At 67.4% G+C, this 115343-nt stretch carries 96 protein-coding genes, 6 tRNA genes and 1 riboswitch (1 of these 103 running past the window's edge); of the genes, 44 read left to right on the top strand and 58 right to left on the bottom strand.

What is annotated here, in order from left to right; genetic code table 11:
* Positions 1-168: the final stretch of a response regulator gene (locus EYS21_RS16475; RefSeq protein ID WP_131134321.1), read on the top strand. 438 nt of this gene lie to the left of the window's left edge; only the last 168 of its 606 coding nucleotides appear in the window; the start codon falls outside the window, past its left edge; the stop codon is at positions 166-168.
* 124 nt (positions 169-292) lie between these two features.
* Here the strand turns inward: EYS21_RS16475 and pyk are convergent, their stop codons facing one another.
* The 11 genes from pyk to hisI form a co-directional block, all read right to left on the bottom strand.
* On the bottom strand, positions 293-1783 hold the full coding sequence (gene pyk / locus EYS21_RS16470) for a pyruvate kinase (RefSeq protein ID WP_131134320.1): 1491 nt from the start codon (positions 1781-1783) through the stop codon (positions 293-295).
* Between the two features lie 72 nt (positions 1784-1855).
* Positions 1856-3313: a glutamate synthase subunit beta gene (locus EYS21_RS16465; RefSeq protein WP_131134319.1), complete on the bottom strand. Its 1458-nt coding sequence runs from the start codon at positions 3311-3313 to the stop codon at positions 1856-1858.
* Entirely contained in the window at positions 3306-7919 is a 4614-nt protein-coding gene (gene gltB, locus EYS21_RS16460) for a glutamate synthase large subunit (protein WP_131134318.1), read from the bottom strand. Before gltB ends, EYS21_RS16465 begins: the two co-directional genes overlap by 8 nt.
* A 262-nt stretch (positions 7920-8181) precedes the next feature.
* The gene (gene lgt / locus EYS21_RS16455) at positions 8182-9324 is read right to left on the bottom strand and encodes a prolipoprotein diacylglyceryl transferase (RefSeq protein ID WP_131134317.1); all 1143 of its coding nucleotides are present in this window, start codon (positions 9322-9324) and stop codon (positions 8182-8184) included.
* A 5-nt stretch (positions 9325-9329) separates the two neighbouring features.
* Positions 9330-10142, bottom strand: a complete 813-nt coding sequence (trpA, locus tag EYS21_RS16450) for a tryptophan synthase subunit alpha (protein ID WP_131134316.1) — start codon at positions 10140-10142, stop codon at positions 9330-9332.
* On the bottom strand, positions 10139-11461 hold the full coding sequence (gene trpB / locus EYS21_RS16445) for a tryptophan synthase subunit beta (protein ID WP_131134420.1): 1323 nt from the start codon (positions 11459-11461) through the stop codon (positions 10139-10141). Before trpB ends, trpA begins: the two co-directional genes overlap by 4 nt.
* 97 nt (positions 11462-11558) lie before the next feature.
* Positions 11559-12380: an indole-3-glycerol phosphate synthase TrpC gene (gene trpC, locus EYS21_RS16440; RefSeq protein WP_131134315.1), complete on the bottom strand. Its 822-nt coding sequence runs from the start codon at positions 12378-12380 to the stop codon at positions 11559-11561.
* On the bottom strand, positions 12380-12667 hold the full coding sequence (locus EYS21_RS16435) for an HGxxPAAW family protein (protein ID WP_066285586.1): 288 nt from the start codon (positions 12665-12667) through the stop codon (positions 12380-12382). Before EYS21_RS16435 ends, trpC begins: the two co-directional genes overlap by 1 nt.
* A gap of 110 nt (positions 12668-12777) precedes the next feature.
* Positions 12778-13410, bottom strand: coding sequence for a Trp biosynthesis-associated membrane protein (locus EYS21_RS16430; RefSeq protein ID WP_131134314.1), 633 nt, complete (start codon positions 13408-13410; stop codon positions 12778-12780).
* Positions 13410-15017, bottom strand: a complete 1608-nt coding sequence (locus tag EYS21_RS16425; protein WP_131134313.1) for an anthranilate synthase component I — start codon at positions 15015-15017, stop codon at positions 13410-13412. Before EYS21_RS16425 ends, EYS21_RS16430 begins: the two co-directional genes overlap by 1 nt.
* 121 nt (positions 15018-15138) lie before the next feature.
* Entirely contained in the window at positions 15139-15582 is a 444-nt protein-coding gene (gene hisI / locus EYS21_RS16420; RefSeq protein ID WP_131134312.1) for a phosphoribosyl-AMP cyclohydrolase, read from the bottom strand.
* A gap of 112 nt (positions 15583-15694) precedes the next feature.
* Here hisI and EYS21_RS16415 point away from each other — a divergent pair, with 112 nt between their 5' ends.
* The gene (locus EYS21_RS16415) at positions 15695-16339 is read left to right on the top strand and encodes a TIGR03085 family metal-binding protein (protein ID WP_131134311.1); all 645 of its coding nucleotides are present in this window, start codon (positions 15695-15697) and stop codon (positions 16337-16339) included.
* 84 nt (positions 16340-16423) lie between these two features.
* Here the strand turns inward: EYS21_RS16415 and hisF are convergent, their stop codons facing one another.
* The 14 genes from hisF to EYS21_RS16345 all read right to left on the bottom strand — a co-directional run bounded on the left by hisF (position 16424) and on the right by EYS21_RS16345 (position 27579).
* A complete protein-coding gene (hisF, locus tag EYS21_RS16410; RefSeq protein ID WP_131134310.1) occupies positions 16424-17200 on the bottom strand; it encodes an imidazole glycerol phosphate synthase subunit HisF in 777 nt (258 codons plus the stop codon).
* Between the two features lie 56 nt (positions 17201-17256).
* Positions 17257-18117 carry an ATP phosphoribosyltransferase gene (hisG, locus tag EYS21_RS16405; protein WP_131134309.1) on the bottom strand — a complete coding sequence of 287 codons (861 nt, stop codon included), beginning with the start codon at positions 18115-18117 and terminating at the stop codon, positions 17257-17259.
* Between the two features lie 89 nt (positions 18118-18206).
* Positions 18207-18470 (bottom strand): phosphoribosyl-ATP diphosphatase, encoded by a 264-nt coding sequence (locus EYS21_RS16400; RefSeq protein ID WP_028270786.1) that lies wholly within the window; start codon positions 18468-18470, stop codon positions 18207-18209.
* 96 nt (positions 18471-18566) lie between these two features.
* Positions 18567-19052, bottom strand: a complete 486-nt coding sequence (ribH, locus tag EYS21_RS16395) for a 6,7-dimethyl-8-ribityllumazine synthase (protein WP_131134308.1) — start codon at positions 19050-19052, stop codon at positions 18567-18569.
* Positions 19053-19072: 20 nt separating this feature from the next.
* Complete coding sequence (gene ribA / locus EYS21_RS16390) at positions 19073-19798, bottom strand: GTP cyclohydrolase II (RefSeq protein WP_131134307.1); 726 nt, start codon at positions 19796-19798, stop codon at positions 19073-19075.
* Positions 19798-20505: a 3,4-dihydroxy-2-butanone-4-phosphate synthase gene (ribB, locus tag EYS21_RS16385; RefSeq protein WP_131134306.1), complete on the bottom strand. Its 708-nt coding sequence runs from the start codon at positions 20503-20505 to the stop codon at positions 19798-19800. Before ribB ends, ribA begins: the two co-directional genes overlap by 1 nt.
* Complete coding sequence (locus tag EYS21_RS16380) at positions 20502-21137, bottom strand: riboflavin synthase (protein ID WP_131134305.1); 636 nt, start codon at positions 21135-21137, stop codon at positions 20502-20504. Before EYS21_RS16380 ends, ribB begins: the two co-directional genes overlap by 4 nt.
* On the bottom strand, positions 21137-22303 hold the full coding sequence (gene ribD / locus EYS21_RS16375) for a bifunctional diaminohydroxyphosphoribosylaminopyrimidine deaminase/5-amino-6-(5-phosphoribosylamino)uracil reductase RibD (protein ID WP_131134304.1): 1167 nt from the start codon (positions 22301-22303) through the stop codon (positions 21137-21139). The genes EYS21_RS16380 and ribD overlap by 1 nt, the downstream gene beginning before the upstream one ends.
* A 174-nt stretch (positions 22304-22477) precedes the next feature.
* A riboswitch (FMN riboswitch) is annotated at positions 22478-22632 on the bottom strand.
* Between the two features lie 40 nt (positions 22633-22672).
* Positions 22673-23353, bottom strand: coding sequence for a ribulose-phosphate 3-epimerase (gene rpe, locus EYS21_RS16370; RefSeq protein WP_131134303.1), 681 nt, complete (start codon positions 23351-23353; stop codon positions 22673-22675).
* A gap of 18 nt (positions 23354-23371) precedes the next feature.
* Complete coding sequence (locus EYS21_RS16365; RefSeq protein ID WP_131134302.1) at positions 23372-24952, bottom strand: transcription antitermination factor NusB; 1581 nt, start codon at positions 24950-24952, stop codon at positions 23372-23374.
* Positions 24949-25869 carry a methionyl-tRNA formyltransferase gene (gene fmt, locus EYS21_RS16360; protein ID WP_131134301.1) on the bottom strand — a complete coding sequence of 307 codons (921 nt, stop codon included), beginning with the start codon at positions 25867-25869 and terminating at the stop codon, positions 24949-24951. The genes EYS21_RS16365 and fmt overlap by 4 nt, the downstream gene beginning before the upstream one ends.
* Positions 25866-26483 carry a peptide deformylase gene (gene def / locus EYS21_RS16355; protein WP_131134300.1) on the bottom strand — a complete coding sequence of 206 codons (618 nt, stop codon included), beginning with the start codon at positions 26481-26483 and terminating at the stop codon, positions 25866-25868. Before def ends, fmt begins: the two co-directional genes overlap by 4 nt.
* A 64-nt stretch (positions 26484-26547) precedes the next feature.
* Positions 26548-27402, bottom strand: coding sequence for a cytochrome (locus EYS21_RS16350; protein ID WP_131134299.1), 855 nt, complete (start codon positions 27400-27402; stop codon positions 26548-26550).
* Between the two features lie 105 nt (positions 27403-27507).
* Positions 27508-27579, bottom strand: a tRNA-Val gene (locus EYS21_RS16345).
* Positions 27580-27816: 237 nt separating this feature from the next.
* On the opposite strand from EYS21_RS16345, the gene EYS21_RS16340 reads away from it, so the two are divergent.
* The 7 genes from EYS21_RS16340 (at position 27817) to EYS21_RS16310 (ending at position 30127) form a co-directional block, all read left to right on the top strand.
* A tRNA-Gly gene (locus tag EYS21_RS16340) sits at positions 27817-27889 on the top strand.
* Positions 27890-27936: 47 nt separating this feature from the next.
* A tRNA-Cys gene (locus EYS21_RS16335) sits at positions 27937-28007 on the top strand.
* A gap of 40 nt (positions 28008-28047) precedes the next feature.
* A tRNA-Val gene (locus EYS21_RS16330) sits at positions 28048-28122 on the top strand.
* Positions 28123-28177: 55 nt separating this feature from the next.
* Positions 28178-28250 (top strand) — tRNA-Gly (locus EYS21_RS16325).
* 46 nt (positions 28251-28296) lie between these two features.
* Positions 28297-28368: transfer RNA gene (locus EYS21_RS16320), tRNA-Val, on the top strand.
* A gap of 151 nt (positions 28369-28519) precedes the next feature.
* Positions 28520-28783 (top strand): antitoxin, encoded by a 264-nt coding sequence (locus EYS21_RS16315; protein WP_131134298.1) that lies wholly within the window; start codon positions 28520-28522, stop codon positions 28781-28783.
* Between the two features lie 129 nt (positions 28784-28912).
* On the top strand, positions 28913-30127 hold the full coding sequence (locus EYS21_RS16310) for a benzoate/H(+) symporter BenE family transporter (RefSeq protein WP_131134297.1): 1215 nt from the start codon (positions 28913-28915) through the stop codon (positions 30125-30127).
* Positions 30128-30281: 154 nt separating this feature from the next.
* Here the strand turns inward: EYS21_RS16310 and zapE are convergent, their stop codons facing one another.
* Complete coding sequence (gene zapE, locus EYS21_RS16305) at positions 30282-31319, bottom strand: cell division protein ZapE (RefSeq protein ID WP_131134296.1); 1038 nt, start codon at positions 31317-31319, stop codon at positions 30282-30284.
* Between the two features lie 217 nt (positions 31320-31536).
* Between zapE and EYS21_RS16300 the strand changes: the two genes are divergently transcribed.
* The 3 genes from EYS21_RS16300 to ybaK are packed head-to-tail and all read left to right on the top strand — an operon-like array spanning position 31537 to position 33433.
* Positions 31537-32448, top strand: a complete 912-nt coding sequence (locus tag EYS21_RS16300; RefSeq protein WP_131134295.1) for a sulfurtransferase — start codon at positions 31537-31539, stop codon at positions 32446-32448.
* A gap of 10 nt (positions 32449-32458) precedes the next feature.
* Complete coding sequence (locus EYS21_RS16295; protein ID WP_131134294.1) at positions 32459-32920, top strand: SufE family protein; 462 nt, start codon at positions 32459-32461, stop codon at positions 32918-32920.
* Positions 32921-32935: 15 nt separating this feature from the next.
* Positions 32936-33433 carry a Cys-tRNA(Pro) deacylase gene (ybaK, locus tag EYS21_RS16290; protein ID WP_131134293.1) on the top strand — a complete coding sequence of 166 codons (498 nt, stop codon included), beginning with the start codon at positions 32936-32938 and terminating at the stop codon, positions 33431-33433.
* A gap of 14 nt (positions 33434-33447) precedes the next feature.
* On the opposite strand, the gene EYS21_RS16285 is transcribed toward ybaK, so the two are convergent.
* Entirely contained in the window at positions 33448-34722 is a 1275-nt protein-coding gene (locus EYS21_RS16285; RefSeq protein WP_131134292.1) for an alpha/beta fold hydrolase, read from the bottom strand.
* Between the two features lie 124 nt (positions 34723-34846).
* Here EYS21_RS16285 and EYS21_RS16280 point away from each other — a divergent pair, with 124 nt between their 5' ends.
* From EYS21_RS16280 to EYS21_RS16240, 9 genes are all read left to right on the top strand, one after another.
* The gene (locus EYS21_RS16280; RefSeq protein WP_131134291.1) at positions 34847-35338 is read left to right on the top strand and encodes a hypothetical protein; all 492 of its coding nucleotides are present in this window, start codon (positions 34847-34849) and stop codon (positions 35336-35338) included.
* Positions 35339-35352: 14 nt separating this feature from the next.
* Positions 35353-35862: a peptide-methionine (R)-S-oxide reductase MsrB gene (gene msrB, locus EYS21_RS16275; RefSeq protein ID WP_207307796.1), complete on the top strand. Its 510-nt coding sequence runs from the start codon at positions 35353-35355 to the stop codon at positions 35860-35862.
* 164 nt (positions 35863-36026) lie between these two features.
* Positions 36027-37394, top strand: a complete 1368-nt coding sequence (locus EYS21_RS16270) for a DUF6421 family protein (RefSeq protein ID WP_131134290.1) — start codon at positions 36027-36029, stop codon at positions 37392-37394.
* 14 nt (positions 37395-37408) lie between these two features.
* Entirely contained in the window at positions 37409-38161 is a 753-nt protein-coding gene (locus EYS21_RS16265) for an SDR family oxidoreductase (RefSeq protein WP_131134289.1), read from the top strand.
* Positions 38162-38191: 30 nt separating this feature from the next.
* Positions 38192-39298, top strand: coding sequence for a low specificity L-threonine aldolase (locus tag EYS21_RS16260; RefSeq protein WP_131134418.1), 1107 nt, complete (start codon positions 38192-38194; stop codon positions 39296-39298).
* Between the two features lie 61 nt (positions 39299-39359).
* On the top strand, positions 39360-40010 hold the full coding sequence (locus EYS21_RS16255) for a DUF3000 domain-containing protein (RefSeq protein WP_131134288.1): 651 nt from the start codon (positions 39360-39362) through the stop codon (positions 40008-40010).
* A 42-nt stretch (positions 40011-40052) separates the two neighbouring features.
* A complete protein-coding gene (locus EYS21_RS16250) occupies positions 40053-41381 on the top strand; it encodes an HRDC domain-containing protein (protein WP_131134287.1) in 1329 nt (442 codons plus the stop codon).
* Between the two features lie 122 nt (positions 41382-41503).
* On the top strand, positions 41504-42799 hold the full coding sequence (locus tag EYS21_RS16245) for a thiolase family protein (protein ID WP_131134286.1): 1296 nt from the start codon (positions 41504-41506) through the stop codon (positions 42797-42799).
* Complete coding sequence (locus EYS21_RS16240) at positions 42796-45000, top strand: 3-hydroxyacyl-CoA dehydrogenase NAD-binding domain-containing protein (protein ID WP_131134285.1); 2205 nt, start codon at positions 42796-42798, stop codon at positions 44998-45000. The genes EYS21_RS16245 and EYS21_RS16240 overlap by 4 nt, the downstream gene beginning before the upstream one ends.
* A gap of 39 nt (positions 45001-45039) precedes the next feature.
* Here EYS21_RS16240 and EYS21_RS16235 read toward each other — a convergent pair whose 3' ends face one another.
* Genes EYS21_RS16235 through EYS21_RS16225 form a run of 3 tightly spaced genes read right to left on the bottom strand, consistent with a single transcriptional unit; the run spans position 45040 to position 48243 of the window.
* A complete protein-coding gene (locus EYS21_RS16235) occupies positions 45040-46614 on the bottom strand; it encodes an ABC transporter ATP-binding protein (protein ID WP_131134284.1) in 1575 nt (524 codons plus the stop codon).
* 2 nt (positions 46615-46616) lie between these two features.
* Entirely contained in the window at positions 46617-47360 is a 744-nt protein-coding gene (locus EYS21_RS16230; RefSeq protein WP_131134283.1) for an energy-coupling factor transporter transmembrane component T, read from the bottom strand.
* A 10-nt stretch (positions 47361-47370) separates the two neighbouring features.
* Positions 47371-48243 (bottom strand): ECF transporter S component, encoded by an 873-nt coding sequence (locus EYS21_RS16225; RefSeq protein WP_131134282.1) that lies wholly within the window; start codon positions 48241-48243, stop codon positions 47371-47373.
* A gap of 230 nt (positions 48244-48473) precedes the next feature.
* Here EYS21_RS16225 and EYS21_RS16220 point away from each other — a divergent pair, with 230 nt between their 5' ends.
* Complete coding sequence (locus EYS21_RS16220; RefSeq protein WP_131134281.1) at positions 48474-49898, top strand: mycothione reductase; 1425 nt, start codon at positions 48474-48476, stop codon at positions 49896-49898.
* 28 nt (positions 49899-49926) lie between these two features.
* On the opposite strand, the gene EYS21_RS16215 is transcribed toward EYS21_RS16220, so the two are convergent.
* The 8 genes from EYS21_RS16215 to EYS21_RS16180 all read right to left on the bottom strand — a co-directional run bounded on the left by EYS21_RS16215 (position 49927) and on the right by EYS21_RS16180 (position 61566).
* Positions 49927-50952, bottom strand: coding sequence for a nucleoside hydrolase (locus EYS21_RS16215; RefSeq protein WP_131134280.1), 1026 nt, complete (start codon positions 50950-50952; stop codon positions 49927-49929).
* Between the two features lie 12 nt (positions 50953-50964).
* Positions 50965-51942: an aldo/keto reductase gene (locus EYS21_RS16210; protein ID WP_131134279.1), complete on the bottom strand. Its 978-nt coding sequence runs from the start codon at positions 51940-51942 to the stop codon at positions 50965-50967.
* Between the two features lie 11 nt (positions 51943-51953).
* Positions 51954-52514 (bottom strand): hypothetical protein, encoded by a 561-nt coding sequence (locus EYS21_RS16205; protein WP_131134278.1) that lies wholly within the window; start codon positions 52512-52514, stop codon positions 51954-51956.
* On the bottom strand, positions 52511-53128 hold the full coding sequence (locus EYS21_RS16200) for a DUF402 domain-containing protein (RefSeq protein ID WP_242633456.1): 618 nt from the start codon (positions 53126-53128) through the stop codon (positions 52511-52513). The genes EYS21_RS16205 and EYS21_RS16200 overlap by 4 nt, the downstream gene beginning before the upstream one ends.
* Complete coding sequence (gene dxs, locus EYS21_RS16195) at positions 53125-55098, bottom strand: 1-deoxy-D-xylulose-5-phosphate synthase (protein WP_131134277.1); 1974 nt, start codon at positions 55096-55098, stop codon at positions 53125-53127. Before dxs ends, EYS21_RS16200 begins: the two co-directional genes overlap by 4 nt.
* Before the next feature lie 130 nt (positions 55099-55228).
* Positions 55229-58039 carry an aconitate hydratase AcnA gene (acnA, locus tag EYS21_RS16190; RefSeq protein ID WP_131134276.1) on the bottom strand — a complete coding sequence of 937 codons (2811 nt, stop codon included), beginning with the start codon at positions 58037-58039 and terminating at the stop codon, positions 55229-55231.
* Between the two features lie 165 nt (positions 58040-58204).
* Positions 58205-59602, bottom strand: a complete 1398-nt coding sequence (locus EYS21_RS16185) for a TRAM domain-containing protein (RefSeq protein WP_131134275.1) — start codon at positions 59600-59602, stop codon at positions 58205-58207.
* Positions 59599-61566, bottom strand: a complete 1968-nt coding sequence (locus EYS21_RS16180) for an APC family permease (protein ID WP_131134416.1) — start codon at positions 61564-61566, stop codon at positions 59599-59601. Before EYS21_RS16180 ends, EYS21_RS16185 begins: the two co-directional genes overlap by 4 nt.
* A 453-nt stretch (positions 61567-62019) precedes the next feature.
* Between EYS21_RS16180 and EYS21_RS16175 the strand changes: the two genes are divergently transcribed.
* From EYS21_RS16175 to EYS21_RS16165, 3 genes are all read left to right on the top strand, one after another.
* Positions 62020-64353, top strand: a complete 2334-nt coding sequence (locus EYS21_RS16175; protein ID WP_131134274.1) for a bifunctional SulP family inorganic anion transporter/carbonic anhydrase — start codon at positions 62020-62022, stop codon at positions 64351-64353.
* Positions 64354-64433: 80 nt separating this feature from the next.
* Positions 64434-65105, top strand: coding sequence for a TrkA family potassium uptake protein (locus EYS21_RS16170; RefSeq protein WP_131134273.1), 672 nt, complete (start codon positions 64434-64436; stop codon positions 65103-65105).
* Positions 65105-65851: a TrkA family potassium uptake protein gene (locus EYS21_RS16165; RefSeq protein WP_131134272.1), complete on the top strand. Its 747-nt coding sequence runs from the start codon at positions 65105-65107 to the stop codon at positions 65849-65851. The genes EYS21_RS16170 and EYS21_RS16165 overlap by 1 nt, the downstream gene beginning before the upstream one ends.
* Here the strand turns inward: EYS21_RS16165 and EYS21_RS16160 are convergent.
* The 4 genes from EYS21_RS16160 to dut form a co-directional block, all read right to left on the bottom strand.
* Positions 65818-66579, bottom strand: a complete 762-nt coding sequence (locus EYS21_RS16160; RefSeq protein WP_131134271.1) for a DUF3159 domain-containing protein — start codon at positions 66577-66579, stop codon at positions 65818-65820. The two genes, EYS21_RS16165 and EYS21_RS16160, sit on opposite strands and share 34 nt — an antisense overlap.
* Positions 66576-66905, bottom strand: coding sequence for a hypothetical protein (locus EYS21_RS16155; protein ID WP_131134270.1), 330 nt, complete (start codon positions 66903-66905; stop codon positions 66576-66578). The genes EYS21_RS16160 and EYS21_RS16155 overlap by 4 nt, the downstream gene beginning before the upstream one ends.
* 16 nt (positions 66906-66921) lie before the next feature.
* Positions 66922-67635 (bottom strand): DUF3710 domain-containing protein, encoded by a 714-nt coding sequence (locus EYS21_RS16150; protein WP_131134269.1) that lies wholly within the window; start codon positions 67633-67635, stop codon positions 66922-66924.
* A 136-nt stretch (positions 67636-67771) separates the two neighbouring features.
* Entirely contained in the window at positions 67772-68293 is a 522-nt protein-coding gene (dut, locus tag EYS21_RS16145; RefSeq protein WP_131134268.1) for a dUTP diphosphatase, read from the bottom strand.
* Positions 68294-68388: 95 nt separating this feature from the next.
* Between dut and EYS21_RS16140 the strand changes: the two genes are divergently transcribed.
* Positions 68389-68877: a DUF3093 domain-containing protein gene (locus EYS21_RS16140; protein WP_131134267.1), complete on the top strand. Its 489-nt coding sequence runs from the start codon at positions 68389-68391 to the stop codon at positions 68875-68877.
* A 30-nt stretch (positions 68878-68907) separates the two neighbouring features.
* On the opposite strand, the gene EYS21_RS16135 is transcribed toward EYS21_RS16140, so the two are convergent.
* Positions 68908-69207 carry a DUF4193 domain-containing protein gene (locus tag EYS21_RS16135; RefSeq protein ID WP_131134266.1) on the bottom strand — a complete coding sequence of 100 codons (300 nt, stop codon included), beginning with the start codon at positions 69205-69207 and terminating at the stop codon, positions 68908-68910.
* A 290-nt stretch (positions 69208-69497) separates the two neighbouring features.
* Between EYS21_RS16135 and sepH the strand changes: the two genes are divergently transcribed.
* Positions 69498-70841 carry a septation protein SepH gene (gene sepH, locus EYS21_RS16130; RefSeq protein WP_131134265.1) on the top strand — a complete coding sequence of 448 codons (1344 nt, stop codon included), beginning with the start codon at positions 69498-69500 and terminating at the stop codon, positions 70839-70841.
* Here the strand turns inward: sepH and EYS21_RS16125 are convergent.
* From EYS21_RS16125 to EYS21_RS16110, 4 genes are read right to left on the bottom strand one after another with little or no spacing between them, the layout of a single operon-like run.
* On the bottom strand, positions 70838-71557 hold the full coding sequence (locus EYS21_RS16125) for a thymidine kinase (protein ID WP_131134264.1): 720 nt from the start codon (positions 71555-71557) through the stop codon (positions 70838-70840). The genes sepH and EYS21_RS16125 overlap by 4 nt on opposite strands.
* Entirely contained in the window at positions 71550-72797 is a 1248-nt protein-coding gene (locus EYS21_RS16120; RefSeq protein ID WP_131134263.1) for a nucleotide pyrophosphatase/phosphodiesterase family protein, read from the bottom strand. The genes EYS21_RS16125 and EYS21_RS16120 overlap by 8 nt, the downstream gene beginning before the upstream one ends.
* On the bottom strand, positions 72797-73543 hold the full coding sequence (locus EYS21_RS16115; RefSeq protein ID WP_131134262.1) for a DUF5998 family protein: 747 nt from the start codon (positions 73541-73543) through the stop codon (positions 72797-72799). The genes EYS21_RS16120 and EYS21_RS16115 overlap by 1 nt, the downstream gene beginning before the upstream one ends.
* 42 nt (positions 73544-73585) lie before the next feature.
* On the bottom strand, positions 73586-76267 hold the full coding sequence (locus EYS21_RS16110; protein WP_131134261.1) for a GNAT family N-acetyltransferase: 2682 nt from the start codon (positions 76265-76267) through the stop codon (positions 73586-73588).
* An 89-nt stretch (positions 76268-76356) separates the two neighbouring features.
* Between EYS21_RS16110 and EYS21_RS16105 the strand changes: the two genes are divergently transcribed.
* From EYS21_RS16105 to EYS21_RS16095, 3 genes are all read left to right on the top strand, one after another.
* Positions 76357-78861, top strand: a complete 2505-nt coding sequence (locus tag EYS21_RS16105) for a DNA topoisomerase IV subunit A (RefSeq protein ID WP_131134260.1) — start codon at positions 76357-76359, stop codon at positions 78859-78861.
* Positions 78862-78870: 9 nt separating this feature from the next.
* Positions 78871-79389: a DinB family protein gene (locus EYS21_RS16100; RefSeq protein ID WP_131134259.1), complete on the top strand. Its 519-nt coding sequence runs from the start codon at positions 78871-78873 to the stop codon at positions 79387-79389.
* A 165-nt stretch (positions 79390-79554) separates the two neighbouring features.
* A complete protein-coding gene (locus tag EYS21_RS16095) occupies positions 79555-81072 on the top strand; it encodes an FAD-dependent monooxygenase (RefSeq protein WP_131134258.1) in 1518 nt (505 codons plus the stop codon).
* Between the two features lie 5 nt (positions 81073-81077).
* On the opposite strand, the gene cydD is transcribed toward EYS21_RS16095, so the two are convergent.
* From cydD to EYS21_RS16080, 3 genes are read right to left on the bottom strand one after another with little or no spacing between them, the layout of a single operon-like run.
* Complete coding sequence (cydD, locus tag EYS21_RS16090; protein WP_131134257.1) at positions 81078-84587, bottom strand: thiol reductant ABC exporter subunit CydD; 3510 nt, start codon at positions 84585-84587, stop codon at positions 81078-81080.
* 3 nt (positions 84588-84590) lie between these two features.
* Positions 84591-85640 carry a cytochrome d ubiquinol oxidase subunit II gene (gene cydB / locus EYS21_RS16085; protein ID WP_131134256.1) on the bottom strand — a complete coding sequence of 350 codons (1050 nt, stop codon included), beginning with the start codon at positions 85638-85640 and terminating at the stop codon, positions 84591-84593.
* A gap of 19 nt (positions 85641-85659) precedes the next feature.
* Positions 85660-87264 carry a cytochrome ubiquinol oxidase subunit I gene (locus EYS21_RS16080; protein WP_131134255.1) on the bottom strand — a complete coding sequence of 535 codons (1605 nt, stop codon included), beginning with the start codon at positions 87262-87264 and terminating at the stop codon, positions 85660-85662.
* Between the two features lie 256 nt (positions 87265-87520).
* Here EYS21_RS16080 and EYS21_RS16075 point away from each other — a divergent pair, with 256 nt between their 5' ends.
* Together EYS21_RS16075 and EYS21_RS16070 are read left to right on the top strand one after the other, a co-directional pair.
* The gene (locus EYS21_RS16075) at positions 87521-87907 is read left to right on the top strand and encodes a BlaI/MecI/CopY family transcriptional regulator (protein WP_066285700.1); all 387 of its coding nucleotides are present in this window, start codon (positions 87521-87523) and stop codon (positions 87905-87907) included.
* A 6-nt stretch (positions 87908-87913) separates the two neighbouring features.
* Positions 87914-88909, top strand: coding sequence for a M56 family metallopeptidase (locus tag EYS21_RS16070; protein WP_131134254.1), 996 nt, complete (start codon positions 87914-87916; stop codon positions 88907-88909).
* A 167-nt stretch (positions 88910-89076) separates the two neighbouring features.
* Here EYS21_RS16070 and EYS21_RS16065 read toward each other — a convergent pair whose 3' ends face one another.
* A complete protein-coding gene (locus EYS21_RS16065; RefSeq protein ID WP_131134253.1) occupies positions 89077-91185 on the bottom strand; it encodes a DNA topoisomerase IV subunit B in 2109 nt (702 codons plus the stop codon).
* A 257-nt stretch (positions 91186-91442) separates the two neighbouring features.
* On the opposite strand from EYS21_RS16065, the gene EYS21_RS16060 reads away from it, so the two are divergent.
* Positions 91443-91664: a hypothetical protein gene (locus EYS21_RS16060; protein ID WP_131134252.1), complete on the top strand. Its 222-nt coding sequence runs from the start codon at positions 91443-91445 to the stop codon at positions 91662-91664.
* Between the two features lie 147 nt (positions 91665-91811).
* Here the strand turns inward: EYS21_RS16060 and EYS21_RS16055 are convergent, their stop codons facing one another.
* The 4 genes from EYS21_RS16055 to EYS21_RS16040 all read right to left on the bottom strand — a co-directional run bounded on the left by EYS21_RS16055 (position 91812) and on the right by EYS21_RS16040 (position 97075).
* Positions 91812-93128: an RNA polymerase sigma factor gene (locus EYS21_RS16055; protein ID WP_131134251.1), complete on the bottom strand. Its 1317-nt coding sequence runs from the start codon at positions 93126-93128 to the stop codon at positions 91812-91814.
* A 249-nt stretch (positions 93129-93377) separates the two neighbouring features.
* On the bottom strand, positions 93378-94634 hold the full coding sequence (locus EYS21_RS16050) for a DUF4192 domain-containing protein (protein WP_131134250.1): 1257 nt from the start codon (positions 94632-94634) through the stop codon (positions 93378-93380).
* Between the two features lie 84 nt (positions 94635-94718).
* On the bottom strand, positions 94719-96068 hold the full coding sequence (locus EYS21_RS16045; RefSeq protein WP_131134249.1) for an MFS transporter: 1350 nt from the start codon (positions 96066-96068) through the stop codon (positions 94719-94721).
* 68 nt (positions 96069-96136) lie between these two features.
* On the bottom strand, positions 96137-97075 hold the full coding sequence (locus EYS21_RS16040) for a PAC2 family protein (RefSeq protein ID WP_131134248.1): 939 nt from the start codon (positions 97073-97075) through the stop codon (positions 96137-96139).
* Between the two features lie 259 nt (positions 97076-97334).
* Here EYS21_RS16040 and EYS21_RS16035 point away from each other — a divergent pair, with 259 nt between their 5' ends.
* The 5 genes from EYS21_RS16035 to EYS21_RS16015 all read left to right on the top strand — a co-directional run bounded on the left by EYS21_RS16035 (position 97335) and on the right by EYS21_RS16015 (position 103482).
* Entirely contained in the window at positions 97335-98861 is a 1527-nt protein-coding gene (locus tag EYS21_RS16035; protein ID WP_131134247.1) for a leucyl aminopeptidase, read from the top strand.
* Positions 98862-99112: 251 nt separating this feature from the next.
* The gene (gene lpdA / locus EYS21_RS16030) at positions 99113-100495 is read left to right on the top strand and encodes a dihydrolipoyl dehydrogenase (RefSeq protein ID WP_131134246.1); all 1383 of its coding nucleotides are present in this window, start codon (positions 99113-99115) and stop codon (positions 100493-100495) included.
* Between the two features lie 116 nt (positions 100496-100611).
* Positions 100612-102327 (top strand): 2-oxoglutarate dehydrogenase, E2 component, dihydrolipoamide succinyltransferase, encoded by a 1716-nt coding sequence (gene sucB / locus EYS21_RS16025; RefSeq protein WP_131134245.1) that lies wholly within the window; start codon positions 100612-100614, stop codon positions 102325-102327.
* A 166-nt stretch (positions 102328-102493) separates the two neighbouring features.
* Positions 102494-102844 (top strand): hypothetical protein, encoded by a 351-nt coding sequence (locus EYS21_RS16020; protein ID WP_131134244.1) that lies wholly within the window; start codon positions 102494-102496, stop codon positions 102842-102844.
* Between the two features lie 209 nt (positions 102845-103053).
* Positions 103054-103482, top strand: a complete 429-nt coding sequence (locus tag EYS21_RS16015) for an OsmC family protein (protein WP_131134243.1) — start codon at positions 103054-103056, stop codon at positions 103480-103482.
* A 116-nt stretch (positions 103483-103598) separates the two neighbouring features.
* Here the strand turns inward: EYS21_RS16015 and EYS21_RS16010 are convergent, their stop codons facing one another.
* Positions 103599-107060 carry a S41 family peptidase gene (locus EYS21_RS16010; protein ID WP_131134242.1) on the bottom strand — a complete coding sequence of 1154 codons (3462 nt, stop codon included), beginning with the start codon at positions 107058-107060 and terminating at the stop codon, positions 103599-103601.
* A gap of 73 nt (positions 107061-107133) precedes the next feature.
* On the opposite strand from EYS21_RS16010, the gene EYS21_RS16005 reads away from it, so the two are divergent.
* Positions 107134-108021 (top strand): TIGR01777 family oxidoreductase, encoded by an 888-nt coding sequence (locus EYS21_RS16005; protein ID WP_131134415.1) that lies wholly within the window; start codon positions 107134-107136, stop codon positions 108019-108021.
* A 65-nt stretch (positions 108022-108086) separates the two neighbouring features.
* Here EYS21_RS16005 and EYS21_RS16000 read toward each other — a convergent pair whose 3' ends face one another.
* Positions 108087-109874 carry a serine/threonine-protein kinase gene (locus EYS21_RS16000; protein WP_131134241.1) on the bottom strand — a complete coding sequence of 596 codons (1788 nt, stop codon included), beginning with the start codon at positions 109872-109874 and terminating at the stop codon, positions 108087-108089.
* 143 nt (positions 109875-110017) lie between these two features.
* Here EYS21_RS16000 and lipB point away from each other — a divergent pair, with 143 nt between their 5' ends.
* From lipB to EYS21_RS15980, 4 genes are all read left to right on the top strand, one after another.
* Positions 110018-110686, top strand: coding sequence for a lipoyl(octanoyl) transferase LipB (lipB, locus tag EYS21_RS15995; RefSeq protein ID WP_131134240.1), 669 nt, complete (start codon positions 110018-110020; stop codon positions 110684-110686).
* Positions 110683-111690, top strand: coding sequence for a lipoyl synthase (gene lipA / locus EYS21_RS15990; RefSeq protein ID WP_131134238.1), 1008 nt, complete (start codon positions 110683-110685; stop codon positions 111688-111690). The genes lipB and lipA overlap by 4 nt, the downstream gene beginning before the upstream one ends.
* An 86-nt stretch (positions 111691-111776) precedes the next feature.
* Positions 111777-112529 carry a DUF4191 domain-containing protein gene (locus tag EYS21_RS15985; RefSeq protein WP_131134236.1) on the top strand — a complete coding sequence of 251 codons (753 nt, stop codon included), beginning with the start codon at positions 111777-111779 and terminating at the stop codon, positions 112527-112529.
* Between the two features lie 102 nt (positions 112530-112631).
* The gene (locus EYS21_RS15980; protein WP_131134414.1) at positions 112632-112982 is read left to right on the top strand and encodes a DUF3817 domain-containing protein; all 351 of its coding nucleotides are present in this window, start codon (positions 112632-112634) and stop codon (positions 112980-112982) included.
* A gap of 32 nt (positions 112983-113014) precedes the next feature.
* Here the strand turns inward: EYS21_RS15980 and EYS21_RS15975 are convergent, their stop codons facing one another.
* Positions 113015-113452 (bottom strand): RDD family protein, encoded by a 438-nt coding sequence (locus EYS21_RS15975; protein WP_131134234.1) that lies wholly within the window; start codon positions 113450-113452, stop codon positions 113015-113017.
* Between the two features lie 260 nt (positions 113453-113712).
* Here EYS21_RS15975 and glnA point away from each other — a divergent pair, with 260 nt between their 5' ends.
* Complete coding sequence (gene glnA / locus EYS21_RS15970) at positions 113713-115137, top strand: type I glutamate--ammonia ligase (RefSeq protein ID WP_131134232.1); 1425 nt, start codon at positions 113713-113715, stop codon at positions 115135-115137.
* Positions 115138-115343 lie beyond the last annotated feature (206 nt).

Raw genomic sequence — 115343 nt, 5'->3', positions numbered from 1 at the left:
CAGGAGCAGTTCGCCACCCGCAAGCTCGTGGAGCGCGCCAAGAGCCTGCTGACCACCAAGATGGGCCTCACCGAACCCGAGGCCTTCCGCTGGATCCAGAAGACCTCCATGGACCGCCGCCTCAGCATGCGCGAAGTCGCCGAGACCATCATCAACCAGGTCAACTAGCACCCGGACGCACGAAAAAGGACCCCTGCCAGCCGGCAGGGGTCCTTTTCGTTGGTCTGGGGTTTGATTGAGCCTGCCGGGATTTCGGCAGGCTCAATCACCGGTTCAAGAACCGGCCATCAGACTAGGACTTCTTCTTCTTTTCCGGCCACGGGCCGAGCTTTTCCTTATTCCCGGCTGCCTCGCCCGGGACGGTGGTGTCGGCGAGGTCGCCCACCTTGTGCACCTTCAGCGAGTTCGTGGAACCGGCCTTTCCGGGAGGGGAACCGGCAGCGATGACCACGAGGTCGCCATCCGTCACCAGTTCCATCTCCAGCAGGCTGCGGTCAACCTGGGCGGTCATCTCGTCGGTGTGGCCCACCATGGGGACCAGCACCGGCTGGATGCCCCAGGTCAGCGCCAACTGGTTCCACACGTGCTCCACCGGGGTGAACGCGAAAACCGGCTTGATCGGACGCAGGCGGGACAGGCGGCGCGCGGAATCACCGGACTGGGTGAAAGTACAGATGTACTTTGCGTCCAGCTGGTCGGCAATTTCGACGGCGGCACGGGTGATGGCGCCGCCACGGGTCTTGGGCTTGGTCCCCAGCGGCGGAACGCGCTCCAGGCCGTGGACCTCGGTGGATTCGATGATCCGGGCCATGACCTTGACGGTTTCGATCGGGTACTTGCCCACGCTGGTCTCGCCTGAGAGCATCACGGCGTCCGCACCGTCAAGAACGGCGTTGGCGCAGTCAGAGGCCTCCGCGCGGGTGGGGCGCGGATTGTCGATCATGGATTCGAGGACCTGGGTGGCCACGATGACCGGCTTGGCCCAGCGGCGTGCCAGTTCGATGGCGCGCTTCTGCACGATCGGCACTTCCTCGAGCGGAAGCTCAACGCCGAGGTCGCCACGGGCCACCATGATCGCATCGAACGCGTCGATGATCTCGTGGAGCTGCTCCACGGCCTGCGGCTTTTCGATCTTGGCGATGACCGGCACACGGCGGCCTTCTTCGTCCATGATCTCGTGCACGCGGACAATGTCCGACGCGTCACGGACGAACGAAAGAGCAACCAGGTCAACACCGCGGCGCATGGCCCAGCGAAGATCGTCCTCGTCCTTTTCGCTCAGCGCCGGAACGTTGACCGCAACGCCGGGCAGGTTGATGCCCTTGTTGTTGGACACCATGCCGCCCACGGTCACAACGGCGACAACCTTGACGTCGTCAACCTCGATGGCACGCAGCGCCACCTTGCCGTCGTCGATCAGCAGGGCATCGCCCACGTTGACGTCTTCGGTGAGGCTCTTCAGCGTGGTGGAGCAGATGTCCTTGGTGCCCGGAACATCCGCGGTGGTGATCGTGAAGATATCGCCCTCGGTGAGGGCGTGGGGACCGTCCACAAAGCGGCCGAGGCGGATCTTGGGACCCTGCAGGTCAGCCATGATGGCAACCGGCTTGCTCAGGTCGGCGGCTGCCTTGCGCACGTTCTCATAGGTGTTGTCATGCACGGAGTAATCGCCGTGGCTCATGTTCATCCGGGCAACGTCCACGCCGGCCTCGAGTACCGCAAGGGTGTTCTCGTAGCTGGCGATGGCCGGGCCGAAAGTGGCCACAATTTTTGCGCGTCTCATATACCTACCCTAGTAGTTTGCTGCATTGATTAAGTTGTTGCGGAGGTGAACCCGCGGCGAACTGCACGGGCGTCAGAGAACCGCCATTGCACGGTCCGTCGGAGCCACCGGGGCAGGCAGGATGGTGCTGCCCATGAGGAACTTGTCCACGGCGGCGGCGCATGCCCGGCCTTCGGCGATGGCCCACACAATGAGCGACTGCCCGCGGCCGGCGTCTCCGGCGACGAAGATGCCCTCGGTGTTGGTCATGTAGTAACCGTCGCGGGACACGTTTCCGCGACCGTCGAAATCAGCGCTGACCTGCTCGCTGATTCCTGCCGGCTCGGCGCCGGTGAAGCCCAGGGACAGGAACACCAGGTCCGCCGGGACAATCCGCTCGGTACCGGCTTTGGGGAGCCGCTTACCGTCAACGAATTCAGTTTCGGCAACCTTCACGCCGGTGAGCTTGCCGTTCTCGCCCACAAACTCCACGGTGGACGCGAGGTACGTGCGTTCGCCGCCCTCCTCGTGCGCGCTGGCCATTTCGAACAGCGTGGGGAACGTCGGCCAGGGCTGGTGCCCGGCGCGTTCCGACGGCGGCTGCTTGCCGATGGCCAGTGTGGTCACCGACGCGGCGCCATGGCGGTGCGCGGTGCCGAGGCAGTCAGCACCGGTGTCGCCGCCGCCCAGGATCACCACGTGCTTGCCCTTGGCGTGGATCTGGTTCTCGACGGTCTCCCCCGCCACCACGCGGTTGGCCGGTACGAGGTAGTCCATGGCGTAGTGCACGCCGTCGAGGTCGCGGCCCGGGATGGGCAGGTCACGCGGGACGGTGGCGCCGGTGGCGATCACGACGGCGTCATAGCGGCGGCGAAGCTGCTCCCACGTCACGTCGGAGCCCACGGCGACGCCGGTGCGGAAGCGGGTGCCTTCCGCCTTCATCTGCTCGATGCGGCGGTCCACCTGCTCCTTCTCCATTTTGAAGTCGGGAATGCCGTACCGGAGGAGGCCGCCGATCTTGTCGTCACGCTCGTACACTGCAACAGTGTGTCCCACGCGGGTCAGCTGCTGGGCCACGGCCAGGCCGGCAGGACCGGAGCCGACGACGGCAACGGTCTTTCCGGTCAGGCGCGTCGGAGGCAGCGGGTTGACCCAGCCGTTCTCGAACGCTTCGTCGATGATGGACACTTCAACCTGCTTGATGGTTACTGCAGGCTGGTTGATCCCCAGCACGCAGGACGCTTCGCAGGGTGCCGGGCAGAGCCGGCCGGTCCACTCAGGGAAGTTGTTGGTGGCATGAAGCCGCTCAATTGCTTCTTCGCCCTTGTCCCGCCAGGTGAGGTCGTTCCACTCCGGAATCAGGTTGCCCAGCGGGCAGCCCTGGTGGCAGAACGGGACGCCGCAGTCCATGCAGCGGCCGGCCTGTGCCTTCAGGACACCCTTTTCCTGGGCCTCATAGACTTCCTTCCAGTCCATGATGCGGACCGGAACCGGACGGCGCGGCTGGGTTTCACGCTGGCGTACTTTCAGAAATCCGCGTGGATCAGCCACCGGTCACCTCCAGGATTCGAGACCATACTTCTTCGCCGTCAGGGTCAAGGCCCTCTTCGATGGCGTCGAGACGGGTTTGCAGGACTGCCGCGTAGTCGCGCGGCAAGACTTTGGTTATGCGGGCAGCGGTGTCGTCGAAGTTCTCGAGCAGCCGCTGGGCGTGAAGCGACTCCGTCTCCTCGACATGCTTGACCAGCAGGCCGTGGACAATGTCCCGGTCCTCGGCGTCAAGCTCGCGGAGCTGGAGTTCGCCGGACTGCAGGGCATCCTTGTTCACGCGGGTGGTCTGCAGGTCCAGCACGTAGGCGGTGCCGCCGGACATGCCGGCGCCGAAGTTGCGTCCGGTGCGGCCGATGATCAGCGTCTGGCCGCCGGTCATGTATTCGCAGCCGTGGTCCCCGATGCCTTCAACAACGGCGGTCGCGCCGGAGTTGCGGACCAGGAAGCGTTCGCCCACCTGGCCGCGCAGGAACATTTCGCCGCTGGTGGCGCCGTAGCCGATCACGTTGCCGGCGATGACGTTGCTTTCCGCCTTGAACACGTTGGTGCGGTCCGGCCGGACGATGATCCGTCCACCGGAGAGGCCCTTGCCCACGTAGTCGTTCGAGTCGCCGAACAGGCGCAGCGTGATGCCGGCAGGCAGGAAGGCACCCAGCGACTGGCCCGCGGTACCGGTCAGCGTGATGTCGATCGTGTCCGTCGCCAGCAGGTCCGTGCTGAACGTCTTGGTCACGACGTGGCCCAGCATGGTGCCCACCGAGCGGTCGGTGTTGATGACGTCCACCGCGATCTTCACCGGGCTGCGGTCAGTCAGCGCCTCGGTGGCCATGGTGATCAGGCGCTGGTCGAAGTGCTTGTCCAGCTCATGGTTCTGCGAGGTCAGGTTGCGCAGCGGCGCGTCGTCGTCGAACTCGAGTCCGTGCAGGATCGGGTCCAGGTCCAGGCCGTCGGCCTTCCAGTGGTTGATCGCCTCACGGGCATCCAGCACCTCGGCGTGGCCGATCGCCTCCTCGATGCTCCGGAAGCCAAGTTCCGCGAGGATCTCGCGGACTTCCTCGGCCAGGAATTCGAAGAAGTTGACCACGAACTCGGGCTTGCCGGTGAACCGGGCCCGCAGCTCGGGGTTCTGCGTCGCAACACCCACGGGGCAGGTGTCCAGGTGGCAGACGCGCATCATGATGCAGCCTTCCACCACCAGCGGTGCCGTGGCGAAACCGAACTCTTCGCCGCCGAGCAGCGCAGCAATGACAACGTCGCGGCCGGTCTTGAGCTGGCCGTCCACCTGCACCACCACGCGGTCGCGCAGGCCGTTGAGCATCAGGGTCTGCTGGGTCTCCGCGAGCCCCAGCTCCCACGGCACCCCGGCATGCTTCAGCGAGTTCAGCGGGGAGGCACCCGTGCCGCCGTCATGGCCGGAGACGAGTACGACGTCGGCCTTGGCTTTGGTGACACCGGCGGCAACCGTGCCGATCCCCACTTCGGAGACGAGCTTGACGTGCACGCGGGCCGAGGGGTTGGCGCGCTTCGCATCGTAGATGAGCTGCGCGAGGTCCTCGATGGAGTAGATGTCGTGGTGCGGGGGCGGGGAAATGAGTCCGACGCCGGGGGTCGAGTGGCGCGTCCGGGCAACCCAGGGGTAGACCTTCTGCGCCATCAGCTGGCCGCCTTCGCCGGGCTTGGCACCCTGCGCCATCTTGATCTGGATATCGTCCGCGTTGCTCAGGTACAGGCTGGTGACGCCGAACCGGCCCGAGGCGATCTGCTTCACGGCAGAACGGCGCTTCGGGTCCAGCAGGCGGTCAACGTCCTCGCCGCCTTCACCGGTGTTGGACTTGCCGCCCAGCTGGTTCATGGCGATCGCGAGCGTCTCGTGGGCTTCCTTGGAGATGGACCCGTAGCTCATGGCACCGGTGGAGAAGCGCTTGACGACGCTGGAGACGGGCTCCACCTCTTCAAGCGGAACAGCGGGACGGTCGTTCTTGAACTTGAGGAGCCCGCGCAGGGTCATCAGGTTCTCGGACTGGTCGTCCACACCGCGGGTGTAGGACTTGAAGATGTCGTAGCGGCGCTCACGCGTGGCGTGCTGCAGGCGGAAGACGGTCTCCGGGTTGAACAGGTGCGGCTCGCCGTCGCGGCGCCACTGGTATTCGCCGCCGCCCAGGAGTGGGCGGTGCGGCTGCTCGATGCCGCCTTCGGGGTAGGCCATCTGGTGCCGCGCGGAAACCTCGGCGGCGATGACGTCAAGGCCCACGCCACCCAGCTGCGAGTGCGTTCCGGCGAAGAATTCATCCACCAGTTCCTGTCCGAGGCCCAGGGCTTCGAACGTCTGCGCGCCGGTGTAGGACGCAACGGTGGAGATGCCCATCTTGGACATGATCTTCAGGACACCCTTGCCAAGGCCCTTGATGAGGTTGTAGACGCCGTCCTGCGGGGTGACCCCAACAACGTCGCCGGCAGTGATGAGCTGCTCCACCGATTCCATGGCCAGGTACGGGTTCACGGCAGACGCGCCGTAGCCGATCAGGACAGCCACGTGGTGCGTCTCGCGGACGTCGCCGGCCTCGACCACCAGGGCGGTCTTGGTGCGGTTGGCGCTGCGCAGCAGGTGGTGGTGCACGGCGCTGACCAGCAGCAGCGAAGGAATCGGGGCCCACTGCGCGTTCGAGTCGCGGTCGGACAGCACAACATACTGCACGCCGCGGTTGATCGCGCCGGAGACCTGCTCGCAGATCTCGGTGAGCCGGGCACGCAGCGCGTTCTCGCCGCCCTCGGGGCGGTAAAGGCCGCGGACCTTCATGGCCACGCGGTCGCCGTCGGGCGTTTCGATATTGGCGATCTTGGCGAGCTGGTCGTTGTTGATCACCGGGAACGGCAGCATGACCTGCGGCTGGCGGACCTGCTTGGTGTCCAGCAGGTTGCCGTTCGGGCCGATGGCGCACGTCAGCGACGTGACCAGCTCTTCACGGATGGCATCCAGCGGCGGGTTGGTGACCTGCGCGAAGGACTGCACGAAGTAGTCGAACAGCAGGCGGGGGCGCTTGGACAGCACGGCCACCGGGGTGTCCGAACCCATGGCGCCCAGCGGCTCTGCGCCGGTGCGGGCCATCGGGCCGAGCAGGATCTTCAGCTCTTCGGTGGTGTAGCCGAAGGTCCGCTGCCGGATGTTGACCGACGCGGCCGTGTGGACCACGTGCTCGCGCTCGGGGAGGTCGTTGAGGTCGATCAGGTTGTCCTTGACCCACTCGGCCCAGGGGTTGGCCGCGGCCACCTCGGCCTTGACCTCTTCGTCGTCGATGATGCGGCCGGTGTCGGTGTCCACCAGGAACATCTTGCCCGGGGAAACGCGGCCCTTCTTAACAATCTTGGAAGCCTCGACGTCGATGACACCTACCTCGGAGGCGAAGACGATCAGGCCGTCCTCGGTGATCCAGTAGCGTCCGGGGCGCAGGCCGTTGCGGTCCAGGGTGGCGCCGACGAGGTTGCCGTCGGTGAAGGACACGGCGGCGGGGCCGTCCCACGGTTCCATCAGCAGGGAGTGGTACTCGTAGAACGCACGACGTGCCGGATCCATGGTGGCGTGGTTTTCCCAGGCCTCGGGGATCATCATCATGATCGAGTGCGTGATGGGGCGGCCGGAGAGCCACAGCAGCTCGGCTACCTCGTCGAAGGACGCGGAGTCGGACGCACCGGGAGTACAGATGGGGTACAGCTCTTCGGGCGAGTCCCCCAGCAGCGGGTTGGCCAGCTGGGACTGGCGGGCGCGCATCCAGTTCCGGTTGCCCTTGACGGTGTTGATCTCACCGTTGTGGGCAATGGTGCGGAACGGCTGGGCCAGCGGCCAGGACGGGAACGTGTTGGTGGAGAAGCGCGAGTGGACGATCGCCAGCTTGGTCTTGAAGCGCTTGTCCGAGAGGTCCGGGTAGAACGGCTCGAGCTGGGCCGTGGTGAGCATGCCCTTGTAGACGATGGTCCGGGAGGACAGCGACGGGAAGTAGACGCCGTACTTGTTCTGGGCGCGCTTGCGGATCCGCCAGGCGCGGGAGTCCAGCTCGTTGCGGTCCAGCTCTTCGCCCGTGGCCGAGGCAAGGAAGGGCTGGGAGAAGTAGGGCATGCAGGCGCGCGCCATGGCGCCGACGAGGTCGGCGACGATGGGGACTTCACGCCAGCCCAGGACGGTCAGGCCCTCGTCGGCGGCGAGGCCTTCGATACCGGCCTTGGCGGCATCGGCTTCGCGCTGCTCCGCAGGCAGGAAGGCGGTGCCGGCCACATACTGGCCGGGCGCAGGAAGTTCGAATTCAGAGACGGCACGGAAGAACTCGTCAGGGATCTGCATGAGCAGGCCTGCGCCGTCGCCGGTGCCTTCGTCGGCGCCCACGGCACCGCGGTGCTCGAGGTTGCGCAGGGCGGTCAGGGCGGCGTCGACGATGTCGTAGCCGGGCTCACCGCGGAGGGTGGCGATGATCGCAAGGCCACAGGCGTCCTTCTCCTGCTCCGGGTTGTACAGGCCGCGGGCCTCCGGCAGGGACGCAAAGCGCTTGAACGGCGACATGGCAGCCTCAGGCTGGTCCGGTTCGGACCAGCTGGGAGTGTGAAGAGTTTGGCTCATGGGAGACGTCCTTCCTCCTGATCGTGCGTATGGAAGGGACACCGTTGGCCCCACTCAGAGCGCCTCTGTGATGGGCACAACAAAGTGTTACTTACTGGAAATTGTAGGTCAGCACGGCCTGCTGAACTAACAGTTACGCAGGCCCCCGACCCGGGCTTGACCGGCCAGCAGCTCTATGCTGGTCCGGGGCAGTCCCGATGCCACGACGCTGTGGTGTTTGGGCGCTGCGAGCGGTGGCTCTGCGACCCTGCTTGACGGCTGGCTACTTGGTACTGCCAGCCTCCGGCGCGGTCCCCGCGGCTTTGCCGCCGGAGCTTTCGGCCGCCGGCGATTCCGTGAGGGTCTGCCCGCCAGCCGAAGTTTCCGGCTCCTCTTCCGTTGGGGTGGAAGGGCGCCTGGAACCGCTTTGGTTATCAGGGAGATTATCACGCGATTCACTATCTGAGACAACAGGGTCCGTATCACGGACCGGTTCGGCCCCGTCTTCGGGCCCCTCGACGGCGGGTTCCCGGCCGTCCAGATAGACACTGTCCGGCTCCGGCCTGCCCTTCATTCCAAGGAGGACAAAGACAGCCAGCGCCACCACGAATACCAGGATGCTGGTCCAGACGTTCAGCCGGGCGGTGATGCCGAAGAGGTTGATCTGCTCCGCGTCATCGATGCGCATGGCTTCGATCCAGACCCGGCCCAGGGTGTAGTACATGGCGTAGGCCCAGAAGAGGCGGCCGCGGCGGAAGTGGAATCTCCGGTCCAGGGCCAGCAGGATCAGGACGCCGGCGATGTTCCACAGCGATTCGTACAGGAAGGTCGGGTGGAACAGCGTGTCCGCCGGCAACCCGGCAGGGAAGTTGGCGTTGTCCGCATCCACCTGCAGGCCCCAGGGAAGGGTGGTGGGCCCGCCGAAGAGTTCCTGGTTGAAGTAGTTGCCCCAGCGGCCCACGGCCTGTGCCAGCAGCAGCCCGGGGGCAGCGGCGTCCAGGAACGCGGTGAGCTTCACGCCTGACTTGCGGCAGCCGATCCAGGCACCCACGACACCGAGCACGACGGCACCCCAGATGCCCAGGCCGCCCCGCTGGATCTGCGGGATCAGCCACAGATCCCCGGTGCCGTCAAAGCCGGGTCCGAAGTACGCATCCGGGGAGGACACCACGTGGTACAGGCGCCCGCCGATGATGCCGAACGGGATGGCCCAGATGACGATGTCCCAGACGCTTCCCTCCGGCGCTCCACGCCGTGCCCAGCGGACGGACGTGAGCCACAGGCCCACGATGATGCCCGCCAGGATGCACAGGGCGTAGGCATGGATGCGCAGCGTACCCCACGGCAGCGGGATGTCGAAGCCGGACCAGTCCGGACTCGGGATGCTCGCCGGCACCATGGCCGCGGCGTGGAGGATGGTCTGCATAGGGGCTACTTCCTGGTCAGTCCGGTGCTGAGGTCTTTGGTCAGCTTCGCCACGGCGTCCACGCCGCCGTCCCTGATGGCCGCCACAAGGGCGGTGCCCACGATCACGCCGTCGGCGTAGGCTGCGATCTCTGCCACCTGGTCCGCGTTGGAAACTCCGAGGCCCACGCAGACGCGTTCGGCGCCGGCACCCTTGGCCGCAGCAACGACGCCCTCGGCAGCCGAGCTGACGGAGGACCGTGCGCCCGTGACACCCATGATCGAGACCGCGTACACAAAGCCGCGGCTGGCCTCCACCGTGCGCTTCATGCGCTCCGGGGACGACGACGGCGCCACCAGGAACACCCGGTCCAGGCCGTACTTGTCGGATGCTTCCATCCATTCCGCGGCCTCGTCGGGGATGAGGTCGGGAGTGATCAGGCCGGCCCCGCCGGCTTCGGCGAGGCGGCGGGAGAACTCGTCCACGCCCATCCGGACCACCGGGTTCCAGTAGGTCATGACCAGCACGGCGGCGTCGGTCTGGCTGGTGATGCCGGCAACGACGTCGAAGACCTGGCGGACCGCGAAGCCGTTGGCCAGCGCCTCGGTGGTGGCGGCCTGGATGACCGGGCCGTCCATGACCGGGTCCGAGTACGGGATGCCGATCTCGATCAGGTCGGCGCCGTTGCGCGCCAGGGCGACGCCCGCGGCGATGGTGTCCTCAACGGTGGGGTAGCCGGCAGGCAGGTAGCCGATCAGTGCCGACCGCCCTTCTGCGCGGGCCTTGTCGATGGCGATTGCCGATTTGCTGGTGCTGCTGGTGTTCTGAACGCCGGTCACAGCTGCTCCCCTTCCTTGCCGATGGCGGCCTCTGCGGAATCCTTGTCCAGCAGGTCGAACCACTCCGCTGCGGTGGCAACGTCCTTGTCACCGCGGCCGGACAGGTTCACGATCACGATCTTCTCTGCTGCCCCGGCGGCGCCGGTCTCTGCCGCCAGCCGCTGGCCCACCTTGATGGCTCCGGCGAGGGCGTGCGAGGACTCGATGGCGGGAATGATGCCCTCGGTGCGGCACAGGAGCCGGAAGGCCTCCATGGCTTCGCTGTCCGTGATCGGCTCGTAGCTGACGCGTCCGATGTCGGCGAGGTAGGAGTGCTCCGGGCCAACGCCCGGGTAGTCCAGGCCTGCGGAGATGGAGTGGGACTCGATCGTCTGGCCGTCGTCGTCCTGCATGAGGTAGGAGCGTGCGCCGTGCAGCACGCCGGGCTTGCCGAGGGTGATGGTGGCTGCGTGCCGGCCGGTTTCGACGCCGTCCCCGCCTGCCTCGAAGCCGTAGATCTTCACCGAGGGGTCATCCAGGAAGCCGTGGAAGATGCCGATGGCGTTTGAACCGCCACCGATGCAGGCGCAGACGGCGTCAGGAAGGCGGCCGGCCTGCTCGATGATCTGGGCGCGGGCTTCCTCTCCGATGACCTCGTGGAAGTAGCGGACCATGGCCGGGAACGGGTGCGCGCCGGCGGCCGTGCCCAGCAGGTAGTGGGTGTTGCCGACGTTGGCCACCCAGTCGCGGAGCGCCTCGTTGATGGCGTCCTTGAGGGTCTGCGATCCGTTGGTCACGGGGATCACGGTGGCGCCGAGGAGTTCCATCCGGGCCACATTCAGGGCCTGGCGGCGGCAGTCTTCAGCGCCCATGTAGACAACGCATTCCAGCCCCAGCAGCGCGGCGGCCGTGGCGCTGGCCACGCCGTGCTGGCCTGCACCGGTCTCGGCGATGACGCGGGTCTTCCCCATGCGCTTGGCCAGCAGGGCCTGGCCCAGGACGTTGTTGATCTTGTGCGAGCCGGTGTGGTTCAGGTCCTCGCGCTTGAGGAAGATCCGCACTCCCCCGGCATGCTCGGCAAAACGCTTCGCCTCCGTCAGCAGGGAGGGCCGGCCCGAGTAGTTCTTGTTCAGCTCGGCGATCTGCGCGATGAAATCAGGATCGGCCTTGGCCTTTTCGAACGTGTCCTCAAGCTCGTCCAGGGCCGCGATCAGAGACTCAGGCATCCACCGGCCCCCGTACGAGCCAAAGTAGGGTCCCGGGGCGTGCTTGAGGGAGCCGCCCTGCAGGAATGCATCCACCGAGCCTTCGTCAGAGCCGGCTGTCGGCGCTTCGGCCATCAGTCTCACCATCCTGTTCACTTTTTCACTAATGAGTTCATGCGGCATCCCGTCCGCGGTTGCCTGGGCAACCGGCGAGGGGATGGTGCCGGCGCGGTCAGGCGCGTGCGGCGATGGCCGCGGCGCCTGCCGCGGTAAATTCGGCGATCCGGTCCCGCGGCGTCGAGTCGCTGACCAGGGCCTCGCCCACCAGGATGGCGTTGGCACCGCTGGCAGCGTAGTGCGTGACGTCGTCGACGCCCCGCACCCCGGACTCGGCGATGACCAGCGCTTCGGCGGGAATCATCCCGGCGAGGGACGCGAAAACGGAACGGTCGACGTCGAGCGTCTTGAGGTTGCGCACGTTCACGCCGATGATGCGCGCCTCAGCCGCCACCGCGCGTTCGATTTCCTCTTCCGTGTGCGTCTCCACGAGCACGTTCATGCCAAGTTCGCGGCTGAGCGCACTGAAATCCCGGAGCTCGCCGTCCGACAGCGCTGCAACGATCAGCAGGATCAGGTCCGCACCGTGGGCGCGGGCCTCCCAGATCTGGTATTCGTCGAGCGTGAAGTCCTTGCGCAGCAGCGGCACGTCCACGCGGGCACGGACGGCATCCAGGTCCGCGAGGGAGCCGTTGAAGCGGCGCTGTTCGGTGAGGACGCTGATGACGGCGGCACCGCCGTCGGCGTACTGCTCAGCGAGCGATGCCGGGTCCACGATGGCCGCGAGGTCGCCCTTGGAGGGGCTGCGCCGTTTGATTTCGGCAATGACTTTCAGCTGGTTCCGCCGGGCCGACGGGCCGTCAAGGGCGGCCCAGGCGTCACGCGCCGGAACAGCCGCGGCGGCCAGGTCCTTCAGTTCCGCAAGCGAAACGAGGCGCTTCCTGGCCTCCATATCCTCCCTGACACCGGCATTGATGTCATCGAGAACAGTCGCCATCAGTGGCCGGAGTTCTTCAGCTTGCTGCCTTCGACGCCGTAGCCTGCCTTGCGCATGACGAAGCCCAGGATCAGGCCGAGGACCATCACGGCTGCACCGGCGATGAAGATCGGGGTGTTGGCAATGACAAAGGCGATGGAGCAGACCAGCGCGCCGACCAGCATCACGATCACGCAGGTCCAGGCTGCAGGGCTGTTGCCGTGGCCGAGTTCCTGGCTGTGGTCAACGCCGTGGTGGACAGCGGATTCCGTGGCGGACTTGGACGCGGACGCGGGTGCTTTGCTCATGTGAATCTCCTCAGGATCAATACTGCTTACATTCTGCCATTTTTTGGCCGGGACCCGGTTATCGGCCGCCCGCAGTGGGGCCTGTGACCGGTCCGGCGCCCCTGGCGCGCTCAGGTGGGGTCGTCTCCGCGTGAGAGCCTGTCCCAGCTGTCGATCTCGTCAACGGGTCCCGCGGCCGGTGCACTGCCTGTGGTCCGCGCGTCGTACTTTGTCCGGGACTTCCAGTAACGGCCCGCCGGAATGATCAGCAGGGCGCCCAGGGCGAGCAGGACACCGACGACGACGGCGATCGCCGGGAACGCGGTCACGCCCACTTCGGCGCTGCTTCCGGTAACTCCGGTGGCGGCGGCGATGGAGCCCTGCGCGGCGGACAGCGGGTCAGCCAGCACGGTGGCTGCTGCGGCCACAATGCCGGCCGAGGCCAGCACGATGATGGCCGTGATGATCCAGCGCGCGATCCGTCCGGCGATGGCCGCGGCCAGGCCTCCGGCCAGGGCAACAAGGGCCAGCGCCGTCACCGTGGTGGCCGCCTTGCTCCCCTGCACCTGCAGTGCGGTCTGGGCACTCCCGGCCTGGCCCACCTGGTCCGGGTCCAGGCTGACGGTGATCCAGGTCTGCGTGGTGGTACCGAACACGGCCAGCGCCAGGGCCGCGACCAGCAGGACCAGCGTGGACTTGCGGGCCCACGCCGGCGTACCCGCGGCTTTGGCCGTGTTGCCGGCCGTGACGTCCGGAACCGGCATCAGGCGCCCGCCTGCGTGGTGCTGCCGGCGTCGGCGGATCCGGCGCCGGTGGATCCGGCGTCGGGGATGGTCTCGGCCGAGATGTTGTGCAGGGAACCGGCGGTGTGGACTGCCCGAAGGGGCGCGGCAGCCTTGTTCACGGTTTCCAGGGCTTCGGTGGGGTTGACGGAGTCCGCCACGATGCCGCCGCCGGCCTGGACGTAGGCCCGGCCTTCGCGGAGCAGTGCCGACCGGATGGCGATGGCCATGTCCATGTCCCCGGCGAAGTCCAGGTAGCCCACAACGCCGCCGTAGATGCCGCGGCGGTGGGGCTCGAGTTCGTCGAGCAGGCGCAGGGCGCGGGGTTTGGGCGCGCCGGACAGCGTGCCTGCCGGGAACGTGGCTTTCAGGACGTCGTAGGCCTTGGCCTGCGGTGACAGCTTTCCCACCACGGTGGAGACGAGGTGCATGATGTGGCTGAACCGCTCCACTTCCATGAACTGCGTGACGTCCACCGTCCCCGCGACGCAGACCTTGGAGAGGTCGTTGCGGGAAAGGTCCACCAGCATGAGGTGCTCGGCCCGTTCCTTCTGGTCGGCCAGGAGTTCCTCGGCCAGGGCCTTGTCCCCTTCGACCGTCTTGCCGCGGGGGCGTGACCCGGCGATCGGGTGGGTGATGACTTCCTCGCCGGTCACCGTGACCAGCGCCTCGGGTGAGGAGCCGACGATGGAGTACTCCCGGCCGTCCGCGTCCTCGAGGCTGAAGATGTACATGTACGGGCTCGGGTTGGTGTTGCGCAGCACCCGGTACACGTCCAGGGGCGACGCGCCGCACTCCATCTCGAAGCGGCGGGAGATCACCACCTGGAAAACTTCGCCGTCGATGATGGCTTCCTTGCCGCGGTCCAGGGCGGCGAGGTAGTCGGTTTCGTCCCAGCGTTCCTGCACGCTGGAGGCGAAGTCCAGCGCGGCGGGCTCCAGGACGGAAACCGGCTGGGCCACGGGAGTGCTGATCTGTGTCAGCAGGGCTTTGACCCGGGCCACGGCGTCGTGCCAGGCCTCATCCACGCGGTCCGAGCTGCCGTCGAAGTTGATGGCGTTGGCGATCAGCAGGACCGTGCCGTCCACGTTGTCGTGCACGGCCATGTCCGTGACCAGGTTAAGGGCCATCTCGGGGAGGTGCAGGTCGTCCTCGGGCGGGCTGGTCAGCCGTTCCCAGTGCCGGACGGTTTCCCAGCCCAGGAATCCCACCAGACCCGAGGTGAACGGCGGCAGCCCGTCGAACCGGTCAGTGCGGAGGGCCTCGATGGTGTCCCGGATGGCGTCCACGGGATTGCCGTCGACGGGCACACCCACGGGCGGCTGTCCCAGCCAGTGGGCGTTGCCGTCCTTGGTGGTGAGGGTGGCGCGCGACTTGGCGCCGATGAACGAGTAGCGGGACCAGGTCCCGCCCACCGCCGCTGACTCCATCAGGAACGTGCCGGGCTGGCCCTGGGCCAGCTTCCTGTAGAGGCCGATGGGGGTCTCCGCGTCCGCCAGCACCTTGAGGCGGACGGGAATGACACGGCTGCTGCCTGCGAGTTCGCGGAACTCCTCGAGGCCCGGGCTGATGATTCCAAGGTCCTGCATGGCTATGCTTCTCCGCCTGTTCTTCTTCGACGCCGGTGGAGGGCGTCAGTTGTATGCTGCCGAAAGTATGTTTTGGGTGCGGGCCGGTCTCCCGCCCGGGAAGTTACGCCAGGGACGGCGGTCAGACCGCGGTGCCGGTCTGGACTTCAAGGCCCCTGCCGTCGAAGCAGGTGCGGGTCCCCGTGTGGCACGCGGCGCCAACCTGGTCCACGCGCACCAGGAGGGCGTCGCCGTCGCAGTCCATGGCCACGGACTTGACCCACTGGACGTGGCCGGAGGTGTCGCCCTTGCGCCAATACTCCTGGCGGGAGCGGGAGTAGAACGTGACCCGGCCGCTGGTCATGGTGCGGTGCAGGGCTTCGTCGTCCATCCAGCCGAGCATGAGGACCTCGTTGGTGTCGAACTGCTGGACGACGGCGGCCACCAGCCCGGCGCTGTCCCGCTTGAGCGCAGCGGCGAGATCAGCGGGAAGCGGGCTGGCTTCGGGGGTCGCTGCCGGGGCGGCCGCAGCGGGTGCGGGCAGGGGCGATCCGGGGGCTGGGGCGGGGGCGGGCTGCTCAGACATCAGACCAAGTCTAGTGCCTCTGCAGGGCCCCGGCCGGTGTATGAACAACGGCACGTTCGGGCGGGCGGTTCTGCTGCCCAACTCCCCCGGTGTCGTGCTAGTTTCACAAGTGATGCATTTCGTCGATCCGTCCCGAGAAGTCCTGGCCGAAACCCTGCTGGCGGCCGGCCCTGATGCCCCCACCCTTTGCAGAGGATGGCGCACCAGGGACCTTGCCGCGCACCTTTACCTGCGCGAACGCAAGGCCGCCGTGGGACTGGGCCTCATCATCAAGAGCCTCTCCAAGGCCTCGGACAAAGCCACCGCCAAGCTGGCCGCGAAGCTGAAGACCGGCGATGACTACACCCGGCTGGTGAACACTTTCCGGGCAGGTCCGCCGGCGCTGTCGCCCATGAACATCAAGGCCCTGGACGAAAGCTCCAACCTCATTGAGTACTTTGTCCACACGGAAGACATCCGCCGTGCCGTGGACCGCTGGGCTCCCCGGCAACTCGACGAGGCCTACTCAGAGGCACTCTGGGACGAGCTGATCAAGCGCGCCGCCATCCTGTACCGCGGCGTGGACCTTGGCATCGTGCTGGTCCGGCCCTCCGGCCCGCGGCACGTGGCCAAGCGCGCCCCCGTATCGGTGGCCATCGTCGGCGAGCCCGGCGAGCTGCTGATGCACGCCCACGGCCGGACACGCCACGCCCTGGTCACCTTCGAAGGCCAGCCCGACGCCGTCGCGCTCCTCCAGTCCGCAGAAGTGGGCCTGTAACAAAGCAACGCGGGGTCACTTCCGGCCCAATAATCGTGGTTTATCGGGCAGGAAGTGACCCCGCGTTGCTCTCGCGGGCAGGGACTAACGGACTTCGAAGCCTGCGTCGCGGATGGCCTGCTTGACCTGGGACATCATGTCGTCCGGGCCCCAGTGGAAGATCGAGGCTGCCAGCACGGCGTCCGCTCCGGCGGCGACGGCCGGGGCAAAGTGCGCCGGCTCCCCCGCCCCGCCCGACGCGATGATCGGAACCCGCACCGCTGCGCGGACCAGGCGGATCAGCTCCAGGTCGAAGCCGTCCTTGGTGCCGTCGGCGTCGATGGAGTTCAGCAGGATTTCGCCCACCCCGCGGTCCGCGGCCTCCTTGGCCCAGGCGATGGCGTCGATACCCGTGCCCGTCCGGCCGCCGTGCGTGGTGACTTCAAAGCCCGACGCCGTGGGCTGGGATCCGGGGCGGGTGCGGCGGGCATCCACCGAGAGGACCAGCACCTGCGATCCGAAGTGGCGCGTGATTTCGTCGATGACGTCCGGGCGGGCCACCGCTGCCGTGTTGATGGAGGCCTTGTCCGCGCCGAAGCGCAGGAGCTTGTCCACTTCCGCGACACCGCGGACGCCGCCGCCAACGGTCAGCGGGATGAAGACTTCCTCGGCGGTGCGGCGGACCACGTCGAAGGTGGTTTCGCGGTTGCCGGAGGACGCCGTGACATCCAGGAAGGTCAGTTCGTCGGCGCCGGCGTTGTCGTAGCGGTGTGCCAGCTCCACCGGGTCACCGGCGTCGCGGAGCCCTTCAAAGTTGACGCCCTTGACGACGCGGCCGGCGTCGACGTCGAGGCACGGGATGACTCGTACAGCTACAGCCATGGGTACTCCTGGAATTCTTGTTGATTCTGCTGTGCCGCGCTAACCCGGCGGGAGGCTCAGATGCGGCAGGCGTGGATGCTGCTGACCAGGATGGCGCGGGCGCCCAGGTCGTAGAGCTCGTCCATGATCCGGTTGGTTTCCTTCTTGGGCACCATGGAGCGGACGGCCACCCAGTCCGAATCGCGCAGCGGCGAGACCGTGGGTGATTCCAGGCCGGGGGTCAGCGCGGCGGCCTGCTCGACCAGTTCCTTGCGGATGTCGTAGTCCATCAGGACGTACTGGCGCGCTACCAGGACACCCTGGAGGCGGCGGATCAGGACTTCGATTTCCTTGGCGGTGCCGTTCGCGGCGCCGCCCTCTTCGGTGCGCTTGATCAGCACGGCCTCGGACTTGAGGATCGGATCGCCGAAGATCTCCATCCCGGCGGCCTTGAGGGTGTTGCCGGTTTCGACGACGTCGGCAATGGCGTCCGCGACGCCGAGGCGCACGGAGGATTCAACGGCGCCGTCGAGGCGGACCACCTTGGCTTTGATGCCGAGCCCGGCGAGGTAGCCGCGGAGCAGGCCGTCGTAGCTGGTGGCGAGGCGCTTGCCCTCAAGCTGTTCGACGCTCGCGAAGTCGCCCACCGGGCCCGCGAAGCGGAACGTGGAGGCGGCGAACCCCAGGGGCATCAGCTCCTCAGCCTCCACCTCCGCGTCCAGCAGGAGGTCGCGGCCGGTGATGCCGACGTCGAGCGTTCCCTGCCCAACATAGACGGCGATGTCGCGGGGGCGGAGGAAGAAGAATTCAATGTCGTTGTCCGGGTCCACCATGACCAGTTCGCGGGTGTCGCGGCGCTGGCGGTAGCCGGCTTCGGACAGCATGGCGGAGGCGGCTTCGGACAGGGAGCCTTTATTGGGGACGGCTACTCGCAGCATGGGGGGTCTTTCTAGGTTGGGAGGTCTGTTGATCAGGCAAACGGGCCACGCGGGGACAGGACTGGTGATGCCAGCCGCTGCCGCAGTGGCTACAGATGCTTGTAGACGTCTTCCAGGGTCAGGCCTTTGGCGAGCATCAGAACCTGCAGGTGGTACAGCAGCTGGGAGATTTCCTCGGCCGCGGCTTCATCGGATTCGTACTCGGCGGCCATCCATACTTCGGCTGCTTCTTCCACGACTTTCTTGCCGATGCCGTGGACTCCGGACTCCAATTCAGCGACGGTGCGGGAGCCTGCCGGGCGGGTGGCTGCCTTTTCACTCAGTTCAGCGAACAGCGTCTCGAAATTCTTCACGCCCTACAGCCTACTTGCTGCGGGCCGGAGGGCGCCTGTCGGGCCGTTGCATGACGGGCGCGGTGTGAGTGAAGACACACCGCGCCCGTCAGCGTGCTACGTGTACTGCTTGAGGACGACGGCGGTGGCGAGGGCAGCGGTGACGGCCTCGTGGCCCTTGTCCTCGCTGGATCCGGGGAGTCCGGCACGGTCAAGGCCCTGCTGCTCGGTGTCGCAGGTCAGGACGCCGAAACCTACCGGCACGCCGGTGGCGACGCTGACGTTGGTCAGGCCCGACGTCGCCGCCTCGCAGACGTATTCGAAGTGCGGCGTACCGCCGCGGATCACGACGCCGAGGGCAACCACGGCGTCAAAGTGCGGTGCCAGCCGCGCGGCCGCGACCGGCAGCTCGAAGGCTCCGGGGACGCGCAGGACGGTCGGTTCGCTGATTCCGGCGTCCTTGGCGGCGCGGAGCGCGCCGTCCAGCAGGCCGTCCATGATCTGGGTGTGCCAGCTCGCGGCCACGATGGCCAGCCTGAGCTGCGACGTTTCCGCCGGGTTGAGGGTAGTGAGGTCGATATCGGGTGCGCCGTGGCCACTCATGGGTATTTTGGTTCCGTTCTTCAGTCTTGTTCGTGCTGGAAAGTTTCGGGCGCGGAGCCAGCCCCCACCACATGGGTGTCCAGCGTCAGCCGGTGCTCCATGCGGTCCTTTTTGGTCTGCAGGTAGCGGATGTTCTGGTCGCGTGAAGGCACCTCGGTGGGAACCATCTCCACTACCTTTACCCCTGCTTTGGCGAGCCTGTTCTGCTTGTCCGGGTTGTTGCTCAGCAGCCGGACCTCGTGCAGGCCCATCTCCGCCAGGACCTGTGCGGCCGCGCTGTAGGAACGTGCGTCCACCGGCAGGCCCAGCTGCTCATTGGCTTCCACGGTGTCGAAACCGGCCTCCTGGAGGGCGTAGGCCTTGATCTTGTTGGCCAGCCCGATCCCCCGCCCTTCCTGTCCGCGCAGGTACAGCAGGGTGCCGCCATACGCGTGAATCATTTCCAGGGCGTAGGCCAGCTGTTCGCCGCAGTCGCAGCGGTAGGACCCAAAGATGTCACCAGTGAGGCACTCTGAGTGGAGCCGGACCAAGGGAGCCTTGCCGTCCTGGGGCGGGTTGGGGGAACTGACTGCGAGGTGCTCCGCGCCGGTGACAAGGTCGGTCCAGGCCTGGGCGATGAAGTCGCCGAACGCCGTCGGCAGCTGCACGATGGGCCCGCCGCTGACCGGATGGTGGACCTTTCCGTTGCCCGCCTGCGCGTGCTGGCTGCTGTGGTGGCTGTTGCCCGTAGCCCCGGACGCCGTCATCATTTCTCCTCTTCTCCGCCCGGGCGTCCTGCCCGGGTACTGCCGTGGGCGGGCGTGCCCGCTGCCTCAAGGTAGGCCACCAGGTCTTCGATCGAGATCAGGGGGCAACCATGTTCGGCAGCGAAGGCACGGAGCCCGTCCAACCGCATCATTTCACCGTCGTCGTACACAACTTCCGCGATCACGCCCACCGGTTCCAGGCCGGCCAGCCGGCACAGGTCCACGGCCGCTTCAGTATGGCCGGGGCGTTCACGCACTCCACCGTTAACCGCCCGCAGCGGGAAAATATGCCCGGGCCGGGTCACCGATGCCGAACCCGCGGCGGGGTCGGCCAGGATGCGGGCCGTCAGGGCCCGGTCCGTGGCCGAGATGCCGGTGCTGACGCCCACGGCGGCGTCGCAGGACACCGTGTAGGCGGTGCCCTTGGAATCCTGGTTCACCGCGACCATCGGCGGCAGCGCGAGCGCGTCGGCCCGTTCCCCGGACAGCGGGACGCAGATGACGCCGGAGCTGTACCGGATGGTCCAACCCATCAGGGCAGGAGTCGCGTGCTGGGCGGCAAAAATGATGTCGCCTTCGTTTTCGCGGTCCTCGTTGTCCACCACCAGGACGGGCCTGCCGGCGGCCATGGCGCGGATGGCGTCCTCCACCGGGTCAAGTCCCAGGGCGGCGTCCGTTGCCGGCTCAAGGTGTGCGGTGCCGTTCATCGGGTTCCTCCTGTGGCTGCGCCGGTGCTGAAGGCCAGCAGCCGTTCGGTGTACTTGGCGAGGACGTCCACCTCAAGGTTGACCCTGCTGCCGGTGGTTTTGGCACCCAGTCCGGTTTCGGCAAGCGTGGTGGGGATCAGCCCCACTTCGAACCAGGGCTCCGGTTCCGGGGCGGGGCTGACGGCCGTGACGGTCAGCGAGACGCCGTCAATGGCGATGGAGCCCTTTTCGGCGATGTACCGGGCGAGGTTGCCGGGCACGGCGAAGCGCAGCCGTTCCCAGTTTCCCAGTGCCTCGCGCTCCACGAGCTGCCCGACGCCGTCGACATGGCCCTGGACAACGTGGCCGTCAAGGCGGCCGCCGGCCGGGACGCACCGCTCAAGGTTGACGGAGTCGCCGGCGGCGAGTTCGCCGATGGTGCTGCGGACCAGGGTTTCGCCCATCACGTCGACGCTGAAGTCCTTGCCGTCAATCTGCGTGGCGGTCAGGCACACGCCGTTCACGGCGATGGAGCCGCCCAGGGCAAGGCCTTCGGTGCTGGCGGGGGCGTGGAGCCTGACGGTGGCGCTGGTGTCGCCGTCCCGGTCCACGGACAGGACCTGTCCCTGTTCGGCAATAATTCCGGTAAACATCAGTGGCCTCCCAAGGCTGGTTCGGCGCCGCCCAGGCGCGCAAGTGGTTCAGAGTGCGGTTGTGGTTCCAAAGTTTGAGTGTGTTGGGGACGGAGGTGCAGCCGAAGGTCCCGGCCGAGGGTCCTGACGGCGCCGCCATCGGACTCGTCCCAGTCCCATTGCTGCGCGTCCGGCAACGTGGTGATCCCGAGCCCGTTCAGTGCAGGCGTCCCGGATCCCAGCAGCGTCGGGGCCAGGTACACGATCAGCTCGTCCACGAGGCCGGCCGCCAGGAAGGCACTGAGGATCCGGGAGCCGCCCTCCACCATGACGTGGCGGATTCCCGCCGCGTACAGCTGCGTGAGCGCTTCGTGCGGTTCACGGGTCGGCAGGTGGATAACCCGGCCGTCGTCGCCGCGGATGGCGGCGTCGGCCGGGATGTCCCGCAGGCCCATCACGGCCCGGAGGGGCTGCCTGCCGGACACGGCACCTGACGCGTCGCGGGCGGTGAGCCGCGGGTTGTCGATGAGGACGGTCTGGGTGCCCACCAGGATGGCGTCAATCCTGCCGCGCAGCCCGTGGTTGTCGGCCAGCGATTCCGGGCTGGAGATCCACTGGCTGGTCCCGTCCTCGGCGGCGATGCGGCTGTCGAGAGTCTGGGCGATGTGGAGCGTCACGAACGGCCGTTTCGCGGCAACGCCCTGGAACCACTGGCGGTTCAGCTCAAGGGCCTCCCCCGCGGCGAGGCCGCTGCGGACCTCGACCCCGGCTTCGCGAAGCGTGGCTGCGCCGCCTGCCGCCGGGTCGTGGGGGTCGTCCACGGCGTAGATGACGTCCGTGATTCCGGCTTCGATGATGGCCTGGGCGCACGGCCCGGTCCGGCCGACGTGGTTGCACGGTTCGAGCGTGACCAGCATGGTGGCGCCGTGCAGGTTCAGGCCGGCCGCGGCCGCCTGGGCGATCGCGTCGGCCTCGGCGTGTGCCGTCCCGGCGCCGCGGTGGTAGCCCGTCACGAGGTGCTTGCCCTCGGAATCAACGACGACGGCGCCCACCAGGGGGTTCGCGCCGCGTGGTCCGCGCAGGGCTGCTTCCAGTGCTGCATCCATCGCGGATGCTTCCGCCGGACTGAAGGCCGTCACTATTTCTTCGTTGGGCGCCGGGGCCTGCTGCCGTGTGGGCGCGGTCATGGCAGGACCGCCGGGCAGGCTTGGTGGGATTCCACGCCGTGAGGAGTCAGGGCGTCGAAGAGCCATCGCAAGGGGTTCATGTGTGTTGTCGTTCCTTCCCTCTAGAACCGCGATGGCTCCGGGGGTATACGACAGCAGAAGGCTGCGGCATCAAAAGATGCCGCAGATACAGCTGTACGTGCTTCTCTCATCCAGACTTTAACTGTCGGTACCGGAATTTCACCGGTTCAACCGTCCGCCGGTTCCCTCCCTGGATGGGGAAAGCGCCGGCTCGCGGGTCGCGGACTGTCACCGCCGGTTCGGACTTACACCGACCCCGGAGCACGTATTGTGTGTTGCTATTCTGCCACAACCATGAAGGTGGCCTGACTATTCCGGCGACCCCGCGCGTAACGTTTGGCTGCCCGCCTTGCGCAGCCGTTCGATGGCCGCTGCCGGGTCCTCCGCACCGTACACCGCGGAGCCGGCGACGAAGACGTTGGCTCCCGCTTCGGCTGCCCGGGTGATGGTTTCCTCGGTGATGCCGCCGTCCACCTGGATGGCCACGCCGATCCCTGAACCGTCGATCGCTGCCCTGGCCCGGCGGATCTTCGGAAGAGTGAGGTCCAGGAACGCCTGGCCGCCGAAGCCGGGCTCCACCGTCATGATGAGCAGCATGTCCAGCTCGGCCAGCATGTCCAGGTAGGGCTCAACGGGCGTACTTGGCCGCAATGCCATGCCTGCCTTCGAACCCCGGGCCCGGAGTTCGCGCGCCAGCTTAATGGGGGCAATCGATGCCTCGGCATGGAACGTGACGGACGCGAGGCCTGCGTCCGCGAATCCGGGTGCCCAGCGGTCGGCGTCGGCGATCATCAGGTGGGCGTCCAGCGGCACCGGGCTGACGGCCTGGATCCGCTGGACCACCGGCAGGCCGAGGGTGAGGTTGGGGACGAAGTGGTTGTCCATCACGTCCACGTGCACGGCGTCGGCATTGCTGATGCGGTGCAGCTCGGCTTCGAGGTTGACGAAGTCGGCGGAGAGGATGCTCGGGTTGATGCAGCATTGCGTCATGGGTGACCCTTTCACTGGTCAGGCCTTTTTACGGATCAGGGCGAGGAACATGGCGTCCGTGCTGTGGACGTGGGGCCAGAGCTGGGCGGTCAGCCCGTTCCCGGCGCCCAGGTTGCCGGTGAGGCTGACGCTGTCCAGGACCGCGCCGGCATCCAGCAGTTCGAGGTCGTCGCGCTTCCGCAATGCATCGGTGACGACGGCGGTTGTTTCGGCGGGGTGCGGCGAGCACGTCACGTACGCCACCACACCGCCGGGGCGGACGGCCGCGAGGGCCGACTTGAGCAGGTCCCGCTGCAGTGGCCCAAGGTCCGCAAGGTCCTTGGGCGTGCGGCGCCAGCGGGACTCCGGACGACGGCGGAGCGCGCCCAGTCCGCTGCACGGAACATCCACCAGGACCCGGTCAAATGATTCGGGCTGCTCGGTGCCGACCTCCCGGCCGTCGCCGGTGCGGACGCGCCAGGCGTCCCTGGGCACGGCAGACAAGGCCTGGCTGACGAGTTTGGCCCGGTGCGGGGCCGGTTCGTTCGCGAGGAGCGAGGCACCCCGGGCATTGGCCAGGGCACCGAGAAGGGCGGCCTTGCCACCGGGGCCTGCGCACAGGTCCAGCCAGGTTTCCGGGCTCTCGTCGTGGTCCAGGTCCACCGCTGCCAGCGCGCGGGCCACCAGCTGCGAGCCGACGTCCTGGACCCGGGTGGTTCCTTCCCGCACGGATGCCAGCCGGCCGAGGTCGCCGCCGCTGGAGAGGGCCGAGCCTTCCACCAGTTCCCCGGGGGTGGCTCCGTTTTCAAGGGCTTCGTCGAGGCTTCCCAGTCCAGGCAGGGCCACCAGGTTGACCACCGGGGCCGCGTTGTCGGCTTCCAGGAGATCGTTGATTTCGGCGGCGGACCGGCCGTGGGCCACGAGCGACTGGCGCATGGCGCGGACGATCCATTCCGGGTGCGCGTACTTGATGGAGGCGACCTTGGTTTCGTCGGTTTCGCCGGCGACCAGCAGGTCCAGCCATTCCTCGAGCGTGTGCGCCGTGACCTTCCGGAGCACCGCGTTGATGAGGGCGGACGGGCCGGCGCCAATCACGGCGCGGGCCAGGCCAACGGTCTGGTCCAGGGCTGCGTGGGCCGGTACGCGCATGGCCAGCAGCTGGTGCGTGCCGATACGCAGGGCATCGAGGATGGCCGGATCCAGCTGGTCCAGCGGCCTGTCAACGCAGCGGGATAGGACGGCGTCGTACGTGCCCTGGCCGCGGAGGGCGCCGTAGCTCAGTTCCGTGGCGAATCCGGCGTCGCGTTTGTCCAGCCCGTGGTGGCGGATCCGTGACGGCAGCACCAGGTTGGCGTAGGCGTCTTCCGCTGCGACGGCCCGGAGGACTTCGAAGGCCACCAGCCGGGCGGGATCGGCCCGGCGGGTCCGCTGCGCCGGAGCGTTTTCGGTAAAGCTCCGCTGCGAGGGGCGGTTGCGTTCCCGGCCCTGCGCGTTGCGTTGGCTGTTGTCGCGCTGGCCGCCGCCGCCACGGCCGCGCTGCGAGCCGCTGCTGCGCTGGCCGTCGCCGCCGGCGTTGCCGCCACGGCCGGTGCCGCCTGTGTTTCCGCCGGACATGCTCATTCGAACACCACGCTTTCAAGGGAAGCCATGCCGCGGGCCCAATCGGCCGCGGCCATCATCTTTTTGCCGGCGGGCTGGATCCGCGTCAGCTCCACCGCATGGGAGCCGGTGCCCACCAGGACGCTCTTGCCATTGAGCACCAGCGCGCCGGGGGCAACGTCCGTGGCATCCGGCCGCAGCCGGACGGGTTCCAGCTTGATCCGCTGTCCGTCGAGGGTGGTCCAGGCGCCGGGCTCGGGGGTGACCCCGCGGGCGCGGCGCCCGATGGCCAGGGCCGGCTGCTGCCAGTCGAGCCGGCCGTCGTCGAGGGTCAGTTTGGGGGCGAGGGTAACGTCTCCCTGCTGCGGCTGCGCGGCAGCTTTGCCGGCGTCGACGGCTGAGATGGTCTGGGCCAGGAGCACCGCACCGCTGTGGGACAGCCGCTCGAGCAGCCGCCCGGCGGTGTCCTCGGGGCCGACGCCCTCAGTCAGGGTTCCGAACACGGGCCCGGTGTCCAGGCCGGCTTCCAGCTGGAAGGTCACCGCGCCCGTGACGTCGTCGCCCGCGATCACCGAACGCTGTACGGGGGCGGCGCCGCGCCAGGCAGGCAGCAGGGAGAAGTGCAGGTTGATCCAACCATGCCGCGGAACGTCCAGGGCTGCCGGGGGGATCAGTCCGCCGTAGGCAACAATGGCTGCGACGTCCGGGCTGACCGCGGCGATCTTTGCGGTCACGTCCGCATCCACCTTGGCGGCGTGGATAACGTCAATGCCCAGTTCGGCGGCCCGCTGTGCAACGGGCGACGGCGTGAGCACGCGTTTGCGTCCCACCGGCGCGTCCGGGCGGGTCAGGACTGCAACGACGTCGAAGCCTGCCTGCACCAGGGCGTCCAGCGAGGGCACCGCAACCGCGGGGGTGCCGGCGAAAAGTACCCTCATTCAGCAGCACCCGGCGCCGCGGCACCGAAGCTTGCCCCGCCCGAACCGGCGCCACCGAAGCTGGCCCCGCCGAAACTGGATCCGACGGTCTTGGCCCGCTTCGCCGTCGTTTGCTCCGTAATGGCTTCGTAGTTGGCGTTGCGGATGGAACGCAGGGCCTTTTTCCGGTCCTCGCCCTCCAGCCGGTCGGTGTAGAGGATGCCGTCCAAGTGGTCGGTCTCGTGCTGGAAGCAGCGGGCCAGCATGCCTTCTCCCTCAACGGTGACGGGATTGCCGTGGAGGTCAACGCCGGTGACCTTGGTGGCCCGGAACCGCCGGACGGGGAACCCCAGCCCGGGGATGGACAGGCAGCCTTCCACGTGGTCCGGTTGGTAGTCGTCGCTGTTTTCCAGGACCGGATTAATGATGTGGCCGTCCACGCCGCCGACGCGGTAGGTAAAGACCCGCCGGCTGACGCCGATCTGGGGGGCGGCCAGGCCGGCGCCCTCGACGTCTTCCATGGTCTCGGTCATGTCCGCCACCAGCTTGGCCAGCTCAGGCCCGAACTCCGTCACGGGATCGGCCACTGTGCGCAGCACAGGGTCGCCGATGATGCGGATATTCAGAATGGCCATGTGCTTGTCTTCCCTCAGGGTTGGCGGATTGGGAACCAATCCAGTTTAGGCGGTGCGCAGGAGGCTAGGCGGTCCGTGCCGGCAGGGGCGGCGGGACAGGGATGAGGGCCGTGCCGGCGCTGATGGTGTCGGCGGAAAGCTCCCAGACGCGGCGCAGCGCGCAGAACTTCCACCAGTGGTGCTTCAGGACGTCCGGGTTGGCACGGACCGGGCGCACTTCCGTTTCGCCGATGGCCACGGCTAAAAGCACAGGGTTCTCGCCATACTTCCAGGGCTCCCATTCCCCGGCGACCGGATCCACCAGGCTTTCCTCGGCCTTCATCCCGGCCACCAGCTGCATGACCACCTTGTCATCGAGGGGCTTGACGGTGCCGTCCCGGGTGGTGCCTTTGGTTTTGTAGTCAATGACACAGATCCTGCCGTTGATCTTCGCCACCAGGTCCAGCGTGCCGGCGTAACCCACTGATTTGTTCCAGACAGTGATTTCCGGGGCGATGGGCTCCACCCGGTACAGCTCCCACCACTCGTCGAACCGCACGGCAAAGGCTTCCTCCCCGTTGGCGGCCAGCGCCTCCCGGGTTTCTTTCATGGCATGCGGACGGCCCAGGGCACGCAGCGCCACCTGCTCGCAGTAGTTGTGGACGCGGTCTCCGCGTTTGGCGGCTTCATCGCGGTACGTTTCGGCGGCCTTCGCTGCCCGGTTGACCGCCTGGCGGATCTTGGCCGGGCTGCCGAGGCAGTCTGCCAGCAGCGGATCCTTGGCCAGGCTGCTGGCACCCATGTAGCCAAACCAGCCGTCCAGACCGTGCGGCTGCTGGCCGATCACCGTGGTGATGGACGGGACAGTGAACGGCTCAGACGTGGAGCGCGCGTACATGCGGCCGTATTCGGTGGCGTGGGCAAGAAGCGGATCAGTCATACAAAGACTCTTTCACAAGGGGCTGACAGAATGGCCGGCGCAGGAACCCGGGCATAAAAAAGGTCCGTTTCCGCTCCTAAGGAGCGGAAACGGACCGGTTATCGGTGGGCGATACTGGGTTCGAACCAGTGACCTCTTCGGTGTGAACGAAGCGCGCTACCACTGCGCCAATCGCCCCGATGCATTTGAATGCTAGCCCACCCTGAGCCGAATCCGAAATCGGGCCCCAACTCGACCGGCGAACCACCCGAATTACAGGTCTGTAATTCGAAAACTTCCCTAGATTCCGGGGATCCAGGGGCATCCGGGCGGTGCCGGGCACCCCCGATTTGGAGAATCCCTAAACCTCCTATAGAGTTCTTACTCGTTGGAAGCGAGGAAATGCCCAAACGGCAGGGAATCAAGCCAACAAATGCGGACGTAGCTCAGCTGGTAGAGCACCACCTTGCCAAGGTGGATGTCGCGAGTTCGAATCTCGTCGTCCGCTCGCAGGACACTGTCACGGCAAAGGATCTTACGAACCGGCGCTTACACGGTGGGTTGGCCGAGAGGCGAGGCAGCGGCCTGCAAAGCCGTATACACGGGTTCGAATCCCGTACCCACCTCGGTGAAAACCATGGTTTCCGGTTAATCCCGGATGGCAATGGGCGATTGGCGCAGCGGTAGCGCGCTTCCCTGACACGGAAGAGGTCACTGGTTCGATCCCAGTATCGCCCACCAAGCAAGGAAACTTGCTTCATGCAGTTCGTCCGGCCCTGGCCGGCGCACTTCATACGCGGACGTAGCTCAGCTGGTAGAGCACCACCTTGCCAAGGTGGATGTCGCGAGTTCGAATCTCGTCGTCCGCTCTCTTCTTTATAAGAACACATCCCAATAAACCGGACTTCCGGTTCCGGGCGATTGGCGCAGCGGTAGCGCGCTTCCCTGACACGGAAGAGGTCACTGGTTCGATCCCAGTATCGCCCACAAGCAGCAGCTCCCCGGAGCTGCTTTTTTATTGCCCGGCCACATTTCGCCGTTTGACAGGTTTTGTCACAGCACCTTGGCACCTCCAGGAGACAGGGCTAGGATCGGTTGCGGAGGAGCGACCTGGCTCCGCGATTGAAGGGAGGTGCTCGTGGGACTGATTGACGATCTTAAGGGCAAGGCTAAAGGTCTTATCCATGGCAACGAGCAGGCCATCAAGGACGGCATCACCAAGGCCGGCGATTTTGTCGACACCAAGACCGGCGGCAAGTACGCAGGTCACGTGGACAAGATCCAGGACGGCGCTTCCAAGCTCGTTGACAAGAACGGAACCCCCGGTGCCGCACCTGCCGCTGAGCAGGTCCCGCCGGTCACCCCTGTTCCGCCGGTTCCGCCGGTCGACAAGGCTCCGTAACAAGGATTTGGCCAGGGCCTTGCCCTAGCACGTCAAGGGGGCGCGGGTCCCGCCGGGAGGCGGCACCCGCGCCTTTGGCGTTTAAGGACGCTTTCAGCCATCCGGGACACAGCCGGTAACCTGCCAGATATGCCACATCCCTCACCAACCGTCCTCCCCGGCACCGCCGACCGGTCCCGCCACCTGTCGCAACCGGTCGGCGCGGGCATTGTGACGGCTTTGGTGGGCTTTACGTCCTCGTTCGCGGTGGTCCTGGCCGGGCTCCGGGCCGTGGGCGCCACGCCAGCCCAGGCGGCATCCGGGCTGCTGGCCCTCACACTGGTGTTCGGCGTCGGCGTGCTCTGGCTCTCCTGGCGGTCCAAGGTTCCGGTGACGCTCGCGTGGTCCACGCCGGGAGCTGCCCTGCTGGCCGGAGCCGGAACGGTCGACGGCGGGTGGCCGGCCGCCGTCGGAGCTTTCCTGGTGACCGGGGTGCTGATCGGCCTGACGGGGCTGATCCCGGCACTCGGCAGGCTGCTGGCGCGCATTCCCACGTCCCTGGCGCAGGCCATGCTGGCCGGCGTACTTCTGTCGCTATGCCTGGCGCCGTTCACCGCACTGGGAACCAACCCCCTACAGGCAGCTCCGGTCATCATCTGCTGGCTCCTGATGATGAAGTTCGCACCCCGCTGGTCCGTGCCCGCCTCCCTCGCAGTGGCCCTGGCCGTGATAGCCATCCATCTGTCCATGGGAGGCGCAGGGAAGCTGGAGGGCGGATACCTGCCCGCGCTCACGTGGACGGCTCCTGCGTTCAGCGTCCAGGCCATCGCCGGGATCGCCCTGCCGCTGTTCATCGTGACCATGGCGTCGCAGAACATCCCAGGGATCGCGGTGCTTAAGTCGTTTGGCTACACCACGCCTTGGGCGCCCTCCATGCTGGTGACCGGCGCCGGAACGATGCTCAGCGCACCGTTCGGCGGCCACGCCATGAACCTGGCCGCCCTCAGTGCTGCCCTCGCCGCCGGCTCCGAAGCGGGCGCGGACAGGAGCCGCCGCTGGATCGCGGCCTTCACTTCGGGCCTGGCCTACCTGGTGCTCGCGCTGTTTTCGGCAGCACTGGTGACGTTGGTCAGCGCCGCTCCGCCGGGCCTGCTGGAGGCAGTTGCGGGGCTGGCGCTGATCGGCACCCTGGCGGCTTCGGTGTCGTCCGCCCTGGCCGCGGCGGACGAGCGGATCGCCGCATCCGTGACATTCCTGGTTGCCGCCTCCGGCCTCAGCATCGCGGGCATCGGCGCCGCTTTTTGGGCGCTGGCAGCCGGCCTGCTGGTGCGCTGGCTACTCAAGGACCGCGGGACGCCAGACTGATGGTGAGTGCCGCCGTCGTGGGGCACTTTGGGCGGCGGAACCCGGGAAGCCAGCCATTTCGGCGGCGTGTCCGTGTCGAAGTGCCCCAGCTAGAGTGGGGCAGCAGGGTCCCTACGTGGCGACGGAGTCGACACGAAAGGGCCTGCCCCAATCTTTAGGACGGCTCGTGGTTCTGGCCTTCCCGGGCCAGGGCTGTCAGGCGGGACACGGCACGGTAGTACTTCTTGGTGTAGCCACCGTGCATCATCTCGTCGGTGAACAGTTGGTCGAAGGGGACCCCGCTGGCCAGGATGGGCACGTCCTTGTCATACAGCCGGTCGGCCAGCACCACAAAACGCAGAGCGACGGCCTGCTCGGTGATGGTTTCAACGTTGCGCCACACCACCCCGTCGATGCCGTCGATCAGCTGCCGGTAGCGGCTCGGGTGCACACCGGCGAGGTGGTTGATCAACGTGCTGAATTCGTCCTGCGCCACGGTCTTGCCGTCGAACTCGGCCTTCATCTGGGCGGCGAGCTCGCTGTTCTTCAGCGGCGACGGCGGCGTGGGCAGGCCGCGGTGGCGGAAATCCTCGCCGTCGATCCTGATGACGTCAAACTGGTCCGCGAGGACCTGGATTTCACGCTGGAAGTCGACGGCGGCAAACCGGCCGTCACCCAGTGAACCCGGAAGGGTGTTGGAGGTCGCAGCCAGTTTCACGCCGGCGTCGGCCAGTTCACGCATCAGCCGGGACATCAGCACGGTGTCGCCCGGATCATCGAGCTCAAACTCATCGATGCAGACCAGCTTGTAGTGGCTCAGGGCCTCCACCGTTTTGCGGAAGGAGAGGGCCCCCACCAGGTTGGTGTACTCCACAAACGTGCCGAAAGCCTTCGGCCCCGGGGCGGCGTGCCACAGGGATGCCAGGAGGTGGGTCTTGCCCACGCCGAAGCCGCCGTCAAGGTAGATGCCGGCGCGGGAGGTGTCTTTCTTGGCAAAAAGCTTCTTGAACAGCCCGCCGCCATTCCCGGCGCCCACTCCGTGCGCGAAACCCTCCAGTTCCCGGACGGCGTGGGCCTGGCTGGGCTGTTTGGGGTCCGGGCGGTAGCTGGCGAAGGAGACCTGGCCAAACCGCGGTGAAGGAAAAAAGCCCTTGAGGAGCTCATCCACCGAAACTGCCGGAGTGCGGGCGGCAAGCTGTTCGATCTGTACCAAGGTGGTCCGTTCTGCTGGTGGGTTGTCCCCAGAAAGGATACCGGCAATGCGGCACGGCTCCCCCGCCAAAGCACCGGCCTGCAACGGACGTGACGAAGGCCATATTTCCCTCTGTTAACGCAACAGCGGACTTCGCTCCCTGCCGTGGCTAGTGTTGGAGCAGGTTCCCAGCATCCTCCTGCAGGTCCGCCGTACGTTTCAATGAAAGGCCATCACCTTGTCCTACCCAGTTGAAGAGAACGAGAAGTTCGCCGCCTACGCCCGTCCCGAGCGCCTGGTTTCCACCGAATGGCTCGCCGCCGCCCTTGGAAGCGGCGCCGTGGCCGATGGAAAGCTGGTGGTAGTGGAGTCCGACGAGGACGTCCTGCTCTACGAGACCGGCCACATCCCCGGATCAGTCAAGATCGACTGGCACACCGACCTTAACGACGAAGTGACCCGCGACTACGTGGACGGTAAGGCTTTCGCCGCCCTGGCCGCAGCCAAGGGCATCTCCCGCGACAGCACCGTGGTCATCTACGGCGACAAGTCCAACTGGTGGGCCGCCTACGCCCTCTGGGTCTTCACCCTGTTCGGCCACGAAGACGTCAGGCTGCTGGACGGCGGCCGCGACAAGTGGATCGCCGAAGGCAGGGACCTGACCACCGAGACCTCCGCTCCGGCCTCCGGCGACTACCCGGTGGTGGAACGCAACGACTCTCCCATCCGCGCGTTCAAAGAGGACGTGCTGGCACACTTCGGCAAGCCGCTGATCGACGTCCGCTCCCCCGAGGAATACACGGGACAGCGCACCCACATGCCCGCCTACCCGGAAGAAGGCGCGCTGCGTGGCGGCCACATCCCCACGGCGGCGTCCATTCCCTGGGCCCGCGCCGCAGCGGCGGACGGAACGTACCGCAGCCGCGACGAGCTCGAGGCCCTGTACCTCGGCGAGGCCGGCCTGACCGCAGGCGATGACGTGGTTGCGTACTGCCGGATCGGCGAGCGTTCCAGCCACACCTGGTTCGCCCTCAAGTACCTGCTGGGCTTTGACACCGTCCGCAACTACGACGGCTCCTGGACCGAGTGGGGCAACGCCGTGCGCGTCCCCATCGTCAAGGGTGCTGAGCGCGGCTCCGTCCCGGCGTAAGCTGGAGTAGATGACTACTCATTCCTTGCCCGCCTCGCTGGCGGAAATCGTCGACGACTTCCAGGCGCTCACGGAACCCGAGCGGCTGCAGCTGCTGCTCGAGTTCTCGCGCGAACTGCCGGAGCTGCCGGACCGCCTGAAAGACCACCCCGAGCTCCTCGAGCAGGTGGTGGAATGCCAGTCGCCGCTGTTCCTGACCATTGAGACGGAAAAGCACGACGCCGGTTCGGCCGGCGCCATCCGGCTCTACTTCAAGGCGCCGCCCGAAGCCCCCACCACGCGGGGTTTCGCCGGTGTGCTCCACGAGGGACTCGACGGGCTCAGCGCAGCGGAAATCCTGGCGGTTCCCGACGACATGCCTGAACTGCTGGGCCTCACCCGGGCCATCACGCCGTTGCGGATGCGCGGCATGACGGCCATGCTGGGCCGCATCAAGCGCAAGGTCGCCGCCTCGTCCCGGCTGCACAGCTAGGCAGCACCTCACCTTATGGGGCGCAAAAGCACTTCCCAGGGAACGCCGGCCACCGCGGTTCTGACCGCGGCCGGCGTTCCCTTTGTGCTGCACCCGTATACCCACGATCCGTCCGCGGCAAGCTACGGAACGGAAGCTGCCGAAGTTCTCGGCGTGGACCCCGCCCGGGTGTTCAAGACGCTGATGGTGGAGGTGGAAGGCCGGCTGGCAGTAGGCGTTGTTCCGGTCAGCGGCAACCTGGACCTGAAGGCGTTCGCAGCTGCCCTGAACGCCAAGAAGGCCGCCATGGCGGATCCCCAGGCGGCCGAACGCCGGACCGGCTATGTGCTCGGCGGGATCTCGCCGCTGGGCCAGCGGCAGCCCTCACCCACTGTCATAGACAGCAGCGCCGTGGCCCTGGAGACAATACTGGTTTCGGGCGGCCGGCGGGGGTTGGACCTCGAACTGGCGCCCGCGGACCTCATCCGCCTGACGTCCGCCGTCACGGCCCCGATCGGTTCCGTCAAAGCCTAGGAAGCGCCCGTCCTCTACCCGGCAGATCCGGCCTGGCCGGGGTTGACCCTCGGCGCCAGCTGCTGCCGCAGCCACGCCTTGACCAGGCGCTCCCAGCGGGCAGGATCCACGTTCCATTCCTTCGTGTGACGGGCGTGGTTGAACGTCTCGAACGTCACCATTTCCGGGTTGCGCTCGGCCAGCAGGGCAGACGGGCCGTAGGGCACGTATTCATCGTCCACGCTGTGCACAATCAGGGTGGGCGTGCGCAGCTCAACAGCCCGTGAGACCCAGTCCATGGCCTTCAGGTCCACCGGTGCCGCGAGGCCCGTGAGCCTGCGCCCCAGCGGGTGGCCCAGCATCAGCTGGCCGTAGCGTCCCACCAGGGACGGGATCCTGTGGATCTCTGCGTGGTGGGCCAGGACGTTGACCCAGTTGATGACGGGGGCGTCCAGGACCATGGCCCGGATCAGGTGCCGGTACCTGGACAGATCCGCTGTCTGCAGGCAGATCGCGCCGCCCATGGACCAGCCGAAGAGGACAATCTCCTCGGCTCCATTCGCCAGTGCGTATTCGATCGCCGCCTCGATGTCACGCCATTCAGTGGACCCCAGGCCGTAGCGTCCGTCGTCCGCCGACGGCGCCAGGCCGTCGTTGCGGTACGAGACCAGCAGGCTGGTCAGTCCGAGTTCCAGGGCCGGGCCGACGGCCCGGAGGGCCTCCTGGCGGGTGGCGCCCCGGCCGTGGACCATCACCGCCCAGGTGCGTGAGGTGCCACCGGCACGGACAAGCCACGCCGGTGCCTGCCCGCCGTCCACCTCAATCAGTACGTCCTCGGCAGGCAGGCCGACGGCGGCAGGGTCAGGATGGATGGCGCCGCTCCACCAGCCGCGGTGGGCGGTGTTAAGGTCGCCGCTGTAGACGGCCTCGACTTCGCGGAGGACTGTGCGCTCTGCTGGTGAGTAGGAGACGATGGGGCCGATCCGGGCGTGGCCCTTGCCGCCGTCGAAAAACAGCCCGTACACACCGTCCACGGTGGTGTCCGGCGTGGCCGCCAGGATGACCTGCTGGCCCTCGCCTTCGCGGATCACGGCCAGCACTTCCTGGTCCGAGACCCTCCGCGGTGCGGGGGTGATCACCCGCCGCGCAAAGTACAGGGCCAGGGCTGAGGAGCCGGTGGCAAGCAGCCCGGCCAGGGCCCCGCCGCCGATGACACCGCCGATGGCCCACTTGGCCCGAAGCGACATCCCGCCGTCGGCAGCAGGGACCGGGGCGGCCGTTGGGGAAAGGGTCCGTGTAGAAGAAGCCATGGGTCCATTCTTACTGCCAATGGCCCGCCGGCCATATTCCGCTGCCCGGCCGCCGGGCAGCGCACGGCGGGCCGCACCGGGGCAAATGGATGCAGCGGCAGAGGCGCAGGACTAGGCTGTTGGCATGAGCGATCCCATCGTCATCCTGACCGAAGAACCCCTGGGCGCGGACGACCGCGTCAACATAGAACGGCTGGTGAACGGGTCGGACTCGCGCCTTGTGGTGCTGGTGCCGGCCAACACGGAACGCCACCTGGTGGTGGACTTCCTGGAGCATCTGTCGCTGCTGGAAATTTCCAAGGCTTTCCGGGAACTGACCAGCCGCGCCCCGGATCCGGCATCTGAACGCGCGGAAGCGGCCGAGACGCTGGCCGTGTCACTGGCCGCCCTCGAAGGACTGGGTGCCGGCGTGACCGGCGAGGTGGTGGACGGCGGTGCCGTCAAGGGCCTGGTGGCCAAGGTCAAGGAACTTGGGGTGACGCAGGCTGTGGTGGTCACCCGCCCGCACGCCGTGTCGGACACATTCCACACCGACTGGGCCAGCAAGGCGCAGGACCAGCTCGGCATTCCCGTCCTGCACCTTTATGCGGGCTCGGGATTTATCGGTGACTCCTGAGCGTTGAACAGGCCATGAGCATCTTCGGAAACAAGATATTTGGCAACAAGGCGACGGACTCCACCCAGGACCTGCTGCCCGCGGACCACCCTGCCGGCAGCGCCGGAAAGTCGGACGCCGAGTGGCGGCAGGAGCTCACTCCCGAGGAGTACCACGTGCTTCGCCAGGCCGGAACCGAACGGCCCTTCACCGGCGAGTACTGGGACACCCACACCGCCGGCGTGTATCAGTGCCGGGCCTGCGGCGCCGAGCTTTTCACGAGCAACGAGAAATTCGATTCGCACTGTGGCTGGCCGTCCTTCTGGGCCCCGCTGGCGGAGGGCACGGTCCGCTACATCCACGACCGGACGCTGGGCATGGAGCGTGTCGAGGTGCGCTGCGCCACCTGCGATTCGCACCTGGGCCACGTGTTCGAAGGCGAGGGGTACGGAACGCCCACTGACCAGCGCTTCTGCATCAACTCAGTCTCGCTGAAGCTGGTCCCCCGCGGGGACGTGCAGGAGCAGGAGACCGCCGGGTCCTGATTGCCGGAAGCGCCGGGCCAGGCACCGCCCACGCTGGACCTGGACGCGCTGTGGTGGCACTTGAGCTTGAGAGTTTCTTATGCTCAGCCATATTTCGAGTTAGGAAATCTGGTTGCTTGCTACGCTCGCCGTAGACGCCCAAGCCACCAGAAAGGCAGCCTCAGATGACCGAAACCGTGATCATTGCCCCCGCCAGGATTTCCGCCGACAATCCAGGCTGGCTCCGGCTCAAGGCTGCCGCCTCCTCACTCCAGCTGCTCCAGGTCCAGGACGGATCCGTCCCCGACCGGGACGCGCATCCGGCCGCCGCGGGCCATGTTGCCGCGATCGTTGAGTCCATTGAGGAACTGGCTCCCCGGTTCCCCCACGACGCCGCCTACCTCGAGGCAGTCACCGCCGATTTCCGGGACTGGGCCACAGCCGGCTTCGGCGTACCGGATTTCCTGGCTTCGCTCCTTGTCTTCCAGCCGCAGGAACAGCGCGAGGACGGCCTCCAGCACCTGGTGGTCTTCCCCATGTACACCCAGAACGGCAGCAGCAGCCGGCTGGTGGAGGCCGTGCTGATCGACGTCATCTGGCCGGAATTCATCGCCGCGCTGGAGGCCGGGGATTACTCCAACCGGCTTTTTGTGCCGATCCGCTTCCTGGACTTCACGGCCGGGTACAACACCAACTCGGCCGTGCTGTTCCCGGAGACCGTTGCCGTCCGCGCGACTCCCACCTTCACCTGGGGCGCCATCTTCGCGGACCGTGAGGCGGCCAGGTTCCGCCGCGTCCTGCGGGCCGCTGCGGACATCACCTCCCTCGAGCTGCCCGCAGGTGCCGCGGAGCTGCTGGAGGACCAGGAACTGGCAGAGGCGGCGTTCGTGATGTGGGACCTGATCCACGACCGGACCCACATGCGCGGCGACCTGCCCTTTGACCCGTTCATGATCAAGCAGCGCATGCCGTTCTTCCTCTACTCGCTCGAAGAGCTCCGCTGCGACCTCACGGCCTTCCGCGAATCGGTGCGGATTGAAAAGGACAACGACGCCGGCCCCGAAGCCCGCCGTCACGCGAAGCTGGTCCAGTACGCCATCATCTTCGACCGGATCTTCCGCTTCGCCATCACCGGCAGCCGGGTCCGCAACTACGACGGCCTGGGCGGCCAGTTGCTGTTCGCCTGGCTGCACCAGCAGCACGTGCTCCACTGGACCGACAGCAGGCTCAGCATCGACTGGGACCGGGTGGCCGAGTCCGTCATCGCCCTCGGCGCACGGATCGATGAGCTGTACTGGCGCTCCATCGACCGGCCCAAAACGGCGCACTGGCTCGCGGCCTACCAGCTGATCTCCGGTACGGTCACCCCCAACCCGGCGTCAGTCTGGGCCAAGGGCCCGGACGCCCTGCCCCTGTCCGGGCCACCGCGCGGCCTCACGGACCAGGTGCTGGACGACGAATTCCCGCTGTCCATGTTCTACGAGGCCCTGGAGAAGAAAATGCGCCCCATCATTGAATCCACCGCCGGCATCACCGGCAGCTCCACCCTGTGAGGCAAACCGAAGCAGTGAAAACTGCCGGCGCACCGGAGGCGGCGGCAGCCCTGAATGTGCTGGTCACCGGCGGCAGCGGCGCCTCCGGCGTCGCCGTGGCGGGTGCGCTCCGACGCGCCGGACACCTGGTCTTCACCGTCGGCTCGGACCGGGCCCGCATCGAGGATGCGGCAAGGAAAGCGGGCGACGGCGTCACACCGCTCGTGTGCGACCTCGCGGACCTCTCCGCCGTGCACGCCCTCCGGGAGTCCCTGGCGGGCACCACCGGGCGGATGGACGCCGTCATCCACCTGGTGGGCGGCTGGCGCGGCGCGAAGGGCATTGCAGACCAGGACGACGCCGACTGGGACTTCCTGGAGCGCGGCGCCATCACGACGCTCCGGAACGTGTCCCGCGTCTTCTACGACGACATCGCCGCCTCCGGAACCGGCAGGTTCGCCATGGTCTCCTCCACCGCCGTGGACAGGCCCACTGCGGCGACGGCCAGCTACGTGGCCGTGAAAGCCGCCGCCGAAACCTGGACCATGGCCATGGCGGAAGGCTTCGGCCGGCCCGCGCCCGGCGCTGAGGGCCACAGCGCTGCCCCGGGGAGCGCCGCCGTCGTACTTGTGGTCAAGGCGCTGGTGGATGCGGACCTGCGCAGGGCGCATCCCGAACGGAAGTTTCCCGGCGCCACCGACGTCGAAGACCTTGCCGCCGCCGTCGTTGGCCTGTTCAGCCAGCCTGCCGCCGAGCTGAACGGCCGCAGGCTGCTGCTGGCCACCTGACCTCCCTAGACTGAAAGCGTGAACAAAGCGATGACAACAACAGCCGAATCCGGCACGCACACCGCCGGCCGCCTCCATGACCCGTCCGTCCGCGGGTTCGCGTCGGACAACTACTCAGGGGTCCACCCCGAGGTCCTGGCCGCCCTCGCGGCAGCCAACGACGGCCACCAGGTCTCCTACGGCGAGGACGACTACACGGCGCGGCTGCACGAACTCCTGGAGGACCACTTCGGGGCCGGCATCGAAAGCTTCCCGGTGTTCAACGGAACCGGCGCCAACGTCCTGTCCCTCCAGTCGCTGCTCCCCCGCTGGGGCGCCGTCATCTGCGCCTCCACCGCCCACATCAACATGGATGAGAACGGCGCGCCGGAACGGATCGGCGGGATCAAGCTCCTGCACGTCCCCACCCCGGACGGGAAACTGACACCCGAACTCATCGACCGCGAAGCCTGGGGCTGGGGCGACGAACACCGCGCCCAGCCACTGGCCGTCTCCATCACCCAGACCACCGAACTGGGCACGTGCTACACGCCGGCCGAGGTCCGGGCCATCGCAGACCACGCCCATGCACGGGGCATGAAGCTCCACATGGACGGCGCCCGGCTGGCCAACGCCGCGGCCCACCTCCAGGTGCCGCTGCGGGCATTCACGCGCGACGCCGGGGTGGACATCCTCTCCTTCGGCGGCACCAAGAACGGGCTGCTGTTCGGCGAGGTGGTGGTGGCCCTGAACCCCGAGGCTGCCCACGGCCTGGTCTACCTGCGCAAGATGAACATGCAGCTGGCGTCGAAGATGCGGTTTATGTCCGCACAGTTCATCGCCCTGCTCGAAGATGGCCTCTGGCTCCGTTCGGCGTCGCACGCCAACGCGATGGCGGCCCGCCTGCGCGCGGCGGTGGACACGATCGAGGGCGTGCAGCCCACCCAGAACACCGAATCCAACGGAGTGTTCGCCGTCCTGCCCGAAGGCGTGGCTGACAAACTTCGGGAATCCTTCCGGTTCTATGACTGGAACGAAGCGGCCCGGGAAGTCCGGTGGATGTGCTCGTTCGACACAAGCGAGGAGGACATCGATGACTTCGTGGCCGCGATCCGCAACGAGCTGGCCGCCTACAACGCCGGTAAAACCATCACGTAGCATGGGGCGGCGGACGGCGAGCCTGCACAGCCTGTCCGCCGCCGTTGCGTAACCTGCGAAGGTGAACGCACTCGCCCAGGTTCCCCCGGAGTTTCTCCACGCCTTGGGAACCCTCAGGAAAGCACAATGCCGCAGCGAACTGCGGCTTGCCGAGATTCCGGCACCGGCACGCCTGGCGCCCTTTGCCGTGGCGCTCGGAGCGGAGGTCATGGCCTCCGGCTCCGCGGGTGCCACCACCCCCGTCCATGGACCTGCCGCAATGGCCCTCGCCGCGGCGGCCGGCACTGAAGACGACGAGGACACCGAGCTGGCCACCGGCCGGTTCATCCTGCTGCACGATCCCGACGGCTCGGCCGTCTGGGACGGGGAGTTCCGGATCGTGACCTATATCCGGGCACAGCTGGAGCCCGAAATGGGCAACGACGAAATGCTGGGAACAGTCGCCTGGACCTGGCTGGTGGAGGCCCTCGAAAACCACAAGGCCCCCTACCGCGCCGCAGGCGGCACCGCTACCCGGGTCCTCTCGGAGAGCTTCGGAACCCTTGCCGGCCGGCCCGGGTCGATCGACATCGAGCTGCGCGCGTCCTGGACTCCGGCGTCGTCCGACGTCACGGCCCACCTGGAAGCGTGGTCGGACATGGTCTGTACATTCGCCGGCCTGCCGCCGCTGCCGGACGGGGTATCGCCGCTGCCGAACCGGCGCCGGAACTAGACCGGAATCCCTGAACCCCCTTGTCGGTAAACTGAAGGCACCATGACCCCTCACATTCCGGATAACACCACAGCCGGCGCTCCGGCTGCTGACACCACTCCCCACATCACGGTGGACGGCTTCGACAGCCCCATCCCCGTGGTCATAGACCTTGACGCACCGCGCGACGGCGTCCCCCTGGTGATCGAAACCCAGTCAGGGCTGGAGCGCTGCGCCGCTGCCATCGCCGCCGGCACCGGGCCCGCAGGCGTGGATGCCGAGCGCGCCTCCGGCTTCCGGTACGGCCAGCGCGCCTTCCTGGTCCAGATCCGGCGCGAAGGCTCCGGCACCTGGCTGATCGATCCCGAGCCCTTCGAAAACCTGGACATCATCAACGACGCCCTCCAGGGCGTGGAATGGATCCTGCACGCGGCCAGCCAGGACCTGCCGTGCCTGTCGGAACTGGGCATGTGGCCGGACAGGCTCTTTGACACCGAACTCGCTGCACGGCTGGCAGGCCTCCCCCGCGTCGGCCTTGCCGCGGTGATCGAGCAGCTGCTGGGTTTCGGCCTGGCCAAGGAACATTCCGCCGCCGACTGGTCCACCCGTCCCCTGCCAGAACCCTGGTTGCGCTACGCCGCCCTGGACGTTGAAGTCCTTACCGAACTGCGTGAGGAACTCATCGAACTGCTGGAGGCGGACGGCAAGCTCGAATACGCGGAGCAGGAATTCGCAGCCATCCTCGAGGCCGGCGTGGCCCCGCCCCGGGTTGACCCGTGGCGCAAGACCTCCGGCCTGCACCAGATCCGCGACCGCCGCCAGCTCGCCGCAGTCCGCGAGCTGTGGCTGGAGCGTGATTCACTGGCCCAGAAGCGGGACGTGGCACCAGGCTGGCTCATCCCCGATTCCGCCCTCGTCTCAGCCGCGAAAGCGATGCCTTCCACCGTTCCCCAGCTGCTCGGCACCAAGGGTTTCCACGGCAGGGCGGCCCAGCGCGAGGCTCCGCGCTGGCTCCGCTGCATCGCGGCTGCCCGCGATCTGACGGACCTGCCCCCGCTGCACCTGCCCACCAACGCCCCGCCCCCGCCCCGGGTGTGGGCCGACCGGGATCCCGAGGCTGCCGCACGGCTCGCCACGGCACGGCCGCTCCTGCAGGAGAAGGCGGAGGAAACAAACCTTCCGCTGGAGAACCTGCTGACGCCCGACTACCTGCGCCGCATCGCGTGGCGTCCGCCGGCAGAGATCAGCGAAGAAACGGTTGCCGGGGAACTCCGCTCCCTGGGTGCCCGGGAATGGCAGGTTGGACTGGTCGCTCCGCTCATCACGGCGGCGTTCCTGGACCGCCAGCCCTTGCCGCCCAAGGAGCCCAAGGCAGCCCCGGCCGCCGAGTAAACGCCTCCTTGCCGAGCCTTGCACACTAAGTTACTGGCGAGTAACATAGGGTGCACTGCCGTCCGGAACAGTGCTGCCCTTTGGGCGCTGACCGGCGCCAACGTCTCGATGAGGAGTTATACGTGAGCCACCACGGAAGCAGCGGAAATCCGCGCACTGTCCGCGACGTCGTTTTTGTTGACGGCGTCCGCACACCCTTCGGCCGGGCCGGCGAGAAAGGCATCTACGCCGGAACCCGGGCTGATGACCTGATGGTCAAATGCATCCGCGAGCTCCTTCGCCGCAATCCGTCGCTGCCTGCCGAACGCGTGGACGAGGTGGCCGTCGCCGCCACCACCCAGACCGGGGACCAGGGCCTGACCCTGGGACGCACCGCGGCGCTCCTGGCCGGCCTCCCCCGCTCTGTCCCCGGATTCGCCATCGACCGCATGTGCGCCGGCGCCATGACCGCTGTGACCACCACGGCCAGCGGCATCGGCTTCGGCGCCTACGACGTCGTGATTGCCGGCGGCGTGGAGCACATGGGCAACCACCCGATGGGCTCCGGCGCCGACCCCAATCCGCGCTTTATGTCCGAGCGCCTGGTGGATCCTGCCGCACTCAACATGGGCAACACGGCCGAGAACCTGCACGACCGTTTCCCGGCCATCACCAAGGACCGCACGGACGCGTACGCCGTCGCCTCGCAGGACAAACTGGCCGCCGCCTACGGCAACGGCCAGATCCAGCCCGACCTGGTGCCCGTGGCCACGCTCAAGCAGGGCGAAGGCTGGACCCTGAACAGCGTTGACGAGCCGCCACGGCCCGGCACCACGCTCGAGGACCTGGCCGCCCTCCGCACGCCGTTCCGGGCCCACGGCCGGGTCACGGCAGGAAACGCCGCCGGCCTGAACGACGGCGCCACCGCCGCCCTCCTTGCTTCCTCAGAAGCGGCCGCGGAGCTCGGCCTGCCCGTCAAGATGCGGCTGGTCAGCTACGCCTATGCGGGCGTCGAACCTGAAGTCATGGGCATCGGCCCGGTGCCGGCCACCGAGAAGGCCCTGAAGAACGCCGGACTCAGCATCGATGACATCGGCCTCTTCGAAATCAACGAGGCTTTTGCCGTGCAGGTCCTGAGCTTCCTGGACCACTTCGGGATTTCCGACGACGATCCCCGGGTCAACCGGTACGGCGGTGCGATCGCGGTGGGCCACCCCCTGGCATCCTCCGGCGTGCGGCTGATGAACCAGCTGGCACGGCAGTTCCAGGAGGATCCCTCCGTCCGGTACGGCATCACCACGATGTGCATCGGCCTGGGCATGGGCGCCACGGTCATCTGGGAAAACCCGCGTCACTCGGAATACACGGGCTACAGCGGCGCCACCGGTACCACCGCCCGCCAGCACGCCGACGCCGCCACCGAAGGAGCCGCAGCATGAGCGCCGCCGATTTCTCCACGTTTGCCGAACTCTTCCCGCACGAAACCGTGACGCACTCCTACGTCCGGGACATCGCGCTCCCGGCGACGCCCGGCACATCCAGCCCCGGCACCTTCGCACTGGTCACCCTGGACAACGGCCTCGACCACTCCAAACCCACCACCCTGGGCCCCAACACCCTGGTGGAACTGGGCGCCGTCCTGGAGGGACTGAAGGAACGTGCCGCCCGCGGCGAAATCGTGGGCGTGGGCGTGACCGGCAAGCCGTACTTCCTCGTCGCCGGCGCGGACCTTTCAGCCGTGAAGTCGCTGGAGAAGCGCGAGCATGGCCTGTGGATGGCGCAGCTCGGACACGACGTCTACGCCACCCTGGCCAACCTTGGCGTTCCCAGCTTCGCGTTCATCAACGGCGTTGCCCTCGGCGGCGGCCTGGAGATCGCCTTACAGTCCACGTACCGCACCGTATCCACCGGTGCCGGCTCGCTGGCCTTGCCGGAAGCTGCACTCGGGCTGGTCCCCGGCTGGGGCGGGGTATACATCCTGCCGCGCCTTATTGGACCGGAGGCCGCGGTCAAGGTCATGATCGAGAACCCGCTGGGCAACAACCGGACCCTCAACGGACCCGAGGCTTTCCGGCTGGGCATCGCCGACGCCCTGTTCGAACCCGCGGACTTCCTGGAGCAGTCCCTCGCCTGGGCGGCCAGGGTCATCACCGGAGAGGTGGTCCCGGAGCGGGCCAACGCCGTCGACCCCGCCGATCCCGGCGTCGCCGGACGGTGGTCCGCGGCTGTCGCCGCTGGCCGGACCGTCGTGGAGGCCAAGACCTCCAACGCCTCCCCGGCCCCGGCCAGGGTCCTGGACATTCTCGAGGCCAACCGCACCATGTCCCAGGCCGAATCAGCTGCCCTCGAGTGCGAAACACTCGCCGGGCTGATGCAGACCGACGAATTCCGGGCCACGGTGTACGCGTTCCTGGACCTCGTCCAGAAACGTTCCAAGCGCCCGGCCGGCGCCCCGGACCGTAAACTGGCCCGCCCGGTCACCAAGGTCGGCGTCGTGGGCGCGGGGCTCATGGCCAGCCAGCTGGCCCTGCTGTTCGCGCGTCAGCTCAAGGTCCCCGTGGTGATGACGGACATCGACCAGGCCCGGGTGGATAAGGGCGTGGGCTACGTCCATGCCGAGGTGGACAAGCTCCTGGCGAAGAAGCGGATCAGCCAGGACGCCGCCAACCGGACCAAGGCACTGGTGACAGGATCGGTCTCCAAGGAAGCCTTCGCGGACGCCGACTTTGTCATTGAGGCCGTCTTCGAAGAGCTGAACGTCAAGAAGCAGGTGTTCGCCGAGGTGGAGGCGATTGTCCGGCCGGACTGCATCCTGGCCACCAACACGTCCTCGCTCTCCGTGACCGCCATGGCCGCTGACCTCGAACACCCGGAACGGCTGGTCGGCTTCCACTTCTTCAACCCGGTAGCTGTGATGCCGTTGCTGGAAATCGTGCGCGCGCCCAGGACCGACGACGCCGTCCTGGCCACCGCTTTTGAGCTCGCCAGGGGGCTGAAGAAAACGGCCGTCCTGGTCAAGGATGCCCCCGCGTTTGTGGTGAACAGGATCCTGCTGCGGCTGATGGGTGAAGTCACCGCAGCCTTTGATGAAGGCACCCCCGCCGACGTTGCCGACACCGCCCTGCGGCCCATGGGCCTGCCGATGACCCCGTTCACGCTGGGCGCCATGGTGGGACTGCCCGTGGCGCAGCACGTCCAGGAGTCCCTGAACGCAGCCTTCGGCGACCGCTTTGCGGTGTCCGCCAACCTGAAGAAGCTGATCGACAACGGCGTGAAAGCTCTCTGGTCCCCGGCGGCCGACGGCTCCCAGGAGATCCCGGAGTCCACCTTGTCGCTGATGTCCTTCGGCACGTCTCCGTCCACCGGGGATGATGTGCTGCGCCGTGTCCAGGATGCCCTGGCCGAGGAAATCGGGCTGATGCTGGATGAGGGCGTGGTGGCCGGTCCTGAAGACATCGACCTCTGCATGATCCTGGGCGCGGGCTGGCCCATGTTCCTCGGCGGCATCACGCCGTACCTGGACCGCGTGGGGGCGTCGGAGCGGGTCAACGGCAGGCGCTTCCTCGCGCCGGGAATCGCTTCCGGCCCATCGGTATCGGTGAGCGCGAACCCGGCCAGCCAGGAACCGGTCAACAGTTAGGGAATCCGCCAGCGGCTGGAAACCCAGCCGCTGGCGGAATCAGCCGGCGCTCTGCAGCCGGCCGGAGTCCAGGTGCACCAGCCGGTGCGCGATGGACCGGGCGTAGTCGTGGTCGTGCGTGACCAGCACGACGGCGGTGCCCTCCGCGGCGGCCTGCCGCACCACCCGGTCCAGCACCGCCAGTCCATGCCCGTCCAAGGCAACGGTGGGCTCGTCCAGGGCGAGGACAGCCGGGCGGCGGGCCAGGACAGTGGCCAGCGCAAGCAGGCGCTGCTGCGACGCCGGAAGTTCCGCCGGGTGCCGGCCGGCGAGATGCTCCAGGCCGACGGCGTCGAGGGCCTGCCGTGCTGCCCGGTCCGCGGCCACGCCATGGTCATTGGCCGTAGGGCGGCCGAGTGCCGCCGAAAGCCGGCGCCGCCGGTGCCGGTCCAGGCCGAAGCGGACTTCCCGCTCCACGGTCCGCTCAAACAGCTGGTCCCGGGGCTGCTGGAACAGGAGCCCGACCTCGCCGGACACACGCCCCGCGGGCTGCCCGCCGATGTTCCGCCCGTTGACCAGGACGCTGCCGGCCGTGGGCCGGAGCAGGCCGTTAAGGTGCCGCAGCAGCGTGGACTTTCCGGCGCCGTTGGATCCGGTGACGGCCACAATCTCGCCTGCCGCGACGGACAGGCTGAGGCCGTCCAGGACGGGTGCGGCGGCTTCCGGCGTGGCCGGTGCCCATGCCCGCCGCCGCTTGCCTTCGTAAGCAAACGAGACGTGCCTCAGTTCCAGGGCGGGCGGGCCGGATACCGGCGCAGCGCACACCGGCGGCAGGATGCCGGATCCGGCGGTCTGCCGGGGGCAAACCACACCGGCCGCCTCCAGCACCCCGGCAGCGGAGACCTCCGCCGGCGTGCCCGCCATTGCCGCCGTGCCGCCGGTGAGCAGCAGCCAGGAATCGGCGTCGAGCAGCAGGTCATCGGCCCGCTGGCTCAGGACCACGACGGCGGTGCCGTCCTTCACGAGGTTCCGCACCAGGTCCGCGAGGTCCTCCGCCCCCGACCGGTCGAGGGATGCAAACGGTTCGTCCATCACCAGGACGGCGGGGCCTGAAATGACGGCGCATCCGATGGCCAGGCGCCGCAGCTGCCCGCCGGAAAGGGTCGCGGGATCCTTGTCCAGCAGGTGGGCCAGACTGGTCTGTGATGCCGTACGCCGGACAGCTTCGGCCATGGCGGCCCGTTCCACTCCGGCGTTTTCGAGCCCAAACGCCAATTCTTCGGCCACAGTTGCCCGGACGGTGGACAGGGCCGCCGCGGCGTCCTGGGGCACAAAGCCCACGCTGCGGCCCCAGCTGCCGGGGTTGATGCGCGGATCAGCGGCCCCTCCGGTGAACCGCAGCCTGGTGCCGCCCAGGTCAAGGAACCCGGTCAGGGTCCCGCCGGCGCCGGGAAGCAGCCAGCCGGCGAGCAGGCGTCCCAGGGTTGATTTGCCACTGCCGGAACCGCCCAGCACTGCTGTCAGCGTGCCGGCGGCGAGGGACAGGTCAACGCCGTCAAGGACAGGCGCCGCGTCGCCGGGGTACGTGAACGATTCAATCCCGGCGGCCAGCGCGGGGGTGGTCAGTTCCGCCATCCTCAAGCACCCGCCGTCGGCTGCCAGAGGCGGACAGCGATTGCCGCGGCGGCCGCGAGCAGGAGGACCGGGCGCAGCCGGCGCTGCAGGGGCGGATCCGGAACCTCCCGGTAACTGGTCCGGGCCCCGGAATTTCCGAAGCCGCGGGCCTCCAGGGCTGCCGCGCGGGTACCGGCCTCCTCCACCAGCGACAGGACCAGCGGAATGGCCTGCCACCGGAAAGCGGCCAGCCGCCGGAAGACGCCGCCGGTGATCACCAGGCCGCGGGCTTCCTGTGCCTGCCGGATCCGCGCCAGGCGTGTGCTGATGGCCGGCAGCAGGGTCAGGGTGGAGGCGAGCACAAAGGCGAACCGGGCGTGGACGCCGCGGGCGGACAGGGCAGCCACCAGGTCCGGGACGCTGATGGTGAAGGAACACAGCAGCAGCACCAGCACTGATGCTGAGAGCTGGGCAGTCCGCTCCAGGGCGAAGCGCAGCCCTTCAGCAGTGACCCTGGCCGGGCCCCACTGCGCCAGGACGGACGTGCCTTCGGGAAAGAAGAGTCCATGCAGGATGAACAGCGAGAGCACCAGGGGAACCAGTATCCCGGCCGCTGCCGGAGCCATCCGGCGTCCTGCTCCCCCGGCGGCGGCCAGGAATGCCGCACCGGCGATCACCGTGAGCGACAGCGGCAGGCTCGCGGCCGCCGTCGTGATGACTGCCGTGCTGCCGGCAGCCGTCAGCGACGTGAAGGGATGGAGGCGCATCAGGGGCGGGTCAGGAATCCTGGCCGGTGGAATGGACCGTGGACCGGACCGTGGTGCGGCCGGCGGGCAGGCCCTTGGACTGGCCAGCCCCGGCCAGCACGCGGTGGCGCCCGACAAAGGGGAACTGCTGGCGGGTGCGGCGCGGCAGGGCATAGACCAGGACGGCCACCAGCGTGAAGACGATGGCTTTGTCCATGGGGTCGGAGATCAGCGCCTGCTTGGTGATGGCGGCAAGCAGGGTGTCCCCCATGGAGCGGAACGCGCTCACGATGGCGCCGGTGGCCAGGCCGGACGTGCCGCCAAAGACAAACGCCGCGATGGGGGCGGAGACCACACCGCCGATGATGCCGGCCAGGAAGCCCGCCACCGGGGCAAGGTAGAACCGTCGGAACAGGCCATACCGCGCGGCGAGGCCGGCCACGCAGCCAATCAGGGCGGCACCGGCGGCGAACGGCAGGACGGTCGGGTTGAAGAAAGACCACACGATGCTGCTGAGTGCGCCTGTGGCGGCCCCCGCGGCGGGTCCGGCGAGGACGGCGATCAGCACCGTACCGATGGCGTCCAGGTAGAAGGGCACCAGCGTGCTGCCGACGAACTGGCCGAGCACGATATTGAGCACCAGGGCCACGGGAATCAGGACCAGCGTGGAGACGGGAAGGGTGGGAAGAACGGCCACAATCAGCAGGACGGCGCCCGCCAGGAACCCGGAGAGTGCAATCAGGGCCGACGCGCTGCCCGGCCCGCCGGTGATGTCGGCGGGCTGGTTGAGGACCAGGTAGATGTACGTGCCGGCGATGGCCAGGGCACCGAGGATTTCCAGCAGGCGGCGCTTCCGTGCGGCTGCCGGCGTCGGGGATTCCAGGGTGAGGGAGGGCGATGACATGGCGTTCCTTCGAAGGTTCGTAGCTTGCCCGGTAAGCCCGGGCGGGGCGGAACGCCGCCTATGTCACCTCGGCGGCAGCCGGCAGGAGTGGCCGGCCGGTCCGCATCCAGTCTACCGGGCGGCCATACGTCGAAGCCTCTGTTCCGGCGTGGACCCGCGCCTGCCATAGACTCACGGGACGGCCCGCCAACGCCCGCCGTGCCGCTGTTGACCTCACGAAAGACGGATGCATGCCCCACTACGACCTGGCCATCATCGGCTCCGGCTCCGGCAATTCACTGATCACTCCGTTCTGGGACGACAAGAGGGTGGCAATGATCGACGGCGGGGTGTTCGGCGGCACGTGCCTGAACGTCGGGTGCATCCCCACCAAGATGTTTGTGTATCCGGCCGGGCTGGCTGCCACGCCCCGGGAAGCCGGACGCCTCGGGGTGGACCTGAGCCTGGACAAGGTGCACTGGAATGACGTGCGGGACAGGATCTTCGGCCGGATCGATTCGATTTCCGAGTCCGGCCGGCGGTATCGGGCGGATGAACTCGACAACGTGGACCTATACCAGGAACACGTACGGTTCACGGGTCCCCGGACGCTCGTCACCGACACAGCCGTGGAGCTCACCGCGGACCGGGTGGTGGTGGCCGCCGGCTCACGCGCCGTGCTCCCCGACGTCCCGGGGATCGGACTGCCGCAGGTGCACACCTCCGACACGGTGATGCGCATTGATGGCCTGCCGGAGAGGGTGGTGATCGTCGGCGGCGGCTACATCGCGGCGGAGTTCGCCGCTGTCTTCCATGGCTTCGGCGCCGCCGTCACCCAGGTGAACCGTTCCCGGCGGCTGCTGCGCGGCAACGACCGGGAGATCGCCGGGCGATTCGCGGAGGCTGCCGCCAGCCGCTGGCGGCTGGAGTTGGGCTATGCGCCCCAGGCCGTGGAGGACAACGGTGACGGCTCAGTCACCGTGGTGTTCTCGGACGACGGCGGCAGGCCGCTGCGTGTGGCCGCGGACATTGTCCTGATGGCCACCGGGCGGGTGCCGAACACCGACCGGCTGGGCGTGGACGCTGCCGGCTTTGACCTGAATGAGGACAGCACCCTCTCCGTGGACGGCAACCTCAGGGTCCTCGCCGGCGGCAAGCCTGTGGAGGGTGTGTACGCCCTGGGCGACATCGCGAACAGCTACCAGCTCAAGCACGTCGCCAACCGGGAAGCCCGGGTGGTGGCGCACAACCTTGAACACCCGGACCGGTTACGGTCCATCGCCTACACGGCCGTGCCGTTTGCCGTGTTCTCCAATCCGCAGGTGGCCTCGGTGGGCCTGACGGAGGAGGACGCCAGGTCGCAGGCAGCGGCGGGGACGGAGATTGTGACGGCGGTCCAGGACTACGGCAGCACGGCCTACGGCTGGGCCATGGAGGACGAGGAAGGCGTGGTCAAGCTGGTGGCGGAAAAGTCCACCGGGCGCCTGCTCGGCGCGCACATCATGGGCCACGAAGCTTCCATCCTCATCCAGCCGCTGGTCCAGGCGATGGCCACGGACGTGCCGGTCCAGACGCTGGCGCGCGGTCCTTACTGGATCCACCCGGCGCTGACTGAGGTGGTGGAGAACGCCCTGCTGGCCCTGGACGTGGACGTGCCTGACAACGCCCCGCTGTAGGGCTGGCGGGTGAGTGCCGGTGGGACGCTTAGCGCAGCCGCGCGGCGAGGCCGCCGACGGACCGGATGAGTTCCCCGAAGGCCTGTTCGGGCTTGTTGTCCGAGACGATCCGGGCGTTGGGCGGGTGCTTCCACAGGTTCCGGTAATCGGCCACGGTGGTCCCCATCAGCAGGGTCGAGTCAACCTCGACGTCCACGGTGGCCAGGCGGGTTGCGTAATCGAGCGTCCCGGCGGCCACACCGGCCGCGAAGTAATCGTGGACGTGCGCCACGTAGCCCTGGCCGTAGAGGCGGTGAAACTCGAAGTAGAAGCGCAGGGCATCGGACAGGTGCCGCACCAGCGGACTGTCGGCCGTGCTTCGAAGCCCTTCAGGCTGCTTCGGCAGGACCAGCTCCCGCTCACTGCAGCCGGCCGCCTCGGCGAGCCGCAGCACATGCTCGGGCCGCAGCTCGATCCGCTCCGTGGTGTCCAGTGAACAGACAATGGGCAGCCGGTCCAGGGGCAAGCCGCGGTAGGCCGCATAAACTTCCTTGGCCGCCTGCGGATCAACGTGCGTATTCCATTCGGCGGTGGGCGTGGTGTTGCCCTGGTGGTAGAAGCTGCCGCCCATGATCACCACCTTGCCCAGCAGTTCGGGCAGCCTCGGTTCGCGCCGGATGGCCAGGGCAAAGTTGGTCAGCGGCGCCGTGATCAGTGCCGTCAGCTCTCCCGGGTGGGCCCGTGCCGCCTCCACCCAGACGTCGGCGGCGTGCCGGTCCGAGACGGTCCCGGACGGCGCAGGCAGGACGGCGTAGCCAATGCCCTGGGGTCCGTGGGTTTCCGGCGTGGTCACCAGCGGGATGGACAGTGGAACGTCCGCGCCGACGGCGACCTCCACCCCGGTGCGTCCGCACAGCTCCAGCATGGCGAGGGTGTTCCGCGCCACCTGGTGCGCATCAACGTTTCCCGGGGATGCCGTCACGGCCACGAACTCCACGTCCGGCAACGACGACAGATACGCCAGCGCCAGGGCGTCGTCGATCCCGGTATCCACGTCCAGCAGGAGCCTGGTCATCGGTGCAGCCCCCTAGAAGAGTGCGACTTTGGGGACTTTGGGGAAAATGTCATCCAGCTCGGCAAGCTCCTGGGGCGTCGGCACCCATGCCACCGCCTCCGCGTTCTGCCGGATCTGTTCGGGCCTGGTGGCCCCGGCGATCACGCTGCTGACGGACGGCTGGGCGGCGAGCCAGGAGAACGCCACCTGGATCTCGGACAGGCCGCGCTGGTCGGCGAAGGCGCTGAACCGCTTGAGCTGGCCCCAGTCGGCGTCGTGCACCAGGTGGGTGCGGGTGTGGCTCAGGCGCGTCCCCTCGGGCGCCGTGTCCGGCGAGTATTTTCCGGTGAGGAGCCCGTTGGCCAGCGGGAAGTAGGGCAGGACGCCAAGGCCGTACGCTTCGGCTGCCGGTGTGACTTCCTGCTCGGCGCGCCTGTCCAGCAGGTTGTAGTGGTTCTGCGTGGAAATGAACCGTGTGCCGCCGGCGGCGCGTGCCACGAACTCAGCCTCGGCGATCTGCCAGCCGGCGCGGTTGGAGTGGCCGATGTACCGGACTTTTCCGCTGCTGACCAGGTCATCAAGGGCGGACAGCGTTTCGTCGATCGGTGTCAGCGGGTCCGGAGTGTGGAACTGGTAAAGGTCGATCCAGTCGGTGCCCAGCCGCCGCAGCGACGCCTCCGCGGCCCGGATGATGTAGCTGCGCGAGCCCCGGGCGCCGAAGTCGCGGCCGTTGGCCCCGCGCATGTCCATCCCGAACTTGGTGGCCACCACGGCTTCATCCCGCCGGCCGGCCAGGGCCTTCCCCAGCATGGTTTCGCTCAGCCCGGGTTCGCGCCCGTAGGTGTCGGCCACGTCGAACAGCGTCACGCCGGCGTCGAGGGCTGCATGGACGACGGCGTCAGTGGCCTCCTGGGACTCGGTGGCCGTATGGGCCCGGCCCAGGTTGTTGCAGCCCAGTCCCACCACGGAGACGGTGAGGCCGGAGTTTCCGAGGCGTCGGTATTCAGTCATGGATGTCCCGTCTAGAGGCTGAAGCTGTTGGCCGGCTTCGCCGAGTGCTTGAGCTTGAAGTTGTCCGGTTCGGTGAAGGATGCGGCACCGATGCTGAGCTTGGTGAAGTCCAGGTCCTCGCCGCGGCTGCAGACCTTGATCGCGTTGACGGCCTTGTTCACCTCGGGGCACAGGCAGAAGATGTTCAGCTTGTAGTCGCTGAACTCCGAGCGTTCAACCGTGCCCAGCCCCCGCCAGGCGAGGTGGCTGATGAGGGCGTCCTTGGCTTTTTCCTCAAGGTACCGGTCCCGCTCGGTGCCGTCCTTGGTCTTGAGGGCGAACTGGGCCACCACCCAGAACTGCTCCTCGTCGGGGATTTCGGCGTAACCGTCCTCCGTGCACTGCACGGCGAACGCATCCATGAGGCCCTCCACGGCGGCGGCATCGGCGACGTCGGTCTCCTCGGTCTTGCTCTGGTGGCCCACCACGCCGTAGTTCATCACGAACTGGCTGTAGTCCTCGTCGAACCATCCTTCGCGGAAGTGCAGCACTCCCTCGTCGTCCCGTTTGTAGACCCTGATGATTCCGCTCATGACCGTCCCTTCGTGAACCATTCGATGTCTGTTCCGTCGAACGGTGCGTGCTGTGCCTTGACGGCCTGGTAAAGCTGATCCGCGGCGGCCTGGATGTCCTCAACCAGCCGGTCCGGGTAATTCATGGCGATACTGTGGTCGGCGAATTCGTCCTGGTCGTCGATGAAGACGCCGCGGCCTTCCATACGGATAACGTCCAGGTCCATGTCGATCACATGGAACTCGGTGACCGCAGGCCGGATGTCCGTCCACTCGTGGGCAACGGCCAGGTCCACGTACACGCGGACACCGCTGGGGTGGGCGTCATCGTAGAACGTGGCAACCCAGTCGCCGGAGCGCGGCACCAGGAGCACGGCGTCGGACTGGGTGTAAAACGCGGCGCCGGGCCGGGAGCAGAACTCGTTGGTCCCCTGGAAAATCCACCAGCCGTGCCGGTCTTCGCCCAGGTAGCGGCCCGGGACCACCCAGTGGGCCTTGCCGTTCCATTTCCTGTTCCGGGCCACCACGAGCTGGCCGGGCTGGAGCTGGCCCGGAACCCGGGTGGTGCTGGTGTGCATGGCCGGACCGGATTCCCCCACGGAGCCCGGGTACTTCAGTGCGTCTTCTTCCCTCACAGAATCGGAAGGCTGCCGGTGGTGGGGTGTTCCTGGCCCGGGAGGGGACGCGCAAAGGGGACCTTTGTTCCCAGAACCTGGGCGACGACGTCGTGCGTTATCTGCTGCGCGGTCAGGCCGACGCGTTCGAGCACCTGGCTCCTGGTGCCGTGGTCGAGGAACTCCACGGGCAGGCCAACCTCGTTCAGGGCGGTGTCCACCCCGGCGGCGCGCATTTCCTGCCGGATCCGGGACCCGACGCCGCCGGCGCGGACGCCGTCCTCAATGCAGATGACCAGGCGGTGGTGGGAAGCCAGGGCAATGATGGAACGCCGCACCGGCAGGACCCAGCGCGGGTCCACCACGGTGGTGCTGATTCCCTGCGCGCCAAGGCGGTTGGAGACGTCCAGGGCCAGTTCGGACATGGCTCCGACGCTGACGATCAGGACGTCGTTTTCGGTGGACCCGGCCGGCCTGCGGGCCAGCACGTCCACACCGTCGCCGAGCCGTTCGATGGCTTCAACCTCGGCGCCGACCGTGCCCTTGGAGAAGCGGACCACGGTGGGGGCATCGTTGATGGCAACGGCCTCGCGGAGTTCCTCCCGCAGCCTGGACGCGTCCCTCGGCGCGGCCAGGTGCAGTCCCGGCACGATCTGCACCATGGACATGTCCCACATGCCGTGGTGGCTTGCGCCGTCCGGGCCTGTGACGCCGGCCCGGTCCAGGACGATGGTGACGCCGGCCTTGTGCAGGGCAACGTCCATCAGGAGCTGGTCGAACGCGCGGTTCAGGAACGTGGCGTAGACGGCGACGACGGGGTGCAGGCCGCCGAAGGCCATGCCGGCCGCGGAGGTCAGGGCGTGCTGCTCAGCTATCCCGACGTCGATGACGCGGTCAGGGTGCCTGGCCGCGAATTTGTGCAGGCCCACGGGGATGAGCATGGCGCCGGTGATGCCAACGATGTCGGCCCGTTCATCGGAAATCTCCGCGATCTCATCGGCGAAGACGGACGTCCAGGACTGGGCGCCGGCAGCGCCCGTGGGTTCGCCCGTTTCCGGGTCGATGATGCCCACGGCGTGGAACTGGTCGGCTTCGTGGGCGCGGGCGGGAGCGTAGCCGTGGCCCTTTTCGGTCATGGCGTGCACGATGACGGGGCCGGCGTAGTTCCTGGCGGTGGACAGCGCGTGCTCCATGGCCTGGAGGTTGTGGCCGTCCACCGGGCCGATGTATTTCATGCCGAGGTCCTCGAACATGCCCTGCGGGGCCCACCAGTCCTTGATGCCCTTTTTCATGGCATGGAGGCTCTTGTAGGTGAACTGCCCCACGGGGCCGCCGTTCTGGAGCTTCTTCTTCCACCAGTCCAGGGTGCCCTCGTACGCGGGGGCGGCGCGGAAGGAGTCGATGGTGGGGCGCAGCGAGGCGAGGTAGTCGGCGAAGCCCCCGACAGTGGGAGCGTAGGAGCGGCCGTTGTCGTTGACCACAATCACCACGCGCCGGCGCTTGTCGGCTGCGATGTTGTTGATGGCTTCCCAGGCCATGCCACCGGTCAGGGCGCCGTCGCCGACGACGGCGACGGTGTAGCGGTCGCCTTCCCCGGTGAGCTGCCGGGCGCGGGAGATGCCGTCCGCCCAGGAAAGGGACGAGGAAGCGTGCGAGCTTTCCACGATGTCGTGCTCGGATTCGGCGCGGGACGGGTAGCCGGACAGGCCGCCCTGCTGGCGGAGCGTGCTGAAGTCCTGGCGTCCAGTGAGGAGCTTGTGCACGTACGACTGGTGTCCCGTGTCGAAGACGATGCTGTCGCGGGGCGAGTCGAAAATGCGGTGCACGGCAAGGGTCAGTTCAACCACGCCAAGGTTGGGGCCGAGGTGTCCGCCTGTCTGGGAGACGTTCGTGATCAGGAAACTCCTGATCTCAGCAGCCAGTTCGGGCAGCTGCTTTTCGGACAACCCGTTCAGGTCCTGCGGATTCCGGATGGCGTCCAAGAGTCCCAAATGACCCCTCCTTCAGGTGGTAGACGTGCCTGTTAACTCTAACGCGTCTGTTCAAATCAAAAGCCGAAGCCCCGGCTGGTCGGTGACCGGCCGGGGCTTCGGGGAGTGCTTGCCTGGGGGCAGAAAACCGCTAGTTGGCGGAGATCTGGCGCAGGACGTACTGCAGGATGCCGCCGTTGCGGTAGTAGTCGGCTTCGCCCGGGGTATCGATGCGCAGGACGGCATCGAAGGACTTGGCGGTGCCGTCTTCAGCGGTTGCGGTGACCTTCAGGGTCTTGGGCGTGGTGCCTTCGTTCAGGGCGGTGACGCCCTCAACCGAGAAGGTTTCCGTGCCGGTCAGGCCCAGGGTCGCCGCAGATTCTCCAGCCGGGTACTGCAGGGGCAGGACGCCCATGCCGATCAGGTTGGAGCGGTGGATGCGCTCGTAGCTCTCGGCGACGACGGCTTTGACGCCCAGGAGCGCCGTGCCCTTCGCTGCCCAGTCACGCGAGGATCCGGAACCGTATTCCTTGCCCGCCAGGACCACCAGCGGAGTGCCGGCTGCCTGGTAGTTCTGCGCGGCGTCGTAGACGTATGCCTGCGGGCCGTCAGCCTGGGTGAAGTCGCGGGTGAAGCCGCCCTCCACGCCGTCCAGGATCTGGTTCTTGATGCGGATGTTCGCGAAGGTGCCGCGGATCATGACTTCGTGGTTGCCACGGCGTGAGCCGTAGGAGTTGAAGTCCTTGCGTTCCACACCGTTGGCCAGGAGGTACTGGCCGGCCGGGGTGTCCGACTTGAAGGAACCTGCCGGGGAGATATGGTCGGTGGTGACCGAATCGCCCAGCTTCAGCAGCACGCGTGCGCCGGAGATGTCCTGGACGGGTTCCGGCTGGGCCTTCATGCCGTCGAAGTACGGGGGCTTCCGGACGTACGTGGAGTTCGGATCCCAGGAGAACGTGTCGCCGGCGGGGGTGTCGAGTGCCTTCCAGCGGTCGTCGCCGTCGAAGACGCCCTCGTAGCCGCGGGCGAACATGTCCTTGTCAATCGAGGAATCGATGACCTGCTGGACCTCGACCGGGTTGGGCCAGATGTCCTTCAGGAAGACGTCGTTGCCGGCGTCGTCCTTGCCCAGGGAGTCGGTGTCGAAGTCGAAGTCCATGGAACCGGCCAGGGCGTAGGCGATGACCAGCGGCGGGGAGGCCAGGTAGTTCATCTTCACGTCCGGGTTGATCCGGCCTTCGAAGTTGCGGTTACCCGAAAGCACCGCGGTGACCGAGAGATCGTTGGCCTGGATGGCCTCGGAGATTTCGGCGTCCAGCGGGCCGGAGTTGCCGATGCAGGTGGCGCAGCCGTAGCCCACGATGTAGAAGCCGAGCTTCTCCAGGTACGGCGTCAGGCCGGACTTTTCGTAGTAGTCGGTGACAACCTTGGAGCCCGGGGCAACGGAGGTCTTGACCCACGGCTTGGACGTCAGGCCCTTGTCGACGGCGTTGCGCGCCAGCAGTGCGGCGGCAAGCATGACGGACGGGTTGGACGTGTTGGTGCAGGACGTGATCGACGCGATCGACACTGCGCCGTGGTCCAGCTCGAACTCGCGTCCGTCTTCGGTCTTGATGTGGACCGGGTTGGACGGGCGCCCGTGGGCACCGTTCGCGGCGGATACAACACGGCTGGTCTCGGTGGTGTGCGAGTCGGCGTGCGTGAAGGACGGGGCGTCCGAGGCCGGGAACGATTCGTCCAGGGACTCGTCAACGCTGCCGTCTTCGATGGCCACGTAGTTGTGGATGTCCTTGCGGAACTGCTCCTTGGCATCCGTCAGCTCAATGCGGTCCTGGGGACGCTTCGGGCCGGAGATGGAGGGAACAACCGTGGACAGGTCCAGCTCGAGGTACTCGGAGAACTTGATTTCGCGGGAAGGATCGTGCCAGAGGCCCTGTTCCTTGGCGTAGGACTCCACCAGTGCCACATTTTCGTCCGAGCGGCCGGTGAGGCGCAGGTAGTCCAATGTGACGTCGTCGATCGGGAACATTGCGGCCGTGGAACCGAATTCCGGGCTCATGTTGCCGATGGTGGCGCGGTTGGCCAGCGGCACCGCGGCAACGCCTTCGCCGTAGAATTCCACGAACTTGCCCACAACACCGTGCTTGCGCAGCTGCTCGGTGATGGTCAGCACCACGTCGGTGGCGGTGGCGCCGGCCGGGATGGACCCGGTCAGCTTGAAGCCAACGACGCGCGGGATGAGCATCGAGACGGGCTGGCCCAGCATGGCGGCCTCGGCTTCGATGCCACCAACGCCCCAGCCCAGGACACCCAGGCCGTTGACCATGGTGGTGTGCGAGTCGGTGCCAACGCAGGTGTCGGGGTAGGCACGCAGTGCGCCGTCAACTTCGCGGGTCATGACCGTGCGGGCCAGGTATTCGATGTTGACCTGGTGCACGATGCCGGTTCCCGGGGGAACAACCTTGAAGTCATCGAAGGCCGTCTGGCCCCAGCGGAGGAACTGGTAACGCTCGCCGTTCCGCTGGTATTCGATCTCCATGTTGCGCTCCAGTGCGCCGGAGTTGCCGAAGGCGTCGATCTGCACGGAGTGGTCAATGACCATTTCCGCAGGAGCGAGGGGGTTGACCCGCTTGGGGTCGCCGCCGAGTTCCTTGACCGCTTCACGCATCGTCGCCAGGTCAACCACGCAGGGTACACCGGTGAAGTCCTGCATGATCACGCGGGCAGGCGTGAACTGGATTTCTGTATCTGGCTGGGCATCAGGATCCCAGCCTGCCAAGGCGCGAACGTGATCGGCAGTGATGTTCGCGCCGTCCTCGGTCCTCAACAGGTTTTCAAGCAATACCTTGAGGCTGAACGGAAGGTTTTCTGCACCTTCAACGGAGTTCAACCGGAAAATTTCGTATTCGGTTCCGGCTACATTAAGTTTGCCTTTTGAACCGAAGCTGTCCACAGTGCTCATCGCAGGACTCCTCTCGCAACAGTTTCATCTTTGTCGCGCGGTTGACCGCTTGCTAGTTAGGCAGGCCTAATTAGTGCAGGCCCTCAAAATTGCATGGGGTCACCCGTGAATACGGAGCGCGACGTGGGACTACTAAGGGCCATAGTAGTCCAAATAATGACGCTGTCAGCGGCCTGGCGTCAGCAAAGCCACCGTCTCCAGGTGATGGGTGTGGGGGTAGAGGTCCAGGGCCCGCAGGCCCGCCAGGGACCAGCCTCCCTGCTGGAAGTAACCCACATCACGCGCGAATGACGCCGGGTCGCACGACACATACGCAATGGCCCGCGGACCGGCGGCGATCAGCTGGCCCACCACCGCCTTGCCGGCACCGGCACGGGGCGGGTCCAGCACCAGGGCGTCAAAATTGCGCGGTTTCTGGCGGAGGACACGCTCCACCCGCCCCTGGATGACCTCAACCTGCGGGGCTCCGTGCAGGTTCTTGCGGGCATCCTTGCTGGTGCCGGGGGCGCCTTCCACCGACAGGACAGAGCCGGTTTCGCCCACGGCATCGGCCAACGGTGCGGTGAAGAGCCCGGCGCCGGCGTAGAGGTCGGCCACCACGGAACCTGGCGAGAGGAAGCCGCCATTGTGCAGGAAACCTGTGACAGCCCCCACAAGTGCTTCGGGCGCGTCGCGGTGGATCTGCCAGAAGCCCGCGCCGGAAACCCGGTAGTCATGGCCCGCCGCGGATTCCTGCACCCACGTCCGTCCGCGCAGCTGCTGCACCTCGTCGGTGAGCGGATCGAAGGTGGCCACCGAGACGTCCTCCGGAAGCTGGGCGGCGATGGCGCTGAGCCGCTTGGGCTTCGTGCCGGGGGCGGGGGCCAGCAGCACCAGGGGGCGTGAGCCGTTGGCCGGCGCGGCCACTTCCACGCGGTCGATCCCCTGCAGGTCAATGTCCCACAGGCGCAGCCGGTTAATGCCGTCAGAGGCGAGCGGCATCTCCCGCAACGGGATGATGTGCTCGGAACGGTGGGCGTGCATGCCCAGCCTGCCGCCGGAGGTGACCGAGAAACTTGCCCGCGTCCGCCACCCGAGGCCCGTGCCGGCGTCGTACGTTGTGTCAGTACCCGCGCCGCTGCCGGCCACCGCCTCAACGGTGATGTCCCCGCCGGGGAACTGCCCGACGCCGGCGAGCCGCTGGAGCTGTTCGGCCAGCACCGCTGCCTTCAGGCTGCGCTGGCGGTCCAGGGAGATGTGGCCGAACTCGGCGCCGCCCACCGGCGGGTGCCCGTGGCTCCAGGCCCGGCGGGAGTCGGCGGCGTGCCAGAAATGCTCCACGCGGTCCGGCGACGCTTCCAGGACGTCCACCACGTCGGCGCGCCAGAATTTGGCTGATTCGGCGGCGTCGGTCAGCCGGACCCGGACTTTCTCGCCGGGGACCGCGTGCCGGACGAAGATCACCCTGCCTTCGTGCCGTGCCACGCAGTGGCCGCCGTGGGCCACCGGGCCGACGTCGAGCACGAGTTCCTTAACGTCCTTGGCGGAAGCGGGCTGGGGGTGGGACTGGGTCTGGGAGCTCATTGGATATCCTGCAGGTTCTTTGCTTCTTCGGATGATTTAAGCTGCCACGGAACGCTGGCCACCATGACGCCAGGTTCGAAGTGCAGCCGGGTCTTGATGCGCAGCGCCGTCTGGTTGTGGACCAGCTGCTCCCACCATTTACCCACCACATATTCGGGGATGTAGACCACGATGAGGTCACGCGGGGAATCGCGCCGCATGTTCTTGACGTACTCCATGATGGGCGTGATGGTTTCCCGGTAGGGGCTTGCCAGCACTGTCAGCGGCACGGGAATGTCCAGCTTTTGCCAGTCAGCCACCGTGTGGGCGGTTTCCTCGGCGTTGATGTCAACGGTGATGGCGTCCAGCCGGGACGGCCGCGACGCCCGCGCATAGGCAAGCGCCCGCAGCACCGGTTTGCGTACGTGGGAGACCAGCAGGACGGCGTGGACCCGGGTGGGCAGGGCACGCGGCGAGGAATCCTCATCCACGGCCAGCTCCTTGGCCACGTTGTCGTAGTGCGCGCGGATGCTCCACATGATCAGGAACAGGACAAACATGGCCAGCAGCGCGATCCAGGCGCCCTGCTCAAACTTGGTGATCAGGACGATCACCAGCACCAGGGCGGTCATGCCGAAGCCGATGGTGTTGATGGTGCGCGACTTCGCCATCCGCAGCCGGACCGTCTTGTCCTTGGCGAGCTTGAGGTGCCTCCCCCAGTGCCTGACCATGCCCAGCTGGCTGAGGGTGAACGAAATAAAGACGCCCACGATGTAGAGCTGGATCAGCTTGGTGACATCGGCGTTGAACGCGATGATCAGCACCAGTGCACCGGCCGCAAGGGCCAGGACGCCGTTGCTGAACGCCAGCCGGTCTCCCCTGGTCCGCAGCTGGCGGGGAAGGTATCCGTCCTGGGCCAGGATGGAGCCGAGGACGGGAAAGCCGTTGAACGCGGTGTTGGAGGCAAACACCAGGATCACGCCTGTGGCGGCAACCACGATAAAGAACGGGATCGACCCGGGTCCGAAGATGGTCTGCGCGATCTGGCTGATGGCCGGACTCTGGATGTAGCCTTCCGGCAGCGGCAGGCCGTCAACAAGGAATTCCGTGGCCGGGTCCAGGACGATGTGGACCTTCGTGGCGTTGGCCAGGTACATGATGCCGGCGAGCATCGACGCCCCGATGACGCCGAGCAGCAGCAGCGTGGTGGCTGCGTTTTTGCTTTTGGGCACCTTGAAGTTGGGCACGCCGTTGCTGATCGCTTCAACACCGGTGAGGGCCGCGGCGCCGGACGAGAAGGCGCGCAGCAGCAGGAACGCGCCGGCCAGGCCCACCAGGCCTTCATCAAAACCGGGGGCGGGGACGATCGTGAAATCGGCGGACGGGGCCTCACGCAGCTGGCCGGTGGCGGCCTGGAAGATCCCCACCGCCGTCATGCCCAGGATGGAGGCCATAAAGATGTAAGTGGGGACGGCGAAGACGCTGCCGGCTTCCTTGATGCCGCGGAGGTTCACCAGGGCGAGGATCACGACGCCGATGGTGGCGATGAGCGCCTGTTGCCCGTGCAGGGAAGGCACGGCCGTGGTGAGGTAGGTGGCGGCCGAGGACATCGAGACCGCCACGGTCAGGACGTAGTCCACCAGCAGGGCCGACGCCACCGTGAGGCCGGCGAACTTGCCGAGGTTCTCATTGGCGATCTCATAGTCGCCGCCGCCGGACGGGTAGGCGTGCACGTTCTGGCGGTAGGAGGCCACCACCGTCAGCAGCACCACCATCACGGCCAGGCCCACCCACGGCGAAAACGCCACCGCGCTCACGCCGGCGAGGGCAAGGGTCAGCAGGATTTCGTCCGGGGCGTACGCAACGGAGGACAGGGCGTCGGAGGCGAAGACCGGAAGTGCGATCCGTTTGGGAAGCAGGGTGTGGGCGAGCCTGTCGTTCCTGAAGGGCCTGCCCACCAGCACCCGTTTTATGGCGTTCAGCATTGTCAGCACAATTGTTCCTTGAGACTACTCACGACGCCCCACTTCTGTTGAGCACTAGAGCAACCTTACGACACTGCCGTCAGACCCGATCGGGTGCCCGCGTCCGGCAGGCACCCACATATCCCGGCAGCGGTCCAGTCACACCGCAACAGGGTGTCACCGGACTAGACCACGCTGTTCCGCCGGCGGCACGCGCCACCGGGTTTGGCCGGTACCTGGACGTAAAAACGGCACGAAGCAGGCAACTTGACTTGAATACCGGGCACCGGAGTGTGCACCGCGGCACGGCAGGAAACCGGCCCCCGCGGCACTGTTTGCACGGCCCCGGAATCCTCCGTGTGACGCCGGCATGGGCCGGAAAACGGGGTGTTGTTTCTCACTGCGCGGTTCCTTGCACGCGCCGTTGGCCGGTCAATAGCGTGGCCACCACTGCCGGACAAACGAAGGACTGACATGAGAACAGCACCTGTTGCGACGGAAACTTCCCACCCTCTCAGCCTGGACGGAGGTCCACCGCCCGGTGTCCCTGGGCCCGGCGGGCCCGCCCGCCGGCTGGCCGACGCGCTCCGGTACGACCTGCCGGCGTCGCTGGTGGTTTTCCTGGTGGCCGTGCCGCTCTCCCTGGGCATTGCGGCGGCCTCCGGAGCGCCCATCATGGCCGGCCTGATCGCCGCTGCCGTAGGCGGCATCGTGGCAGGCACCCTGGGCGGCTCGCCGCTGCAGGTGAGCGGACCCGCCGCAGGCCTGACGGTGATTGTGGCAGGGCTCGTTGACCAGTTCGGCTGGCCGGCGACGTGCGCCATCACCGCCGCGGCCGGCGTGCTGCAGGCACTCCTGGGCCTCGCCCGGTTTGGCCGGGTCGCCCTGGCCATCGCGCCGGTTGTGGTCCATGCGATGCTGGCCGGCATCGGCATCACCATTGTGCTCCAGCAGTTCCATGTGCTGCTGGGCGCCGGTTCCGCCAGTTCGGCGGTCGGCAACATCGCCGCCATCCCCGCCAGCCTGGCAGCCATCGAGATCGCGGCGGCAGCGCTTGGCATCACGGTCATCGGAACATTGCTGGTCTGGAAGCGCCTGCCTGAGCCTATTCGCCGCGTTCCCGGTCCGCTGGTGGCAGTCATCGCCGCCACGGCACTCTCGCTTCCGTTCGGCGTCGACCGGATCACGTTCAGCGGATCCCTGACGGACTCCCTGGGCCTGCCGCAGCTGCCCGCCGGCAACTGGAACGCCGCGGTCATCGGCGCCGTCACCATCGCCCTGATCGCCAGCGTGGAATCCCTGCTCTCGGCAGTAGCCGTGGACAAGATGCACCACGGCCCGCGGACCAACTTCAACCGGGAACTCCTGGGCCAGGGCGCAGCCAACGTGACATCCGGGCTGCTCGGCGGCATGCCCGTAACGGGTGTCATTGTCCGCAGCGCCACCAACCTGGAAGCAGGGGCACGGACCCGTTCCTCCGCCGTCCTGCACGGGGTCTGGGTGCTGGTCTTTTCACTCCTGCTGGCCGGGCTGATCCAGCTGATCCCCGAGTCCGTCCTGGCCGGCCTGCTGATCATCGTCGGGGCGCGGCTGGTGCGCCCCGCGGACATCAGCACGGCGCGGCGGACGGGTGACCTGCTCGTCTACGTGGTGACGCTGTCCATCGTGGTGTTCGCCAACCTGCTGGTGGGCGTGCTGACCGGGCTCCTCCTGGCCATTGCGCTGGTGCTGTGGCGGATCGCGCGGGCAACCGTCACCGCAGCCCCGGATCCGGGAACCGGAGGCGGCTGGCGCGTGGTGATCGACGGCTCCTGCAGCTTCCTGTCGCTGCCCCGGCTCAGCGCCGTACTCGCCACGGTCCCTGCCGGTACGGCAGTGACCCTGGAACTGGACGTCGACTACCTGGACCACCCGGTCCATGACGCGCTGGACGCCTGGCAGACCCGCCATGTGGCCACCGGAGGCTCCGTCACCGTGGCGGAGCACGGCACGGCAAGCCTGGAGGAAGCCCACGCCGCAGCGCCCAGCCGCGGTGACGCCCGGTCCGCCCTTCGAGGCGGGTTCGCGCCGTGGCGGGCCTGGCAGGGGCGGACAACCACGTCCCCCGCTCCGGAGAGTCCGGACGTACCGTCCCTGCAGCCCGTCATGGCCGGCGTCGAAAACTACCACCGCCGCACAGCTGACCTGCTCAGGCCGCACGTCGGCGAGCTGGCCACCTACCAGGACCCGTCCACGCTGTTCCTGACCTGCGCGGACTCACGCCTGGTGCCGAACCTGATCACCAGCAGCGGCCCCGGAGACCTGTTCACCGTCCGCAACGTGGGCAACGTGGTGGGCAGGCCCGGAACCGATGCCGCCACCGATGCTGCGCTGGAGTTTGCCGTGGCCAAACTCTCCGTCGAGTCCCTGGTGGTGTGCGGCCACAGCGGCTGCGGAGCGATGACGGCGCTGCTGGATGGAGCGGACGGCGGGCAGGGGCCTATCGGCGTGTGGCTGGAACAGTCCCACGCCAGCCTGGCGGCCTTCCACAACGGCCACCCGGTCAAGGGCGCGGCCGCCGCGGCGGGGTTCAGTCCCGTGGACCAGCTGGCCATGGTCAACGTGGCCGTCCAGCTGGAGCGGTTGCAGGGCCACCCCTCGGTGGCGGGCGCACTGCAGGCAGGCACGGTCCAGCTCACCGGCCTGTTCTACGACATCCCCACCGCCCGTGTCCTCCAGGTCACCGCCAACGGCATTGGCCACCTGCACCCGCTCCCGGAGCCGGCCGGCGCCCCGGAGCCGGTAGCAGCAGGCGCCGGCACCGCCTGACGCGCAGCTGAAAGGATCGCCGCGCGGGGCCGGTAGAGTTCTAGCAGCAGTAATGGGCCAGGAAAGTTGAGGAGATACGGGTGGCGCACTTCGTGATCATGGGATGCGGCCGGGTGGGAGCAACACTGGCGCACACGCTCGAGGACGCCGGCCACTCCGTGGCCATCATCGACCAGGACGACCGCGCTTTCCGCCGGCTCCGCCAGGGCTTCACCGGCCGGAAGGTCACCGGCGTCGGGTTTGACCGGGACACGCTGAAGCAGGCCGGAGTTGCCGAGGCCTACGCCTTCGCGGCAGTGTCCAGCGGCGACAACTCCAACATCCTGGCCACGCGCGTTGCCCGTGAGACGTTCCACGTCCCGCACGTCGTGGCCAGGATCTACGATCCAGGCCGCGCGGAGATCTACCAGCGGCTCGGCATTCCCACCGTCGCTGCGGTGCGCTGGAGCGCGGACCAGGTCCTGCGGCGCATCCTTCCCGAACAGCACCTGGCCGGCGATTTCCGGGAACCCTCCGGCCAGCTGGTCCTGGCGGAACTGGACCTCGACGCCGGCTGGATCGGGCACCGGATCACCGAGATCGAGAAGACTGCCGACGTCCGGGTCGCCTACCTCACCCGGTTCGGGGAGGGCATCCTCCCCGAACCGGGCATGGCCTACCAGGACGGCGATACCGTCCACGCCATGCTGCTGGTGGACCGCAGCCCGCAGGTCGCCCACATTCTGGCCAAAGCACCCGCCAAGGAGTCGTAGTGAAAGTTGTCATCGTGGGCGCCGGCAGTGTCGGCTCGTCGATCGCCAGGGAGCTGCTGGCGCACAAGCACGAAATCCTGCTCATCGACCTCAAACCGGAGGTCATCGGACGCAGCGGCCTCCGCGGCGCGCACTGGCTGGTGGGCGATGCCTGCGAGCTCAGTACCCTCCAGGGCGCGAAGATGGAGGACGCCGACGTCGTCGTTTCGGCCACAGGCGACGACAAGGTCAACCTGGTGGTGTCGCTCCTGGCCAAGACCGAGTTCGGCGTGGGCCGCACGGTGGGCCGGGTCAACAATCCCAAAAACGACTGGATGTTCAACGACTCCTGGGGAGTGGACGTCGCCGTCAACACCCCCCAACTGATGACCGCCCTCGTGGAGGAAGCGGTGGAGATCGGCGACCTTGTCCGGCTGCTCACCCTGCAGACCGGGGTGTCATCGATCGTGGAGTTCACCGTCCCGCACGATTCGCACGCCATCGGCCTCACCGTGGGCGAGATCCACTGGCCTGAAGACTCCACACTGGTGGCCATCCTGCGGGACCATGCCCCCATCACGCCCAGCCGGGATGACGTGATCGACGGCGGCGACGAACTGTTTTTTGTCACCACCATCGCGGCCGAAGACGAACTGCGCGCCCTGCTCTCCCCCGAATCAGCCGAGGCCTCCGACGGCGACCACGCGCCCGAGGGCGTCCAGCCGGTGGAAGCTCAGGCCCCGGAGGACGACGGCTTCGACGGCTGAGTCCCGGCGTCGGCCTGGACCGGCCGCGTGAGGAGCCAGGCAATCCAGATGCCCAGGATGTACAACGGCGCACCCATGATGAGCCGGGTGGTGGCCAGCGCCGCGAGTCCGTCTTCGCCCAGGAGGTACAGCGGAACCTGCACCACAAGCCGCAGCACAAGGACAGCGATAATGATCCAGGTCCCCAGCCGGTAGGCCTTCAAACGGGCAGGGTCTTTGCGCCAGTCAAGGCCCTCGTTCCGGATGAAGCCGAACAGCAGGCCGGCAATGGGCCACTTAACGAAGATGGACACCATCATGGCCAGGATGTAGGCCGCGTTGGTGAAGAATCCGGGAAGGTAGAAGTCCTCTGCCTTGCCGGTTGTATTGGCCAGCCAGGCAGAGATTCCCACACCCACCACGCCGGCCAGGGCCTGCGTCAGGGGCCGCCGCTGCACGAGCCGCACAACCGTGAACACGGCTGCGGACGCCAAAGCTGCCACCAGTGACGGTGTCAGGTCGCGGGTGATGGTGAAGGCAATGAGGAAAACCAGACCGGGGAGGATGCTCTCGGCAATGCCCTGGACGCCGCCGGCACTGCGCAGTACGTCAATCCGGCCGTCGTGGGTCCGGTGCAGGCCGGCTTTGGCCGCGTACCCTTCGGCGAGCCCGGCCATCGTCGGCTGCTCCTGGGACGGCTCGGAAGGCTTCGGCTCGGAAGGCTTCTCGGGCTGCTGCGGCGCGGTCATTCGTTCTCCTGGCGGGACAGTATTTCGTAGCGTGGATTGAACATGGTGGGCAGGCCCTGGCTGTGCGTCAGCATGCCTTCAAGCCGGACTTCGGTGCCGGCGTCGATTCCCGGGACGCGGCGCCGGCCCAGCCAGATGACGCGGAGGCGGCCTTTGCCCGCCGGCGAACCTGGCCGCGGACCTTCAGAGTCGGTGACGATGGCCGTGAACGCGGCAGTCTGGTCTGCCGGCATGTAGGTGACCGATTCGATGTACCCGTGGCAGGCCACCCGGCCCTTGTCCGGGAGCTCGCTGACAGGCACGCCGGCTCCCCTGTGCGGGGACATGGCACCCTGGGAGGAATCAGCCAATCTGTGTGATCTCCGGGCCGCGTTCGGGTTCCTGCAGCACAGGGGCACCGGGCGGCGGCGTCATGCTCGCATCCTTGGGCAGCCGCAGCTGGAGCAGGTCACGCGGCGGCATGGGGCTGTCTCCGCGGATCACCACAATCTTGCGGAAAAGCGTTTCCAGGGGGCCGGCGGCGTCCCGGTCCACGGCTGCGGCTCCGCCCAGGACGCCGCGCAGGAACCAGCGCGGACCGTCAACCCCCACGAAGCGGGCCACCCGGTAGCCCTGGCTGCCATCCGGCGCACCTGCGGGAAGCTTGGCCACCAGTTCGGTGCCGAACTGGCCCTGGACTTCTTCAACCTGTCCGCCCTGGCTGCCCACGGACTGGCCGATCTGTTCCCGGATCTCGTCCCACAGGCCTTCGGACTTCGGGGCGGCGAACGCCTGGAGCTGCAGGCTGGAGCCGTTCAGGTCCATGGTTACGGCCACCACACGCTGGGTTGCTTCTTCCACCTCGAGGCGGAGCTGCAGTCCCTCGCTGGGTGAGATCAGGAGGGCGCCAAGATCCACGTAGCCGTCACGGCTGGTGATTTCGGAGACATCAAAAGGTCCGGTTGCGCTGCGGCCGGTGGCGTCCGATGACTCCTCCGCGGCCTCCTCCGATGACACCGCGACATCCGGCTCGTCTGCTTGTTCCTTCTTGGCTTTCCTGCCGAGCCCAAAAACCATGGGTCGTCTCCTTAGTTGTGAATGTGCGCGGCCGGCGGTCCCGCCGTGAACCTGGGTTCCGCCGTAAATCGTCAGTGCCGGACGGCCGCCGCTTGCACTGGCCGTGCCGCGCACCCGGTCCGGCTCCGGCAGTGAGTCAGGCTGTGGGAGGGGTAAATCCACCGGTGGAGCCGAACCCGCCGGCCCCCCGCACGGACCCGTCCAGTTCATCGACGGGGACGAACTGTGCGTACTCCACCCGCTGGATGACCATCTGTGCAATTCTATCGCCGCGCCGCAGTTCGATATCCTGCCGGGCGTCCGTATTCAGGAGGGTCACGGAGATTTCGCCGCGGTAGCCTGCGTCAACGGTGCCGGGCGAGTTAACGATCGTCAGACCGTGCTTCGTGGCCAGGCCGGAGCGGGGGTGGATCAGTGCCACGTAGCCGTCAGGCAGGGAAATGGAAACCCCGGTGGGAACCAGCTTCCGCTCCCCCGGCTGCAGGACCACATCAACGCGTGCGCGCAGGTCCGCGCCGGCGTCGCCGGGGTGGGCGTAGGACGGTGCCTCCAGGCCGGCGTCGAGCATTTTCAGCTGTACCTGCAGGGTGGGGGCGCCGAGCACTGCGTGGGCCTGGGGTTCGGAAGCGGTTTCTACCGTGGCAAGTTCGTCAGTCACAGTCACTCACTCTAACGCCCGCGCGCATGTTCGGCCTAGCTTCGGCAGTTCCGGGCCAAGATGAAATAGGCATCCAAAGATGGAAAGCTGGGGGCATGCCCGAATCAAGCTCCGCCGTACCCGTTCCCAACAGCCCCTCCGCCGCTCCTTCGGTGGTTTTCCGGGAGAAACTCTGGCCAACGCCGTGGGTGTGGATCATTGTGGCCGGGATCGCAGGTGCGGGCATCCTGGTGTTCGCCCCGATCAGCGCGGCGGCCGGTTACACGGCGGCAGCGGTGCTGTTCGCCATCATGGCCGTCCTGCTGGTGCTCTCCACCCCCACCATCACGGTCACACATGACGCCCTCACGGTGGGACGGGCAACGATCGAGCGCCGTTTCGTCGGCAGCGTCCAGGCCTTCCGGACCAAGGAAGCGACAGCCGAGCGCGGCACCAGGCTCAACGGGCTGGCCTACCTCTGCATCCGTGGCTGGATCGACCCCGTGGTCAGGATCGACATCACCGACCCCTCGGACCGGACCCCGTACTGGCTGACGTCCACGCGGCGCCCCGAGGAACTCGTCGCCGCCCTGTCCGCCAAATAGCGGCCCGCTGTCCAGGAGCCGTCATCCCGGTCAGCCTTCGCACTCCCTGCAGTAGAAGCGGCCGTCTTTTTGCCTGGCGATCTGGGACCGGTGGCGGACCAGGAAACATGAGGAGCAGGTGAACTCGTCGGCCTGCGCTGGGACCACGTGGACCAGGAGCTCTTCGCCGGAAAGGTCCGCGCCGGGGAGTTCGTAGCCGGCCGCGAGATCACTCTCGTCCTCCTCCACCACCGCGGTGGGCTTGTCCGAACGCCGGGTCTTCAGTTCCTCAATGGAATCCTCGTTGAGGTCTTCTTCGGACTTCCGCGGCGCATCATAATCGGTGGCCATTTCCTCTAAACCTCGCTTTCCGGCGGCCGGGTGTGTCACCTTCATAACGCCGGACACTGCGCGTTTGTGCCCTGCGTGGGGCACATCTTTCCGCAAGCCGGCAGTAAAAGCCAGAGCCCGGGACAGGTCCCGGGCGTGGTCTCTCCAAAACGGCAGCGGCCGCCGCCGCGCTCCCCGGCAAAGGCCCGGAAACTCCCGGAATATCGCGGCGCGCCCTCTCTCCTAACCCAAAAAGGGACTGCCGGGTGGCAGAGTTTCGATTGATAGTAATGCCAGGGTGGAGGATTTGTATGCAGGATCTACGGCTTGTAGGCGTACACGACGACGGGGAGCATCTCCTGTTGAGCGGTGCCGGCGGCGAGATGTTCCAGCTGCCGATCGATGAAGCGCTGCGGGCGGCCAGCCGGTCTTCGGCGAAGGCAGCGTTTGGCGCGCCCCCCGTTGCCATGTCCCCGCGGGATATCCAGGCGAGGATCCGCAGTGGTGCCACCGCCGCGGAGGTCGCAGACCTTTCCGGGCTGCCCCTTGCCAAGGTCGAACGCTACGAGGGGCCCGTGCTCGCTGAGCGTGAGTATGTGGCCCAGCAGGCCCGGAAAATCGAGGTCGCGTCCCCTTCGCCCGGTCACGACGCGTACCGTTCCGCTTTCGGCGACAACCCGGCGTCGCTCGACGACATGGTCTCGCACCGGCTGCGGGCCCACGGCATCGAACCGTCCGCCGTCGAATGGGACTCCTGGCGGCGTCCGGATGGCAGCTGGACTGTGGCTGCCCGTTTCGAAGCGAAGAAGGACGGCACGGCAGGCATCGGTGAGGAACCGCCGGCCCTGTGGACCTTCAGCCCTGCCCGAAAGTCCCTGCAGAACGCCAACCGCTGGGCGCAGCAGCTCAGCGAGCTCGAACCCCTGGACGGCCTTGTTCCGGCACGGCGGCTGACCGCCGTCTCGGACCGGCCTTTTGATTTTGAGACCGACGCCGAAGCGGCAGCCCGCCACTCTTCCGGCCCGCACACGGGCCCGCATGCCCTCCAGCCGGCCGGCAAGGACGCCGACGGACTGCTGGACATGCTCCGTTCACGCCGCGGCCAGCGGCTGGGTGTGGACGAGGACGCCGATGACGCCCTCGCGCTGCTTCTCACGCACGGAGTACCGGCAGCACATCCGAGGCCTTCCGAGGTCCAGCCCGAGCCGGAGCAGCAGGAGCCGGCTCCCGCCGGTTCCGAGCCCGACGCCCCTGCGGCCCAGGCTGATCCCCTCACCCGCAGGCGTGACGCCAGGCCGTCCATGATGTCGCGGCTGAGCCTCATTCCTTTGCACAAGGACGACGACGACGATGACGTCCTGAAACTGCACGACGGCGTGAGCACCGAAACACGGGAAGTCACCATTGTGGCGTCCCCGCCCCGCCCGGCCGGACAGGGCACTCCCGCTGCCGTCCCGCCGAAGGAGCACACAGGTGCCAGTTTTGGCCTTGAGGAGCTGCTCGGGGGCCGGAACCTGCGGCGTCCCAGTGACGAATCCGCTCCGGTTTCCCGTGCTGACCGTGATGCTGACGTGCCCGAACGGCAGCCTTCCAAGCCGAAGCGCTCCAGCATTCCAACCTGGGACGAGATCGTGTTCGGGACCAGGGGCGACTAGCCTGCTGTTCCGCCTGAACCTCGCCACAGGCACGCGTCCGTCTCGAACGGCAACAGCTGGTCCTGCTGGGCCATGATGTGGGCACCGTGCGCGGTGACCCGCCGCATGTAGTGACGGCGGCACAGGGTCTCGTAGCCCACCACCGGATGCTCGCCTTCGGTGCCGGCCGCCGTGGGGTCGCTGGCCATGTCCACATCGCCCACCACCACCTGGGCGCCTTCCACGACCATCACACCGTCCACGGTGCGTGCGTTGTGGGTGGCCCGCCGCCCGCACCAGCACAGCGCCTCCACCTGCAGGACCTGGACCCGGTCGGCGAGTTCGACCAGCCGCTGGGACCCGGGAAAAAGCCTCGTGCGGAAGTCCGCGGTGATCCCGAACGCAAAAACATCGACGTCGATCTCGTCCACGAGCCGCGCCAGCTGTTCCACCTGGAGGGGCGAATAGAACTGCGCTTCGTCACAGATCAGGTAGTCCACGCGCTGGCCGCGGGTGCGCCGGTCCACCACTTCATCCCAGAAGTCCGTAACGTCCGTGACCTCAACGGCGTCGGTTTCCAGCCCAAGCCGGCTGGAAATCCGGGAGCCGCCGGCGCGGTCGTTCCGGCTGAACCTGATCCCGCCGCGTCCGCGGGCACGGTGGTTGTAGTCCATCTGCAGGGCCAGCGTGGACTTGCCGCAGTCCATGGTCCCGGAGAAAAACACCAGCTCAGCCACGTCCGGCCTTCCGGCCTTCCGCGGTAAAACACAGCAGCGGGACTTCCCGTTCGGCTTTGGTCAGCGAGCCGTGCTGGCCAACTACCTCCATGGCGGCCGGGCGCACCCGGCGCTTGTCGTAGAGTGCCAGGGCGTCCCGCGCGGCGATCATCACGTCGCCGATCCGGGGTCCGACGGCGGGACGCAGGTCTCCGAACAGGCCACCGGCCACTGCCTCGTCACGGGTGAACGCCCAGATCCTGTCGCCGAAACGGTTCCGCCAGGCATCAAGCAGCCGGTCCCGTCCGGCGTCGTCGACCCCCTCCTCAAGGTAGAGGTGCACCATCCTGGGCTCGCCCGCAGTGTGCCGCACGCCGGCGATGAGGGCGGGATCCGCCGAGTAGTCGATCCGCTGCGCCGGCGGCACGTCAAGCATGCCGTGGTCCGCGGTCAGCAGCACGGTGGTTCCGGCCGGGAGGGAGGCGTTGAGGCGCTTGACGGTGGCGTCCAGCTCCTCGAGCTGGTGTTCCCACTGCTCCGACTGGCAACCGTACCGGTGGCCGGCCTTGTCCAGTTCGTTCACGTAGAAGTACATCAGCGACGGCCCGGCCGCAGCCATGGCCTCGGCGGCGGCGCCCGTGCGGGCATGCGAGGTGGTGCCAGAGATGAAGCGGCCGCCACGGAGTGCCGCCTGGGTCATGGGCGAGTTGCCGAACTGCGGCAGGCTCACCGTGGTCACGTCGACGGAGGCGGCGGCCCGTTCAAAAACCGTCGGGTACGGCTGCCACGTGAGCGGGTCCACGCCGGCGTCCCAGTTGCCGAGCATGTTGACCACTTTGTCCTGGTCCGGGTCCAGGACGTCGTAGCCCACCATTCCGTGCTGGCCCGGGGCCAGCCCGGTCCCGAAGCTGGCGAGGGCCGCTGCCGTGGTGGACGGGAAGGTGGAGTCCAGCCAGACGGGAATGTTGCCCTGCCCCTTGTTCATGACAGAGCGCAGGAACGGAGTGTGCGCGGACTTCTGCTTCAGCAGGTTCCGGCCGAGTCCGTCCGCCAGGACCACGCAGACCCGTGACGACGGCGGCAGGCCCAGGGTGTTGGTGAACCCGTCCACGCCCAGGCTTGCGGCGGCGCTGGTGAGCACGTCCGCGATGGAGCGCTGGCCGAAGGCGGGCGGGTGCGGCAGGGTGGCCGAGACGGACCGTTCGGCCGGAGATGCTTCGGCCACAGATGCAGGGACTGCGGTTTTTCCGTGGTCCGGCATCAGCGCTGCTGGTGTCCGCGGCTGAGGCGGTTTCCGAAGACGCCTGCACGCGGCCGGGGCTGCATGGACTGTGCGCCGTGCAGGACCGGCGAGGTGGATCCTGTGTTGACGGCCCGCAAAGCACGGGCGAAGAGCTTGGCGTCCTGGACGGCCTGCAGCCCGTCGGCTTCCGCGCTGATCCGCAGCACGATGTCCTCCTGGGCGATGGTGCCGCTGTAGCCGTGGTCAGCTTCACACTGCGGGTCCCCGCAGCTGGCCGGGCCCATGTCCAGCCGCTGGCCGCCGGACCAGGCGATGGCCAGGGTCAGTTCGCGCACCGGGTCGGAGGGCTTGTAGTTCTGCGGCTGGGCGTACATGTAGCTGAGGACCACCGACCGGATCTGCGCCACCGGAACGGACTCGGTGGAGATCTGGGCCACGATCTGTTCGCCGGCTTCATCCAGCTGCTGGTCGTCCACGTGTGTGATGACGAGCATGTCGGAGGTGAGCACCAGGACCGTGATGTGGCGCCGGACCTCTGCCCGGTCAAAGTGGGTCTCAAGGTGGACCAGGTGGGCGACGCAGTCGCGGCCGTCAAGGGCGTCGTCGACGACGTCGGCCACCAGCCGGGGGTAGAAGCCTGCCTGTTGGAGGGCACCGTCAAGGCTCTGGCCCTGCGCGCTGTGGCTGTGTGAGCTGTGGGGTCGGGTGGCCTGGTTGTCATTGCCGGGCGTTTGAGGCGTCGACGTGGGAGGCTGTGAGCTCATTCCCCCATTTTCACAGATCGGCCGGGGACTTGCTAACTGCGGCTACCCCAGCATGGCCCGCCGGGCGCTGTCCGTCCGCTGGGCTGCGTTCCCGATCCGAACGTCCGCGGCGAGGATGGCCACTCCCTGCGTTCCGCAAAGCACGGGGTTGAATTCGACGAGGGCAATCTCGGGGTGGTTGTCCTTCATCCAGGCAAGCCGGCCGGCAAGTTCCTCCAGTGCCGCCACATCCACGGCGGGCAGGCCCTGGTAGCCGAAGAGCTTGCGGGCGGCCCGCGGGCTCCGGATGAAGTCCTTGACATCGGCTGCGGACAGGGGCGGCGTTCGGTGGGCCCAGTCGTCCAGCAGGTTGACGGCATCGCCGGCCAGGCCGAACGAGACGACAGGGCCCAGCAGCGGGTCTTCGATGGCCCGGAAGGTGCAGGCCTGCCCCACCGGGGCCATGGACTGCACCTCGAGCGACGCCGGGCCGTACGATGCCAGCGAGCGCCGCATCTGCACGATGTTGTGGCGCAGCGATTCGGCGTCCTCGATGCCCAGGCGCACGCCGCCCAGGTCCAAACGGTGCCGGAGCGCCGGGTCGGTGGTCTTGAGGGCGACGGGCCATCCCAGCGCCTGGGCCGCATCGACGGCCTGGTCCTCGGTTTCGAACCCGAGGGACGGCAGGACGCTGATCCCGTAATACTCCAGCAGCGAAGCGGCCGCGTCCTGGTCGAGCTGTTTAAGCTGCTCGCCGTGGACGTCCGCGAGCAACAGCTCCAGGCCGGCGCGGGCGCCGTCGGGGTCGCATCCGACGGGCTCCACAAAGTGGCCGTGGTCCCGCGCAACCCATTCGGCGTACCGGACCACGGCTGCGAGCGCCGCCACGGCCGCTCCGGGGTTGGAAAAGCACGGGACGGCCGGCGCCTCGCCCACCATCCCTTCCACGTAGATGGAGGGGTCAAGGATGCCGGCGAAGGCAGCCACTACGGGTTTGCCTGCTTCCGCGGCACATTCGGCCAGGACTCCGGCGATGTTTTCCACGGTGAGGCCGCGCGCCGGGAGCAGGGCCGCCACGACGGCGTGCACGTGCTCGGACGCCAGGGTGTCCTGGAGGGTGCGCCGGAGGGCCGGCAGCGCGAGCGACATGCCGGCGTCGAGGTCCAGGCCTGTGACCAACGAACCCACGCCCAGGCCATGGGCCAGGGCACTGTCCGCCACGACTTTGGCCAGGGCCTGCGAGTTGCTGAGGATCGCCAGCTCCGGGCCTGCCGGCAGCGGCTGCCCGGCCACGATCTGGGCCACGTCCATGAGCTGTTCGATGGTTTCCACCCTGATGACCCCTGACTGGCGCATCATGGCATCCAGGGCACCGGCGGGCGCCTGGGTGGTGCGGACGGCATGCCCGGGCGGCAGGCGCAGGCCCATGGACTCGGATTTGGCCACGATCACCGGTTTGGTCCGCGCCAGCCGGCGGGCGAGGCGGGAGAATTTGCGGGGGTTGCCGATCGATTCCAGGTACAGGGCGACCGCGGCGGTGTCTGCGTCGTCCTCCCAGAACTGCATCATGTCGTTTCCGGAGACGTCCGCCCTGTTGCCTGCCGACAGGAAGGTGGACAGTCCCATCCGCCGCCTGCTGGACGCGGCGTAGAGGGACACCCCGATGGCGGCCGACTGGCTGAACAGGCCCAGGCCGCCGCGCCGCGGCAGGGTGGGTGCCATGGAGGCGTTCAACGATACGTCCGGGTGGGTGTTGACGACGCCCAGCGAGGCGGGGCCGATCACGCGCATCCCGTTGGCCCGGGCCTTGCGGACCAGGTCGCGCTGGCGGGTGAGGCCGCGTTCGCCGTCGTCCGCGAAGCCTGCGGAGGCGACCACCACCCCCTTGACGCCGGCGGCGGCGCAGTCATCCACCACGGCGGGGACTTCCTCGTAGGGTACGGCGATGACCGCGAGCTGCACCGGACCGGGGACCTCGGACAGCCGGCCGAAGGACAGCATGCCGGCGAGCTCCAGCGCCTCGGGATTGATGGCGTAGACGGGCCCGGTGAAGCCGCCTTCGATGATGTGCTCCAGCAGCTGGTGGCCCACCGTCCCCCACTTCCGGCTGGCCCCGATCACGGCAATGGACGACGGCGCCAGCAGGTCCCGCACGCTCCTCGCCTCGGCGCGGTGCTCGCGGGACTCCATCACCGCGCGGGATTTGTCCGTGGGACCGATGTTGAACTCGAGGCTGACCACGCCGTCGTCGAAATGGCGCTTGACGTCGTAGCCGGCGTCGGAGAAAACCATCAGCATTTTCCGGTTCTCCGGCAGCACCTCGGCGCTGAACCGGCGGATCCCGTGTTCCTGGGCGGCTGCCGCGAGATGCTCCAGCAGGATGGAGCCGATGCCCCGGCCCTGGTGCGCGTCCGCGATGTTGAAGGCGACCTCGGCTTCGGTGGGGTCATCGAGCCGGTCGTAGCGTCCGATCCCGATGATTTCGCCGCCGATGGTGATCACGAACGCCACCCGGTCCTTGTAGTCCACCTCCGTGAAGCGCTTGAGCTCCTTACTGGAGAGCCGGGCTTTGAAGGCGAAGAACCGCATGTAGATGGAGTCCTGGGACTGGCCGGTGTGGAAGGCCTGCACGGCGTCGGCGTCGGCGGGGTGGATGGGCCTCAGATGGGCGGTTCCGCCGTCGCGCAGAACGACATCGGCTTCCCAATATTCCGGATATACGCCGTCCCCGGGCTGATCCACCATAGGCTTAGCCTAGCCAAAAACTCCCGCCGCACACCCCGGTGCGGCCAATCAGTGCCAGACCAGTACCCCCAGAAGGATTTACCAGCCCCATGGCCCGCCGCCAAAGTCCTGCCCCCGCAGTGGATTCCAGCCCGTTCACCGAGAACATCGTGGATATCGATGTCACGTCCGAGATGGAAGGCTCCTTCCTGGAGTACGCCTACTCGGTGATCTACTCCCGGGCGCTGCCTGACGCCCGCGACGGCCTCAAGCCGGTGCAGCGGCGGATCCTGTACATGATGAGCGAGATGGGCCTCCGGCCGGACCGCGGCCACGTCAAGAGCGCGCGCGTGGTGGGCGAGGTCATGGGCAAGCTGCATCCGCATGGCGATACAGCCATCTACGACGCCATGGTGCGCATGGCCCAGGACTTTTCGCTGCGGCTCCCCCTGATCGACGGGCACGGCAACTTCGGCTCGCTCGACGACGGCCCGGCAGCGCCACGGTATACGGAGGCTCGGCTGGCGGCGGCCGCATTGACCCTCACGGACCACCTCGACGAAGACGTGGTGGACTTCGTCCCCAACTACGACAACCAGCTGACCCAGCCGGACGTCCTTCCGGCGGCGTTCCCCAACCTGCTGGTCAACGGCGCCACCGGCATCGCGGTGGGCATGGCCACGAACATGGCCCCGCACAACCTCGTGGAGGTCATCTCCGCCGCGCGGCACCTGATCGCCCACCCGGACGCCACGCTGGATGACCTGATGCGCTTTGTCCCCGGCCCGGACCTGCCCACCGGTGGCCGGATCGTGGGCCTGGACGGCATCCGCGACGCCTACGCCACCGGCCGCGGCTCCTTCAAGACCCGCGCCAAGGTGGAGATCGAACAGCTGTCGGCCCGCCGCACCGGCCTGGTGGTCACCGAACTGCCCTACATGGTGGGGCCGGAAAAGGTGATCGAGAAGATCAAGGACGCCGTCAACGGCAAGAAGCTGACCGGCATCAGCGACATCGTTGACCTGACCGACCGGAAGCACGGGCTGCGCCTGGTCATCGAGCTGAAAAACGGGTTCAACCCCAACGCCGTGCTGCAGCAGCTGTACCGCTACTCCCCGATGGAAGACTCCTTCGGGATCAACAACGTGACCCTGGTGGACGGGCAGCCGCAGACCCTGGGGCTCGTGGCGCTGCTCACCGTGTACGTGGGCCACCGCATCGACGTCGTCCGCCGCCGCACCGCCTTCCGGCTCGGCAAGAAGAAAGACCGCCTGCACCTGGTGGAAGGCCTGCTGGTGGCCATCGTGGACATCGACGAGGTCATCCAGATCATCCGCTCCTCCGACGAGGCCGCGGCCGCCCGGGTACGGCTGATGTCCATTTACGACCTCACCGAGATCCAGGCCAACTACATCCTGGAACTGCGCCTGCGCCAGCTGACCAAGTTCTCCCGGATTGAGCTGGAAAAGGAACAGGACGAGCTGCGCCGCGAGATCGCCGAACTGGAAGCCATCCTCGGCTCGGAGGAACGGCTCCGGGAGCTCGTCTCGAGTGAACTGGGCGAAATCGCGGAGAAGTATGGCACCCCGCGCCGCACGGTGCTGCTCGAGTCCGAAGCCGTCTCCCCCACCGTGGCCGCAGCCCTCGCCGCACCCAACGGCAAAGGCAAGGCCGCACCGCTGGCACTGGAAATCGCTGATGACCCCTGCTGGGCGATCCTGACGGCGTCCGGGCAGATCGCCCGCACGTCCAACCAGGAGCCGCTGGCCGAGTCAGGTCCGCGGTCCAAACACGACGTCTTTTCGTCAGTCGTCAAGACCTCGGCCCGCGGGGAGATTGCCGCCGTGACGTCGCAGGGCCGCATGCTGCGGCTGCAGGTCATGGACATGCCGGTCCTCCCCCCGATGTCCGGGCTGCCGAACCTCGCCGGCGGCGTCCAGGCCAAGGAATTCATCACCCTGCTCAAGGGCGAAACGCTGGTGGCGTTTGTGCCGCTGGACCAGGTCCTGGCCATCGGCACCGCCCAGGGCGTGGTGAAGCGCGTCCAGCCCGACTACCCCCTGAACCGCGAGGACTGGGAGATCATCGCCCTCAAGGACAAGGACGAGGTGGTGGGTGTGGCCCCGGCCGGGTCCGAAGAGTCCGACCTTGTGTTCCTGACCCGCCAGGCCCAGCTGCTCCGGTTCGCTGCGGGGGCTGTCAGGCCGCAGGGCAGGACGGCCGGCGGCATGGCCGGCATCAAGCTGGCCGCCGATGACCAGGTGGTGTTCTTCGGCGCGGTGGCACCCGACGACGACGACGCCGTGGTGGTCACTATTGCCGGCACCAACGGGGCGCTGCCCGGGACCGCACCGGGGGCGGCCAAGGTGACAGCTTTCGCCGAATACCCTGCCAAGGGCCGTGCCACCGCGGGGGTCCGGGCGCACCGGTTCCTGAAGGGCGAAGACACCCTGCTCCTGGGCTGGGCCGGACACGGCCCGGCGAAGGCGGCCTCGGCCGCCGGGGTGGCGCGTTCCCTGCCGCAGGAGCACGGCAGGCGTGACGGGTCCGGCATCCCGCTGTCCCAGCCCGTCGATGTGGTGGGTCCTGCCATGGCCTGGCCGGATCCGTCCTAGACTGCTGCCATGCCTATCGTTCCTGATGAAAAAGACTGGACCTGGGTCCTGACCCGGCCATGCCCGGAGTGCTCGTTTGACGCTTCGACGGCCACCCCGGCCACCGTGGGACGGACAGTGGAGAACATGCTTCCGCGGTGGCGGGCCGTCCTCCGCCGCCCCGACGCGGCCGAGCGGCCCGACGACGAAACGTGGTCTGCGCTGGAATATGCCTGCCACGTCCGCGACGTGTTCAGCCTGTTTGACCAGCGCCTGAACCTGATGCTCGACGACGACGACGCCCGGTTCGAGAACTGGGACCAGGACCTCACCGCCATTGAGAAGGACTACGCCGGCGCCGACCCGGCGGTGGTCAGCGCCGAGCTGACGGCTGAAGGCCAACAGGTTGCGGAGTCATTCGCCGGTGTGAGGCAGGCCGAGTGGGGCCGGAAGGGCCTGCGCAGCAACGGCTCTGAGTTCACGGTGCTGACCCTGGCGCAGTACTTCCTGCACGACGTCGTCCACCACCTCCACGACGTGGACGGCTGAGCGGATACAAGCTCCCGGTCCCAGGCTTTGCCTGGTGCCGGCCGCGCGGCAGCGCACTCACGCTCCTCCTGTTTCCAATCTATCCCCGGCACCGGGGCTTGCGGCAAGCCCCCGTGCCGGGCGGATAATCGCCGGACGCCGGAAATCAGGGGACGGGAGCAGGAAATGACTGAGGGTTTGTCGACGCACGGGGAACACGAAGTGGTGATCGCCGGGGGCGGTCCCACAGGACTGATGCTGGCGGCCGAGCTGGCGCTGGCGGGGGTCGGCGTTGCCGTTGTCGAGCGGCGCGCCAACCAGGACCTCCCCGGCTCGCGCGCAGGCGGCCTGCACTCCCGCACGATCGAGGTTCTTGACCAGCGTGGAATCGCCGGCCGGTTCCTCGCCGAGGGGCAGGTGGCCCAGGCCGCGGGTTTCGGACCGGCACGCCTGGACCTCAGCGACTTTCCCACCCGGCACAACTACGTGCTGGGGCTGTGGCAGAAACACATCGAGCGGATCCTGGCCGGCTGGGTCAGTGAGCTGCCGGTGAAGTTCTATCGGGCACGTGAGGTGACCGGTTTCGTGCAGGACGCCGCCGGCGTCGACGTCCTGCTGTCCGACGGCCTGTCGCTGCGGGCGGAGTATCTCGTCGGCTGCGACGGCGGCCGCAGCCTGGTCAGGAAAGCAGCAGGCATCGGGTTCCCCGGCTGGGATCCGACCACCAGCAGCCTGCTCGCCCAGGTGGAGATGGCCGAGGAACCGGAACTGGGCATCCGCCGCACTCCCACGGGAATGCACGCCCTCGGCAAGGAGGAGTACGAGATCAAGGACGGCGAAGTCGTCTACAAGCCCGGGGGGACGGTCGGGGTCATGCTGACCGAGCCGCATGTCGGCACCGGCGAGCCCACCCTGCTCGATCTCAGCGAGGGCCTCAAAGCCGTCTACGGAACCGACTACGGGATCCACAGCCCCACCTGGATCTCCAGGTTCACCCATATGACCCGGCAGGCCGCTGCCTATCGGGACAGGCGGGTCCTGCTGGCCGGCGACGCCGCACATGTGCATGCCCCGGATGGCGGGCAGGGGCTCAACACCGGCGTGCAGGATGCGGTGAACCTGGGCTGGAAGCTGGCCCAGGTGGTCAAGGGGACATCCCCGGACGGCCTGCTGGACAGCTATCATGCGGAGCGGCATCCGGTCGGTGCCCGCGTGCTGCGCAATTCCATGGTGCAGGTCGCGCTGCGCCGCCCGGACGAGCGCACGGAAGCCCTGCGGGACACGGTGGCCGAGCTGCTCGGCATGGACGAGCCCCGCAGGCGCTACGCCGCCATGATGTCCGGCCTGGACATCCACTATGACCTCGGCGAGGGACACCCGCTGCTTGGACGCCGCATGCCCGATCTCGACCTCGTCACCGCCGACGGTCAGGTGCGCGTTTTCTCGTTGCTGCACAGCGCCCGGCCGGTGCTGCTCAACCTCGGAGAGTCCGGCAGCTTCGATGCCGTTACGCGCCCGGACCGGGTCCAGCTCGTCGACGCCTCGTACGCCGGTGCGTGGGAGCTTCCGGCGCTGGGAGCGGTCCCAGCGCCCTCAGCGGTCCTGATCCGGCCTGACGGCTACGTGGCCTGGGTGGGCGGCCCCACGCAGCCGGGCCTCGCTGAGGCGCTGACCACGTGGTTTGGACCGCCAGCCGGGCCGTAGCGCGGTCAGGGTGCCGGCACCATGCCGGCGTGCTGCTCCGCATCCTGGACCCGCAGCCGGGACAGTTCCAGCAGGTCGTCCTCCGGGTGGATGTCGGCCAGGTTGTGGGTCACCAGGACCACCGTGCGGTCCGCCAGTCCGGAGCGCAGGTCAGCCAGCATGGCGCGTCCGGCTTCGGCGTCGAGGTGGGCCGTTGGTTCGTCCAGGAGGATGACCTCGGCCCCGGTCATAAGCGTCCGGGCAACAGCCAGCCGCTGCCGTTCCCCGCCGCTGAGGAACGACCCTCCCGGTCCGATCCGGGTGTCCAGTCCTGCCGGCAGGCGGGAGACGAGCCCGCTGAGGCCGACGGCGGCAAGGGCGGCTGCCATGTCGCCGTCAGCTGCGTCCGGGTCATCGGCCGTCGCACGGCCCAGCAGCAGGTTGCCGCGCAGCGTGGAGTCAAACAGGTGCGCCTCCTGCGGGCACCAGGCGGCCCGTCCGGTGACGCGGACCTGGCCTGCGGAGGGTGGAAGGAAGCCAAGCAGCACTGACAGCAGGGTGGACTTCCCGGCACCGGACGGCCCGGTGACAGCCAGCCAGCGTCCGGGCGCGGCAGCCGCGGCCAGCCCGGTGAACACGGGATCCCCGCCGGGCCAGGCTGCCGCCACGCCGTCAAGCTCGAGCCCCGGGACTGCGCCGGCACGGGCGGCAAGGCGAACAGCGCCGTCGTCAGCTGTGCGGGAAGTGGCGGGCGCAGTGGCTGCCGACGGGGTGCCGGCGAGGGCGCCGGACCGGCCGATCCGGCGCAGGACGGTGCGGAATGGCGGGAACTGGCGGGCCGCCGTCGTCATGGCTGCGTAAGGTTCCACCAGCGCCAGCTGCAGCAGGACAACCACCGCCAGCGTGGCGGGCGCCAGCGATCCGTCCAGCACCTGCGGCGCGCCCATGACGGCGGCAGCCAGTGCGGCCACCCCGCAGGCTGCGGTGGTTACTGCCTGCCCCAGGCCCTCGGCCCAGGCGGACCGCTGGGACGCCCGGGTGGCTGCGCGGTCCTCCGCGGCAAGCCCGGCGAGCACTGTGCCGGCCACCCCGTTGGCGTGGAGTTCGGCCCGGGCGTCCAGGGCCGCAGCCGTGCGCCGGAGCACGCCGTCGCGCAGGCTCTGTTCGGCCGTTGCGGACTTCCGGTCGGCCCACAGGGCTGCCGCAGGGGCCAGGAGCAGGCTGGCTGCGGCCGCCGCCGCCACGGCGGGAAGCTCGGCGGGCACCAGCAGGCCTGTCGCTGTGAGCGCCGAGGCGGCCACCGCGGCGGCTGTCAGGGGCGGCAGCACCACGCGCGGAAGCAGGTCCCGGACGGTGTCGACGTCGTTGATCACCGAGCCGAGGACGTTGCCGCCCTGCAGGAGCCGGCGGAGGGACAGCGCCCGGCGGCTCAGTGATTCCCACAGGCGTCCGCGGAGCCGGGTGAGCGCGGCGAACACGGCGTCGTGCACCAGCAGGCGTTCCCAGTAGCGCAGGACGGCGCGCCCGATGCCGAAGAACCGCACGCCCACGATGGCGGTGAGCAGGTACAGGATGGGCGGCTGCTCACTGGCACGGATGATCAGCCAGCCGGACACGCCGGAGAGGCCGACGGCGAACAAAGCCGCAAGCGTTCCCACCACGGCCGCCCCGCTGAACCGGCCGGCGACGGGCGCCAGAAGGCGGGCCAGGAGGACGCCCGTGCCCGATCCCTCTTCGCCGCCGGAACGGCCGCCGGCTGACGGTTCCGCGCCGGCCGGGGCGCCATTTGCCCCCGCGTCTATGCCGGGCGCCGGCAGAACGGCATCCGCGCGTTCCCGGGCCGGGCGGGTTGCCGGTGCGCCGGAAGCCGGGACGGACGGATCCGTCAGGCCCCGCGCCGACACAGGAACCACGTGGTCCGCCAGGGCGCGGGTCCGGGCGTCATGGGCCACCAGGATCACCGTGACCCGGCCCCGCAGCGCCAGGATGGCGTCCTCCACCCGGGCCGCCGAGGCGCCGTCCAGGTGAGCCGTGGGTTCGTCGAGCAGGAGCACCGTGGCGCCCGACCTGATACGCGCCAGCCCGCGGGCCAGTGCCACGCGGCGCAGCTCCCCCGGGCTCAGTTCGGCGGGGTGTTTGGAGGCCAGGTGGCCGGCGGCAGCCGCGGCCAGGCACTCACGGGCCGCCGTCGCATCGGGTTCCGGCGCCCCAGCACGATCCGCCGGTCCGGCCCCGCCGGCCAGGTACAGCAGGACTTCGTCGAGGACCGTCGGCTGCACCATCACGGGATGCTGCGGAACCCACGCGACGCTGCCACGCCCGAAGCCGCCGAGCTGGCCGGTGACACTGGTGCCCACACCGTCGCCGATCGTCCCGGCCAGCACTGCCAGCACGGTACTTTTCCCCGCCCCGCTGGGGCCGTCCAGTGCGGTGATCCGGCCCAACGGGGCGGTGAAGGTGAGGGGCCCGACGGCGGGTGCGGACCTGCCCGCATAAGTCACCTCGAGGCCGGTGACCGTCACTCCCCCGCCGGCTGCCGCAGCAGCCGCGGTGCCGCCGTCGGCCTCCACGGCCCGGGCCTTGCCGGCGGGCAGGGGCCGGGGCTCGGGCGCCGAGGTGACTGCGGTTGTTTCGGCGAGCGCCGCGCGTCCGTCGTCGCTGGCGTGGTGGGCGGTGCCCAGCTCACGGAGGGGGAGGTAGCAGTCCGGTGCGAGGATCAGGGCCAGGAGCCCGGCTTCCAGCGGCATGTCGCCGTGCACCAGGCGCACGCCGATGAAGACGGCCACCACCGCCACCGAGATGGTGGCGATGAGCTCCAGGGCCAGTGCTGAGAGGAACGCGGTGCGCAGTGTCGTCATGGTCCGGGAACGGTACTCTTCGGAAATCTCCTCAAGCGCTTTGCGCTGGGCCGTGGCGCGTCCCAGTCCCACCAGCACCGGGAGGCCTTTCGCCAGCTCAAGCATGTGGGCGGAGAGCCGGGACAGGCTGGCCTGGGCGGCCCGGACGTTGTCCTCCGTATACCGGCCGATCAGGACCATAAAGAGCGGGACCAGCGGGACGGTCAGGACGATCACCACGGCACTGACCCAGTCGGCGAACAGGATCCGGGCCCCGAGCAGCAGCGGAATGGCCGCGCAGTTCACCAGTGCGGGCAGGAACTGGGTGTAGTAGCTGTCCAGCGCATCCAGGCCCCGGGTGGCCAGGACTGCCAGGCCGCCGTCCGCAGGGCCGGTGGCGCGGGCCCCGTTCCGCAGGGCCCGGGCCAGCAGTCCGTTCCGCAGCTCCTCCTTGACGCCCAGGGCAGCGCGGCGGGCGGCAACTCCCTGGGCCCAGACGGTCACCGACCGCAGCACGACGCCGGCCAGTCCCCACCCGATCCCGTCCTGCCAGCCGGGGTCGGCGGCGGTGAGGCCCGCGAGCATGGACGCGACCGCCTGCCCCATCAGGACCAGGGAGAGGGCCTTCAGGGCCGCCAGGAATCCGAGCCAGTAGATGGCTGAGCGCGTGACGGGGCCGGACGGGAAGCCTGGGCGCACGGCTCAGCCCTTGGTGGTGAAGGCTTTGGCAGCGATGGCCGGGAGGAAGCTGTGCGCCTCCGGGATGTGGGCGGCGCTGACGCGGCGGCGGAACACCCAGTAGGTCCAGGCCTGGTAGGCAATGACCAGCGGCAGCCCCACGGCCGCCACGATGCTCATCAGCCCCAGGGTGTAGTCCGAGGATGAGGCGTTGGAGATGGTGAGGTTGAATTCCGGGCTGAGCGTGGACGGCAGCACCACAGGGAACACAGCGCCGAAGATCGAGGCGGACCCCAGGACGAGGAAGGCTCCCAGCGCTGCGAACGCCCGTCCCTCGGCGCCCAGGCGGGCCAGGAACCAGGCTGCTGCCGCGGCCACAACGGCTGCGGCCACGGCGGCGAACGTCCACGGCTTGCCGGCGAGGAGCTGGATGCTCACGGCCCAGCCGGCCAGCGGCAGGAGCAGGACCGGCAGGAAGCGGACGAACCAGCTGCGCGCACGGTGGCGCACCTCGCCGTCGGTCTTCAGGGCAAGGAAGGCCAGGGCATGCAGCAGCGAGAAGCAGACCACGGCCAGCCCGCCCAGGACCGCGTACCAGCTGAACCACGCGAACGGTCCGCCTTCGCGGTCGCCGTTGGCGTTAAGCGGCAGCCCGGTGGTGGTGAGCGCCAGCGCCGCGCCGACCCCGAACGCGGCGAAGAACGACCCGAGGGCAATGGCCCAGTCCCAGCGGGCGCGCCAGCTGTCGCTGTCCACCTTGCCGCGGTACTCGAAGGCGACGGCGCGGAAGATGAGCGCCACAAGCACCACCAGCAGCGGCAGGTACAGGGCGGAGAAGAGGGACGCGTACCAGAGCGGGAACGCGGCGAAGGTTGCACCGCCGGCGGTCAGGAGCCAGACCTCGTTGCCGTCCCAGACCGGTCCGATGGTGTTCAGCAACACGCGGCGCTCGGTGTTGTTCCGGGCGAAAAGCCTCATGAGCATCCCCACGCCGAGGTCGAAACCCTCCAGGAAGAGGTATCCCGTCCACAGCACCGCGATGGCGATGAACCAGATGGTGGGCAGCAGTTCCATTGTTGCGTTTCCTCTGCTCTTAGTAGGCGAATGCCAGGACGTCGTCCGCGGGCTTGCCGGGACCCGGGCCGCCCTTGCCGCCGGGCGTGGCGTCCCCGTTTTCGTCCACCGGGGAGTGGGCCAGTTCGGGCATGGCCGAGACGATGCCGCCGCGGATGTACTTGACCAGCAGCTTCACTTCCACCACCAGCAGGAGCGCGTACACGGCGGTCAGCACCACCAGCGAGGTCAGCAGTTCGCCGGCGGAAACGCCCGGGGAGACGGCCGCGGCGGTGAACATAAACACCTGGTCAATGCCGTTCAGGTCCGGGTTCGGGGCCACAACAAAGGGCTGCCGGCCCATTTCGGTGAAGATCCATCCCGCGGCGTTGGCGCCGAACGGGGCCAGGATGCCAAACACGGCCAGCCGCATCAGCCAGGGGGACTCGGGGACTGTTCCCTTGCGTGTCACCCACAGCGCGACGAGCGCCGCCAGGGCCGCGAGGCCGCCGAAACCGATCATCATACGGAAGCCCCAGTAGGTCACCTCCATGACGGGGACGTACTGGATCTCCTGGCCGGCGCGGTCGCCGTAGATCGGATTGTCCGGCAGGTGCGTGCCGTAGTCGGCTTTGTACTGGTCCAGGAGGCTGTTGACGCCCTTGACCTCGGTGGTGAAGTCCCCCTTGGCCAGGAAGGAGAGGATGCCGGGGACTTCGATCAGGGCGACGATGTCGTCACAGTTGCCGGACCCGAGGTTGCCGACGCTGAGCACGGAGAATCCGGTGCCGTCGTGGCAGGCTGCCTCCGCCGCCGCCATCTTCATGGGCTGCTGCTCGAACATCAGCTTGCCCTGCAGGTCGCCGGTGAGGGCGGTGCCGGCGAAGGAGATCATCGCGACGACGGCGCCGATGCGGAGGGAGCGGATCCAGACTTTATGGTCGGTCCGGTCCCGGCCCGGAATGTCAGCCTCGCCGGGCACGACGTTGCCGTCAGCGTCCACGGTGTCTATGCCGTCACGCCGGCGCCGCCAGAGGTGGTACCAGGCGATGCCCAGCAGGAAGCCGCCGGCCACAGCCAGCGCGCCCATCAGGGTGTGCGGGACGGCCACCAGGGCTGTGTTGTTGGTGAAGACGGCCCAGGCGTCGGTCATGACGGGCCGGCCGTCGATCATCTCGACGCCCACCGGGTGCTGCATCCAGCTGTTGGCCACGATGATGAAGTAGGCGGAGAAGAGGGAGCCGACCACGGCGATCCAGAGGCAGGCCAGGTGGATGCCGGGCTTGAGCTGCTTCCAGCCGAAGATCCAGAGCCCCAGGAACGTGGATTCCACAAAAAACGCCAGGAGTGCCTCCAGCGCCAGCGGGGCGCCGAACACGTCGCCCACAAAGCGGCTGTATTCACTCCAGGCCATGCCGAACTGGAACTCCTGGACGATACCGGTGGCCACGCCCATGATGAAGTTGATCAGGAAAAGCTTGCCCCAGAACTTGGTCATCCGCAGGTATTCCTGCTTGCCCGTGCGGTGCCACATCGTCTGCATGATGGCCACTACCAGGCCCAGCCCGATGGTCAGCGGCACCATCATGAAGTGGTAGACGGTGGTGATGCCGAATTGCCAGCGTGCGATTTCCAAGGCGTCCAAGGCAGTCCCTACTGTTGGCGGGTTCAACTTTTCTACGTTCCGTAGAACTTGACTTCTACCGAGTGTAGAACAATGCTCAGGGCACTGTAAACCAACAGTTCCATCATCACGGCCGGCCCACAAGGCTGCGGCGCGCCCAGTGTTCTACTTGGCGTAGAAAGTGGAGCCGAAACGCGGTAAATTTGTATCTGTAGTGTTCAGCTGTTGTCACCGCGGCCTGCGGGTCCGCGGTGCGGGGAATCAAAGGATGTATGGAATGGCTAGTCTTGGCGAACTGGAACGGGCAGTGATGGACCTGCTCTGGGCGGGCCACGAAGCAGCCACCGCAAACACCCTGCGCGATCTGCTGGCGCAAAGCACGGAAGCCACGGGCGGCGCCGCGGGGCATGAAGGCAAGGAGCTGGCGGTCACCACCGTCCTCACCGTGCTCTCACGGCTGGAGAAGAAAGGCCTCGTTGAGCGGGAGCGCGGCACCAGGCCGCACCGCTACCAGGCCGTTTCCAGCCGGGAGGACCACACGGCCGAGCTCATGCACGAGGTATTGGGATCCGCCCCGGACCGCGAAGCGGTCCTGGCGAGGTTCATCGGGTCTGTGACGGAAAGTGAAGCCGAAACCCTGCGCAAACTGCTCGGCCACATTTAGCGGGCCATGTTCTGGACCTCATACCTGCTGGCGGTCCTTGCGATAGTTCTGGCGTGGCCGGTGCCTATCTTTCTCTCCCGCGCCCAGTGGCCTGCCCGGTCGCCGTTCACCGCGATGCTCCTGTGGCAGGCCATCGCCCTCGCGGGTGGCCTCTCCATGATCGGCGCGATGCTGGTCTACGGCCTGGAACCGATCGGGGACAACCTGATCGCCGGGCTGCGGGCCCTGGCGGGGATGGTGCTGTTTAATGCCCCCACCACAGCCCTGGGCTTCTGGCATCTTTTTGCCCTGTCAGCTGCGGCCCTGCTGACCGCCCACCTGGTCTTCACTCTGCTGCTCACGTACTACAAGATCGAACGGCAGCGGCGGCGCCACCGTGAACTCCTTGCCCTGCTGGCCTCCCCCTCCACCGAAGGGGTAGGAACCGTGGTCATCAGCCATGACTCACCGGTGGCCTACTGCCTGCCCGGCGGCGCACGCTCTGTCACCGTGCTGTCCGATGGCCTGATGGCAGCCCTGGAACCGGCCGAGCTGCGCGCCGTCCTGATCCACGAGAACGCCCACCTCAGCCAGCGCCACCACCTTCTGCTCTGGGCGTTCGCCGCCTGGCGGCAGGCGCTCCCCTGGCTTCCCACCACGCGGCTGGCGCAGGAGTCGGTTAACTCACTCATCGAGATGCTGGCCGACGACGTCGCGTTGAAGACCGAGAGCAAAGCAACCCTCATCAAGGCCATTGCGATCGTGGCCAGCGGCTCGGCTTCATCGGGAGCCGGGGCCGGTTTCCAGCCCAGCGGTACGGCCGGCCTGGCCCTTGAGGGCCTGGAAACCGCGGCAGGCGTCACCGGGTCCGACTCTGCGCGGACCACGGCGTCCAGGGTCAGCAGGCTGCTCTCGCCGCGGCCACAGCTGCCTGCCGCCATCCGCGGCAGCGTCCTGGCAGGCTGCGTCCTGCTGCTGGCGCTCCCCACAGCACTGCTGATCGTTCCCGGCCTGCTCGGCTGAGGACCGGCAGCCCCACCGACGAACCGTGGCCGCCCCGTCAGTGCCGGGTGGCCCATCGGTTGCTCCGCAAGCGCCCTTTTGGGCGCCGAAAACGCGGTGGGCCCACGCCGGCGGGGTTCCCTGGCCGAGCTTGCGAGGTGAGGGAGCCGGTGGGACAACCGATGCGGTCAGGCGTCGATCCGCTCCCGGTCCAGGCTCGCTGCGCCCGCGATTATGAAGTCCTTGCGCGGCGCGACGTCCGAACCCATCAGGAGGTCGAACGTGTCCTCGGCCTGCTTGGCGTTTTCGATGCCGACTTTCCGGAGGGTGCGGTGCCGCGGATCCATGGTGGTCTCCGCCAGCTGCTCCGCGTCCATTTCGCCCAGGCCCTTGTAGCGCTGGATCGGTTCCTTGTACCGCTTGCCCTCTTTGGCGAGCCGGGCCAGGAGGACGTGCAGCTCCGCTTCCGAGTAGGTGTAGATCATCTCGTTGGCCTTCTGGCCGGCGTTGATCACTTCAACCCTGTGCAGCGGCGGAACCGCTGCGAAGACCCGGCCCTCGTCGATCATCGGCCGCATGTAGCGGAAGAACAGGGTCAGTAGGAGGGTTCGGATGTGGGCGCCGTCGACGTCAGCGTCGGTCATCAGGATGACCTTGCCGTACCGGGCGGCGCTGATGTCGAAGCTGCGGCCGGAACCGGCACCCACCACCTGGATCAGGGCGGCACACTCCGCGTTGGACAGCATGTCCCCGACCGAAGCCTTCTGGACGTTGAGGATCTTCCCGCGGATGGGCAGCAGCGCCTGGAAGTCCGAGGACCGGGCGAGCTTTGCCGTTCCCAGCGCGGAGTCACCTTCCACGATGAAGAGTTCAGATCGCGCGACGTCGTCAGTGCGGCAATCCGCGAGCTTGGTGGGCATGGAGGAGGTCTCCAGCGCATTCTTCCGGCGCTGGGTTTCCTTGTGGACCCGCGCCGAAATGCGGGACTTCATCTCGCTGACGATCTTCTCCAGCAGCAACGCCGACTGGGCCTTGTCGTTGCGGTTGGCGGAGTTGAGCTTGGCCGTGATTTCCTGCTCCACCACTTTGGCCACGATGGCGCGCACGGCCGAAGTGCCCAGGATTTCCTTGGTCTGGCCCTCGAACTGGGGCTCTGCCAGGCGGACTGTCAGGACGGCGGTGAGGCCGGCGAAGATGTCGTCCTTGTCGATCTTGTCGTTGCCGGCTTTGAGCTTGCGGGCGTTGCTCTCGACGGCCTTGCGGAAGGTCTTGACCAGGGCCTGTTCAAAGCCGGACTGGTGCGTTCCGCCCTTGGGGGTGGAGATGATGTTGACGAAGCTGCGGACTGCGCTGTCGTAGCCGATGCCCCAGCGCAGGGCCACGTCCACTTCGCAGTCGCGTTCGACCTCGGCAAGCTGGCTGTGGCCGCGCTCGTCCAGCACCGGGACGGTTTCCTTGAACTTGCCGGCGCCGTGCAGCCGCCAGATGTCCGTCACTGCCGGATCGGCGGCGAGGAAATCAACGAACTCGGAGATGCCGCCGTCGTGATGGAACACCTCTTCGTGCGGGCCGGACTCCCCCGGGGTGCCGGGCAGCCGGCGCTCGTCGCGGACGGTGAGCTTGAGGCCCGGCACAAGGAACGAGGTCTGGCGGGCCCGTGCGGCCAGTTCGTCGTAGGAGAACTTGGCGTCCGGGGTAAAGATCTGGCGGTCCGCCCAGTAGCGGATGCGGGTGCCCGTAACACCGCGCTTTGCCTTGCCGATTACGTCCAGCACGGACCCGTCCACAAAGGGCGCAAACGTGGCGGCCGGATCCACCTTGGTGCCCTGGTCCTTGAAACGCCCCGGCTCGCCGCGCCGGAAGGACATCTTGTAGGTCTTGCTGCCGCGGTCCACCTCTACGTCGAGGCGTGCCGACAGTGCGTTCACCACAGAGGCACCCACGCCGTGGAGGCCGCCGGAAGCGGTGTAGGAGCCGCCGCCGAACTTGCCGCCGGCGTGCAGCTTGGTGAAGACCACTTCAACACCGGTAAGGCCCGTCTTCGGTTCCACGTCCACGGGGATGCCGCGGCCGTCGTCGTGGATCTCCACGGAATTGTCCGCGTGCAGGATGATCTGGATGTCGTGGCCGAAGCCGGCCAGGGCCTCATCAACGGAGTTGTCGATGATTTCCCACAGACAGTGCATCAGGCCGCGGGAGTCGGTGGAGCCGATGTACATGCCCGGCCTCTTGCGGACGGCTTCCAGGCCTTCCAGGACGGAGAGGTGCCGGGCGGTGTAATCAGAACTTGGTGCCACGGGTTGTGAACTCCTTCAGGGACGTAACAGCAGGCGCTTGCGGCGCCCTTCCTAGCCTAGTCGGCCCGGCCGCGAAGGCCGGTCTGCCACTCCTGGCAGGGGGTGTGGGCGGGGCCACTCGTGATGTTTTTGTGACCAGGCCGGCGCGCCTTGATGAATTCTTGCGGATACGCGTACAGCGAACTTGCCCCATCCTTGCGATGGAATTGCTACGAATACTGGTTACATAGACATACAGATCTACTAAGGAGGCCGAAATGACAACAGCAGTGGCAGACCGCACACTCAACGCACTGGACCGGTGCGATCGCTGCGGAGCGCAGGCATACGTCCGTGTTGTACTCGAGTCCTCCGGCGGGGAGCTGCTCTTCTGCGGCCACCATGCCCGCGCGGTCGAGTCAACGCTCAAGCCGTTGAGCTCCGACTGGCACGACGAGACGGGCCGGCTTCACGAGAAGGCGCCCGTAACAGTCGACTGACCTGACGACCAGACACAGGCAGGACCCCCTCCGGTTGGGAGGGGGTCCTGCTTTGCTTTAAGCCCAAAGCAACGCGGGGTCACTTCCTGCCCGAAAACCTCGATTTATCGGGCAGGAAGTGACCCCGCGTTGCTAATAGTCCGTGTCCTAGTCCAGGTAGTCCCGGAGCACCTGCGACCGCGACGGGTGGCGCAGCTTGGACATGGTCTTGGATTCGATCTGGCGGATGCGCTCACGCGTGACGCCGTAGACCTTGCCGATTTCGTCTAAAGTCTTCGGCTGTCCGTCGGTCAGGCCAAACCGCATGGCCACCACACCGGCTTCGCGCTCCGAGAGGGTGTCCAGCACCGAGTGCAGCTGCTCCTGCAGCAGCGTGAAGCTGACAGCATCCGCCGGAACCACGGCCTCGGAGTCCTCGATGAGGTCACCGAACTCCGAGTCGCCGTCCTCGCCGAGCGGGGTGTGCAGCGAGATGGGTTCGCGGCCGTACTTCTGGACCTCGACGACCTTTTCCGGGGTCATGTCCAGTTCCAGGGCCAGCTCTTCGGGCGTGGGTTCGCGGCCCAGGTCCTGAAGCATCTGGCGCTGCACACGGGCGAGCTTGTTGATGACTTCGACCATGTGCACCGGGATGCGGATGGTGCGGGCCTGGTCAGCCATGGCTCGGGTGATGGCCTGGCGGATCCACCAGGTGGCGTACGTGGAGAACTTGAAGCCCTTGGTGTAGTCGAACTTCTCGACTGCACGGATCAGGCCCAGATTGCCTTCCTGGATCAGGTCCAGGAACAGCATTCCACGGCCGGTGTAGCGCTTGGCCAGGGAGACCACGAGGCGGAGGTTGGCCTCCAGCAGGTGGTTCTTGGCGCGCTTGCCGTCGTGGATGACGAATTCAAGCTCGCGCTTGAACTTCGGGTCCATGGAGCCGTCATCAGCGTTGATCTTCTCTTCAGCGAAGAGCCCGGCTTCAATCCGGAGTGCAAGGTCAACTTCCTGCTCGGCGTTGAGCAGCGCAACCTTACCGATCTGCTTCAGGTAGTCCTTGACGGGGTCGGCGGTGGCGCCGGCGGACATGACCTGCTGGACAGGGGCGTCGTCGTCGTCGGCGTCGGAGTAGACGAAGCCCTTGCCGGTGGCAGCTGTTGCTTCCTTCGCGGCGTTGATTTCACCGTCATCGACGGCGTCCGGGCCGTCCATGACGATGTCGTCGAGGTCTTCCTCGACGTCGTCCTCGTCGTCGGAGCCGCGCGCGGCCTTTCCGGCGGCTTCAGCAGCGGCCTTGGCGCCGGGCTTGGGCCCGCGCTTCTTGGGTTCGGGCCTGCCATCCCCATCACCGGCGGTGGCATCCTTGACAGCTTTGTTTGCTGCCCGCGTGGCTGCACGCTTGGCGTTCGTTGCAGCCTGCTTCTCCTCAGGGGACAAGTCGTCCTGGGCGGCGGGTTCCTTCTTCGCGGAAGACGGGGTCACAGAAAACCTTTCTAGCGGCGGTCTGTGGAATCACCATACGGGCAACACCACTATGACCCTGTCAAGTCCGTGATCAACATCAGGTGCAACCACGGCCGGCAGAGTCCTTAAGTAGAACTGCCGGGGCGGCTGTAATGTTCCCGTAAAGGGGACCATTACGTGCACCAGATTCACGGACCCAACCGGGTCTCGGCATCCATTGTCTCACGGTTTTCCCAAACGCGGCCGCACGCCGCCGCCCGCTCCCTGTCAGGCGGCATCAGGTCCAAACTTCTGCCAGGCAGCCTCCTTCCGCGCAGCCCAGCCGCAGAGAGTCCCCCGGCGGACAAGTTCGAGCAGGAGTTCAGCGAGCCGGTAGCCGGGTTCTTCATCCAGCGCCTGTCCCAGGTGCGCGGCTGCATACGAGCCACGTCCACGGCACCAAGAAATCCAGCCGCGCCCCGCAAGCGCCGCCGCGGCGGACTGCCCGCCACCGGCCGCCAGCTGCTCCAGGACATGGTCCAGGTTGTTCATGCTGGTCCAGTCCGGCACGGGCGGCTCCAGGCCCAGCAGGACCTCGCCGTAGCCCGGGACCGTGGAATCCGGCAACGGGACCGGATTGGGCACGACCGGTCCGGAGCCGGACCCTGCGTCCTGTAGACCAGCGGCTTCCGGTAGACCGTCGGCCCGCGGACGCACTGGCGCCAGCCGGGACGCGGCGTCGAAGATGCCAAACTGCTCCGCGCCGGCGCATGCGGCAGTCCTGCCCGCGGCGGCCATCACCAGCACCGCGTCCCGCCAGGAAGGTACACGGAGTGATGCGCGGAGGAAGCCCTGGACGAGCGGGTCGGCCGGGCACTGCCCGGAACGGAACAGCGGTTCCCAGGAATCAAGGAGCGCGTCGAACTGTGCCCTGCTGCCCCGGCGGAGATCCAGCGGGACCATCCACGCCGCCTCGGCCGCACGCAGCCCGGTCATGTCCTCCGAGGACATGGCGGCAGGCGCGGGACGCTGTTCCTCCGGCGCCGGCCCGACGCTGCTGCCCCGGAAGACCATTTCGGCGTTAAGCCTGCTGTCCAGGATGTCACTGGTGGGACGGCCCGGCAGCGGGCAGCAGGATTGGTCTGTGCAGTAGGCGTCGCGCCAGTACGAATCGCCCACATACCAGGCCTCCCGGACGGGCATCCCGGCGGTGCCAAGCACTGCCTGCAGCGATGCCAGCAGCCCTGTATAGGTCTGGACTGAGCCCAGGCAGCCGTCCATCCAACCCTCGTTGGTGAAGAACACCAGCAACGAGGCGTCGGCGTGCGCGTCAGCGCGCAGGTAGTCCCGGACGGTGCCGGCAAACTTCTTCGGGTCCGCAAGGACCTCAGGGCCGGGCAGGTCAAGGCGGAGCGTGGCCCCAAGTCGTTTGCCCTGGAGCGTCATGGCCACCAGGCTGTCAGCTGGCCAATACCCGAGGGAGTGCGGAATGAACCCAAGGATGTCCTCGGGGCCCTGGACGGTGAGGTGATCTGGAGGAGTCATGCCTCCAGCTTTGGGCCGGGCACTGCACGCTGTCAGGCGCTGATTCCGCCATGTGTGAAAAAGCGCCTCTGTGGAGGAACAGTGTCAGTCGTCGTCGGCGGGTGTCCGCTGCTTCTTCCGGGCCAGGTTCTCCCGCCGCTGCCGGGCGAGGGCCCGCAGGAGCGGCGGAACAACGACTCCCTGCGCCGCCATTTGCCGGCGCACCTTCCGCCGGGAGGCCAGCGTCGCAAAGACGCCGATGCCGATGAGCAGGAATTGGACGCACAGGGCGATCCGGAACGGTTCCAGCCCGTAGAGGACGCCGTTGGAGAACCCGCTGGCGTACAGGATGTCCAGCACCAGCCCGATCAGGAAAATCGCCACGAGCGCGGCGATGAAGCCGCCCACGTTGACGATGCCGGTGGCCGTGCCGATCCGGTGCGCGGGGTTGAACGTCCGGGCGAAGTCGAAGCCGATCATCGAACCGGGACCGCCGATGGCCAGGACCACCACCAGCCCGGCCAGGAGCCACAGCGGCGAGCGGCCCGGCATCAGCAGCACCGCGGCCCAGGCGGCCGCCGTCGCACCGGCGATCAGCAGGACCATGGTGGAACGCCTCAGCGGGTGCCGCGACACAAAGCGGCCAATGAAGGGGCCCACGGCCATGGCGGCGGCCACGTACAGCGCCATCAGGGCTGCGACGGTTCCGGCGTCCAGCCCCTGGCCGGAAATAAGGAAGGGATAGCCCCAGGTCATGGCAAACACCGTGCCGCTGAACTGGATGGTGAAGTGGCTCCACATTCCCAGCCGGGTGCCCGGCTGGCGCCATGCCCTCGCGAGCGAGGCTCCGGTGGCCTTGAGCCCCTGCTGCGCCTGGGGCCGCGGGGTGCCCGGCGGGACATCCAGCAGGAACAGGAGGACAAGGACGACGGCGAGACCGGACATCCCGGCCAGCATCAGGAACGCCGGGGTCCAGCCGGCGGAATGCAGGACCAGGGCAAACGGGACAACGCTGAAAAGCTGCCCCAGCTGGCCGGACATGCCGGTCAGCTGGGTAACCAGGGGAACGCGCGCCGGGGCGAACCACAGCGGGATCAGGCGGATGACGGAGATGAACGTCATGGCATCGCCGGCGCCCACCAGCACCCTCCCCAGGACGCCGCCGGGGATGCTGTCGGCGAACGCCAGCTGGAGCTGCCCGAGGCCCATCAGGACTGCGCCGCCGGCAATCATGGCCCGCGAGCCGAACCGGTCCACGAGGACGCCCACCGGGATCTGGAGCCCGGCGTAGACGAGGAGCTGGAGGACGGTGAAGAAGGAGATGGCCGACGCGCTGGCGTGGAACCTCTCGGTGGCTTCAAGACCCACCACGCCGAAGGACGTCCGCTGCGAGACGGCAACCAGATACGCGAAGATTCCGATGGTCCAGATCAGCCAGGCGCGGGGTGCAGTCACTCCCCCATTATGCCCGGGCTGTGACGGCCGCCAGGTGTGGCGCCGCCAGGCGGACACGCACTGGACGGCTACTTGCCGGGATTTTCCCGGGCGAGGTAGGCCTCGACGGCCGCACCCAGCTCGTCGCCGTTGGGCAGGTTGTCGTTCTCGTCGGCCAGCAGCGACCTGCGGACGGTCCCCTCCGCTTTCTCGTCGTAACGGGATTCGAGGCGGGAAACCACCTGCTGGACGTCCTCGGACGCATCGATCTGCTCGGCAATCTGGCGGCTGACTTCCCGGCCGGCTTCACGGAGCCGGTCCGTGGGCAGCATCAGCGACGTCGCCGCGCCCAGGTACTCCAGGCCGGCCACAGCAGCCGTGGGGTATTCAGCCTCGGCCAGGTAGTGCGGAACGTGGATCACATAGCCGGCGACATTGCGCCCGGCCTCGACGAGCCGGAGTTCCAGGATGTGCCCTACTGCCGCGGGGACTTCCACGGTGGGCTTCCACACCGAGATGCCCTCGATCAGGTCCGGCCGGTTCCCGTGGACGGTGACGCCGACCGGGCGTGTGTGCGGCACCGGCATGGGAATGGAGTGGATCCACGTCACCAGGTTGACGTCCAGTTTTTCGGCAATGCCCACCACTGCGCGGGCGAAGCGCTCCCACTGGAGGTCCGGCTCAAAGCCGGCCAGCAGGAGGAACGGAAGTCCCAGGCCGTCGGTCAGCCTGTACAGCGCGAGCTTCGGCGCCTGGTAATCCTGCAGGTGGTCTTCCACGAACGAAACGTGGGGCCGCCGGGACCGGTAGTCGATGAGCTGGTCGGCGTCGAAAACCGCCACCGGCTCGGCGTCAAGGGTATCGAGCAGCTCAGCGTTGATCTGCTTCACAACATGGCCGGCGTCGGCAAACCCGGTAAACCCCATCACCAGGTTCAGGCCCCGGAGCGCCGGGCTGTTGAACAGCTCGATGTTGCTCGCGTAGAGCGCATCGGGGTCCAGCAGGGAGCCGGAAATCCGTTCAAGCACGGCATGTTCCTTTCGTGGTTTCGGGTGGATACCTCGTACAACGCCCCGGGCCACCGCGGCATTCCAGCTGGTGGTGTGTTGCAAGTCTCAGATGATTCCGCTGCGGCGGCGCAGACGGGCTACGATCGGAACTGGCCTGCCGGACGGGCTTGCGACGCCCCGGCGGAGTCCCAGGCCCACCGCAGCTTCGGTTTCCATGGCAGGACGCCAAACATGCATTCCTGCCCGAACAATCTTTGAGAAATGAGGACTGATCCCTATGGTCAAGACTACTGAAATCAACCTTAGTACCCTCGCGCGGGACCTTAAGAAGGCCCCCAGTGACGCCGTTGTCATCGGGGTGGGCCAGGGGCCGGACGGCCCCGTCCTCCTGGAGAATCCGCTGACGGCCAAGTCCGCGGAAGCATTGGCCGACTCCCTGAAGGTTCTGGGCGTCACCGGCGCCGCCGACCAGGTGGTCCGGCTCCCCGGCCTCCCCGAAACCGGCGCCGGCGTCCTCGTCCTCGCCGGCGTGGGCAAGGTGGGCGCAGACCGCGCCCTCGCCGGGGAAGCGCTCCGCCGGGCGGCAGGGTCCGCCGTGCGCCAGCTTGCCGGCTTCAGCACCGTGGTCCTGGCACTTCCGACGGCGGGTGTCGCCGACGTCGCGGCCGTCGCCGAAGGTGCCGCGCTGGGATCCTATGCCTTCACTGAATACCGTTCCTCCAAGGACGGCCTGAAGGACCCTGTCGGCAAGGCCGTCATCTACACGGATGTTGCCGACGGGCCGGAACTGCGGTCGGCCCTGGTGCGGGCCGGCCTGGTCGGCAAGGCAGTCAACGCCACCCGGTCGCTGGTCAACCAGCCGCCCAGCCACCTCTACCCGGAGTCGTTCGCCGAGGCCGCCAAGGAACTGGCCAAGGGCCTGCCGGTCAAGGTGACCGTCTGGGACGAGAAACGCCTCGAAAAGGAAGGCTTCGGCGGCATCATGGGCGTGGGCAAGGGCTCCACCCGGCAGCCCCGCCTGGTGAAGGTCGAATACGCCCCCGCGAAGGCGACCGCAAAGATCGCCCTGGTCGGCAAAGGCATCACCTTCGACACCGGCGGCATCTCCATTAAGCCTGCCCTGGGCATGGGCGACATGAAGTCCGACATGGCGGGCGCCGCCGTCGTCCTTAACACTGTGCTGGCGGTCGCCGGCCTGGGCTTGCCGGTGAAGGCGACCGCGTGGCTCTGCATCGCCGAAAACATGCCCTCCGGCGCCGCTTCGCGGCCCGCGGACGTCCTGACGATGTTCGGCGGCAAAACCGTCGAGGTGCTGAACACCGACGCCGAGGGCCGCCTGGTCATGGCGGACGGCATCGTCGCGGCGAGCCGGGAATTCCCGGATGCCATCATCGACGTCGCCACGCTCACCGGCGCGCAGCTTATTGCGCTCGGCAACCGCACGGCGGGCGTCATGGGGTCCGACAGCGTCACCGGGCCGCTCAAGGCCGCCGCGGACCGCGCGGGCGAACTGGTCTGGCCCATGCCGCTGCCTGAAGAGCTGCGCCCCAGCCTGGATTCCCAGGTGGCGGACCTGGCCAACATCGGGGAACGCCACGGCGGCATGATGACCGCTGCCGTCTTCCTGCGCGAATTTGTGGGTAAGGGCAAGGACGGGGAGCAGATCCCCTGGGCCCACGTGGACATCGCCGGGCCGTCCTTCAACAACGGAAGCCCCTATGGCTACACCCACAAACAGGGCACTGGCTGCACTGTCCGGACCCTGGTGGCGTACGTGGAGGACCTCCTGGCGGCAGCTGCCTGACCGGCTTTTTGACCTGTCACGCGGCTTTGTGACACCACGGTGAATCCTTGGACACAAAGCCGCGTGACACTCACCACAAGCGCTCCACAAACACGGCGCCAAGGTGGAGCATGGATAAGTGGTTCGCTAAGGTGAACCACGGTAGTCACAAATGCAAGAGAACCTGCCTGCTGGCATAATCACGGCAGTACAAGTTCCAAGACCAGATGATGCGTACGCTCGCGTCATCGTTCACGCGAGGGAGCGTCTAAGTGGCCGATCAGGCAACTGCGCAAGAATTCGACATCCTGGTACTCGGTGGCGGCAGCGGCGGATACGCCACCGCCCTGCGGGCCGTACAGCTTGGCTTCACCGTCGGCCTCGTGGAGAAGGGAAAGCTGGGCGGCACGTGCCTCCACAACGGCTGTATCCCCACCAAGGCCCTGCTGCACTCGGCGGAACTGGCCGACCACGCCCGCGACTCCGCCAAGTACGGCGTGAATGTCACCCTGGACAGCATCGACATCAACGCTGTCAACGCTTACAAAGACGGCATCATCGCCGGCAAGTTCAAGGGCCTCCAGGGACTGATCAAGTCCAAGGGCATCACCGTCATCGAGGGTGAAGGCAAGCTCCAGGGCACCGACACCGTTGTGGTGAACGGCACCGCCTACAAGGGCAAGAACATCGTCCTCGCCACCGGCTCATACTCCCGTTCCCTTCCGGGCCTGGAAATCGGCGGCCGCGTCATCACCTCCGACGAGGCGCTGAAGATGGACACCATTCCCAAGAGCGCCATCGTGCTCGGCGGCGGCGTCATCGGCGTCGAATTCGCCTCCGTCTGGAAGTCCTTCGGCGTGGACGTCACCATCGTTGAAGGCCTGCCGTCGCTGGTGCCCAACGAGGACACCGCCATCGTCAAGAACCTCGAGCGTGCCTTCAAGAAGCGCGGCATCAAGTTCACCACCGGCATCTTCTTCCAGGGTGTCGAGCAGAACGACACCGGCGTCAAGGTCACCCTCGTGGACGGCCAGACGTTCGAAGCCGAATACCTCCTGGTCGCCGTGGGCCGCGGTCCCGTCACCGCCAACCTCGGATACGAGGAAGCCGGCGTCACCATCGACCGCGGCTTCGTCATCACCAACGAGCGCCTCCACACCGGTGTTGGCAACGTCTACGCCGTGGGCGACATCGTTCCCGGCGTGCAGCTCGCACACCGCGGATACCAGCAGGGCATCTTTGTCGCCGAGGAAATCGCAGGCCTGAAGCCTGTCATCGTCGAGGACGTCAACATCCCCAAGGTCACCTACTGCGAACCTGAAATCGCGACCGTGGGCTACACGGAGAAGGCCGCCAAGGAAAAATTCGGCGACGACCAGATCCAGATCCAGGAGTACAACCTCGCCGGCAACGGCAAGAGCTCCATCCTGGGCACCGGCGGCCTGGTGAAACTGGTCCGCCAGAAGGACGGCCCCGTAGTGGGCGTCCACATGATCGGCTCCCGCATGGGTGAGCAGATCGGTGAAGCCCAGCTCATCGTGAACTGGGAAGCCTACCCGGAGGATGTGGCCCAGCTGCTGCACGCCCACCCCACCCAGAACGAGGCACTGGGCGAGGCCCACCTCGCCCTGGCAGGCAAAGCCCTCCACGGCTAAGCAGCCCCGCAATACAACAGGGCTTAGTGCACCGGGCATGATCCGCCGGGTGCACTAAGCTCGAACAAGCCAGCAATCATCCGCACAAAAAGATCAATAAGGAGAACGGGGACGACATGTCTGAATCCGTTAACTTGCCCGCCCTCGGTGAGAGCGTCACCGAAGGAACCGTCACCCGCTGGCTCAAGCAGGTAGGTGACCGGGTAGAGGTGGACGAGCCGCTGCTCGAGGTTTCCACCGACAAAGTAGACACTGAAATCCCCTCTCCCATAGCCGGCGTCATCGAGGAAATCCTCGTGGCCGAAGATGAGACCGCCGAAGTCGGCGCTCCGTTGGTCCGCATCGGTGATGGTTCAGGATCCGCAGCCCCCGAGGCAGCAGCACCGGCCGAAGAAGCTCCCGCCGCCGCTGCCGAAGAAGCCCCCGCCGAAGAGGCCCCGGCCGCACCGGCTGAAGCGGCTCCCGAAGCTGAGGCCCCCGCGGCAACCGGCGGCGAAAGCCACGAGGTCACCCTCCCGGCCCTCGGCGAAAGCGTCACCGAAGGCACCGTCACCCGGTGGCTGAAGGCAGTAGGCGACTCCGTCGAGGTGGACGAGCCCCTGCTCGAGGTATCCACCGACAAGGTCGACACCGAGATCCCCTCCCCCGTCGCGGGAACGCTTCAGGAAATCCGGGTCAACGAGGACGAAACCGCCGAGGTTGGCTCCGTGCTGGCCGTCATTGGTTCCGGTGCCGCTGCCCCCGCAGCTGCCCCCGCCGCCGCTCCTGCCCCGGCCGCCGAGGCCAAGACCGAAGCTCCGGCTCCGGCTCCCGCTGAAGCACCCAAGGCTGAGGCACCGAAGGCGGAAGCTCCCAAGGCAGAAGCTCCGAAGCCCGCTGCTGAGGCCGCACCGGCTGCGTCGGGCTCCGAGTCCGGCTATGTCACTCCCCTGGTCCGCAAGCTCGCCAACCAGCAGGGTGTGGACATCTCCTCCCTGTCCGGCACCGGTGTTGGCGGCCGCATCCGCAAGCAGGACGTGATCGCCGCAGCAGAAGCCAAGGCTGCTCCCGCCGCGGCCCCGGCCGCACGCGCAGCATCCGCTGCCCCCGCCGGCCCGGCTGCGTCTTCCCTGCGCGGAACCACGCAGAAGGCTCCCCGCATCCGCCAGGTCATCGCCCGCCGTATGCGCGAGTCCCTCGAGGTCTCCACCCAGCTCACGCAGGTGCACGAAGTGGACATGACCAAGATCGCCAAGCTGCGCCTCAAGGCCAAGAACTCGTTCCAGGCCCAGAACGGCGTCAAGCTCACCTTCCTGCCGTTCATTGCCAAGGCAGTGGCCGAAGCCCTCAAGCAGCACCCGAAGCTCAACGCTGCGTACGACGAGGACAAGCAGGAAATCACGTACCACAACGCCGAGCACCTGGCGATCGCCGTCGACACCGACAAGGGCCTGCTGGTTCCGGTCATCTCCGACGCCGGCAACCTGAACCTGGCCGGCCTGGCCGGCAAGATCGCCGACGTCGCCGGCCGCACCCGCGACGGCAAGATCGGTCCGGACGAGCTGTCCGGCGGCACGTTCAGCATCACCAACATCGGCTCGGTCGGCGCCCTGTTCGACACCCCGATCATCAACCAGCCGCAGGTGGGCATCCTGGGCACCGGAGCGATCGTCAAGCGTCCTGTGGTGGTGGCCGATGAGAACGGTGACGACTCGATCGCCATCCGCTCCATGATGTACCTGTCCCTGACGTACGACCACCGCCTGGTGGACGGCGCAGACGCAGGCCGCTTCCTGCAGACCCTGAAGGCCCGCCTTGAAGAAGGCGCCTTCGAGGCTGACCTGGGCCTGTAGCCCAGACCCGGAACGTACGAAGGCGGTGCACGCACCGGTGGGAAACCGCCGGAACGCGTGCGCCGCCGTCGCGGTTTAAGTACCCGGCCGCAACGGCCGGCGCGACACACGGGGCGGCACGGCCAGCCTTACTACATGGCGTAGAACGTCTGGCTAGACTGTTGCCATGATTATCGTCTACAACATCATGGTCTTCCTGCACATCGTCGGCGCCGCCATGATCGTCGGCATCTGGATCGGCAACATGAAGAAGCCCACCGTCCACCCCCGGCAGTTCGACGGCGCGGCGCTTCAGCTCATCACCGGCATCGTGATGATGGGGCTGATCCCGGCCCTGGACATGGACGCGAACTACTTCAAGCTGGGCATCAAGTTCGCGATCGCGCTGGCCGTAGGCGTCCTGGCCTTCATCGGACGCCGCAAGTACAAAAAGGGCGAGGACATCAGCAAGGGCCTCGCCCACAGCGTGGGCGGGCTGGCGCTCCTCAACGTGGCCATCGCCACCTTGTGGAACTGACTCCTTACCCAACACACCACGGCGGCGCGGCTCCCCTTGCCCGGGAGCGGCGCCGTCGCTGTTTGATCACCAAACCCCGGCGTTGGGGCGGTCACAATCCACTGAGAGCGGACAGCCCGTGCATGGGCGCCGCGGAGTCCCTAGGATGGGAACCGGCGGGACCCAGGCAGGAGCCGGTCCCGGTTCGTATCAATCTTTGAGGAGTGGACATGGCAGCAACGCGCAGCGCACACACAGTATGGAACGGCGACCTTTTTGCAGGATCGGGTCAGACCACGCTGGACAGCTCAGGACTGGGCACGTTCGACGTCACCTGGAAGGCACGCACCGAAGCTGCCGAAGGCAAGACCAGCCCGGAAGAGCTGATCGCCGCCGCCCACGCAAGCTGCTTCTCCATGGCGTTCAGCAACGAACTTTCAAAGGCCGGGTACACGCCGGACGAGGTCCGCACCAAGGCTGACGTGACCTTCGTTCCGGGCACCGGCATCACCGGCAGCCACCTGACCGTGTCCGCCACCGTCCCCGGCATCTCCGAAGAGGAGTTCCAGAAGATCGCCGGCGAGGCCAAGGTTGGCTGCCCTGTGTCCGGCGCGCTGGCCAGCATCGACATCACCCTGGACGCAACCCTGGAATCCTGATCCGGAGTCTGCAGCGTCCTGGCGCTGCAAACAGAAGGCCCTGCTCCCTGCCGGATAACCGGCGGAAGCAGGGCCTTCTGCATGCCCGCAGCCTCTTGTCGGCCGCAGGCGGGGCGTCAGTCGCCGTGCCGCCGCGCGGGCAGCGGAGCGGGCTTGAGCCGGCGGTAGCCTTCGCGGACGGGAGGGCGGTCCGTGGGCAGTTCCTGGACCATCTCCTTCAGTGCGCCGATCCCGTATTCCAGTTGGGGATCCTGGCCTGCGGCATAGGCGTGCGGCGGGTAGGCGACTTCGATGTCCGGGTCCACACCGTAGTTTTCGACGCTCCAGCCCACACCTCCGCCGAACCAGGTGGCGTACCGGGGTTGGGTCACGCCGGTGCCGTCCGCGAGTGAGTACCTGTTGTCGATTCCGACGACGCCGCCCCAGGTGCGCGTCCCGATCACGGGGCCGATGCCGCGGAGTTTCGACACCTGGGTGATGATGTCGCCGTCGGACCCGGCGAATTCGTCCGCGAGGACAATCACCGGCCCGCGCGGGGCGTGGTGCGGATAGGTGCGGGGCGCCTCGCCGCGGGGCATGCTCCAGCCGGTGACCTTGCGGCCGATCAGTTCCGCAACCAGCTGGGACGTGTGCCCGCCACGGTTGCGCCTGACGTCCACGATCAGCCCGTCCAGCGCCGTTTCGGTGTCGAGGTCCCGGTGCAGCTGGGCCCAGCCGTTGGCCATCATGTCCGGAATGTGCAGGTAGCCGAACGCACCGCCCGATGCTTCGCGCACCGTACGCCGGTTCGCGGCAACCCATTCCTGGTAGCGCAGGCGCTCCTCGTCCTTGACCGGGACCACGGCGATGCGCCGCTGGATCCCGGCGTCGGGGCCGTGGCCGGGACCGTTGCTGAGCGTGAGCTCCACGGCGCGGCCCGCCGCGCCCACCAGCTGCATGGCCGGGGTCACCGTTGCGGAGAGCGGGACTCCGTCGATTGCCAGCAGCAGGTCCCCCGCTTTGGCGCCGGCGCCGGGGCGGGTCAGCGGGGAGGTTGCCAGCGGATCCGAGGACTCGCCGGCCAGGATCCGCGTGATCTCCCATCCGGCGGCCGTGAAGGCAAGGTCGGCGCCCAGGCGCCCCTGGCCGTTGCTGCCGTTCTCCGTCACCGCGGCAGGCCGGACGTACGCGTGCGACGTGCCGAGCTCGCCGTGAAGTTCCCAGAGCAGGTCCACGAGGTCGTCATGGGAGCCGAGCCGGTCCACGAGGGGGCGGTAGCGCTTATGGACCGAGTCCCAGTCCTGGCCCGCCATGTCTTCGGCCCAGAAAAAGTCGCGCTGCAGCCGCCAGGCTTCGTCGAACGCCTGGCCCCAGACGCTGAGCGGGTCCATCATCACCCGGATGCGGCCAAGGTCCACCTTGACCAGCTGCCCGGACTCCTCGTCGGCCTTCGCGCCTGACGGGACCACACTGACCTTCTTGTCGCGGACCAGGACAACTTTCTTGCCGTCACCCGACAGCCGGTAGCTATCCACGGCGTCCACCAAGGTCACCGTTTTCCGGCGGGCAAGGTCGAACCGGACCAGGCTGGGCGGCGTGTCCTTGTCCTCCTGGCTGGCCTTGCCGTCGCCGATGACACCGGTGAGGGCCCAATCCAGCCAGAGGAGGGCGCCGTCCGTGGCCCGGAGCGAGGAGTAGTTGCCCTGCGGAACCGGCACGCCTATCACCCGGTGTGCCAGGCCTTCTGCATCAACCCGTACTTCCGGGACGCGGGCGGCGTCCGTGCCCTCGGGCTCAACGCCTGCGCCGTCCAGGTCAACGGCCGGGCCAAACGGGGACGGTGTATCGGCGGACAGGGCTACCAGGTAGGGCTTGATGGGGCTGGGGAACGACAGGTCGAAGGAGTGGCCGTCGTACACCGGGTCGAAGCTGCGGTTGGAGAGGAAGGCAAGGAACTTGCCGTCCGGCGTGAAGCCGGGCGATTTGTCGCAGAACCGGCCGTCAGTGACCTCAACCACCGCGGCTTCCTTGGCTCCGGCCTGGACCAGCCGGAGCCTGCTGCGCGAACCGAACGACGTGACGGGTTCAGACCAGGCCAGCCACCGTGAATCGGCTGACCAGCTCAATTCCGAGATGGTGCCCTCGCCGATGCTGGCCACGAGGGAGAGTTCACCGGTGGCGGTGTCCGCGACGTAAACGTCGCCGAAGGACGTACCGACTGCGAGCCACCGGCCATCGGGGCTCGCTTCCATGGAGCTGGCGCGGGCGGGCTTGGAGAAGGCGATGCGGGTGGGTGCCGTGCCCGTGGCGGCTTCCTCCGCCGTCCCGTCAGCAACGGGTGCGACGTCGGCCCGGGAGTCGTCGCCCACCGGCGCCGTGACAGGCGCGGCAGGGGCGGCCGTGCCGGCTGCCGGCACCGGCCGTGGCAGCGAAGCCGCGGCATCATCGGCAGGCGCGTCAGCAGGCACCGGTGCGGGTGCCGCGTCAGCTGCCGCGGCCAGGCCGGGCACGTGCGCGGCGATCTCCTTGATGTACAGCGCCTCGACGCCGTCGTGATCAGCGATGTAGGCGAGGCGTCCGCCGTCGAGCGGCCTGGGGAGCCGTGCGCGGACCCCGGGCGTGGCCTCAACCACGCGGGAAGGACCGTCCTTGTGGCGGATCCAGTGGATGGTGCCGTGGGCCTCGACGGCGCTGGCGGAGCCGGTCGCATCGGGAACCACCGCCCCGAGGTGCTTCTCGGTCTTCAGCAGGCCCGGGCGCCGGGACTGTGAGGCCGAGCCGAGGGAGATGTCCAGCCGCACGGCGTCCGAACGCAGGTCGTGGAGGACCCAGAGTTCGCCGGCGGACTCGAACACGATCCGCTGCCCGTCGGTGGCTGCATGCCGGACGTAGAAGTCCTCATGGTCGGTGTGCCGGCGCAGGTCGCCGCCGCCCGGCAGGACCGAGTACAGGTTCCCGAACCCTTCGTGGTCGGACAGGAAGGCAATCCGCCCGTCCACCCACATGGGATCCGTGAGGTTGCCGTCCAGCTCGGGGACAAGGCGTTCGAACTCGCCGTTGCCGTCAGAATCGATCCAAAGCTTTCCTGCGGTACCGCCGCGGTAGCGCTTCCACCAGGCCGGCTCGCGGGACAGGACGCTGGCAAGGACTACGGGCCGTTCGTCGCCGACTTCAGGCCCGAAGGCCACTGATTCCACCGGGCCGAACGGCAGCTCCTCGGCCCAGCCGCCGTCGACCGGAACGCTGTAGGCGTACGTGTGCCGGCTCTCGGCCTGGCGGAAGGCGCTGGTGACCAGTGCTGCGCCGCCGGCGGTAAATCCCTTCACCCGGGTGCTGGCGTGGCCGAAGTAGGTCAGCTGGCGGTAGCCGCCGCCGTCCACTTCCGCTGTCACCACCTCGGGCGCTGTCCCCTGGACGACGGTCCAGACCAGCCGCTTGCCGTCCGGCGTGAAGCGGGGGTTGCGGGCTGGGAGCTGGAGGGAGGAGACACGCCATGCCCGTCCTCCGCCAAGGGGCGCGATCCAGACGTCGTCCTCGGCCACGAAGGTGACCAGATCGCCGTGCACATGCGGGAATCGGAAGTAGCTCGAAGAGGTCATCAGTCGATCATAGTCAACTCACCGGGCCCCCTGGCGGAGGTGCCGCGGGATGCCGGGCATGGTGAGATGGATCATGCGCATCGTCATTGCCGGGGCCTCCGGGCTCATTGGAACCCACCTGTCCACCGTCCTGCGGCATGCCGGCCATGAGGTGGTCACCCTGGTCCGGCGCGCACCCTCTTCGACGGCGGAAATCGGCTGGGATCCGTCGGCCCGCCGCCTCGACCCGGCCTCCCTGGCCGGTGCCGGCGCCGTGATCAACCTCTCCGGAGCGGGCATCGGTGACCGGCCGTGGACCCGCCGCCGGATTGAGGAACTGTTCAGGTCCCGCCTGGACGCCACCGGAACGCTGACGCAGGCGATGCAGCAGCTTGATGTCCCGCCGCCCGCCTTCATCAGCCAGTCCGCGTCCGGATACTACGGCGATGCCGGAAGCACGGTGCTCAACGAGGGCACAAAAGCCGGAACCGGCGTCCTCTCACGGCTGTGCGTCGAATGGGAGGCAGCCGCGCATGCTGCTCCGCCGGGCGTGCGGGTGGTGACGCCACGCACCGGCGTAGTGTTCAGCCGCTCGGGCGGCGCACTGGGCAGGCTGCTTCCCCTGCTCCGCTGCGGAATCGGCGGTCCGCTGGGCCACGGCAGGCAGTACTGGCCCTGGGTGACACTGCCCGATGTCTCCGCGGCTTTCCAGTTCCTGATCGACTCACAGCACACAGGGCCGGTCAATGTCTGCGCCCCCGAAAGCGCGGACGTTAATTCCCTGATCTCAGCACTGGCTGCCGCCCTGCACCGTCCGGCCATCCTTCGTGTGCCGGCCCCGGTCCTGCGGCTCGTTTTGGGAAAACTTGCCGATGAGTTGCTGTTGCCAAGCCAGCGCATGGACCCGGAAATCCTGTCCGGTGCCGGGTTCGGCTGGGAGCACGCCTCTTTGGCGCGTGCGGCCGCGTGGATAGCGTCCTGACCTCTCCTGCAGGTCACTCCGGACCGGGATCTTGGACTTGGGCACCGCCCGCACTGGATGCCCGGTCACGGCCCCGGCAGAATCTCGGACAGACGCCATTGACCATCCACCTGCACCAGAACCAGCCGGAGCTGCTGGGGCGGGGCGGCGAGACCCGTGGCCACCAGCCCTCCTGAGCGGTCGACTTCCTCATAGGCTGACGCCGCCGAGGTGACAGCAACCACCGCCCGGCTTTCGTTGCTGTCAGGATGGACGCGCACGTCCGACAGGAGGCTCGTGAAGCCAGCCAGGACATGGCCCGATTCACGGAGCGGGCCGGCGATGCGCCCGTCCGCGGCCGACGCCGTCGAGCCTTGCACTGTGACCTGGTCCAGCAGGTCCAGCCGCCCCGAACTGAAGGCAAGCGACCGCAGCGAGGCAAGGCCCTGGACCGCTTCGCCCGGGTCCGCCGAGCCCAGCTGCGCCGTCACGGTGTCCGGGATCCCGACGTCGGCCTGCCCCTCGCTCCGGCTCTCCAGGGTCCGGTTCTCCTGGGTCCGGCTGTCCCCGCTCTGACTGTCCCCGCTGCCCGCCAGCACATGGTCCGGACCAGCCGGCGCCGTACCGCCCATGGCAGCGAACCACCACGCGGCCGCCAGGACCACAAGCGACACCGTTGCGGAAAGGACCCGCGACCCGTTCACGGGCCGACGTCGGGCTGGCCCGACATGCCGGCCGCCCGGCCGTGCCGGTTCTGGGCCTGCGGCGTTTCCACCGGCAGTGTTTCCGCCGGCTATTCTCCGGTCTGTGCTGATGTGGGGTGCGGTGCCTGGGCCTGCGCCACTGATCCGCGGCGGGCTTTCCGCTCCGCCATCGCCGGGAAACGGCAGCACCTGCCTTGCGCCGATGACACCGGACCAGCGGGAGGTGGACATCCGCCGCCGCCAGGCATGAAGTGACTCCCGGACCCCGGAGCCTGAACGCTCGGGGAGCGGACGGCGCGTCAGGAGTTCCGGCAGCACGCTGGGGTGCACGGATCCGGCCAGGTCAACAGGGAGCGGGGCGGCACTGCGGTAGACCGCGGCGGCCAGCTCAACGGCAGTGGGCCTGAGCCGCCGGTCTTCGTTGAGGCCTGCCTCAAGGGCCGCGGCCAGTTCCACCGGAACGCCCGGAAGGATCAGCGGCAGCGGCGGCCGGTCCGACGTCCGGCCGGGGATATCCCCGGTGAGGCAGTACCAGCCCAGCGCGGCAACGGAGTAGACGTCGCGCTCGGGCTGCAGGCCTGCCCGGACCGCATCCACCGGCGCCGGATCCATGAATCCCCGGGTACCGTGGCCCGGCACGGCAGCAGCGTCCCCCACCATCCGGGCAATGCCGACGTCGGCCAGCAACGGTTTGCCGTGGCTGGTGAACAGCACATTGCCCGGCGACACATCCGAGTGGGTATAGCCGTTGGAATGCAGATAGCCCAGCACCTGCGCAATCGGCGTCAGTACCGTCACCGTCTCGCCGATGCTGAGCTTTCCACGGCTGGCCACCAACTGGGCCAGAGAGCCGCCCGGCGCATAATCCACCAGCAGGCCGAGTCCGTCGCGGGAGTCCACCACAACGCGGAGCACGTCGTGGGCCTTCACAAGGTGCTGGTGGTCAAGCGCGGACAGGATCCGGATTTCCCGCCGGACGCCACTTTCGACGGCGGCGTACGGCGCGGTGTCCGGCGCCGAACCCGGCGGGGCCCCGGGGACAAAACACTTCAGGGCAAAGTCCGTGCCCGTGCGCTCGTCGGTCACAAGCCAGACGGTGGAGCTCCCGCCCCGGCCCAGCTCACGTCCCACGGAATAGCCGGGCACCTCCGGAACTGCAGAATCAGCCATGCCTTATGTCTAGCGGAAACCGGCCGGCGCCGCAGAAGTTATCCACAGGCGGCAGCGGAGCGGGCCACCACCGGCGCTCTGCGGCGGTGAGAGCTTGGACACTAAATCGGGAGCAGCGCCGGCCGGGGTCTAAGCTGGATGCCATGACTCTTGAGTTTTCCACGCTGGGTCTTGCACCGGATTTCGTTGATTACAGGTTGGGCTGGGACCGCCAGCGCGAACTCCATGACAAAGTCGTCGCTGCCGAGGCGCCCAGCACAGTCCTCATCCTTGAACACGCCGCTGTCTACACAGCCGGCAAACTCACCGAAGAACACGAGCGCCCGATGGACGGCACACCCGTCGTGGCCGTGGACCGCGGCGGCAAGCTCACCTGGCACGGCCCGGGCCAGCTGATCGCCTATCCGATCCTCAAGCTGAAGAACAGGTCCGGCATCCGCGACTATGTGGAACGACTCGAAGCCGTCATGATCGCCGTCATTGGTGACTACGGTATCAACGCTGAGCGCATCAAGGGACGCGCCGGGGTGTGGATCAAGGCTGACAGCAAGGGCCCGGACCGGAAGATCGCCGCCATCGGCATCCGCGTCCTGGACGGGGTCACAATGCACGGGATCGCCATCAACTGCAACAATGATCTGGCACCCTATGCCCAGATCATTGCCTGCGGCATCACCGACGCAGGCGTCACCACGATGTCCATCGAAGCCGGCAAAAACATCGCCCCCGGCGATATCGCGGACCGGCTCGCGGAAGAATTCCGCAAGCACGAAGAAGCACTCGTATCAAGCCCCGAAGGAGCTCTACTGTGACACTGGCACCAGAAGGCCGGAAGATGCTGCGCATTGAGCAGCGAAATGCGGCCACTCCGGTGGAGCGCAAGCCGGATTGGATCAAGGCCAAGGTCCAGATGGGCCCGGAATTCGTCCAGCTGAAGAACCTGGTCAAAAAGGAAGGCCTCCACACTGTGTGTGAAGAGGCGGGCTGCCCCAACATTTTCGAATGCTGGGAAGACAAGGAAGCCACCTTCCTGATCGGCGGTTCAGAGTGCACGCGCCGCTGCGACTTCTGCCAGATCGACACCGGCAAGCCCTCCCCCGTGGACATGTTCGAACCCACCAAGGTGGCCCGCTCCGTCCAGGCAATGCAGCTGCGCTACGCCACAGTCACGGGTGTGGCCCGCGACGACCTCGCCGACGAGGGTGTCTGGCTCTATGCCGAGACGGTCCGCAAGATCCACGAGCTCAACCCGGGTACCGGCGTCGAGCTTTTGATCCCTGACTTCTCCGGCAAACCGGAGCACATCGAGGCGATCTGCGATTCCAAGCCTGAGGTCTTCGCGCACAACGTCGAAACCGTGCCCCGCATCTTCAAGCGGATCCGCCCGGCCTTCCGGTACGACCGGTCGCTGGACGTCATCACCCAGGGCCGGAACCTGGGCATGGTCACCAAGTCCAACCTGATCCTGGGCATGGGCGAAACCCGCGAGGAAATCTCCGAGGCCCTCCGTGACCTGCACGAGGCCGGCTGTGACCTGATCACCATCACCCAGTACCTGCGCCCGTCCGAGCGCCACCTCCCGGTGGACCGCTGGGTCAAGCCGCAGGAATTCGTGGACCTCCAGCAGGAAGCAGACGAAATCGGCTTCCTCGGTGTGATGTCCGGCCCGCTGGTCCGCTCCTCCTACCGCGCCGGCCGCCTGTGGGCCACCGCGATGCGCAAGAAAGGCTGGGAAATCCCCGCCGAGCTCGCGCACATCGAGTCCTCCGGCAGCACCCGCCAGGAAGCCAGCTCACTGCTCGCGGCGCATTCCTGACCACACAGCTGCAGTGCCTGAGGGCCGGCACCGGATGTTATCCGGCGTCCGGCCCTCAGGCATAAATCACGTAGAATTAAGGCACTATGGCGAAATCCCCTGATTCCAGCAACTCCACTCCGGCGGCCTCAGACGCCCCGAAGCGTGGCCTCTTCTCGCGCAAGCCAAAAGAAGCGAAGGTCAAGAAGCCCAGCCGGCTCAAGCAGATCGGCGAAGTCTTCACCATGACCCGCCGCCACGATCCCATGGTCCCGTGGCTGATGCTGCTGGTGTTCCTGGGCGTGGTGGCCGTCAGCTTCCTGGTGGGCTTCTGGCTGGACAACTGGATCACCGGCCTGATCATCGGCATTCCGCTGGGCCTCCTCGGGGCAACCCTCATCCTGTCCCGGCGCGCAGAACGGGCAGCCTTCGCCCAGATCGAAAACCAGCCGGGCGCCTCCGGCGCCGCTTTGGGCACGCTCAAGCGCGGCTGGATCACCGAGGACCATCCCGTCGCGGTGAACCCCCGCACGCAGGACGCGGTATTCCGCGCCATCGGCCGTCCGGGCGTTGTCCTGGTCAGCGAGGGCCCCAGCCACCGGGTCAAGCCGCTGGTCGACGCCGAGCGGAAGCGCCTCGCGCGGATCCTGCCGAACGTCACGGTCCACGTGATCGAGAGCGGCCGCGGCGAGGGCCAGGTCCCCATCAGCCAGGTGGCCAAGAACATGGGCAAGCTGAAAAAGGAACTTACCAAGCTTGAGGTCAATGCCGTTTCCAAGCGGATTTCCTCGCTCGGCAAGGGCCTCCCCATCCCCAAGGGCATCGACCCCTACAAAGCGCGTCCCAACCGCGGACGCTAGGACACGTGGAGCCGTCCCGGTTCCGGCCCAGGCCGGCACCGGGACGGTTTTCTTTTGGGCGCCTGGCCGCCACCAACCCACAGAGATTGGAAATCAATGAACATGCCGCTGAAAACCGTCGTCATCCGCGCTTTCCGGATCCTTGCGGTCGCCGAGGCCTTCAGTTGGGCGGCACTGCTGACCGGCATGTATTTCAAGTGGATCGCCAGGACCACCGAATTGGGTGTGGAAATCGCCGGACCCATCCACGGCGCGCTCTTCGTCGGCTACGGACTTGCCGCACTCGCACTGTGGCGGATCCAGCGCTGGCCGTTCACTGTGGCCCTCTTTGCCGGCGGATCAGCTATCTTCCCGTTCGCCACCATCGCCTTTGAGCGCTGGGCCGGAAAGCGCGGCTACCTCACCGAGGGCGCCCGCCCACGCACCGAGGCCAGGGAAACGGCGGGGGTCTAGGGGGCGTCTGAAGTTCCCGGCCAACCCGGCAGCTATCGCCGGATCAGGACCGTGTTCATCGCCTTGTCGTGAAGGCCGCGGTGGTCCGGATCGAAGATGACGGCCGGAATCACCAGGCACAGGAGCAGCGCGCGCACCACAGCCGCCAGCGGACCTGCCGCGCCACCGCCCAGGCGCACCACGTGGATTCCCACGAGCCGGTGGCCGATGCTGTAGCCCAGGGTGCCCACCAGCAGGATCTGCTCTGCCGCAAACACGGCCAGGTTGGCCCAGGAATCGCCGCCGAAGGCCAGGTTGCTGATCAGCAGGGCAATCCCCCAGTCCACCATGATCGCCACAATGCGCCGCCCTGCACGTGCAATGGAGCCGGGACCGGACTCGGGCAACCCAAGCCGCTCGCCCGGGTATTTGGAAATACCCGAGGTATCCGGTCCGCTGAGCCAGGAGCCAATATCTTTGCGATCTACCACCGTCCAAGCTTACCGACTCACCAACGTTCATACTGTGGAACCCGTTAGACCACAGTATGGACACGGGATAGCGTTGCCATATCAGGGCATTCTGTAACCTGCCCGAAACAATGTGGACATGGACGGGAAATGCCTTGTCCATAGGCTGGGTGCAGTTTCAAGCAATTCCACTGAGCAGGGAAACTGCGTTTCCCTGCCTTTCGGATTGCGCTGGATCAGATGGCTTGCAGCCAGATATTACATATGCGTTAGGAGCATAGATGTTCAAGAATGCGGACGAAGTCCTCAAGTTCATCAAGGACGAAGATATTAAATTCGTCGATATCCGCTTCACCGACCTCCCGGGCGTCCAGCAGCACTTCAATGTGCCGGCCAAGAGCGTTGACGCAGACTTCTTCGTCAACGGCCAGCTCTTCGACGGATCTTCCATCCGCGGCTTCCAGGGCATCGCCGAGTCTGACATGCAGCTGATCCCGGACGTCACCACCGCATTCCTGGACACCTTCCGCATGGAAAAGACGCTGGCGCTGAACTTCTCCATCGTGAACCCGCGCACCGGAGACCCGTACCACCGCGACCCCCGTGGCGTTGCTGAGAAGGCTGAAGCCTACCTCGCATCCACCGGCATCGCCGACACCGCGTTCTTCGCTCCCGAAGCTGAATTCTTCGTGTTCGACAACGTCCAGTACGAGTCCTCACCGCAGGGCAGCTTCTACAAGATCGACTCTGAAGAAGCTCACTGGAACACCGGCCGCCAGGAAGAAGGCGGAAACCTGGGCTACAAGACCCCCGTCAAGGGCGGTTACTTCCCGGTCTCCCCCACCGACAAGCAGGCCGACCTGCGCGACGCCATGTGTGTTGCCCTGGACGAGGCCGGCCTTGAGGTTGAGCGCAGCCACCACGAAGTCGGCTCCGCCGGCCAGGCTGAAATCAACTACAAGTTCACCACCCTGACCCACGCCGCTGATGACCTGCAGAAGTTCAAGTACGTCATCAAGAACACGGCTGACGCCTGGGGCAAGTCCGTGACCTTCATGCCGAAGCCGGTCTTCGGTGACAACGGCTCGGGCATGCACTGCCACCAGTCGCTGTGGACCAACGGCGAGCCGCTGTTCTACGACGAGAAGGGCTACGCCGGCCTGTCCGACACCGCCCGCTGGTACATCGGCGGCCTGCTGAAGCACTCCTCCGCGGTGCTGGCATTCACCAACCCGACGGTCAACTCCTACCGCCGCCTGGTCAAGGGCTTCGAAGCCCCCGTGAACATGGTTTACTCGCAGGGCAACCGCTCTGCCGGTATCCGCATCCCGATCACGGGCTCCAACCCCAAGGCCAAGCGCATCGAGTTCCGCGCACCGGACCCCTCCTCCAACCCGTACCTGGCATTCGCTGCCCAGCTGATGGCCGGCATTGACGGCATCCGCAACCGCATCGAACCCCCGGCTCCCATCGACAAGGACCTCTACGAGCTCCCCGCCGAGGAAGCCAAGGACATCCCCAAGGCTCCGGGCACGCTCGAGGAGGCCCTGACGGCACTGGCCGAGGACAACGAGTTCCTCCAGGCCGGCGGCGTCTTCACCCAGGACCTGATCGACACCTGGATCGAGTACAAGTACGAGAACGAAATCAAGCCGCTCTCGCTGCGCCCGAACCCGTACGAGTTCGAGCTCTACTACGGCGTCTAGCCAGATCACGCGGCTGGAGCGGCTTTAGTCCACGCACAGTCCGCAAGTAATCGCGTTACAGCAAAGGCCGGTCCCAGGGCTTGGATTCTAGGGGTCGTTGCAACACCTGTTGGTTAGGTGGTTAGTAGTAAATCACGTAAACGCTCGGCTGGAGTTTTCCAGCCGAGCGTTTTGCGTGGGCGTCCGTTGAGTTCCTGCGCGACGTG

Source organism: Arthrobacter sp. S39 (genome assembly GCF_004320525.1).
Taxonomy (GTDB): Bacteria; Actinomycetota; Actinomycetes; order Actinomycetales; family Micrococcaceae; genus Arthrobacter.
Note: the sequence above shows the minus strand (reverse complement) of the source record. Positions and strands in the feature narration are given on the sequence as shown.

What these genes read in the sequence shown, in the direction of transcription:
- EYS21_RS15985 (WP_131134236.1), top strand. Translation starts at nt 111,777, where the DNA reads ATGGCGAAATCCCCTGATTCCAGCAACTCCACTCCGGCGGCCTCAGAC.
- EYS21_RS16160 (WP_131134271.1), bottom strand. Translation starts at nt 66,579, where the DNA reads ATGACCGCGCCGCAGCAGCCCGAGAAGCCTTCCGAGCCGAAGCCTTCC.
- EYS21_RS16225 (WP_131134282.1), bottom strand. Translation starts at nt 48,243, where the DNA reads ATGTCATCGCCCTCCCTCACCCTGGAATCCCCGACGCCGGCAGCCGCA.
- hisI (WP_131134312.1), bottom strand. Translation starts at nt 15,582, where the DNA reads ATGTCTGAGCAGCCCGCCCCCGCCCCAGCCCCCGGATCGCCCCTGCCC.
- EYS21_RS16050 (WP_131134250.1), bottom strand. Translation starts at nt 94,634, where the DNA reads ATGACTCCTCCAGATCACCTCACCGTCCAGGGCCCCGAGGACATCCTT.
- def (WP_131134300.1), bottom strand. Translation starts at nt 26,483, where the DNA reads ATGGCCATTCTGAATATCCGCATCATCGGCGACCCTGTGCTGCGCACA.
- pyk (WP_131134320.1), bottom strand. Translation starts at nt 1,783, where the DNA reads ATGAGACGCGCAAAAATTGTGGCCACTTTCGGCCCGGCCATCGCCAGC.
- EYS21_RS16435 (WP_066285586.1), bottom strand. Translation starts at nt 12,667, where the DNA reads ATGAGCAAAGCACCCGCGTCCGCGTCCAAGTCCGCCACGGAATCCGCT.
- EYS21_RS16215 (WP_131134280.1), bottom strand. Translation starts at nt 50,952, where the DNA reads ATGACCAGGCTCCTGCTGGACGTGGATACCGGGATCGACGACGCCCTG.
- EYS21_RS16205 (WP_131134278.1), bottom strand. Translation starts at nt 52,514, where the DNA reads ATGAGCGGAATCATCAGGGTCTACAAACGGGACGACGAGGGAGTGCTG.
- trpB (WP_131134420.1), bottom strand. Translation starts at nt 11,461, where the DNA reads ATGGCCGAAGCGCCGACAGCCGGCTCTGACGAAGGCTCGGTGGATGCA.
- EYS21_RS16020 (WP_131134244.1), top strand. Translation starts at nt 102,494, where the DNA reads ATGATTATCGTCTACAACATCATGGTCTTCCTGCACATCGTCGGCGCC.
- EYS21_RS16140 (WP_131134267.1), top strand. Translation starts at nt 68,389, where the DNA reads ATGCCCGAATCAAGCTCCGCCGTACCCGTTCCCAACAGCCCCTCCGCC.
- EYS21_RS16035 (WP_131134247.1), top strand. Translation starts at nt 97,335, where the DNA reads ATGGTCAAGACTACTGAAATCAACCTTAGTACCCTCGCGCGGGACCTT.
- EYS21_RS16180 (WP_131134416.1), bottom strand. Translation starts at nt 61,566, where the DNA reads ATGCTGAACGCCATAAAACGGGTGCTGGTGGGCAGGCCCTTCAGGAAC.
- EYS21_RS16185 (WP_131134275.1), bottom strand. Translation starts at nt 59,602, where the DNA reads ATGAGCTCCCAGACCCAGTCCCACCCCCAGCCCGCTTCCGCCAAGGAC.
- sepH (WP_131134265.1), top strand. Translation starts at nt 69,498, where the DNA reads ATGCAGGATCTACGGCTTGTAGGCGTACACGACGACGGGGAGCATCTC.
- EYS21_RS16280 (WP_131134291.1), top strand. Translation starts at nt 34,847, where the DNA reads ATGAGCGATCCCATCGTCATCCTGACCGAAGAACCCCTGGGCGCGGAC.
- EYS21_RS15980 (WP_131134414.1), top strand. Translation starts at nt 112,632, where the DNA reads ATGCCGCTGAAAACCGTCGTCATCCGCGCTTTCCGGATCCTTGCGGTC.
- hisF (WP_131134310.1), bottom strand. Translation starts at nt 17,200, where the DNA reads ATGGCTGTAGCTGTACGAGTCATCCCGTGCCTCGACGTCGACGCCGGC.
- EYS21_RS16210 (WP_131134279.1), bottom strand. Translation starts at nt 51,942, where the DNA reads ATGACTGAATACCGACGCCTCGGAAACTCCGGCCTCACCGTCTCCGTG.
- msrB (WP_207307796.1), top strand. Translation starts at nt 35,353, where the DNA reads ATGAGCATCTTCGGAAACAAGATATTTGGCAACAAGGCGACGGACTCC.
- ribH (WP_131134308.1), bottom strand. Translation starts at nt 19,052, where the DNA reads ATGAGTGGCCACGGCGCACCCGATATCGACCTCACTACCCTCAACCCG.
- EYS21_RS16285 (WP_131134292.1), bottom strand. Translation starts at nt 34,722, where the DNA reads ATGGCTTCTTCTACACGGACCCTTTCCCCAACGGCCGCCCCGGTCCCT.
- EYS21_RS16005 (WP_131134415.1), top strand. Translation starts at nt 107,134, where the DNA reads ATGCGCATCGTCATTGCCGGGGCCTCCGGGCTCATTGGAACCCACCTG.
- glnA (WP_131134232.1), top strand. Translation starts at nt 113,713, where the DNA reads ATGTTCAAGAATGCGGACGAAGTCCTCAAGTTCATCAAGGACGAAGAT.
- ybaK (WP_131134293.1), top strand. Translation starts at nt 32,936, where the DNA reads ATGGGGCGCAAAAGCACTTCCCAGGGAACGCCGGCCACCGCGGTTCTG.
- rpe (WP_131134303.1), bottom strand. Translation starts at nt 23,353, where the DNA reads ATGACGCAATGCTGCATCAACCCGAGCATCCTCTCCGCCGACTTCGTC.
- lgt (WP_131134317.1), bottom strand. Translation starts at nt 9,324, where the DNA reads ATGCAGACCATCCTCCACGCCGCGGCCATGGTGCCGGCGAGCATCCCG.
- ribB (WP_131134306.1), bottom strand. Translation starts at nt 20,505, where the DNA reads ATGAACGGCACCGCACACCTTGAGCCGGCAACGGACGCCGCCCTGGGA.
- EYS21_RS16115 (WP_131134262.1), bottom strand. Translation starts at nt 73,543, where the DNA reads ATGAGCTCACAGCCTCCCACGTCGACGCCTCAAACGCCCGGCAATGAC.
- EYS21_RS16110 (WP_131134261.1), bottom strand. Translation starts at nt 76,267, where the DNA reads ATGGTGGATCAGCCCGGGGACGGCGTATATCCGGAATATTGGGAAGCC.
- EYS21_RS16150 (WP_131134269.1), bottom strand. Translation starts at nt 67,635, where the DNA reads ATGGTTTTTGGGCTCGGCAGGAAAGCCAAGAAGGAACAAGCAGACGAG.
- EYS21_RS16260 (WP_131134418.1), top strand. Translation starts at nt 38,192, where the DNA reads ATGACAACAACAGCCGAATCCGGCACGCACACCGCCGGCCGCCTCCAT.
- EYS21_RS16000 (WP_131134241.1), bottom strand. Translation starts at nt 109,874, where the DNA reads ATGGCTGATTCTGCAGTTCCGGAGGTGCCCGGCTATTCCGTGGGACGT.
- fmt (WP_131134301.1), bottom strand. Translation starts at nt 25,869, where the DNA reads ATGAGGGTACTTTTCGCCGGCACCCCCGCGGTTGCGGTGCCCTCGCTG.
- hisG (WP_131134309.1), bottom strand. Translation starts at nt 18,117, where the DNA reads ATGCTGCGAGTAGCCGTCCCCAATAAAGGCTCCCTGTCCGAAGCCGCC.
- EYS21_RS16075 (WP_066285700.1), top strand. Translation starts at nt 87,521, where the DNA reads ATGGCTAGTCTTGGCGAACTGGAACGGGCAGTGATGGACCTGCTCTGG.
- EYS21_RS16015 (WP_131134243.1), top strand. Translation starts at nt 103,054, where the DNA reads ATGGCAGCAACGCGCAGCGCACACACAGTATGGAACGGCGACCTTTTT.
- EYS21_RS16350 (WP_131134299.1), bottom strand. Translation starts at nt 27,402, where the DNA reads ATGACTGATCCGCTTCTTGCCCACGCCACCGAATACGGCCGCATGTAC.
- sucB (WP_131134245.1), top strand. Translation starts at nt 100,612, where the DNA reads ATGTCTGAATCCGTTAACTTGCCCGCCCTCGGTGAGAGCGTCACCGAA.
- EYS21_RS16380 (WP_131134305.1), bottom strand. Translation starts at nt 21,137, where the DNA reads ATGTTTACCGGAATTATTGCCGAACAGGGACAGGTCCTGTCCGTGGAC.
- trpC (WP_131134315.1), bottom strand. Translation starts at nt 12,380, where the DNA reads ATGGCGACTGTTCTCGATGACATCAATGCCGGTGTCAGGGAGGATATG.
- EYS21_RS16270 (WP_131134290.1), top strand. Translation starts at nt 36,027, where the DNA reads ATGACCGAAACCGTGATCATTGCCCCCGCCAGGATTTCCGCCGACAAT.
- EYS21_RS16415 (WP_131134311.1), top strand. Translation starts at nt 15,695, where the DNA reads ATGCATTTCGTCGATCCGTCCCGAGAAGTCCTGGCCGAAACCCTGCTG.
- EYS21_RS16240 (WP_131134285.1), top strand. Translation starts at nt 42,796, where the DNA reads ATGAGCGCCGCCGATTTCTCCACGTTTGCCGAACTCTTCCCGCACGAA.
- EYS21_RS16060 (WP_131134252.1), top strand. Translation starts at nt 91,443, where the DNA reads ATGACAACAGCAGTGGCAGACCGCACACTCAACGCACTGGACCGGTGC.
- EYS21_RS16105 (WP_131134260.1), top strand. Translation starts at nt 76,357, where the DNA reads ATGGCCCGCCGCCAAAGTCCTGCCCCCGCAGTGGATTCCAGCCCGTTC.
- EYS21_RS16310 (WP_131134297.1), top strand. Translation starts at nt 28,913, where the DNA reads ATGCCACATCCCTCACCAACCGTCCTCCCCGGCACCGCCGACCGGTCC.
- EYS21_RS16135 (WP_131134266.1), bottom strand. Translation starts at nt 69,207, where the DNA reads ATGGCCACCGATTATGATGCGCCGCGGAAGTCCGAAGAAGACCTCAAC.
- EYS21_RS16230 (WP_131134283.1), bottom strand. Translation starts at nt 47,360, where the DNA reads ATGCGCCTCCATCCCTTCACGTCGCTGACGGCTGCCGGCAGCACGGCA.
- EYS21_RS16155 (WP_131134270.1), bottom strand. Translation starts at nt 66,905, where the DNA reads ATGTCCCCGCACAGGGGAGCCGGCGTGCCTGTCAGCGAGCTCCCGGAC.
- EYS21_RS16295 (WP_131134294.1), top strand. Translation starts at nt 32,459, where the DNA reads ATGACTACTCATTCCTTGCCCGCCTCGCTGGCGGAAATCGTCGACGAC.
- EYS21_RS16010 (WP_131134242.1), bottom strand. Translation starts at nt 107,060, where the DNA reads ATGACCTCTTCGAGCTACTTCCGATTCCCGCATGTGCACGGCGATCTG.
- EYS21_RS16175 (WP_131134274.1), top strand. Translation starts at nt 62,020, where the DNA reads ATGAGAACAGCACCTGTTGCGACGGAAACTTCCCACCCTCTCAGCCTG.
- EYS21_RS16365 (WP_131134302.1), bottom strand. Translation starts at nt 24,952, where the DNA reads ATGAGCATGTCCGGCGGAAACACAGGCGGCACCGGCCGTGGCGGCAAC.
- EYS21_RS16120 (WP_131134263.1), bottom strand. Translation starts at nt 72,797, where the DNA reads ATGCCGGACCACGGAAAAACCGCAGTCCCTGCATCTGTGGCCGAAGCA.
- EYS21_RS16070 (WP_131134254.1), top strand. Translation starts at nt 87,914, where the DNA reads ATGTTCTGGACCTCATACCTGCTGGCGGTCCTTGCGATAGTTCTGGCG.
- acnA (WP_131134276.1), bottom strand. Translation starts at nt 58,039, where the DNA reads ATGAGCACTGTGGACAGCTTCGGTTCAAAAGGCAAACTTAATGTAGCC.
- EYS21_RS16220 (WP_131134281.1), top strand. Translation starts at nt 48,474, where the DNA reads ATGCCCCACTACGACCTGGCCATCATCGGCTCCGGCTCCGGCAATTCA.
- EYS21_RS16095 (WP_131134258.1), top strand. Translation starts at nt 79,555, where the DNA reads ATGACTGAGGGTTTGTCGACGCACGGGGAACACGAAGTGGTGATCGCC.
- EYS21_RS16425 (WP_131134313.1), bottom strand. Translation starts at nt 15,017, where the DNA reads ATGCAGGACCTTGGAATCATCAGCCCGGGCCTCGAGGAGTTCCGCGAA.
- ribA (WP_131134307.1), bottom strand. Translation starts at nt 19,798, where the DNA reads ATGACGGCGTCCGGGGCTACGGGCAACAGCCACCACAGCAGCCAGCAC.
- ribD (WP_131134304.1), bottom strand. Translation starts at nt 22,303, where the DNA reads ATGACCGCGCCCACACGGCAGCAGGCCCCGGCGCCCAACGAAGAAATA.
- cydB (WP_131134256.1), bottom strand. Translation starts at nt 85,640, where the DNA reads ATGGAACTGCTGCCCACCATCTGGTTCATCGCCATCGCGGTGCTGTGG.
- EYS21_RS16430 (WP_131134314.1), bottom strand. Translation starts at nt 13,410, where the DNA reads ATGCCGGTTCCGGACGTCACGGCCGGCAACACGGCCAAAGCCGCGGGT.
- EYS21_RS16250 (WP_131134287.1), top strand. Translation starts at nt 40,053, where the DNA reads ATGACCCCTCACATTCCGGATAACACCACAGCCGGCGCTCCGGCTGCT.
- lipB (WP_131134240.1), top strand. Translation starts at nt 110,018, where the DNA reads ATGACTCTTGAGTTTTCCACGCTGGGTCTTGCACCGGATTTCGTTGAT.
- EYS21_RS16100 (WP_131134259.1), top strand. Translation starts at nt 78,871, where the DNA reads ATGCCTATCGTTCCTGATGAAAAAGACTGGACCTGGGTCCTGACCCGG.
- EYS21_RS16235 (WP_131134284.1), bottom strand. Translation starts at nt 46,614, where the DNA reads ATGGCGGAACTGACCACCCCCGCGCTGGCCGCCGGGATTGAATCGTTC.
- gltB (WP_131134318.1), bottom strand. Translation starts at nt 7,919, where the DNA reads ATGAGCCAAACTCTTCACACTCCCAGCTGGTCCGAACCGGACCAGCCT.